Origin of the sequence: Sphingobacterium sp. HJSM2_6 (genome assembly GCF_049316305.1) — a bacterium.
Taxonomy (GTDB): Bacteria; Bacteroidota; Bacteroidia; order Sphingobacteriales; family Sphingobacteriaceae; genus Sphingobacterium.
Genome location: NZ_JBMOXB010000001.1, coordinates 346,028 through 461,370, shown reverse-complemented (window position 1 = coordinate 461,370; position 115,343 = coordinate 346,028). Strand labels below are relative to the sequence as shown.

Annotated in this window: 91 protein-coding genes and 2 tRNA genes (2 of these 93 running past the window's edge); 46 read left to right on the top strand and 47 right to left on the bottom strand. The window is 36.4% G+C overall.

The features are described 5' to 3' along the window. From ACFRAE_RS01925 to ACFRAE_RS01910, 4 genes are all read left to right on the top strand, one after another. Nucleotides 1-646: the final stretch of a glycoside hydrolase family 28 protein gene (locus ACFRAE_RS01925; RefSeq protein WP_422795425.1), read on the top strand. It extends 833 nt beyond the left edge of the window; only the last 646 of its 1,479 coding nucleotides appear in the window; its start codon lies off the left edge, out of view; it ends in the stop codon at nucleotides 644-646. A gap of 11 nt (nucleotides 647-657) precedes the next feature. Next, nucleotides 658-2,490, top strand: a complete 1,833-nt coding sequence (locus tag ACFRAE_RS01920; protein WP_422795424.1) for a CocE/NonD family hydrolase — start codon at nucleotides 658-660, stop codon at nucleotides 2,488-2,490. A gap of 550 nt (nucleotides 2,491-3,040) precedes the next feature. Then, nucleotides 3,041-3,114, top strand: a tRNA-Asn gene (locus ACFRAE_RS01915). Between the two features lie 62 nt (nucleotides 3,115-3,176). Beyond that, the gene (locus ACFRAE_RS01910; protein ID WP_422795423.1) at nucleotides 3,177-4,097 is read left to right on the top strand and encodes a PfkB family carbohydrate kinase; all 921 of its coding nucleotides are present in this window, start codon (nucleotides 3,177-3,179) and stop codon (nucleotides 4,095-4,097) included. 96 nt (nucleotides 4,098-4,193) lie between these two features. Here ACFRAE_RS01910 and ACFRAE_RS01905 read toward each other — a convergent pair whose 3' ends face one another. Beyond that, nucleotides 4,194-4,709 carry an RNA polymerase sigma factor gene (locus ACFRAE_RS01905; protein WP_422795422.1) on the bottom strand — a complete coding sequence of 172 codons (516 nt, stop codon included), beginning with the start codon at nucleotides 4,707-4,709 and terminating at the stop codon, nucleotides 4,194-4,196. Between the two features lie 260 nt (nucleotides 4,710-4,969). Continuing rightward, on the bottom strand, nucleotides 4,970-5,986 hold the full coding sequence (murB, locus tag ACFRAE_RS01900) for a UDP-N-acetylmuramate dehydrogenase (protein WP_422795421.1): 1,017 nt from the start codon (nucleotides 5,984-5,986) through the stop codon (nucleotides 4,970-4,972). Nucleotides 5,987-6,087: 101 nt separating this feature from the next. Here murB and ACFRAE_RS01895 point away from each other — a divergent pair, with 101 nt between their 5' ends. Further along, nucleotides 6,088-6,702: a TetR/AcrR family transcriptional regulator gene (locus tag ACFRAE_RS01895; protein WP_422795420.1), complete on the top strand. Its 615-nt coding sequence runs from the start codon at nucleotides 6,088-6,090 to the stop codon at nucleotides 6,700-6,702. Here ACFRAE_RS01895 and ACFRAE_RS01890 read toward each other — a convergent pair. Together ACFRAE_RS01890 and ACFRAE_RS01885 are read right to left on the bottom strand one after the other, a co-directional pair. Next, nucleotides 6,691-7,668, bottom strand: coding sequence for a YpdA family putative bacillithiol disulfide reductase (locus tag ACFRAE_RS01890; protein ID WP_422795419.1), 978 nt, complete (start codon nucleotides 7,666-7,668; stop codon nucleotides 6,691-6,693). The two genes, ACFRAE_RS01895 and ACFRAE_RS01890, sit on opposite strands and share 12 nt — an antisense overlap. Then, nucleotides 7,661-9,847: an FUSC family membrane protein gene (locus ACFRAE_RS01885; RefSeq protein ID WP_422795418.1), complete on the bottom strand. Its 2,187-nt coding sequence runs from the start codon at nucleotides 9,845-9,847 to the stop codon at nucleotides 7,661-7,663. Before ACFRAE_RS01885 ends, ACFRAE_RS01890 begins: the two co-directional genes overlap by 8 nt. 241 nt (nucleotides 9,848-10,088) lie before the next feature. On the opposite strand from ACFRAE_RS01885, the gene ACFRAE_RS01880 reads away from it, so the two are divergent. The 5 genes from ACFRAE_RS01880 to ACFRAE_RS01860 all read left to right on the top strand — a co-directional run bounded on the left by ACFRAE_RS01880 (nucleotide 10,089) and on the right by ACFRAE_RS01860 (nucleotide 15,495). Then, nucleotides 10,089-12,665: a phosphoenolpyruvate carboxylase gene (locus ACFRAE_RS01880; RefSeq protein ID WP_422795417.1), complete on the top strand. Its 2,577-nt coding sequence runs from the start codon at nucleotides 10,089-10,091 to the stop codon at nucleotides 12,663-12,665. Nucleotides 12,666-12,744: 79 nt separating this feature from the next. Next, nucleotides 12,745-13,365: a hypothetical protein gene (locus tag ACFRAE_RS01875; RefSeq protein ID WP_422795416.1), complete on the top strand. Its 621-nt coding sequence runs from the start codon at nucleotides 12,745-12,747 to the stop codon at nucleotides 13,363-13,365. A 14-nt stretch (nucleotides 13,366-13,379) separates the two neighbouring features. Continuing rightward, nucleotides 13,380-14,402 (top strand): Gfo/Idh/MocA family oxidoreductase, encoded by a 1,023-nt coding sequence (locus ACFRAE_RS01870; RefSeq protein WP_422795415.1) that lies wholly within the window; start codon nucleotides 13,380-13,382, stop codon nucleotides 14,400-14,402. Nucleotides 14,403-14,478: 76 nt separating this feature from the next. Further along, complete coding sequence (locus ACFRAE_RS01865; protein ID WP_422795414.1) at nucleotides 14,479-15,354, top strand: exopolyphosphatase; 876 nt, start codon at nucleotides 14,479-14,481, stop codon at nucleotides 15,352-15,354. A 57-nt stretch (nucleotides 15,355-15,411) separates the two neighbouring features. Further along, nucleotides 15,412-15,495, top strand: a tRNA-Leu gene (locus ACFRAE_RS01860). A 40-nt stretch (nucleotides 15,496-15,535) separates the two neighbouring features. On the opposite strand, the gene ACFRAE_RS01855 is transcribed toward ACFRAE_RS01860, so the two are convergent. Both ACFRAE_RS01855 and ACFRAE_RS01850 read right to left on the bottom strand, forming a co-directional pair. After that, the gene (locus tag ACFRAE_RS01855; RefSeq protein ID WP_422795413.1) at nucleotides 15,536-16,330 is read right to left on the bottom strand and encodes a (Fe-S)-binding protein; all 795 of its coding nucleotides are present in this window, start codon (nucleotides 16,328-16,330) and stop codon (nucleotides 15,536-15,538) included. A gap of 12 nt (nucleotides 16,331-16,342) precedes the next feature. Further along, nucleotides 16,343-17,635: a 4Fe-4S dicluster domain-containing protein gene (locus tag ACFRAE_RS01850; RefSeq protein ID WP_422795412.1), complete on the bottom strand. Its 1,293-nt coding sequence runs from the start codon at nucleotides 17,633-17,635 to the stop codon at nucleotides 16,343-16,345. 290 nt (nucleotides 17,636-17,925) lie between these two features. Between ACFRAE_RS01850 and ACFRAE_RS01845 the strand changes: the two genes are divergently transcribed. Next, the gene (locus ACFRAE_RS01845) at nucleotides 17,926-19,617 is read left to right on the top strand and encodes a GMC oxidoreductase (protein WP_422795411.1); all 1,692 of its coding nucleotides are present in this window, start codon (nucleotides 17,926-17,928) and stop codon (nucleotides 19,615-19,617) included. A gap of 96 nt (nucleotides 19,618-19,713) precedes the next feature. On the opposite strand, the gene ACFRAE_RS01840 is transcribed toward ACFRAE_RS01845, so the two are convergent. From ACFRAE_RS01840 to ACFRAE_RS01815, 6 genes are all read right to left on the bottom strand, one after another. Then, on the bottom strand, nucleotides 19,714-20,283 hold the full coding sequence (locus ACFRAE_RS01840; RefSeq protein ID WP_422795410.1) for an OmpH family outer membrane protein: 570 nt from the start codon (nucleotides 20,281-20,283) through the stop codon (nucleotides 19,714-19,716). 92 nt (nucleotides 20,284-20,375) lie between these two features. Beyond that, nucleotides 20,376-20,915 (bottom strand): OmpH family outer membrane protein, encoded by a 540-nt coding sequence (locus tag ACFRAE_RS01835; RefSeq protein ID WP_422795409.1) that lies wholly within the window; start codon nucleotides 20,913-20,915, stop codon nucleotides 20,376-20,378. 58 nt (nucleotides 20,916-20,973) lie between these two features. After that, nucleotides 20,974-23,547, bottom strand: coding sequence for an outer membrane protein assembly factor BamA (gene bamA / locus ACFRAE_RS01830; protein ID WP_422795408.1), 2,574 nt, complete (start codon nucleotides 23,545-23,547; stop codon nucleotides 20,974-20,976). Nucleotides 23,548-23,666: 119 nt separating this feature from the next. Further along, a complete protein-coding gene (locus ACFRAE_RS01825; RefSeq protein ID WP_422795407.1) occupies nucleotides 23,667-24,404 on the bottom strand; it encodes an isoprenyl transferase in 738 nt (245 codons plus the stop codon). A 319-nt stretch (nucleotides 24,405-24,723) separates the two neighbouring features. After that, nucleotides 24,724-25,617 (bottom strand): NAD kinase, encoded by an 894-nt coding sequence (locus ACFRAE_RS01820; RefSeq protein WP_422795406.1) that lies wholly within the window; start codon nucleotides 25,615-25,617, stop codon nucleotides 24,724-24,726. A gap of 45 nt (nucleotides 25,618-25,662) precedes the next feature. Continuing rightward, a complete protein-coding gene (locus ACFRAE_RS01815; protein WP_422795405.1) occupies nucleotides 25,663-26,325 on the bottom strand; it encodes a CBS domain-containing protein in 663 nt (220 codons plus the stop codon). A gap of 173 nt (nucleotides 26,326-26,498) precedes the next feature. On the opposite strand from ACFRAE_RS01815, the gene ACFRAE_RS01810 reads away from it, so the two are divergent. The 3 genes from ACFRAE_RS01810 (at nucleotide 26,499) to ACFRAE_RS01800 (ending at nucleotide 31,898) form a co-directional block, all read left to right on the top strand. After that, nucleotides 26,499-27,332: a 1-acyl-sn-glycerol-3-phosphate acyltransferase gene (locus tag ACFRAE_RS01810; RefSeq protein WP_422795404.1), complete on the top strand. Its 834-nt coding sequence runs from the start codon at nucleotides 26,499-26,501 to the stop codon at nucleotides 27,330-27,332. A gap of 3 nt (nucleotides 27,333-27,335) precedes the next feature. Beyond that, a complete protein-coding gene (locus ACFRAE_RS01805) occupies nucleotides 27,336-28,301 on the top strand; it encodes a GNAT family N-acetyltransferase (protein WP_422795403.1) in 966 nt (321 codons plus the stop codon). 702 nt (nucleotides 28,302-29,003) lie between these two features. Continuing rightward, nucleotides 29,004-31,898, top strand: a complete 2,895-nt coding sequence (locus ACFRAE_RS01800; RefSeq protein ID WP_422795402.1) for a hypothetical protein — start codon at nucleotides 29,004-29,006, stop codon at nucleotides 31,896-31,898. A 398-nt stretch (nucleotides 31,899-32,296) separates the two neighbouring features. On the opposite strand, the gene ACFRAE_RS01795 is transcribed toward ACFRAE_RS01800, so the two are convergent. From ACFRAE_RS01795 to ubiE, 4 genes are read right to left on the bottom strand one after another with little or no spacing between them, the layout of a single operon-like run. Then, on the bottom strand, nucleotides 32,297-32,749 hold the full coding sequence (locus ACFRAE_RS01795) for a GNAT family N-acetyltransferase (RefSeq protein ID WP_422795401.1): 453 nt from the start codon (nucleotides 32,747-32,749) through the stop codon (nucleotides 32,297-32,299). Nucleotides 32,750-32,763: 14 nt separating this feature from the next. Further along, on the bottom strand, nucleotides 32,764-33,213 hold the full coding sequence (locus ACFRAE_RS01790; RefSeq protein WP_422795400.1) for a GatB/YqeY domain-containing protein: 450 nt from the start codon (nucleotides 33,211-33,213) through the stop codon (nucleotides 32,764-32,766). Between the two features lie 4 nt (nucleotides 33,214-33,217). Then, a complete protein-coding gene (locus ACFRAE_RS01785; protein WP_422795399.1) occupies nucleotides 33,218-33,985 on the bottom strand; it encodes an SDR family NAD(P)-dependent oxidoreductase in 768 nt (255 codons plus the stop codon). Nucleotides 33,986-34,014: 29 nt separating this feature from the next. Next, entirely contained in the window at nucleotides 34,015-34,755 is a 741-nt protein-coding gene (gene ubiE / locus ACFRAE_RS01780; RefSeq protein ID WP_422795398.1) for a bifunctional demethylmenaquinone methyltransferase/2-methoxy-6-polyprenyl-1,4-benzoquinol methylase UbiE, read from the bottom strand. A gap of 406 nt (nucleotides 34,756-35,161) precedes the next feature. On the opposite strand from ubiE, the gene dnaB reads away from it, so the two are divergent. Next, complete coding sequence (gene dnaB, locus ACFRAE_RS01775) at nucleotides 35,162-36,763, top strand: replicative DNA helicase (protein WP_422795397.1); 1,602 nt, start codon at nucleotides 35,162-35,164, stop codon at nucleotides 36,761-36,763. A 164-nt stretch (nucleotides 36,764-36,927) separates the two neighbouring features. Here dnaB and ACFRAE_RS01770 read toward each other — a convergent pair whose 3' ends face one another. Next, nucleotides 36,928-37,560, bottom strand: coding sequence for a M15 family metallopeptidase (locus ACFRAE_RS01770; protein ID WP_422795396.1), 633 nt, complete (start codon nucleotides 37,558-37,560; stop codon nucleotides 36,928-36,930). 200 nt (nucleotides 37,561-37,760) lie between these two features. Here ACFRAE_RS01770 and ACFRAE_RS01765 point away from each other — a divergent pair, with 200 nt between their 5' ends. The 6 genes from ACFRAE_RS01765 to ACFRAE_RS01740 all read left to right on the top strand — a co-directional run bounded on the left by ACFRAE_RS01765 (nucleotide 37,761) and on the right by ACFRAE_RS01740 (nucleotide 43,876). After that, complete coding sequence (locus ACFRAE_RS01765) at nucleotides 37,761-40,040, top strand: ATP-dependent helicase (protein ID WP_422795395.1); 2,280 nt, start codon at nucleotides 37,761-37,763, stop codon at nucleotides 40,038-40,040. A gap of 53 nt (nucleotides 40,041-40,093) precedes the next feature. Next, on the top strand, nucleotides 40,094-40,861 hold the full coding sequence (locus ACFRAE_RS01760; protein ID WP_422795394.1) for a DUF4290 domain-containing protein: 768 nt from the start codon (nucleotides 40,094-40,096) through the stop codon (nucleotides 40,859-40,861). A gap of 146 nt (nucleotides 40,862-41,007) precedes the next feature. Then, on the top strand, nucleotides 41,008-42,333 hold the full coding sequence (gene murA, locus ACFRAE_RS01755; protein WP_422795393.1) for a UDP-N-acetylglucosamine 1-carboxyvinyltransferase: 1,326 nt from the start codon (nucleotides 41,008-41,010) through the stop codon (nucleotides 42,331-42,333). Nucleotides 42,334-42,433: 100 nt separating this feature from the next. Next, the gene (locus ACFRAE_RS01750) at nucleotides 42,434-43,063 is read left to right on the top strand and encodes a YceI family protein (protein WP_422795392.1); all 630 of its coding nucleotides are present in this window, start codon (nucleotides 42,434-42,436) and stop codon (nucleotides 43,061-43,063) included. A gap of 152 nt (nucleotides 43,064-43,215) precedes the next feature. Then, the gene (gene rlmH, locus ACFRAE_RS01745) at nucleotides 43,216-43,689 is read left to right on the top strand and encodes a 23S rRNA (pseudouridine(1915)-N(3))-methyltransferase RlmH (protein WP_422795391.1); all 474 of its coding nucleotides are present in this window, start codon (nucleotides 43,216-43,218) and stop codon (nucleotides 43,687-43,689) included. Nucleotides 43,690-43,744: 55 nt separating this feature from the next. Then, nucleotides 43,745-43,876: a hypothetical protein gene (locus ACFRAE_RS01740; RefSeq protein WP_422795390.1), complete on the top strand. Its 132-nt coding sequence runs from the start codon at nucleotides 43,745-43,747 to the stop codon at nucleotides 43,874-43,876. 325 nt (nucleotides 43,877-44,201) lie between these two features. On the opposite strand, the gene ACFRAE_RS01735 is transcribed toward ACFRAE_RS01740, so the two are convergent. Together ACFRAE_RS01735 and ACFRAE_RS01730 are read right to left on the bottom strand one after the other, a co-directional pair. Continuing rightward, nucleotides 44,202-44,663, bottom strand: a complete 462-nt coding sequence (locus ACFRAE_RS01735) for an NUDIX domain-containing protein (protein ID WP_422795389.1) — start codon at nucleotides 44,661-44,663, stop codon at nucleotides 44,202-44,204. A 108-nt stretch (nucleotides 44,664-44,771) separates the two neighbouring features. Continuing rightward, nucleotides 44,772-45,509: a hypothetical protein gene (locus tag ACFRAE_RS01730; RefSeq protein WP_422795388.1), complete on the bottom strand. Its 738-nt coding sequence runs from the start codon at nucleotides 45,507-45,509 to the stop codon at nucleotides 44,772-44,774. 144 nt (nucleotides 45,510-45,653) lie between these two features. On the opposite strand from ACFRAE_RS01730, the gene ACFRAE_RS01725 reads away from it, so the two are divergent. Then, nucleotides 45,654-48,071, top strand: coding sequence for an alpha-ketoacid dehydrogenase subunit alpha/beta (locus ACFRAE_RS01725; protein WP_422795387.1), 2,418 nt, complete (start codon nucleotides 45,654-45,656; stop codon nucleotides 48,069-48,071). Nucleotides 48,072-48,094: 23 nt separating this feature from the next. Here the strand turns inward: ACFRAE_RS01725 and ACFRAE_RS01720 are convergent, their stop codons facing one another. From ACFRAE_RS01720 to ACFRAE_RS01700, 5 genes are read right to left on the bottom strand one after another with little or no spacing between them, the layout of a single operon-like run. Then, a complete protein-coding gene (locus tag ACFRAE_RS01720; protein ID WP_422795386.1) occupies nucleotides 48,095-48,955 on the bottom strand; it encodes an ROK family protein in 861 nt (286 codons plus the stop codon). Then, nucleotides 48,948-50,042, bottom strand: a complete 1,095-nt coding sequence (gene aroC, locus ACFRAE_RS01715) for a chorismate synthase (RefSeq protein ID WP_422795385.1) — start codon at nucleotides 50,040-50,042, stop codon at nucleotides 48,948-48,950. The genes ACFRAE_RS01720 and aroC overlap by 8 nt, the downstream gene beginning before the upstream one ends. A gap of 54 nt (nucleotides 50,043-50,096) precedes the next feature. Next, nucleotides 50,097-51,347 (bottom strand): 3-phosphoshikimate 1-carboxyvinyltransferase, encoded by a 1,251-nt coding sequence (gene aroA, locus ACFRAE_RS01710; RefSeq protein ID WP_422795384.1) that lies wholly within the window; start codon nucleotides 51,345-51,347, stop codon nucleotides 50,097-50,099. Nucleotides 51,348-51,349: 2 nt separating this feature from the next. Then, nucleotides 51,350-52,456: a chorismate mutase gene (locus ACFRAE_RS01705; RefSeq protein WP_422795383.1), complete on the bottom strand. Its 1,107-nt coding sequence runs from the start codon at nucleotides 52,454-52,456 to the stop codon at nucleotides 51,350-51,352. Nucleotides 52,457-52,491: 35 nt separating this feature from the next. Further along, on the bottom strand, nucleotides 52,492-53,322 hold the full coding sequence (locus ACFRAE_RS01700) for a prephenate dehydratase (RefSeq protein WP_422795382.1): 831 nt from the start codon (nucleotides 53,320-53,322) through the stop codon (nucleotides 52,492-52,494). Between the two features lie 690 nt (nucleotides 53,323-54,012). Here ACFRAE_RS01700 and ACFRAE_RS01695 point away from each other — a divergent pair. Genes ACFRAE_RS01695 through ACFRAE_RS01685 form a run of 3 tightly spaced genes read left to right on the top strand, consistent with a single transcriptional unit; the run spans nucleotide 54,013 to nucleotide 56,428 of the window. Continuing rightward, entirely contained in the window at nucleotides 54,013-54,951 is a 939-nt protein-coding gene (locus ACFRAE_RS01695; RefSeq protein WP_422795381.1) for an EamA family transporter, read from the top strand. Beyond that, on the top strand, nucleotides 54,948-55,565 hold the full coding sequence (locus ACFRAE_RS01690) for an IMPACT family protein (protein WP_422795380.1): 618 nt from the start codon (nucleotides 54,948-54,950) through the stop codon (nucleotides 55,563-55,565). Before ACFRAE_RS01695 ends, ACFRAE_RS01690 begins: the two co-directional genes overlap by 4 nt. Continuing rightward, the gene (locus tag ACFRAE_RS01685) at nucleotides 55,562-56,428 is read left to right on the top strand and encodes a nucleoside phosphorylase (protein ID WP_422795379.1); all 867 of its coding nucleotides are present in this window, start codon (nucleotides 55,562-55,564) and stop codon (nucleotides 56,426-56,428) included. The genes ACFRAE_RS01690 and ACFRAE_RS01685 overlap by 4 nt, the downstream gene beginning before the upstream one ends. On the opposite strand, the gene rodA is transcribed toward ACFRAE_RS01685, so the two are convergent. From rodA to ACFRAE_RS01605, 16 genes are all read right to left on the bottom strand, one after another. Continuing rightward, on the bottom strand, nucleotides 56,418-57,692 hold the full coding sequence (gene rodA / locus ACFRAE_RS01680; protein ID WP_422795378.1) for a rod shape-determining protein RodA: 1,275 nt from the start codon (nucleotides 57,690-57,692) through the stop codon (nucleotides 56,418-56,420). The two genes, ACFRAE_RS01685 and rodA, sit on opposite strands and share 11 nt — an antisense overlap. A gap of 1 nt (nucleotide 57,693) precedes the next feature. Next, complete coding sequence (mrdA, locus tag ACFRAE_RS01675) at nucleotides 57,694-59,667, bottom strand: penicillin-binding protein 2 (RefSeq protein ID WP_422795377.1); 1,974 nt, start codon at nucleotides 59,665-59,667, stop codon at nucleotides 57,694-57,696. Nucleotides 59,668-59,685: 18 nt separating this feature from the next. Beyond that, on the bottom strand, nucleotides 59,686-60,213 hold the full coding sequence (locus ACFRAE_RS01670; protein ID WP_422795376.1) for a rod shape-determining protein MreD: 528 nt from the start codon (nucleotides 60,211-60,213) through the stop codon (nucleotides 59,686-59,688). Beyond that, on the bottom strand, nucleotides 60,206-61,042 hold the full coding sequence (mreC, locus tag ACFRAE_RS01665) for a rod shape-determining protein MreC (RefSeq protein WP_422795375.1): 837 nt from the start codon (nucleotides 61,040-61,042) through the stop codon (nucleotides 60,206-60,208). Before mreC ends, ACFRAE_RS01670 begins: the two co-directional genes overlap by 8 nt. A gap of 79 nt (nucleotides 61,043-61,121) precedes the next feature. Further along, the gene (locus tag ACFRAE_RS01660) at nucleotides 61,122-62,144 is read right to left on the bottom strand and encodes a rod shape-determining protein (RefSeq protein WP_422795374.1); all 1,023 of its coding nucleotides are present in this window, start codon (nucleotides 62,142-62,144) and stop codon (nucleotides 61,122-61,124) included. A gap of 149 nt (nucleotides 62,145-62,293) precedes the next feature. Beyond that, nucleotides 62,294-63,955: a M1 family metallopeptidase gene (locus ACFRAE_RS01655; RefSeq protein ID WP_422795373.1), complete on the bottom strand. Its 1,662-nt coding sequence runs from the start codon at nucleotides 63,953-63,955 to the stop codon at nucleotides 62,294-62,296. 81 nt (nucleotides 63,956-64,036) lie between these two features. After that, nucleotides 64,037-65,704: a helix-hairpin-helix domain-containing protein gene (locus ACFRAE_RS01650; protein WP_422795372.1), complete on the bottom strand. Its 1,668-nt coding sequence runs from the start codon at nucleotides 65,702-65,704 to the stop codon at nucleotides 64,037-64,039. 273 nt (nucleotides 65,705-65,977) lie between these two features. After that, nucleotides 65,978-67,390 (bottom strand): sulfatase-like hydrolase/transferase, encoded by a 1,413-nt coding sequence (locus ACFRAE_RS01645; protein ID WP_422795371.1) that lies wholly within the window; start codon nucleotides 67,388-67,390, stop codon nucleotides 65,978-65,980. Beyond that, a complete protein-coding gene (locus ACFRAE_RS01640; protein ID WP_422795370.1) occupies nucleotides 67,380-68,816 on the bottom strand; it encodes a RagB/SusD family nutrient uptake outer membrane protein in 1,437 nt (478 codons plus the stop codon). The genes ACFRAE_RS01645 and ACFRAE_RS01640 overlap by 11 nt, the downstream gene beginning before the upstream one ends. Nucleotides 68,817-68,825: 9 nt before the next feature. Then, nucleotides 68,826-72,152, bottom strand: a complete 3,327-nt coding sequence (locus ACFRAE_RS01635; protein ID WP_422795369.1) for a SusC/RagA family TonB-linked outer membrane protein — start codon at nucleotides 72,150-72,152, stop codon at nucleotides 68,826-68,828. 264 nt (nucleotides 72,153-72,416) lie between these two features. Beyond that, on the bottom strand, nucleotides 72,417-73,421 hold the full coding sequence (locus tag ACFRAE_RS01630; protein ID WP_422795368.1) for a FecR family protein: 1,005 nt from the start codon (nucleotides 73,419-73,421) through the stop codon (nucleotides 72,417-72,419). Between the two features lie 60 nt (nucleotides 73,422-73,481). Then, on the bottom strand, nucleotides 73,482-74,069 hold the full coding sequence (locus ACFRAE_RS01625) for an RNA polymerase sigma factor (RefSeq protein ID WP_422795367.1): 588 nt from the start codon (nucleotides 74,067-74,069) through the stop codon (nucleotides 73,482-73,484). Nucleotides 74,070-74,421: 352 nt separating this feature from the next. Further along, the gene (locus ACFRAE_RS01620) at nucleotides 74,422-75,735 is read right to left on the bottom strand and encodes an NAD(P)/FAD-dependent oxidoreductase (RefSeq protein WP_422795366.1); all 1,314 of its coding nucleotides are present in this window, start codon (nucleotides 75,733-75,735) and stop codon (nucleotides 74,422-74,424) included. 185 nt (nucleotides 75,736-75,920) lie between these two features. Then, nucleotides 75,921-76,250: a 2Fe-2S iron-sulfur cluster-binding protein gene (locus tag ACFRAE_RS01615; RefSeq protein WP_422795365.1), complete on the bottom strand. Its 330-nt coding sequence runs from the start codon at nucleotides 76,248-76,250 to the stop codon at nucleotides 75,921-75,923. A gap of 1 nt (nucleotide 76,251) precedes the next feature. Beyond that, the gene (locus ACFRAE_RS01610; protein WP_422795364.1) at nucleotides 76,252-77,256 is read right to left on the bottom strand and encodes an NAD(P)/FAD-dependent oxidoreductase; all 1,005 of its coding nucleotides are present in this window, start codon (nucleotides 77,254-77,256) and stop codon (nucleotides 76,252-76,254) included. 1 nt (nucleotide 77,257) lies between these two features. After that, a complete protein-coding gene (locus ACFRAE_RS01605) occupies nucleotides 77,258-77,695 on the bottom strand; it encodes a MarR family winged helix-turn-helix transcriptional regulator (RefSeq protein ID WP_422795363.1) in 438 nt (145 codons plus the stop codon). A 550-nt stretch (nucleotides 77,696-78,245) separates the two neighbouring features. On the opposite strand from ACFRAE_RS01605, the gene ACFRAE_RS01600 reads away from it, so the two are divergent. The 5 genes from ACFRAE_RS01600 to ACFRAE_RS01580 all read left to right on the top strand — a co-directional run bounded on the left by ACFRAE_RS01600 (nucleotide 78,246) and on the right by ACFRAE_RS01580 (nucleotide 87,097). After that, nucleotides 78,246-79,241 (top strand): acyl-ACP desaturase, encoded by a 996-nt coding sequence (locus tag ACFRAE_RS01600; RefSeq protein WP_422795362.1) that lies wholly within the window; start codon nucleotides 78,246-78,248, stop codon nucleotides 79,239-79,241. Nucleotides 79,242-80,245: 1,004 nt separating this feature from the next. Further along, nucleotides 80,246-83,512: a SusC/RagA family TonB-linked outer membrane protein gene (locus ACFRAE_RS01595; RefSeq protein ID WP_422795361.1), complete on the top strand. Its 3,267-nt coding sequence runs from the start codon at nucleotides 80,246-80,248 to the stop codon at nucleotides 83,510-83,512. A gap of 68 nt (nucleotides 83,513-83,580) precedes the next feature. Beyond that, nucleotides 83,581-85,230: a RagB/SusD family nutrient uptake outer membrane protein gene (locus ACFRAE_RS01590; RefSeq protein ID WP_422795360.1), complete on the top strand. Its 1,650-nt coding sequence runs from the start codon at nucleotides 83,581-83,583 to the stop codon at nucleotides 85,228-85,230. Between the two features lie 214 nt (nucleotides 85,231-85,444). Continuing rightward, on the top strand, nucleotides 85,445-86,668 hold the full coding sequence (locus ACFRAE_RS01585) for a SufS family cysteine desulfurase (RefSeq protein WP_422795359.1): 1,224 nt from the start codon (nucleotides 85,445-85,447) through the stop codon (nucleotides 86,666-86,668). 6 nt (nucleotides 86,669-86,674) lie between these two features. After that, nucleotides 86,675-87,097, top strand: coding sequence for a SufE family protein (locus tag ACFRAE_RS01580; RefSeq protein ID WP_422795358.1), 423 nt, complete (start codon nucleotides 86,675-86,677; stop codon nucleotides 87,095-87,097). Between the two features lie 29 nt (nucleotides 87,098-87,126). Here the strand turns inward: ACFRAE_RS01580 and ACFRAE_RS01575 are convergent, their stop codons facing one another. Both ACFRAE_RS01575 and murI read right to left on the bottom strand, forming a co-directional pair. Next, nucleotides 87,127-87,909 carry a carboxypeptidase-like regulatory domain-containing protein gene (locus ACFRAE_RS01575; protein WP_422795357.1) on the bottom strand — a complete coding sequence of 261 codons (783 nt, stop codon included), beginning with the start codon at nucleotides 87,907-87,909 and terminating at the stop codon, nucleotides 87,127-87,129. A gap of 103 nt (nucleotides 87,910-88,012) precedes the next feature. Next, nucleotides 88,013-88,834, bottom strand: a complete 822-nt coding sequence (murI, locus tag ACFRAE_RS01570; protein ID WP_422795356.1) for a glutamate racemase — start codon at nucleotides 88,832-88,834, stop codon at nucleotides 88,013-88,015. A 261-nt stretch (nucleotides 88,835-89,095) separates the two neighbouring features. Between murI and ACFRAE_RS01565 the strand changes: the two genes are divergently transcribed. Further along, nucleotides 89,096-89,941 (top strand): hypothetical protein, encoded by an 846-nt coding sequence (locus ACFRAE_RS01565; protein WP_422795355.1) that lies wholly within the window; start codon nucleotides 89,096-89,098, stop codon nucleotides 89,939-89,941. A 101-nt stretch (nucleotides 89,942-90,042) separates the two neighbouring features. Here ACFRAE_RS01565 and ACFRAE_RS01560 read toward each other — a convergent pair whose 3' ends face one another. After that, entirely contained in the window at nucleotides 90,043-91,461 is a 1,419-nt protein-coding gene (locus ACFRAE_RS01560) for a glycoside hydrolase family 125 protein (protein ID WP_422795354.1), read from the bottom strand. A gap of 204 nt (nucleotides 91,462-91,665) precedes the next feature. Here ACFRAE_RS01560 and ACFRAE_RS01555 point away from each other — a divergent pair, with 204 nt between their 5' ends. Both ACFRAE_RS01555 and aroQ read left to right on the top strand, forming a co-directional pair. After that, the gene (locus ACFRAE_RS01555; RefSeq protein WP_422795353.1) at nucleotides 91,666-93,306 is read left to right on the top strand and encodes a gliding motility protein RemB; all 1,641 of its coding nucleotides are present in this window, start codon (nucleotides 91,666-91,668) and stop codon (nucleotides 93,304-93,306) included. Between the two features lie 33 nt (nucleotides 93,307-93,339). Continuing rightward, complete coding sequence (aroQ, locus tag ACFRAE_RS01550; protein WP_422795352.1) at nucleotides 93,340-93,759, top strand: type II 3-dehydroquinate dehydratase; 420 nt, start codon at nucleotides 93,340-93,342, stop codon at nucleotides 93,757-93,759. Nucleotides 93,760-93,853: 94 nt separating this feature from the next. On the opposite strand, the gene ACFRAE_RS01545 is transcribed toward aroQ, so the two are convergent. Both ACFRAE_RS01545 and lgt read right to left on the bottom strand, forming a co-directional pair. Continuing rightward, the gene (locus ACFRAE_RS01545; protein ID WP_422795351.1) at nucleotides 93,854-95,053 is read right to left on the bottom strand and encodes a multidrug effflux MFS transporter; all 1,200 of its coding nucleotides are present in this window, start codon (nucleotides 95,051-95,053) and stop codon (nucleotides 93,854-93,856) included. Between the two features lie 48 nt (nucleotides 95,054-95,101). Further along, a complete protein-coding gene (gene lgt / locus ACFRAE_RS01540; RefSeq protein WP_422795350.1) occupies nucleotides 95,102-95,929 on the bottom strand; it encodes a prolipoprotein diacylglyceryl transferase in 828 nt (275 codons plus the stop codon). A gap of 92 nt (nucleotides 95,930-96,021) precedes the next feature. Here lgt and ACFRAE_RS01535 point away from each other — a divergent pair, with 92 nt between their 5' ends. From ACFRAE_RS01535 to ACFRAE_RS01525, 3 genes are all read left to right on the top strand, one after another. Then, the gene (locus tag ACFRAE_RS01535; RefSeq protein ID WP_422795349.1) at nucleotides 96,022-97,137 is read left to right on the top strand and encodes a M42 family metallopeptidase; all 1,116 of its coding nucleotides are present in this window, start codon (nucleotides 96,022-96,024) and stop codon (nucleotides 97,135-97,137) included. A gap of 21 nt (nucleotides 97,138-97,158) precedes the next feature. Continuing rightward, nucleotides 97,159-97,479, top strand: a complete 321-nt coding sequence (locus ACFRAE_RS01530) for a DUF3467 domain-containing protein (protein WP_422795348.1) — start codon at nucleotides 97,159-97,161, stop codon at nucleotides 97,477-97,479. Nucleotides 97,480-97,856: 377 nt separating this feature from the next. Next, entirely contained in the window at nucleotides 97,857-99,365 is a 1,509-nt protein-coding gene (locus ACFRAE_RS01525; RefSeq protein WP_422795347.1) for a GNAT family N-acetyltransferase, read from the top strand. A gap of 209 nt (nucleotides 99,366-99,574) precedes the next feature. Here the strand turns inward: ACFRAE_RS01525 and ACFRAE_RS01520 are convergent, their stop codons facing one another. After that, nucleotides 99,575-100,309 carry a 3-keto-disaccharide hydrolase gene (locus ACFRAE_RS01520; protein WP_422795346.1) on the bottom strand — a complete coding sequence of 245 codons (735 nt, stop codon included), beginning with the start codon at nucleotides 100,307-100,309 and terminating at the stop codon, nucleotides 99,575-99,577. A gap of 76 nt (nucleotides 100,310-100,385) precedes the next feature. Here ACFRAE_RS01520 and folB point away from each other — a divergent pair, with 76 nt between their 5' ends. The 9 genes from folB to ACFRAE_RS01475 all read left to right on the top strand — a co-directional run bounded on the left by folB (nucleotide 100,386) and on the right by ACFRAE_RS01475 (nucleotide 110,768). Continuing rightward, nucleotides 100,386-100,754 (top strand): dihydroneopterin aldolase, encoded by a 369-nt coding sequence (gene folB, locus ACFRAE_RS01515; RefSeq protein ID WP_422795345.1) that lies wholly within the window; start codon nucleotides 100,386-100,388, stop codon nucleotides 100,752-100,754. A gap of 204 nt (nucleotides 100,755-100,958) precedes the next feature. Continuing rightward, nucleotides 100,959-101,402 carry an Hsp20/alpha crystallin family protein gene (locus ACFRAE_RS01510; RefSeq protein ID WP_422795344.1) on the top strand — a complete coding sequence of 148 codons (444 nt, stop codon included), beginning with the start codon at nucleotides 100,959-100,961 and terminating at the stop codon, nucleotides 101,400-101,402. 152 nt (nucleotides 101,403-101,554) lie between these two features. Beyond that, a complete protein-coding gene (locus ACFRAE_RS01505) occupies nucleotides 101,555-102,193 on the top strand; it encodes a TetR/AcrR family transcriptional regulator (RefSeq protein ID WP_422795343.1) in 639 nt (212 codons plus the stop codon). 10 nt (nucleotides 102,194-102,203) lie between these two features. Further along, nucleotides 102,204-103,586 carry a TolC family protein gene (locus tag ACFRAE_RS01500; RefSeq protein WP_422795342.1) on the top strand — a complete coding sequence of 461 codons (1,383 nt, stop codon included), beginning with the start codon at nucleotides 102,204-102,206 and terminating at the stop codon, nucleotides 103,584-103,586. 3 nt (nucleotides 103,587-103,589) lie between these two features. After that, the gene (locus ACFRAE_RS01495) at nucleotides 103,590-104,645 is read left to right on the top strand and encodes an efflux RND transporter periplasmic adaptor subunit (RefSeq protein ID WP_422795341.1); all 1,056 of its coding nucleotides are present in this window, start codon (nucleotides 103,590-103,592) and stop codon (nucleotides 104,643-104,645) included. Between the two features lie 10 nt (nucleotides 104,646-104,655). Next, complete coding sequence (locus tag ACFRAE_RS01490) at nucleotides 104,656-107,706, top strand: efflux RND transporter permease subunit (protein ID WP_422795340.1); 3,051 nt, start codon at nucleotides 104,656-104,658, stop codon at nucleotides 107,704-107,706. A gap of 197 nt (nucleotides 107,707-107,903) precedes the next feature. Continuing rightward, on the top strand, nucleotides 107,904-109,559 hold the full coding sequence (locus tag ACFRAE_RS01485) for an FAD-dependent oxidoreductase (RefSeq protein WP_422795339.1): 1,656 nt from the start codon (nucleotides 107,904-107,906) through the stop codon (nucleotides 109,557-109,559). A gap of 29 nt (nucleotides 109,560-109,588) precedes the next feature. Next, complete coding sequence (locus ACFRAE_RS01480; RefSeq protein ID WP_422795338.1) at nucleotides 109,589-110,095, top strand: Crp/Fnr family transcriptional regulator; 507 nt, start codon at nucleotides 109,589-109,591, stop codon at nucleotides 110,093-110,095. Nucleotides 110,096-110,201: 106 nt separating this feature from the next. Beyond that, complete coding sequence (locus ACFRAE_RS01475; RefSeq protein WP_422795337.1) at nucleotides 110,202-110,768, top strand: DinB family protein; 567 nt, start codon at nucleotides 110,202-110,204, stop codon at nucleotides 110,766-110,768. Between the two features lie 78 nt (nucleotides 110,769-110,846). On the opposite strand, the gene ACFRAE_RS01470 is transcribed toward ACFRAE_RS01475, so the two are convergent. Beyond that, nucleotides 110,847-113,462: a valine--tRNA ligase gene (locus ACFRAE_RS01470; protein WP_422795336.1), complete on the bottom strand. Its 2,616-nt coding sequence runs from the start codon at nucleotides 113,460-113,462 to the stop codon at nucleotides 110,847-110,849. 170 nt (nucleotides 113,463-113,632) lie between these two features. On the opposite strand from ACFRAE_RS01470, the gene ACFRAE_RS01465 reads away from it, so the two are divergent. Beyond that, a protein-coding gene (locus tag ACFRAE_RS01465; protein WP_422795335.1) for an LTA synthase family protein crosses the window boundary here: on the top strand, nucleotides 113,633-115,343 show its 5' portion. The gene runs 170 nt beyond the window's last position; 1,711 of the gene's 1,881 nt are visible here — the first part of the coding sequence; its start codon is at nucleotides 113,633-113,635; the stop codon falls past the right edge of the window.

The following is a 115,343-nucleotide window of genomic DNA, read 5'->3' as shown; positions in this document are numbered from 1 at the left end:
AGTGTACGACACCTTCCGTTCAGCATTTACCATTGCGACCCCAGATGGCGCGAGGGTAGAACAAGTGTTGGTAGACAGTTTATATGCTTATAATACGGGAAATGCTATTTACTTACGAATTGGAAGTCGTAGTCAAAAAGATCGCGTAGGAAGTATCGAGGATGTCACGATTCAAAATGTCTATATTGAAGTTCCTGCCCATAAACCTGATGCAGGATATCCGTATGAAGGTCCTGTTGAAGATCATCCACGGAATATCTCTCCAGCAAGTATTGTGGGTTTAAAAAATCAACCCATTAAAAATGTAATCTTAAAAAACATCGAAATTGTGTACCCTGGTGCTTCAAATCCGCATTATGCGTATAGAGGCATAACAGCGAAGGAATTGGATAGCATACCTGAAATGGAATCGGCATATCCAGAGTTTTCACAATTTAAAGAGTTACCTGCATGGGGATTTTACCTGAGGCATGTAGATGGAGTAAAATTTGAACAAGTAAAATTGACAGCAAAAGCGGCAGATTATCGTCCAGCAGTAGTAATGGATCAAGTAAAAAATGCTTCGATGATCAATAATGAATTTGTGGAGCCTGCTAAGAAGCATAAGAAACAAGTCATATTGCATCGTTCTACACTTGCTAAATAAAAGTTAAATTCATGAAATACAGTTTATTACTGCTTTTAATCGCTTGTTTTCAGGTTCTTTTTGCACAGAATCCTGAAGACGCAGCCTATATTAAAGCACATTACGATAAGCGCGAAGTATACATTCCGATGCGGGATGGGGTTCAGTTGTATACGGCCATCTATGAGCCAAAGGATCAGTCTAAAACCTATCCGATCATGATGATACGTACTCCGTATAGCATAGCACCCTATGGGCAAGATAAGTTTAGACCAACACTAGGTCCAAGTATGGATTTTGCAAAGGATGGATTTATTTTTGTTTATCAAGATGTTCGTGGAAAATACATGTCTGAAGGCACCTTTATTGCCAATCGACCATACCAAAAATCAAAACCTAAACGGGTTTCTGATGAATCTTCTGATGCTTATGATAGTGTAGATTGGTTAATAAAAAATGTCAAATCCAATAAAAAAGTAGGAATTTGGGGCGTATCTTCTCCAGGTTTTTACGCCTCCATGGCTCTAATTGACGCGCATCCTAATGTATTGGCAGTTTCTCCGCAAGCACCAGTCACCGATTGGTTTTTGGGAGACGACAGGCATCACAATGGAGCTTTTATGCTTATGGGCACCTTTTCATTTCTATCTTCCTTTGGGAAGATGAGAGATTCTATAGGTACAACACATCCTGGCGGTTTTGGTCAATATAATACAACTGATGGATATCAATTCTATTTGAAATCTGGACCATTAAAGAATTTCAATGAATACTATTTACAAGGTAAAAGTGTCCTTTGGAATGAGATGATGGAAAATCCGGATTACAATACTTATTGGGAAGAAAGAAGCTATACCAAGTATTTGGAGGAGGTTAAGCCAAACGTATTAGTCGTAGGAGGCTGGTACGATCAAGAAGATTTATATGGACCATTGAAAACCTATGAAGCCTTAGCAAAATCAGGGAAAAATAAGGTCTCTTTCGTTATGGGCCCTTGGTATCATGGCTCTTGGACTCGTGCGGATGGTCGAAAGTTAGGAAACTTAGATTTCGGTTCTGAGGTCAATCCATATTATCGCTATTCGATTGAACTAGCATTTTTTAAAAAGCACCTTAAAAATGATGTTCGTCAAAAAGTTGAACCTGTATCTATTTTTGTTACCGGTGCAAATGAATGGAACAATGGGGTAACTTGGCCCATAAAAGAAGTTCAGTACCGATCCCTATATTTTAGGGAAGGAAATGCCCTATCTTTCGAGCCTACCGTGAATAAAGCAGATACCTTTGTGGAATACACTTCAGATCCTAATAAACCGGTTCCTTATACTGCCGAAAAAACACTGATGCGCGGTTTTCAATATATGTTTGAAGATCAGTCTTTTGCTAGTAAACGTCCCGACGTGGTCGTATTCGAGTCGGAAGTTTTGGAAGAGGATGTGAAAATAATGGGTAATATTCAAGCAAATTTATTTGTGAGTAGTACCGGCACGGATGCCGATTTTATCGTGAAATTGATTGATGTTCATCCCTACCAGAAAGATCAGGTCTTATCAGATTGCCAATGTTTAGTACGAGGGGAAGTGATGCGTGCAAAATATAGAAAAAGCTTTTCTAAGCCAGAAGCTTTAATACCGAATGAAGTAAGCCACGTTAAATTTGATATGCAAGATGCGGCTCATGTCTTTAAAAAAGGACATAAGATAATGATTCAAATTCAAAGTTCTTGGTTTCCCTTGGTCGATAGAAACCCTCAGAAATTTGTCAATATCTATAAAGCTAATGCGGAAGATTTTGAAACGCATAACCAGCGAATCTATTTTTCTAAGGAATTCCCATCCAGTGTAATTCTACCCATTAGTAAATAATGATTAATAAAAACCGTTAGGCAACTAGCGGTTTTTTTATGCCCTTAACACAGCCGTCAGCAGGATTAATCCGCTACGATATCTCGCTGTTATTCCCAATTCTATTTAGGGATTGGAATGGAGCTTAATTGGATTTTGTTCGGTCTTTACCGTGCTTGTTGCGTCTAATTTCCGTAGATGATCCGAAGGAGATCCGAGGGAGATCAGAATTGGAGAAAATATTAAATCGGAAAATTGATTTTTTTTTGAAAGTTTTTTTAATAAATATGTTCCAGCATCGATTAAAATGACCAACTATGCATGCGCAGTTAAGAAATAAAATAAGGAGCCTATTTCTAAAGAAGAAGTTGTAAGGTATGAAAAAACGGAATTTCTAATCAATGATCTCCAATCAAATGAAAAAAATAGACCGATAACCTATTCAAACTGATGCGGTTGCAGTTAAATGCACTTTTACTTCTTATTTTTTTAACAAAATGTTTGCACCTTAATAACTAAAAGCGTATTTTTGTACCACTTTCAGAATAACACGTTGTTATTCCTAGCAAATTCCTGAATAGCTCAGTTGGTTAGAGCATCTGACTGTTAATCAGAGGGTCGCTGGTTCGAGCCCAGCTTCAGGAGCAAAAATTAAATAAAGCCGGCTTTTTAGTCGGCATTTTTTTTATACATATATAACTATATCGATGAGTTTAGTAATCGTAGGAACAGTTGCTTTTGATGCCATTGAAACTCCATTTGGTAAATCAGATAAAATAGTGGGCGGTGCTGCCACATACGCAGGTTTAGCAGCTTCGTATCTTTTCCCAGACGTAAAATTAATTAGTGTTATTGGTGAAGATTTTGGTGAAGAAAACTTAAATATCTTAAAATCTAGAAACATCACTACCGAAGGAGTAGAAATTATTCCTGGAGGTAAATCATTTTTCTGGGCTGGAAAATACCACAATGATATGAATAGTCGGGATACCTTGGTTACCGAATTAAATGTATTAGCAGACTTTGACCCTAAAATACCTGCTTCTTACCAAGATTGTGAGTATTTGTTATTAGGAAATTTAACCCCTGCAGTACAGCTAGCAACTTTAGAGCGTTTGGAAAATAAACCGAAGTTAGTGGTGTTAGATACCATGAATTTCTGGATGGATGTTGCCTTGGACGGTTTATTAACGGTATTAAAGAAGGTTGATGTTTTGACGATTAATGATGCTGAAGCTCGCCAATTGTCTGGAGAGTACTCTTTAGTGAAAGCAGCAGAAAAAATCCTTCAAATGGGTCCAAAATACCTCATTATTAAAAAAGGAGAGCATGGTGCATTGTTGTTTGGGGAAGGTCAAGTATTTTCTGCTCCGGCTTTGCCATTAGCTGATGTTTTTGATCCTACAGGTGCTGGCGATTCATTCGCTGGTGGATTTATTGGCTACTTAGCTAAGTTACAATCCGTAAACTTTAACAATATGAAAAATGCCTTGATTTTCGGATCGGCTTTAGCATCTTTCTGTGTTGAGAAATTTGGAACGGAAAAAATACAAAATTTGAGCGAGGCTGAAATTGCAACACGAATTCAACAATTTGTGCAATTAGCTAAATTTGAGATAAGCGAATAATAGCTTATCTCAAATTTAAAGCAGTAAAAAAATATATTGTACTAGATTTTATTTAGACTTCAAATAAAATCACAATTTTAGCGATGAAGTGGGAGTTTATTCCACTTCATATTTATAAGCCGACAAAGTTTTCTTCATTGATTTTCTCGCCACGTGTATGCGTGTTTTGACGGTACCTATAGGGATTTTCAAGTGATCGGAAATCTCATGGTATTTATACCCTTCGAAATACATCGTAAATGGGATGTAATATTCATCAGATAGTTTGGATAAGGCATAATGAATATCTTCGATAACAAATTTATTTTCCCCTTTATTTTTCGTCGCAGACACGACTAAATTTGTTTGGGAAATTTCATCCTCTTTCGTGATAAAAGAATTGGTTTTTACTACCCGACGGTAATTGTTAATAAACGTGTTTTTCATAATGGTGTATAACCATCCGCGAAGATTTGTTCCATCTCTGAAATTTTTAAAATACGTGACTGCCTTGAGCAACGTATCTTGCACCAAGTCATTAGCATCCTCGTGATCGCGTGTAAAGTTTTTAGCATACATTTTCAACGATTCCGATTGCTGAATAACTAGGGCATTAAATTCATGTTTGTTCATACAATTAGCGATTATAGTATAGTTAAATGTTCTAGCAAACATTATTCAATAATTTGTCTTTATTATTGAATATGAGTGTACGCTATAAGGACAATAGTTGTGCTGAAATTTTCGTGAATGGTGGAAAATTTGGAAAATTTTTATTGAATTTCGTTATAAGAAATCAAAAATTTAAAAATCTATTACGTCTAAGTATGAGTAATCTTAGTTATTTTAGTTATAGCTAAAAAATATAGTCGTTACGAAAATGTGGAAAACTTTTACAATATATTTACTTCCCGATCTAATTTTACCCCAAATTGTAGGTACACATCGTCTACAATTCTAGACGATAAATTAAAAATCTCATTTCCAGTGGCTTCGCCCGCATTTGTTAATACTAAAGCTTGATTTTTCCACACGGCTGCTTGTCCTATCTGTTTTCCTTTCCATCCACAAGCTTCAATAAGCCAACCTGCAGCTAATTTATATTCGTTGTTGTTAAGGGGATAATGTACTATTTCTGGAAATTTATGCTGTAGCTCTAAGAATTGCTCTTGAGAAATGATCGGATTTTTAAAGAAACTTCCTGCATTGCCAACGGTTGATGGATCAGGCAATTTTTCAACACGGATAAAAGAAACTACTTCTGCGACGTCTTTTATAGTCGGCTGTACGATATTTCTATGGTTTAATTCGGAGGTTATAGCACCATAACTTATGTTGATGGCTGCATGTATGGGTAGTTTATAGGTTACACTACAGATAATGTAGCGTCCTTTCCATTCTTTTTTGAAGATGCTATCTCGATAAGAAAATTGGCAATCTTGATTGTTGAACGTGACGAAAGCTCCAGTTTGTGTATCAAAAGCACTACAGGAGTAAAAGATGTGCATGAGTTCTTGCCCATAGGCTCCAATGTTTTGAATAGGGGATGCACCTACTGTGCCAGGTATTAAAGCCATATTCTCCAGACCCGCAAAATCATGATGAATACAATACCAAACCAGGTCATTCCATATTTCCCCGGCTGCAGCTGTTACGTAAACGAAATTACCTTCAATGAAATGATGAATACTTTTATTACGCATATGAACAATAAGACCATCGTAATCTTGGGTAAATAAAACATTGCTTCCTCCACCTAAAACAAAGAATTTTGAAGAAAATGCTCCTGTATTATACAATGCTGGTAGCATCGTTTCATTTTCTATGGAGATATATTTTGCGGCGTTTGCCTCAATACCAAATGTATTCAGGGGTTTAAGTGGGAATTGTTGTTGGATTTCGTTTTTCATTTTTTTGACCGAATCTTTTAAAAGTTCGAAAAAATCAGCTACCTTAGTTATATGGCTGTAAATATAGGGAAACACAGTTTTATTATCGAATTTAATTGTTCATGGCTAAGAATACAGATGCTAAACGTTTAAGGATTTTAGAAGCAGCAAAAAAGCGATTTGCACATTATGGTTTAGCGAAAACGACCATGGCAGAAATCGCGCAAGATTTAAGTTTTTCTAAAGCACTTTTATATTATTACTTTCCGGATAAGAATAGCTTATATGCCGCGGTATTGGAAATGGCCAATGAAGAGGTGTTACAAGAGTGTGCTGTCATTATTCGAGAGGCTACCGATGTCATGTCTGCATTAGAGGATTTTTTAGATGTGCGTTTGCGTATTATCAAGGAAAATTACAACATTTTCGAGTTTCCATTTTCATTGCGAAATGATATGCCTGTAGATTTGGAAAATATTTTACCTGTATTATTTGAAAAGCAGATTCTACAAGTTCGAGACCTTCTGGAGAAAGGCATTGTGAATGGAGAACTGAAGCCTATAGAAGATTTGGATTTAACGGCAAAGTTATTGCAGATTTCTTTATTGGGAATGCGGGTAGGGGTGCTAAAAGAATATAAAAATATATTTTTCCCACCTTCCAAGGAAGAATTTGATTACATCCTTACCTTACAAAAGAAATTAGGTAAAATCTTTATAGATGGTTTAAGAAAGTAATTTTTGTTGAACAATATGTTGTACAATCTGTTCTGCATGTATCCTCGAATTTTCTATAAACCATAGATGCGTATTTAATCCACCACAGACCACCCCCGCTAAATAAAGATTGTTGATATTGGTTTCCATAGTTTCCGGATTATGTGTCGGAATACAAGCATCATCTTCTTGCAAGTCAATACCAATCTTTTTCAGAAATTCAAAATTTGGCCGGTAGCCGGTTAAGGCTAAAACAAAATCATTGGGAATGGTTCGTATTTCTGATGCTGTTTGAATTTGTACAGAATCTTTTGCTATTGCTATAATAGAAGATTGAAAGTAAGCTTTAATTTCTCCAGATGCGATTCGATTTTCAATATCTGGCTTTACCCAATATTTTACTCTGGGACTAATTTCTGATCCGCGAATAACCATGGTAACTTGGGCACCTTTACGGAAGGTCTCCAATGCGGCATCTACTGAAGAGTTGCTAGAGCCCACTACAATTACATGTTGCTTAGCGTAATAATGCGGATCATCGTAATAATGCTTTACTTTATTCAAATCTTCACCAGGGACATTTAAATTCATTGGAATATCATAAAAACCTGTGGCAATAATGACATGTCTAGCGATATAATTTGATTTTGTGCTTTGCACATAAAAAAGCCCATCTTTTTTAACAACTTCCATAACTTCCTCAAATAATTTGGTGTTTAACTGAAATTGCTGTTCTATGCGTCGGTAATATTCTAAGGCCTCACTACGTCTGGGTTTGGGATTGGTGGTGACAAAAGGAGTATTCCCAATTTCTAGCCGTTCAGAAGTAGAAAAAAAGGTCATGTTTACGGGATAGTTGAAAAGAGAATTTACCAAACAGCCTTTTTCAAGGATCACATGAGTTAGTTTATTTTTTATCGCTTCTATGCCGCAAGCCAACCCGATGGGTCCGGCTCCAACAATCAATACATCGATGATTTTATCCATTTATAGCTGCCATTTGTTCCTGTTCTACAGATTCTTTTTGAATCACCTCTAGCGTGGATTTGTATAAATCTGCTGTTATTTTATTTAAAAATTGCAGTTGTTCTGTAATTAACTTGGATTCTGCTGGATCCAAGGTTTCCACCGTAAGTTCGGGGAAATTCTTTTCTTCTTGAAAGCTAATGTCATCCTTTTCCATGACGGCTTCAATAGACTTGGCTAAATTAGAAAGTATTTTCTTTAATAACACCACATGCTCTTTGGTATAATTACTGTCTGTAGCCTCGTTAATACTGGTAAGTAGTGTAGCACCGTAGGAGGAAAGGATGTGGTTTAATATGACAATTTTATTTACTTCTTTCGTGCTTTTTTGTCTCCATTTGGGTTCCGAAAGCATGCGCTGAAAAGTAGATCCCATATTGGCAGAGCTGATATAGATTTCTTTTCGAGTGAGTTTGTAATTGGTTACCGATATTTCTTCGCCGGCCAATAAATGAATCGCTTGTGCTAAATATCGATAATTCGCTATCAATAACTTTCGAATATTGCTTTTAATTTGGAAACTTTCCCAGTTGGGAAAAATAATGTAGCTGGAAATAAAAGCGATCATTCCTCCTAGAAAAGTGTCAAAAATTCGTTCTTTGGCAACATCAACAGTGTTCACTCCTGAAAAGCTTAACATGATTAAGACATATGGTGTCATGAATAGGACAGCCATAATGTAATTCACCCGAAATAAGCTATATGCGGTGAGAAAGAAGAAAATCAGTAGAATAAATCGAATGACTTCGGAATGAATCGTCATGAGCACCAATGCGCCAATAACACCCCCGATCACCGTGCCTAATAGCCGTTGAACATTACGCTCTTTGGTTAAGCCAAAACCAGGCTTTAAGATCACCATGATGGTGAGTAAAACCCAAAATGACCCCATATTTCCTGCATTGAAATCGTTTAGATTGAGAATAATGTAGGTGCCTGACATGACAATAGCCATGCGCAAGGCATGCCTAAAAATACTGGAATCTAAGGCTAAATTATTTCTGAATTTTTTCCATTCAATATGTTCGGTCTGAATAAATTTATTTGCTTCTTCAATTTCCTGTTTCTGGATTTGATTGGGACGAATAACCGAATAATTGTAAATGTTGTGAATAAAAATGCTGATGCTACGAATGCTGATTAAAATCTTTTTTAAAGGGATGGTATTTAAGCCTTCGCGATGATCAATTTTTTCAATGGATATTAAAAGGTGATCGATATCTTCATTAAAATCATACATCGGTTTAGGAACCCTATTTGCATTTAATTGATAGGCTAAATGATCTAATTCACTGGCAATTTTTATCAATACTATTTTAAAATCTTTTAAAATACCAGTATGCCCATATACTTTTCGTATTTGTTCATAATCGTAATGTGTAGTCATCGCTTGTTCAAATAAATCGACTACATCGTTAAAGGTAAGGGTTAGAAAACGACCTATTTTGGTGGTGTCTTTGATGGATCTTTTTGATTGAAACAATAAATCACGCACATTTTCTTGGTGTTCATGCACGACGATCTGCTTCTCAATAAGCTTACTGTAGTTCTCATCAATCGCTATGCGGGTATCGTAAAACTTGGCTCTTAATCGTATAAAATCGGCGACATGCCGAATGGATTCGGAAAGTTCTTGTTGAGCGAGCCGGTATGGCCGTACTTGGGTGATGGAAAAACTAATGAGCATGTACCACAAACCTCCTATGGTAAAGTACAGAAGAAATAGCCACTCTTCTTCCAGCGTTTTAGAATCCTCGATATTAATAAGCATAATCAGGATGCCCATGGATCCTACAGTTGCCGCACGTGCATTGAATACGGCAAACATGGAGTATATAAAACAGAGTCCTCCAAGGAGGATCGCCATTAGCCACATATTCGCATTCACGAGCACGGTAAGAAATTGTGTAGCAAGACAAATGATAAAACTCGCTATCATCCCTGTACGTCGATGACTCGGTGCTCCAGGGGTATCGGATAAACCAACTAATAGTGCACCAAGGGAAATATAGGTGCCTAATAGAAATTTTCCTAGCGTTGCGCAGATGAGAATAGGTACAATACAGCCTATGGTGATGCGTAATCCATCAGCAAAATACTGCCCGTAAAAAAAATTGCTTATTTCTTTCGTCTTTTTCATTACTTTACGTTGCAAAGATACATAAGCCTATACGAATTATCGGTCGAAAGACGATTGAATTTTATAATTATTCTGAATAAATTCATCTATAAAAACGCAATAATATTTGTAAAATTAATAATGGAATTATTTGAAAAGTGTAAAAATTACAATTAGTCTGATAAAAATGTATTAATTTGATACCTTTGTACCCAGCAAATCCTTGCTAATGGGATTTATTACATGATACTAAATTATAACTATGAGATTAAGTCAGAAAAAAGCTGCCTTTCAAAATGAAGTATTGACAAGATTTGATTTATTCAAAAGTCTATTCTTAACATTGCCATTTCAGCGTGTTAAGCATACAGGAACCTTATTGCCTTTCTTTACGACCCATTGTGAAAAGGGGGTAGAGGAGCATCAATCTCCTGAAGTTATCATTGAAAGTTTTTTTGGACAATATGAGCAGTACGTGCAAGAAGATGATCGTTTGGATTTATTATTCCGTATTGTACAATATGTGGAAAGACAAGTTGTATTATTTGATGCGGTAGAGGATTCTGCATTTAGGGCTGTAGGAAAAAGCGACGAGACTGGTGGTATTGAATCCATCTTTAGAGTGGCTCAATCCAATCCGCAAGTAAAAAAACAAATCGTAGAACGTTTAAAGGAAATGTCTGTTCGATTAGTTTTAACAGCACATCCTACGCAATTCTATCCTGGTCCTGTTTTATCTATCATAAATGATTTAATAGATGAATTGAAGAAAAATGATATTCCTCAAATTCATTTGTTGCTCCAACAATTAGGAAAAACTCCTTTTATCAATAAAGAAAAACCTACACCAGTAGATGAAGCAATAAGTCTTGCTTGGTATTTAGAAAATGTATTCTACCGTGTCGCTTCGGAGATTCAAGCGAAAATAGATAACGAACTAGAGATCTCGGCAGATGATACCAGCCAACTTATTGAACTTGGTTTTTGGCCAGGCGGAGACCGTGATGGGAATCCGAATGTGACTTGGGAAAGTACGAAAAAGGTAGCCACCTTATTGAGGACGATCTTATTCAGGTGTTATTATCGTGATTTTAGAATCGTAAAACGTAGAATTACTTTTAGAGGGGTTGAAAAATATTTGGACAACCTTCAAAACTTGTTTTATGATAATAGTTTCAATCCGAGTGAAAACCCAATCGATGAGACCGAAACAATTTTATTTAATCTGTCGGAAGTAATCCGTGTGCTCAATGAAGATCATAATGGTTTATTTGTGGAATTGGTAGAAGATTTGAAACGTAAGGTTCAAACTTTTGGTTGCTATTTCACAACCTTAGACATTCGACAAGACAGTAGCGCTTTACGGGATACTTTTGATTGGCTTGCAGCAACTTATCCTGAAGAAACGGGAATTGATATTACGGCAGTTAAAGGAAATGAAGATGCAAAAGAGAAATCTATCCAATTTACCGAAGCGAACCTAGCCTTGCAAGGTACCGTAGATCCTTTGGTAGAGGATACCATTAAAGTGATTCAACTAATTAAAGGTATACAAGCTTCTGGTAGTGAGCGTGCAGTTCAACGATTTATCATCAGTAATTGTCAAAAAGCATCTGATATTTTAGGTTTGATGCAATTATTTTTATGGCAAGGTTGGAGTAAGGAAGAGCTGTCTATGGATTTTGTTCCTCTATTTGAAACGGTAGATGATTTAAAACATGCTGCGGATGTGATGCGTAGCCTATATAGCAATCCGGCTTATGCAAAGCATTTGAAAAAACGGGCAAATAAACAAACCATCATGTTAGGCTTCTCAGATAGTACCAAAGACGGGGGCTATTTGATGGCTAACTGGTCTATTTATAAAGCTAAAATTGAATTAACAGCCATTTCAAGGGAATATGATGTAGACTTGGTGTTTTTTGATGGTCGTGGAGGCCCTCCAGCACGTGGTGGTGGTAAAACACAACGTTTCTACGCATCTATGGGTAAAGAAATTGAAAACAACCATATTCAATTGACGATTCAAGGACAAACCATCAGTAGTCAATATGGCTCCTTAGATTCGGCGAAATATAATATTGAACAACTGCTTCATGCGGGTATTATTTCAGATCTTCATCAAAAGGTGGGAGATACTTTAACTCCAAAACAAAAAGATGTTATTGATCACATGGCTGCAGAAAGCCATGAAAAATTCCTAGCCTTGAGAAAACATCCTTTGTTTTTGAAATACTTGGAAACATTAAGTCCTTTAAAAGCGCTTTCTTCGATTAATATTTCCAGCCGTCCTGTAAAAAGAAATTCGGACAGGGAGTTACGCTTGGAAGATTTAAGAGCGATTTCTTTTGTGACTTCTTGGAGTCAATTGAAGCAAAATATTCCGGGATTTTATGGGGTAGGTACGGCTTTGCAATGGGCTGAGGATAATAACCTATGGTCTTATGTGAAAAACTTGTACGAAACTTCTGGTATGTTTAATACCGTGATTGATAACTGTATGATGTCTATGACAAAGTCTAACTTCAATATCACGACTTATATGAAAGAAGATAAACAGTTTGGTGAATTCTGGACGATGTTAAAAGATGAATACGACAGAACAAAATCCTTCTTGTTGAAGTTAACAGGTATGAATGAGTTGATGGAGAATTATCCAGTAGAAAAAGCCTCTATTATGGAGCGTGAAAAAATTATTCTTCCCTTGTTAATTATTCAACATTATGCGATTCGTTTGTTGGAAAATAAAAAAGTAAGTGAAGAAAATGCTGAAGTTTATCGCAAATTAATTGGCAGAACAATTTATGGTGTCGTAAATGCTGGTAGAAATTTAGCTTAGATTGAATTTGAATTAGGCAGAATTGATCATAAATAGGGATATTTTTATATTTTTGTTTTGATTTTAATAAATTAATGTGATGAAATTAAATACTTTATTTGTTACGGCCATTTTGGCAAGTACTACGCTATCTTCTTGTGTTTTCAAAACTGCAGATGAGAATCAATTGAAATATACGCATACTACTTTGGTTGATGGAGATGCTTATGTTATTTTGAGAGAAGTAGGCTCAATTGCTCCTTATGAATTGGATTATGCGAAACACGTTGCAACGGTAGGTAATGCACAGGCAAAAGATGCTGCTAACAAAGTATCAGCATTTTTTAGTGAAATGATTCCACAAATGGATACGCTAGGGGTAAAACTACATTTTGATTTTCCTATTCTTGGTCAAGAGAAATTTGTTGCACCTTCTGCACATGCTGCAGTAACTGCAGCTGTTGAGGCAGATTCAACGGCAGATTCTACAGCTGTTCATGCACATCATGACCATGCTGGAGCAGCACATGGTACAGGTTATTCTGATGCGGGTTATTTGCAACATGCTCAACATCAAGTTGCTATTGTTAAAAAACAGTTGGGAAGATTGTCTCGTAATACAAATGTAGATTTAAGAAATTTTGCTCAGTCTAAATTAGAATCTGTAGCGGCATTGTATACTGCTTTAGGAGGAAAAGAAGATGCACATGGGCATCATTAACATAAAAGATCTGAATGATTGAAAATAAGATTGTTACAGGTATATTGTCGTATGGAATGTCCGGAAGGGTGTTCCATGCGCCGTTTATAGAGGTTCATCCGCAGTTTCATTTTCATGCTATTGTGGAGCGTACAAAGAAAGTTGCGCAGGAATTATATCCTCAGGTGATGAGTTATGATTCGGTGGAAGAGCTTTTAGCCGATGATGCGATTGAGTGCATCATTGTCAATACACCAAACGACACGCATGTGGCATTTGCCGCTCAGGCATTGAAGGCAGGTAAGCATGTTTTGATTGAAAAACCTTTTGCGCCGACTGTTGAAGAGGCTCATTATTTATTTCAATTGGCTGATGAACAGGGTAAATTGATTATGCCTTTTCACAATAGGCGATATGATTCTGATTTTTTAGCCTTAAAGAAAATCATTGATGAAGAGTTGGTGGGACGTCCAATTGAATTGCACTTAAGATTTGATCGATATAAACCTGAAATTGGGGCAAAGGTATTTAAAGAAACTATTCGTCCTGCTGCGGGTATATTGTATGATCTGGGGTCTCATCTATTGGATCAAGCAATTTCGTTGTTTGGAAGACCAAAGTCAATCAGTAAAGTGAAAAATACCTATCGGGTTAATTCTTTAGTTGATGACTATGGAATGCTCATGTTGAATTATGCTAGTGGGGTCAATGTATACATCACAACGAGTTTATCGGTTGTAAATCCACAAGCTAGTTTTGTATTGCATGGTACGAAGGGAAGTTTTATTAAGAAACGATGTGATGTGCAAGAAGCTCAACTAATCGCAGGAATGTTTCCGAATGATCCTGCTTATGGATTAGAAGATCCGGCAGATGCAGGTGAATTGGCTATTGCAGTGGAACAAAGTCAAGTGGAATATTTTACCATTCCAGCCATTGCAGGTAATTATATGGCTTTGTTTGACGAAGTGTATGAATCAATCCGATTGAATAAGCCATATTTTGTAAAGAGAGATCACATTATCTGGCAGTTACAAGTGTTAGAACCGAGTAAATAAACAAGTATTTAATATTATGTTTACAATAAGTTAATGTAGTATTCTTAACATTGTATACATTTCAATTTAATATAACGTGAGATACGCTGCTATAGATATTGGCTCCAATGCAGTTCGATTATTGATTGCCGATATCATTGAACGAGAGAAAGAAGTTACCTTCAATAAAAATACATTATTACGTGTTCCACTTCGATTAGGGGATGATGCGTTTATTCATCAACACATATCCGAAGGGAAATTTGATAGCATGGTTAAAACGATGTCTGCCTTCCGCAATTTGATGGATGTATACAAAGTGACTGACTATATGGCCTGTGCTACTTCAGCGATGCGCGATGCTAAGAATGGCGCTGATGTGGTGAAAGCATGTCATGATGTTGGTATTGATATTGAAATCATTGATGGTTCCGTAGAGGCTCAAATTATCTATAATGTACACAACCAAACCAGTATGGATAAAAATAAAGTTTATCTCTACATTGATGTTGGTGGTGGAAGTACTGAAATTTCTTTATTTGCCAATGCAGAATTGGTTGCCTCCAAATCCTTTAATTTAGGAACCATTCGTATTCTGGATAATCAAGATAGCCCGGATACTTGGGACGAAATGAAAATATGGGTGAAGTCTATTACTAAAAACTATAAAAATATTTATGGTATAGGTAGTGGAGGCAATATTAATAAGTTATCTCGAATGGCCAATGAAAAAGCTGATAAACCTATATCATATGCTAAACTTCGAGCGCTTTATTTGTTTTTAAATTCGTATTCATTAAAGGATAGGATCAATTTATTAGAATTGAAGCAAGATCGTGCCGATGTTATCATACCAGCTTCTGAAATCTTTTTAACAATTATGAAGGTAGGTCATCTGAAAAATATCACTGCACCTAGAATTGGATTAGCTGATGGTATCATTCAAACTTTAATAAATAAAAACTTTCAATAAGGCTTCCTAAAAAATAATTGCATATTTTAAAATAAAGATTATTTTTGCGCTATAAATACCCAGGTGGCGAAATTGGTAGACGCACCATCTTGAGGGGGTGGCGCCTGAATGGGCGTGGCAGTTCGAATCTGCTTCTGGGTACCTTTATAACACAAAGGTCGAGATTATCTCGACCTTTGTGTTATAAACGGTTTGCCTTTACGGTAATCTCGGCAATATCCAATACTTGGATATCTTGTTCCTTATCTTTCATTTTGACACCATCACGAAGCATCGTCATGCAAAACGGACAGGCAGCAGCAACAACCGTTGCTTTGCTTTCCAAGACATCTTCTATGCGTTCCATATTGATGTCTTTTAGTCCGGGTTCTGGTTCTTTAAACATTTGAGCACCACCAGCACCACAGCACAGTCCATTGGATTTACAGCGCTTTAATTCTACTAAATCAGCATCTAAAATTTCTAATGCTTTTCTAGGAGCTTCGTATACTTCATTGGCTCTACCTAAATAACAAGGATCATGATATGTAATCCGTTTACCTTTGAATTCATGACCATCGGCAGGTTTTAATTTGCCTTCATCGATCAGGGATTGGATTAATTGCGTATGATGAATGACTTCATAGGTGCCGCCTAAACTAGGGTATTCATTTTTAAGCGTATTGAAACAATGAGGACATGCGGTAACTATTTTCTTTATTTCATAAGCATCCAAAACCTGAATATTCATCATGGCTTGCATTTGAAATAAAAATTCATTTCCTGCACGCTTAGCGGGATCTCCTGTGCAGCTTTCCTCTGTTCCAAGAATGGCATATTTTATACCGACATGCTGTAATATTTTACAGATGTCTCGGGTAATGCGTTGCGCACGTTCATCGAAGCTACCTGCACAACCTACCCAGAAAAGTAAATCTGGAACCTCACCTTTGGCTATCAATTCTGCCATCGTGGGAATATGTATTGCATTTTCCATAATCATTTTCTTTTATTGGTTGGTCCAATTTGCACGATCAGCTTGTGCATATTTCCATGGAGCACCATTGTTTTCTAAATTACTAAGCATGTTATTAATACTCGATGGTGCTTGAGATTCTTCCATCACTGCATATTGTCTTAAACCTATGATTATTTCCAAGGGGTTGATGTTGACAGGGCATTGCTCTACACAGGCATTACAGCTTGTACAGGCCCAGATCTCTTCGCGAGTGATGTAGTGGTCTAAAAGTGATTTTTGATCCTCTACAGGTTCTCCCTGAGCATTTGTGTTTTTCCCAACTTCTACCAATCGATCGCGAGTATCCATCATTATTTTTCTTGGAGATAATTTTTTGCCGGTGATATTAGCAGGACAGGCAGCAGTACAACGACCACATTCCGTACAGGTATAGGCATCCAATAAATTCTTCCAAGTTAGGTCTTGAACATCTTTAACTCCAAACCGACTAGGTTCTCCAGTTGGGGGAGGCAGACTAGGATCTAACATCACTTTTACTTCTTCTGTCACGGAAGGCATATTGCTAAATTCCCCTTTAGGTTCTAATTTCGAGAAATACGTATTCGGAAAAGCAAGAATAATATGAAGATGTTTGGAAATCGGCAAATAATTCAAGAAGGCTAATACCCCAATGATATGAAACCACCAAAAGAATCGCTCCACGATGATTAGACTTTCAATCGACGAAGGTAAAATGGCCGTTAAATATTGACTAATAGGGAAGGCGCCTACCGCATGATAATTTATTGCCCCCAGACCTTGAAGTTTAAGATCTGCGGCATTCATCAATAAAAAGGCAGCCATCAACAATATTTCAGCAGTCAATATTAAGTTGGCATCTGTTTTAGGCCAATTGTTTAATTCAGACTGATTTAGTCGAGGAACTTTGATGATATTTCGACGAATCATAAACACGATACATCCCAAAAGAACTAAAGCGGCTAAGATTTCGAACGAATAAATGAGGATATCGTAAAAACCTCCTAAGAAGGATAATACCCGATGAGTGCCGAATAAACCGTCGATCACAATTTCCAGCATCTCTATATTAATAATGCAAAAACCTACGTACACAAAAAGATGTAAGAATGCAGGAATGGGTTTTTTAAACATTTTCTTCTGCCCAAATGCAACCAATAGCATCGTTTTGATACGTTCTGAAGCACGATCTGTTCGGTTAATAGGCTTTCCTAAACAGATGTTTCTGTAAATCTTGCTGGCGTTTTTATAAAAAAGATATAAAGCAACAATGAGTAGGACTCCAAAAATTATTTGAGCAATCATAGTTTACATTTTAGGTAAACAAATATAATCATTCTCTTTTATTATGCTTGCATAATAAAAGATTTTGAAAGATTAAAAATAATTGGCCTGATTTGATCATAATACGAGCATTAGTTCAATACATAGTATGCAATAAAGCTTAAAAATGATTTTAAAAATTTTATTAATCTAAAGAAGGTTTTGTAAATTGCTATAGAAAACTACCTAAAGGATTAAGAATCATTATCGAAATACGAGCATATTCTATTTCTAAATTTTTCAAATCCACCTAAACTGATAATAAATAATATATGGCTGTACAAAGCAATACCTATGATGTCATAGTCATTGGTTCTGGAATATCCGGAGGATGGGCTGCAAAGGAATTTTGTGAAAAAGGGTTTAAAACACTTTTGCTAGAACGCGGTCCAGATGTCAAACACATTAAAGACTATCCAACAGCAAATATGGATATTTGGGAATTTGATCACCACAATACAATCCCTAAACAGTTGAAAGATGAAAACCCCATTGCTTCTAAGTGCTATGCTTTTCGAGAAGATTCAATGCATTTTTTTACGAAGGATAAGGACCAAGAATATATTCAAGAAAAGCCCTTCGATTGGATACGCGGATACCATGTAGGCGGGAAATCCCTCATGTGGGCACGTAATGTACAGCGGTGGAGTGATTTTGATTTTGAAGGTCCTGCAAGAGATGGTTTTGCAGTAGATTGGCCTATTCGATATCAGGATATTGCACCCTGGTACAGTCATGTAGAGAAATTTATTGGTGTATCTGGAAATAGAGATGGTAATCCTTTTATGCCAGATGGGGAATTCTTACCTGCATTTGATTTAAATGCAGTGGAGCAAATGATTCAAAAGAAAATACCTTTGAAATATGCGGATAGGCAAGTGATCGCTGGGCGCTGTGCGCACATTACAGACCCGCAACCCATCCATCTGGAACAGGGTAGGGCAAAGTGTCAAAACCGAACCATGTGCGAACGAGGATGTCCGTTTGGGGGTTATTTCAGTTCCAATTCATCCACCTTACCTTGGGCAGCTAAAACAGGTAATTTAACCTTAGTACCAAACGCGATTGTATCCAGCATCCTATTTGACGATCATTCTCAAAAGGCATCAGGAGTGGAGGTGATTGATGCAGAAACATTAGCGAGTACATCGTATTTTGCCAAGGTAATATTTGTCAATGCCTCTACACTTGGATCAAATATGATCCTCTTAAATTCGACTTCATCAAGATTCCCTAATGGATTAGGCAATGATTCTGGGGTATTAGGGAAGTATATTGCTTTTCATAACTACCTCGGCTCCCTGGGAGGTAATATAGAAGGATTTGAAGATAACTATTATTACGGAAGAAGACCAACTGCACCAATCATTCCAAACTTTAGAAATGTCAAAAAACAAGAAATGGATTTCCAAAGAGGATATGCTTCCTTTTTCACAGCCTATCGAGGACGTGGAAAATACAGCGAAGCACAAGTAGGTGCGGAATTTAAGGACAGCTTAAGTGAAGTAGGAGGTTGGGGTGTAGGCATGATGATGCAAGGAGAAACCATTCCAAAAGAAAGTAATCATGTCCGATTAAGTCCAGATAAAAAAGATAGTTTTGGAATGCCTCAGTTAATAACCTCAGTAGGCTATGATGACAACGATGAGAAGAGTATGCAAGACTTCCTAAATCAAGGATCAGAAATGTTAGAATACGTTGGCGTAAAAAATATTTATACGCATAATAGTAAGCAAAATCCAGGTTTAGATATACATGAAATGGGAGGAATACGTATGGGATTAGACCCTAAAACATCCATCCTCAATAAATGGAATCAAGTGCACAGTTGTTTAAATGTATTCGTTACAGATGGCGCTTGCATGACCTCCACAGGAACACAAAATCCATCCATAACCTTTATGGCCCTTACGGCTAGAGCGGCTAATTATGCAATGGAAGAATTAAAGAAGGGAAACTTGTAATTAAAAGATTAGGTTGCTTTAGACTTAAAGCATCACAAAGAGAAGGGGCATCGTATATACGATGCCCCTTTTATATTTTAAATATAATAAGCTAAATTATTTCTTTGCAGGACCTGCTGGAGTTGCAACACTTGGAGAAACTCCTAATTTAGTTAATACATCTGCATTTAAATCATCACCACCATCAAAGTAAGCAACAGATCCAGTTGCAACATCTAATACATAAGCATAACCTTTTTCTTTGGCTACTGCATTAATTGCATTTCTTAATTTCGTTTGAATAGGAGTAAACAATTCTTGTTGTTTTTTACCTAATTCTTCTTGAGCAGCTTGTTGACTTTGTTGAATACGTTCTTCCATGCTACGTAAATCAGTAGCAATTTTTTGAACCTCAGCATCGATAGCATCTTTATTTGCTTCGCTTCTGTTTCTCATTTTATCATTTGCTTCCGTTTGTTTCTTTTGATACTCTACATATAAGTTATTCAAAAGTGAATCTTTTTGCCCTCTCAATTTCTCTAGAGTAGCCGCAGCACTTTTATAATCCTGAGTTGATTCAATTAAAACTCCAGTGTTTATATGACCTACTTTTTGCTGCGCATTAACAGCATTAGATACCAATAAAATTCCAAATGCTAATGCTACACCTTTCAATAAATTTTTCATGCTTTTTTTGTTAGTCTATTACTTATCCTAAATAAGTTTTTTAATTGTTTAATTTAATTTTTAAAATTCTGTCACAAGTATAATAAAAAAAATTAGTTTGCAAATGCCGGATTTGGCTTAAGCCCTAATTTAATTATGACATCATTGCTTTTGTCCATTTTCGGATTAGAATATAGGAAAGAATTTTCACTTTTCTTATCGAAAATAAAGTCTATTTGTTCTGCAACTGCCAAGTCTTGCAAAGCCTTGTCCACTTTTGCTTGAATAGGTTTCATTAACACTTCGCGTTGTTGAAATAATTCACCTTCGAATCCAAATTTAGTACGTTGAAATTCTTTAGCCGCTTTTTCTTTATTCACAATATCATCCTCACGTCTTCTGCGTAGATCTTGACTTAATTGCGGTTGATCTTGTTGATAAGCTTGATACAAGCGTTCAACATCTTCATATTGTTTATCAACCTCTTTTTGCCACTGCTGCGATAAATCATCTAGTTTTTTCTGGGCAGTTGCGTATTCAGGAATATGTTTCATGATATATTCTGAATCTACATAAGCAAGTTTTTGGGCATAGCTCATACCTCCCATTAGGATAAGTACGGTGACAAGTAGGGTTATTCTTTTCGCTAACATATCAATAATTTTTATGATTTATTATCTATGACAATATTTTAGATAAAAAGTTTAATTATTAAAATCCTCCCATATTTTGTATGATACTGAACGTAAAGTTCTGTTTCCATTGGCTACTTGGTATTCCTGGAATTGGGTCTAAAGCATGGCCATAATCTATTCCTAACATACCGAAGATAGGTAAGAATATACGAGCACCAACACCAACCGCTCTACGTACTTTAAAAGGATTCACTTCACTGAATTTATTCCAAGTATTACCAGCTTCTGCAAATGCCAAGCCAAACACGGTTGCTTGATCATTTAATAAGATTGGGTGACGTAATTCTATTTGGTATTTCGCATAGATTGGACTACCAGAGTTCACGGCATAGGACTGCATATTAGATCCTGTAGATGCAGGAATTACATTACCATTAGAATATCCACGCATCGCGATGATTTCCGATCCTTGTAAGAAGTCAAAACCTTGCATACCATCACCACCTAATTTAAATCGTTCGAATGGAGATACACCCGTTTCGTTGCTGTATGATCCTAAGTAACCAAACTGTGCTTGTGTTTTCAAAACTAATTTTCCAGCAATTTTAGTATACCATTGCGAATCAAATTTCCATTTATGGTATTCGGTCCATTTGAACTTCAAATTCTGTTCAGCAGTGCTGTAATTAATATTATTCATTAATGAATATGGAGGCGTCAAACTCACACTCAATTTCAGGTGAGAACCCGAAGTTGGATAGATTGGCGCATCAATCGAGTTTCTACTAATTTCTTGGGTAAAGTTGATGTTGTATGCTTCTCCATCCGAGAAGATAAAGTATCCACCGTAGTTCTCCAAATAATAACGTTGATAAGAAAGAGAACTATTAATTTGGAAATAGTTATCCGGCCATTGCAAACGTTTACCTAAAGTGGCTGTTACCCCATGCATTTGAATCTTTGGATTATTCTCATATCCTTGGTATCGTTGCGTTTGGTAATTATAATATTGTTGTTGTGAATTTGAAATATAGGCACTTAATCCAAAATAAATAGGTTTTTTACCACCTAACCAAGGTTCAGAGAAAGAGAAACTGTAAGATTGATACCTTTTTCCAGAAGTTTGACCACGAATACTTAGTTTCTGTCCATCACCACGAGGAAGCGGTTTCCAAGCATCTTTCTTGAAAAAGTTACTCGTAGAAAAGTTGTTGAATGTCAATCCTAATGTTCCAATTACTTGGCCTGCACCGTAACCACCAGAAAGTTCCACTTGGTCAGAAGGCTTTTCAGCAACTGAGAATTCGATATCCGTTGTTCCTTCTTCGTAATTTAAATTGATCGGTGCGGGTTGTACTTTTTGCTCGTCAAACATTCCTAATTGAGAAATCTCACGAACACTTCGTACCAATAATTCACGCGAATATTTTTGACCTGGTTTGGTATAAATAGAGCGCAAGACAACACGATCATTTGTTACGTCATTACCTTTTAGGATCACATTGTTTATCGTATATTGTTTACCTTCCGACATTTGTATTTCCAAGTCAATGGTGTCTTGATAGATACGTTTTATTACAGGTTGAATGTTGAAGGTTAAATAACCATCATTTTGATATACAGCAGCGAGGTCATCCGAATTACGAGTAGGTCCTGTCAATTTGCTATTCAATTTTTCTTCACTATACACATCCCCTTTTTTCATACCTAGAATGATGTTTAATACCGAATCTGTGAATTTTGCATTTCCAGACCAAGCGATATTTCCAAGGAAATATTTTGGACCTTCGTATACATCCATATGAATGCCTATTTCATTGTTGTCATGACGGTAAGTAGAGTCTAAAATAATATTGGCATCGCGGTAACCCTTATCTTGCATTTTAGCAATCATTTTCTCCTTAGCCTCTTCGTATTTATCCTCTTTAAATTTTCCAGGTCCGAAGACACGATACCATGCTCTAGGTTTAACCCCTTTCAAAAATTTACGTAATTGTTTATCTGTAAAGACCTCATTACCCTCAAAATCGACACTATTCACTTTGATCTTTTTGTTTCTATCCACTTTTACAGAAACAATTTCATTATTGGCTTGGCTAGAATCCTTACTCGTCGTGATGGTGATATCAGGGTATAAAAATGACTTCTCGCGCAAGAATTTTTCGATGGTTGTTTTCGTCGATAGCAATAAGTTGTCATTCACTATACGACCTGAGCTCGTATTGAGTCGTTTTTTGATTTCTTCGGTTTGGCTTTTACTCAAACCTGTAATATCGATCCGAGTCAATCTTGGCCTCTCTTGCACCCGAATTTCTAAGAAAATTGTTTCATCTTGAATATCGGTAGCGTATAATTGCACATCTTCAAAAAGATTTTGTGACATTAAATCCTTTATTACATTAGCGGTTTGCTCACTAGGAACCTCTATATAATTGCCGACTATTAATTTAGAAATGGTGATTAAAACCTCACTTTCCAAGTACTGAGCACCACTCACTGTTACTCCTCCAATTACATAATTTTTTGGTTCAGCATAGCTAAATTCTTCAGAGTTATTTACATTAACTGGCCTATTTCCAGGTAGTTGGGCATAGGCGAAATGGAATGTTAAAAAGGATATTAAAAAAATAATTTTTACGATATGCTTCATCTACTTTTTATTATGTCTGCTAAAGTACAGCAAAGTCTTGTTAATTTTTGTTAAAAGAAATATTACGAATTAGGGCTTTAATACAGCCTAAATCAAAATGTTGCAAAAGTAATGATTTATTATAATTGTTCACTAGTTTTCCCAAATCTTCTTTCCCTATTCTGGAAATAGTAAATACATTCAAATAAATGTTCTCTTGAAAATTCCGGCCACATGATGGGAAGAAAGAATAACTCAGCGTATGCGATTTGCCATAACATATAATTGCTGATCCGTTCTTCTCCACTTGTACGTATTAATAAATCAGGATCTGGCATATCATGAGTGTACAAATGCTGGCTGATGGTATCCTCATGGATATCCTCTATAGCTAATTGATTATTTTTTACTTTTAAGGCGATAGCTTTGGTTGCTTCCAATATTTCTTGTCTAGAACCATAGCTCAAGGCTAATGTGAGCGTGCAACCCAAATTATCTTTTGTTTGATCTATGGTGTCTTGCAAGGTAGCTTGGCAGTGGACTGGCAAATCACTGGTTCTTCCGATACAATTAACTCGGATGTTGTTTTTTTGAAAGGTAGGCAGTTCTTCGTTTAATGAATTGACTAAAAGTTCCATTAAAGCATTCACTTCAAATTCAGGACGATTCCAATTTTCTGTTGAGAATGCATAAAGAGTCAAGTATTTAAGGCCAATTTCTACAGCTCCTTCCAAGGCTTCTCGAACGGCAGAAACACCATTTTGATGGCCAAAAACACGCATTTCTCCTTTTTCTCTAGCCCAGCGACCATTGCCGTCCATAATGATGGCAATATGCTGAGGCATCTGTGTACTATTTAATTTTTCTTTAAAGCTCATTTGGTCAATTGTAGACACTACTATTTCCTTTTAAGATATCCTGTGTAATTTTTAAAATGTGTATAGCTACTCAGGTCTTTATGGTCAGCATTAATTGCGTTGAAATAACTTGTTTTAATTTCTTCTTTTCTTACTATTATGGATTCAATTGCTACCCGATAAACCGATTATTGGGGTCTATCGTAGCTGAAATTAGCACTTATTTAAGCCCTAGTATGATCAATGATATATTGAAAATGCTAGAATTCCAGTAAAGATACAGGTTTTACCAGAATCCAAAGGAATAAAATAAGCTTTATTGCTGTTAAAATTCAATTTATTAATAATTCCTTACGTCTATTCCCCACAATAATTTTTCCCTTAATATATTGAAATATTGGTCATTGGCCAACCGAATCAAATTGGTTTCAAACGGCGCTTTTGAAATGATTAATGAAGTTTTAGTAGAAAGAATGTAACTTTTAGAGTCGCAACTTAAAATGTATTTTTCTGTCCTACTTTCTATTTCCAGATGGAGCTTCATGTGTTCATTGACTACAATGGGACGTACATTTAGGTTATGTGGTGAGATTGGCGTGATGACAAAATTGCCACTTCCAGGCATAATAATAGGACCTCCACAGCTTAATGAATACGCTGTTGAACCCGTTGGTGTCGCAATAATTAACCCATCTGCCCAATAGGAATTTAAGAGTTCATTATTTAAGACCGCATGTACCGTAATCATGGCCGAAGAGTCCGATCGAAAAACTGTAATATCATTGAGTGCATAAGTAGGACCATCTTCAAATGTATTATCGTTGGTTTCTACTTGAAGCAATGCCCTTTTTTGGATTTGATATTCGTTGGCGAATATTTGATCCAATGCTTCTTGAATATTCGTTTTCGAGATGTTGGCTAAAAAACCCAATCGACCAAAATTAATCCCTGCAATCGGAATTCCAGAATCTTTGATTACTGTTGCAGCAGATAACATGGTGCCGTCTCCGCCTAGACTCAGCATAAAAGCAATGTTTGATGGTAAATCTAAGTGGGTTTTAAACTTTTGAAATTCAAAATCTAGATTGTAATTGTTTTTTAGAAATGCATGAAAGTCATGATAGATGTATACTTCTACCTCTTTATTTCGTAAATACGTAAACAATTCTAAAACATAGCCAATGACAGACTGATTAAATTCTCTTCCATATACAGCAATTGCCGTCTTATTCATGTCTTATAAGGTGTTTTTTTTCAAAGATGAGAATTTCTAAACGAATTAAAGATTCAAATAATTCATTAAAAGGTTATACCTGTCTTGAATATCATTTTGGTCTGAACCATCATTAAAGGTTGCTTTTACGACATAATCGTGTCTCCATAAGGAGGCTAACACGGAAGATATATTGGTTTTATTCAATTTGATAGTCAATTCAATTTTATCAGAATCCTCGACTTGTTTGACTCCAGTACTCCATATTTTAGCATTTTCAGACTCTATAATGTTGGCGATATGCGTCAAGGAATGGTCGCGCTCTTCCATTTCTAAAACAATGATGGCTCCAATTTCTTGATTGGATATCATTTTATTTATTGCGTACAGGAGATCTTGTTGAGTGACTACGCCAAGATATTGATTTTGTTTATTCAATATGGGTAATAAGTCCAATTGATTGATGCTGATGAGTTGGATCGCATCATAAATGTGTTGAAAGTCGTATACGTAAATGAAGGGTAGGTTAAATTGGATGTCTTTAAGCAATAAAGAATCTTGGTCAATATTTAACAGTTCTTCTTCAGATAAAATACCGAGATATTCCTGATTTAAAATTAATGGAAGTTGATGCACATGCAAATCGTTTAAGAGTTCAAGTGCATGCGCCACCGAGTCATTGGGTGTAATCTCCGTATAGAGGGTCGATAAGTGTTCTCCGATATACATGTTACCTTTTAATATATTAAACCCGAATTTATCCTAAACGTTTAATTTTGAGTTCAAATTTCACTCCTTGCTAAGGTAGTGAAATATTAATTTGTAATAAAATAAAAGATGTTTTAATACTTCTTTAAAGTATTTGTGTAATTTTACGCTACTTTAAAAGAGTGGTAACATATATGGACTTACTAGAGAGAGAGAAGTTTATACAATTAAGAGAAGTAATACATAAGAAAAGTCCAACGTTAGCCAAATGGATACCTAAGCCTATAGTAAACTATTTAGAGCGAGTAATTCACGAAGAAGAGATCAATTATATCATGACTAAATATTATGATAAAATGGGTTTGGATTTCGTTGATTCCTTATTGGGCGAGTTGGATGTGCATGTACATCTGGAAGGCGAGGAGAATATTCCAATAGATGACAGTGTTATTTTTGCGTCGAATCATCCTTTAGGAGGGTTAGATGGGGTAGCCTTTATGCAGGCTATTGGAAAATACCGTAAAGATGTCAAATTTTTGGTGAACGATATTCTGTTGAATATTCGAAATTTGGAACCATTGTTCATCCCGGTAAATAAAATAGGAAGTCAAAGTAAGTCAGGTATTGCTGCTATAGAAAATGCCTATGCCTCGGATCATGCTTTATTAGTTTTTCCCGCAGGCTTAGTCTCTAGAAAGATCGATGGAAAAATTGTAGATTTAGAGTGGAAAAAAAGTTTTATTAATAAAGCTAAAAAATATAAGAAAGATATAATTCCTGTTTATATTCAAGGAAGAAATTCAAATTTCTTCTATAATTTAGCGAAAATCAGAAATTTTTTGGGCTTAAAAGCTAATATTGAAATGTTATATTTACCAGATGAAATGTTTTCACAACGCGGTAAAGACATTGTTATTAAAATAGGAAAGCGAATTCCTTATACCCAATTTGACCAAAGTAAAAATGAACGCCAATGGGCTGCCGCAATGAAAGATTTAGTCTATGCAATGGCCGACGGTAAAAAATAATTTATGCAAGAAGTAATACAACCTGTTGATAGGAAATTAATTAAAGAGGAATTAACCAAAGAAGCTTTTATTCGGTATACGAATAATGGTAACAATGAAGTATACTTGGTTAATCACCATACAGCTCCAAACATCATGCGTGAGATTGGTCGGTTGAGGGAGCTTACCTTCCGAAATGCGGGTGGTGGTACCGGATTACCTTTAGATATTGATGAAAATGATACCTGCACTCATAATTATGATCAATTAATTGCTTGGAATGCAGAGGATGAGGAGATTATCGCTGGATATCGTGTGATTCGCTGTGCTGATGCTATTGCAGAAGATGGTTCCATACATTTATCAACAGCCCATTATTTTAACTTTTCAGAAGAATTTAATCAGCATTTTCTACCAGTTACCTTAGAATTAGGGAGATCATGGGTACAACCGAAATATCAACCGGCAATCGATAATCGTAAGGGTATATTTTCTTTAGATAATTTATGGGACGGTTTAGGAGCCTTAGTTTTATTAAATCCGGATGTGAAATACCTCTTTGGAAAAGTAACTATGTATCCTCATTATAATGAGGAGGCTCGGGACTTATTGATTTACTTTATGAATCATTATTTCCCAGATCCAGAACAATTGGTGCGTCCTGTTGAAGAATTATATTTGGGCTATAAAACAGATATATCTAAGTTCTTAGGCATCTTTGATGGTTTAGAATATAAGGATGGATACAAGGTGTTAAATACCCACGTTAGGGAACTAGGAGAAAATATTCCTCCTTTAATTAATACCTACATGAATCTTTCTCCGACGATGCGTGTATTTGGTACTTCCAGAAATAATGAATTTGGTGAAGTAGAAGAAACGGGAATCATGATTACTATAGATGATATATATCCAGCAAAAAAAGAAAGACATATGTCTACTTTTGAACGCGACCGTGTTTATGGTGAACGGTACGTAAAAGGACAATAATTAAATTTATTTTTTAAAAAAAATATTTCCAAATCGGAAGGTTCTAATCAGGATCTTCCGATTTTTTTTGCTTTTACTTTTAGTACATTCGTATATTTCGATTTAAGATCGAGTAGAACCCAAAGCCTGTACTCCATTTACCTTTAGATCCCTAGCAGCTCAAATTATTTACACTCTCCTTATTTCAGTTTGAAACATTATTAGTTTTAGAGGCATACGATTATTCTAGCCTTACATTAATGAGGATCAATCCTTTTATAGGAAATAAGGAAACCTAACCATATCATTTGCCTAAAGTATACTATTAATCCATTATTGTTCGCTTCTCCTTCGCATCTGCTTTGCTTTTACTCAAGGCAATTGCAAACCAGGTCCGATGAATATCCGACCAAGATCCAAAGGAGTGGAAAATTTTCCTGTACGATCGAAGCTTGTTTTAGTTGAAATTATTCAGCCATTACAGGACAGCGCAGGATGTGTTTTTGAGAAACAATTTTAATATTGTGTCATTATAAACTTAAGCTGATACCCATATTCCAAGATAAACTGGAATTGAATTCTTTTCATGTAATAGCAGAAGCTTTCGAGCAATAGGTCATTTTTCTACGATTTCTTTTTCTAGAATTTAGTCATATCTAAATTCATTGTTTATTAAGAAACCGGAGGATAGTGAACGAACCCACTTAAACTTAAATTACGACGATGATGAAACAAATCAATTATTTATGTCCATCCAAAATTTGGAAATCCCTCAAAGGATTGCTAATCCTTGCTTTGATTACACTCAGTGTTTTCGAAGCTAAATCAGAAACTATCATCTTAACCAGTGACCAGCAACTGAATGATTTGATGGATCCGGATAAGAAAATTGACATGTCTACGGGGTATACGCGTACGATTCGAAGTTTGCGGGAAGTTTGTGAATCGGGTAAAAGACAAGGTCATAAAACATTAACCATCGCTTTTGATGAGTTTTTTAGACAATATCGTCCGCAAGCTGGTACCGAGCGGAAGTTGACTCCAGACATGGATGAATATGTAGAAAAAATCAAATTTATAAGTGATTTTGCTAAATCCTATGGTATGGGTATTAGTTTGAGTTTGCTCAGCCCATTGGAATTAGGACCCGCTTATAAAAGTCAAACCAATGAAGCGGGCAGGTGGTTAGCGTATAAAGTAGGTATTCGAAATGCTTCCGACGGAAAATTCAGTTTAACGCTAAATCAGCAATTATTTTGGACAAATAATAAAGGAAAATTCAGAATTCAACTTAAGGGAGTCAAAGCGTATGCCTTTAAAGAAGAGCCTGTTAAATCATCTTCTTTTGTTGCGGTAAATCCAAATGATATCATGGAGTTGAAAAACATTAAGTACGAAGCCGGAGATACTGTTGATGTAGGAGGAGAGTATGGTATAAAAAATTCATCCAATGACATGATTTTTCCGGTAAGGCAATTACGAGTTTATGCTGATGGTGAAGCGGAATTGAAAGGTTACGACCGTGTGATGGTTCTTTTAGAATATGAAACTCCCGAAATGGATTATTTTGATGAAAAAGCACCTGGTTTTTTAAGTAAGCTAATTGATAAATATAAGCAGCGAGACGTAAATCTAGTTTCATTTTATTCAGATGAAATGCATATTCAGCAAGATTGGGTTTATTTTTCGCATCACGAAGCGGGTCAATTTAACACCCGTTTTTTGACTAAGGGTTTTAGCGATCAATATTTTAATACCTATGGACAGCAATTAGAGGATAAACACATGCTTTATTTTGCCTACTCAAATCCTCAGTATAAAGCAACCGCTTTAGCCGTTAAAAATGTCAATTATGTGATGGGATCAACTGTGGAAGATATTCATAAAACCTTTCTACTTCGAGACCGATATTATAAATTATTAAATAATGGCGTAGTCGATCTTTTTAAAAATGCCAAGGATTATGCGGAGAAAATATATGGTCACGAAATGCCAACCAGTGCACATGCATCCTGGGCAGAAAGTCCGACCATCGATCTATGGGATACGGAAAAATTGCATACCAATGCATATAGATATGAGTATACTTCAAATTTTATTTGGGGAAATACGGTGCATCAAGCTTCGGCTGCATGTTATGATTATTTTAAATGGGGAGAATATTTGCAACCTACAGGCAATGATTTTGCGGAATGTGGATGGGGAGATCGAAATTACTATGGCGCGGCGATGGGCACATCCATCGGCGTAATCAACAAATATCCCAATGCCTATGCAGCAGCTTGGGGATTTCCGAAACAAGCCCAACATTGGAAAAACACCATTAACGATGCGTTTGGAGCTCAGGCTTCCAAACCAATTCGCGTGATGACGGATAATGTACATCGGGATGTAGAAGTATTGATCATTTATCCGATGAACTTAGTGGCAGTAGAGGAAAAATTTGGTTCTTGGATGGCGCAATATGGTTATGCCAATTATTTGACAGCAGATAAATTGATGCAATTGGGGAAGGTATTGCCCGACGGACAAATTCAAGTGGCTGCAAAAAAATATAAAACTGTAGTTGCGGTCTTTGAGCCATTGCCCGAGGCAGGCTTACTGGATATGATGGAACAAATGGCCGCAAATGGGGGAAATGTCATATGGAGTGGCCCGCCTCCCGTATTGGATAGCAAAGGCGTGAATGTAACTGCAAAATGGCAATCCTTATTTGGGGTAAACTATGTGCATGATGAGTATATGGGAGAAATTGCCGCAGGAAAAATTGTCAAATTTGAAAAAAGCTTTGCCAAGGTTCCTGACCAAGTTATCTTGACCGATTTCTTAGTGGATCGTGTTTACCCAATCACTACGACGGCTGCAAGCGAAGTGATAGCTCAAGTCGATAAATTAATCGTAGGAACTAAAGTTAAAAAAGGAAAGGGAACAGCCTATTATTTTGGATTCCGCATGCGGGATGATCAAGCCGCTAGTTTAGGGTACGAAACAAGAACATTATTTGAAGTATTGAACGCGGCAAACGCCTATCCATCTTCAGGTAAATTTGTAGAAAATGATAACCCTACCTATGTTTCTAGGACGACTGAGTTTTTCGCTACTCAATTTCCGAATGGTACAACGGCCATTGTAAAACACTATCGGACACATCGTGAAAATTGGGATGCCGGATTTTCACGTAATGATGAAGAAGATGCAAAAGCTTTAGCAGTGAACCCTATGCCCTCGGATGTATTAGATATCAAGAACTTAAAAGTCAATGGTCATGTGTTAAGCTATAAAGGTACAATGAATGTTGCCTTTCGTGCGGATTCCAAAGGCCGATTGATCGCTTTCAATGGGGTTCAATGCACACAATTGACGCTAAATAATGTGGCATACAAATTGAGTGATAAACCTGTAAATATTGCCTACATTCCATTGAATGCAGCGCTTACAGATTACGAACTGCAAGTTGCTGGTTCTGGAAGAATTTCCATACCCATCCCAACAGGTAAAAAGCAAGCTAGTATTTCCCTAGGAAATGATCCAGTTGCCTCGTCTATTGTACAAGGCAATCTTGTCGTCCAAGTAGATCAAGCTTTGTCCGGGAAATGGTTGAAAGTGAAATATCAATAAGGTATTTTATTGGATGGGTAATTAAAATTTCCTACAATCACAAGTTAATAAGGATTAGGTGCATAAATTTATTTATGCGCCTTTTCTAGTTTTTAAGCCAGGTGATTGCAACCATTTAGCCTTCTATACACAGCAGGATTGTTCCGTTCGGATATTTGTATAAGGAAAATGCTGCAGCAAAGGCTTGGCTTGATTTAGGCCTTACTTCGGAGAACTATTTTTTGACTAATCTTTAACTAATTTTTTTCAACGACTACTTGTGGGCAAAATGGATAAGCCAAGGAAACTGATGTGTTTAATTGTTATTTTCCTATGGATAAGGATCAATGGCATTATCATTCGGTATTTCAAATATGACGCATAAAAAAGGAGCTTAATTATTTTTAAGCTCCTTTTTTTTACACGGGATAATAAGCCATTTCAATATGAGGAATATCGTCTTCCAAGTACGTTTCACTTTCTTGGATAAACCCTAGATCCTTGTAAAATTTCAACAAGTATTCTTGCGCAGAAATCCGAATAACCTGGTTGGGGTATTTTTCCAATAAGAATTGAATGGATTTGTTCATCAGATCTTTACCTAGTTTCAAATGACGAAAATCCTTATGTACCACCACTCTGCCAATAGAGGTGCAATGAGGGTAGGAAACATCTGCAGGTAATAATCGAGTATAGGCAATGACGATGTCGTTTTCTAAGGCAAACAAATGGTCTGCTTGAAAATCTTTATCGTCGCAGTCAGGGTAAAAGCATTCTTGCTCAAGAATAAATACATTTATTCTTAATTTAAGAATTTGATAGAGTTCGTAGGAACTCAATGCAGAAAAACTTTTAATAAACCATTGAGGCATACAACAATTTGTTATTAACTTAAGAGCGCTTTAACCACTTCGGAGATAGTTCTTCCATCCGCTTTTCCTGCTAATTGTTGATTGGCTAGTCCCATCACTTTACCCATATCCTTAATAGATGATGCTCCAGATGCTACGATCAATCCATTGATTATGGTTTCAATTTCAGAACGGTCTAATTGTTTTGGCAAATAGTTTTCGATAACCTCTTGTTCTTCAAATTCGATTTGAAATAAGTCTTCTCTATTTTGTTGTTTGTAAATCTCGGCAGATTCTTTCCGTTGTTTTACCAGTTTTTGAAGCACTTTAATTTCGGTGTCCTCGCTTAATTCTTCGCTATGGCCTTTCTCTGTTTTTGCCAAAAGAATTGCGGCTTTAATGGCGCGTAATCCTCTTAACTTTACATTGTCCTTAGCGATCATAGCCGCTTTGATATCTTGATTAATGGTCGTTTCTAATGACATAATATTACTTGTTTTTTCTATTTACAATACTTCCTGTAGCTTGTTGGGTAGGCATGATCAATAAATCGTTGATATTAACATGCGCTGGACGACTCAAGACAAAAGCAATGACTTCGGCAATATCTTTACCGGTTAATGGGTCAAGACCCTGATATACATTTTTAGCTTTTTCTATATCGCCATGAAAACGGACTTCGGAGAATTCTGTTTCCACCATCCCTGGATTTATGACCGTAACTTTGATCCCGAGCTGTAACAGGTCGATGCGCATCGCTTTATTTAACGCATCCACGGCATGTTTTGTTGCGCAGTACACATTTCCTTTCGGATAAACTTCTTTTCCAGCGATGGATCCAAGATTGATGATGTGCGCATGCTGACTTTGCGCCATGAGCGGAATCGCAAATTTACTTACATACAATAAGCCTTTGATATTCGTGTCGATCATTCGATCCCAATCGCCAATAGCACCGTCTTGAAAAGCGTCTAACCCTTGGCTGAGTCCTGCATTATTAATTAAAACATCTAGTTGTTTCCACGCTGCTGGAAGATTGTTTAAAGTCGTTTCAACTTCCTCAGCATTTCTAACATCTAATTTAAATGTATATACTTCTACCGTAGGATAGGTAGCAAGAATTCGGTTTTTTAAATCTTCTAGTTTTTCAATTCGTCTAGCACATAATAATAGCCGAAAATTTCCACTGCTTGCCAATTCCCAAGCACATGCTTCTCCAATTCCTGAACTTGCACCGCTTATTAAAACTGTTCTCATATCAATAATTTTCTATTCGAAACCTATAATTAAGATTTATAACATTCGTAAATAGTACAAAAACCAAAAGTTTGTGGCCTTACTTTACAATGACTAAAGCCTGCTTTTTTAGTAATTTCTGCAAAACGGTTGCCATCTGGGAATTTAGCGACCGATTCGGGTAAATATTCGTAAGCGCGATGGTCTTTTGATATTAATTTACCCATTGCTGGCGTAAACTTGTGAAAATACAAATGAAAAAGTTGTTTGATAGGAAATGCTGTAGGATTGGATAATTCCAATACGACGGCCCGACCTCCGGGTTTGAGAACCCGCATGATATCTGATAAGCCTTTTTCAAGATTTTCAAAATTTCTTACTCCAAAAGCTACCGTGACTGCATCAAACATTTCGTCTGGGAAAGGGAGGTTTTCAGAATCCCCTAACTGGACTTCGAATGTGTTTTGAAGGTTGTTTTTTTTGATCTTTTCTTTGGCAACATCCAACATTCCTTGGGAAATATCAACACCGATAATTTTTTTTGGTTTTAATATTCGCAAAGCCTCTAACGCGAAATCTCCCGTACCAGTGGCTACATCAAGCATCAGCTGTGGCGATAGATCCTTTAGGGATTTGATGGCTTTCTTTCGCCAAATGATATCTATTCCCAAAGTCATAAATCGATTCAATAGATCATAAGTTTTAGATATGTTATTAAACATATCTGCAACTTGTTCCTTTTTAGTGCCTTCTTGACTATAAGGCTTAACGGTGGATGATTCGTTGGACATAGCACAAATATACGATAAACTACTAAAAAAATTAAGCAGGTATCGGTAGAGTTTTAAAGGGATGGAGGATGTGAAATTACCTAACTGCCTGACTATGAATTTGAAGTGTTTTTTAGCATTAATTTTAGTGTATTTTGGACAACAAGGTATAGGTTATTCACATTGCATGATGTTATGCACATTTGTGTATCTACTTGATTATAAGCGCTGTTTTTTGGTTATTCACAGGTTATCCACATTGGATGTGGATTTCTAAGCCTTGATTTGCAAGTACTATAGCATGATTGTTGAAGCATCTATTTTAACTGTTTAAAACTTAAAAATAGGAGGCGCTTAAATTTTCTTACATTTGTTACCCTATCGTTGAAAACTCGAATAGTCAAGCCGTAGAAATTTTAAAAATATTATGTCTTTAGAAAACGAATTTACAAATAACCCGTCAGGACAGGCAAGTCGTGCCAATTTCAATAAAAAGAGGGCTAGTATAAACAATCTGGTAAGCGGATTGGGCAAACTTCCTCCGCAAGCATTGGATTTGGAAGAGGCTGTGTTAGGTGCGCTTATGTTGGAGAAGAATGCCTTGAGTGAAGTTATTGATATTCTAAAGCCAGATTCATTTTATAAAGATTCTCATCAGAAAATATTTCAGGCGATATTTAATTTATTTCAAAAAACATCGCCCATTGATTTATTGACGGTCATCGCCGAATTGCGCCAAATGGGTGCATTGGAAATGGTTGGTGGTGCTTACTATATTACGCAGTTGACGGATCGTGTGGTATCTGCTGCAAACATCGAGTACCATGCCCGGATTATTTCTCAAAAATATATTCAACGTGAATTAATTAAAGTATCTACGGAAATCATTAATTCATCTTACGATGAAACTTCGGATATTTTTGATTTGTTAGATCATGCTGAAAAGTCCTTGTTTGATATCGCTCAGAATAACTTAAGAAGAGATTCTAGAAAGATGGACGATATCATGCGGGAAGCGATCAACTCATTGGAACTTTTGCGTGACCGAACTGATGGTTTAACGGGTATTCCATCTGGTCTTACCGCGTTAGATCGAATGACATCAGGTTGGCAACCTTCCGATTTAGTGATTATTGCTGCGCGTCCAGCGATGGGTAAAACAGCGTTTGTATTGTCGGTTGCTCGTAATGCTGCGGTAGATCACCAAAGACCTGTTGCGGTATTCTCCTTAGAGATGTCTTCTGTACAATTGGTAAATCGTCTGATTGCAGGGGAAACGGAAATCGAACAAGAGAAATTAAAGAAAGGAAATTTGGCCGACCATGAGTGGCAACAATTGCATTCTCGTATTGGTCGACTGACAGAGGCTCCATTAATAATTGATGATACTCCTGCATTGAATGTGTTTGAATTTCGGGCGAAATGTAGGCGTTTGAAAGCACAGTATGATATTCAGATGGTGATTGTCGATTACCTTCAGCTGATGCATGGTAAAGGAGATGGTTCTAAAGGTGGTGGTGGTAACCGCGAGCAAGAGATTGGTAGTATATCTCGTGCTTTGAAATCTGTAGCTAAAGAATTGAATATTCCGGTGCTTGCGCTTTCTCAATTGAGTCGTGCGGTAGAATCTAGACCAGGAAATAGTAAACGTCCGATGTTGTCGGATTTGCGGGAGTCGGGTTCTATTGAGCAGGATGCGGATATGGTGCTGTTCCTTTACCGTCCAGAATATTATGGCTTATTGGAAGATGAAGAAGGTCGTTCTACTGTGGGTGTCGGAGAGGTTATTATTGCCAAACACCGTAATGGAGAAACAGGTATTGTTCCTTTGCGTTTTATAGGTAAATATGTTAAGTTCGTCGATTTAGAAGACGATTTCTCAGGAATGGGTAATGATGCTGGAAGCTTTAAAGATTTTAACGCAAACATGGGATCTGCTATACAACCATCGAATAGCTTTGAGAATTTTGGAGGCGGTATAACAATGCCATCCAGAATGAACGATATGCCTGATGATGCCCCTTTTTAGGGAAGGGAGCTTGAGACATTTGCTGTGAGCCATGGGGCAGGAGCTTAGTTTTTAGTGTTTATTGCCATCGCTAAGTTTTTAGGGCAATATTTTTGAATCTTATTGTGAAATTCAAAATTCCTCTCCATTGGAAATCTGATGCCTCCCAGTTTATACCACACATTTCAATTTATTGGGAAATCAAAATATTGATCTTTAAAAGGCTCGTTAGCGAGCGTGTAATGCCACCATTCTTCGGCATATGATTTAAAACCGTGTTTTTCCATGATTGTTTTAAGTTTGGCGCGGTTTTCCTTTTGTTCGCTAGAAAGTTGTTGATATAGATGATGGGAAGGTTCTCCAAAGAAATCAAATCCAGTTCCCATATCCAGTTCCTTTAATGTTTTAAGATCTACGAGAGTGAGATCAATGGTGCTTCCACGACTATGTCCAGATTTTTCAGCAATATAACCTAGTTTAAATAGGTCTTTTTTGTTAACTGTTGGGTAGAATTCTTTTTTGGCTAAGGTATCATCCAATGCTAATGCCCAGGCCTTAAAATGATTTACGGCTTGTTGAGGACGATAGGCATCAAAAATTTTAAGACCTAATCCCTGAGCCTTGAGTTCTTGTTGCACGTGCTTTAATGCCGTAGAAGCTTCTTTGGTAGCGATGGCTTTAGGTTGAAAATAACCATCGACGGGTTTTCCTAAAAAATTGTGCGAGCCATAATATCGAATGTCTAGAATCAAAGTCGGGATTTCATTTTTTAAATCTACGAAGGTATTTGGAAGATGTCGAGCAGTATGGCAAGCCATGAAAAGGCTGCTGAGGCATATGATTTTAAAAAACAATAAAAATTTCATCATCAGGATTTTTATGCTAAAATAAGTATTTCTAGAGGAGTTCCATAGATTGTTCATTCTGTGGATAAAAGATATGGGAAGGTAAGCGGATTTTTATTAAATTTGAATCCCCTTAGTAGAGGCATTACAAAAGATAAAATTAGGAGAAAATTTTGGATTATTTAGCAGGTTTAAACCCCACCCAACGTGCTGCTGTAGAACAGACCGAAGGTCCAGTAATGATTGTTGCAGGTGCAGGTTCTGGAAAAACACGTGTCATTACTTATCGAGTTGCACACCTGATTAGAAAGGCTGTAGATCCGTTTAATATATTAGTATTAACGTTTACGAATAAAGCGGCGAAGGAGATGCGCGAGCGTATCACGAAGGTGGTAGGTTCGGAAGCCAAAAATATTTGGATGGGAACATTTCACTCGGTCTTTGCAAGAATTTTGCGGGTAGAGGCTGAATTAATAGGTTATCCTAAAAATTTCACGATTTACGATACGGACGATACCAAAAGCCTATTGCGTGCTATTTTGAAGGAAATGAGCTTAGATGATAAATTATACAATGTAAATCATGTCTATAGTCGTATTTCTTCCGCTAAGAATAATTTGTTGTCCCCACAGGAATACAATAAAAACGAGGCTATTTTAGCAGAAGATATTGCAAATGGAAGAGGGCAATTAGGTCAAATCTATATGACTTATGCGCAACGTTGTTATCGAGCAGGAGCTATGGATTTTGATGATTTATTATTCAAAACAAATGTTTTGTTGAATAAATATCCGGAAATTTTGCATAAATATCAGCATCAGTTTAAGTACTTGATGGTGGATGAGTATCAGGATACGAACTTTTCGCAATACCTGATTGTCAAACGTCTTGCTGCAGTGAATGAAAACATTTGTGTAGTGGGAGATGATGCCCAAAGTATTTATGCTTTTCGTGGAGCAAATATTCAAAATATATTAAATTTTCAAAAAGATTATCCGGACGTTCGAGTTTTTAAATTAGAACAGAACTACCGTTCGACCAAAATGATTGTTAATGCTGCAAATAGCATTATTGCTAACAACAAAAATCAATTGGAGAAAAATGTTTTTTCGGATAATGAAGATGGTGAGAAAATTAAAGTGGCAAGGGCATTTTCAGATAATGAAGAAGGTAAAATAGTTGCCGAAGCGATTACTGAAGAAAAAACATTAAAGAGCTTAAATTATAAAGACTTTGCGATATTGTATCGTACCAATGCGCAATCACGTTCTTTGGAGGAGGCATTGAGGAAGCTGAATGTCCCTTATAAATTATATGGAGGAACTTCATTCTACCAGCGGAAAGAAATTAAGGATTTAATTGCCTATTTTAGACTTACTTTTAACCCAAATGATGAAGAAGCTTTAAAGCGAGTGATCAACTATCCGAGGAGAGGTATCGGTGATACTTCCGTAGATCGGATAATGGTGGCTGCTGATCAGCAACAAATTCGTTTATGGGATGTGGTGGTCAATGCTTCCCATTTTTTAGATGGACGAAGTGCAGGGTCTGTTACGAACTTTGGTATCATGATTCAAGGTTTTCAGGCCATGGCAAAAACCAATACTGCTTTTGAAACGGCCATGTATATTGCGCAACACTCCGGTATTCTGAAAGATTTATATGAAGATAAATCTGTAGAAGGATTAAGTCGGTACGAAAATATCCAAGAACTCTTGAATGGAATTAAAGAGTTTTCTGAGCGGGAAGATTTAGAAGAAAAAGGTCTGGACATTTTTATGCAAGACATTGCGTTATTAACGAACGATGATAATGATAAAAATCCGAATGCCGATACGGTTTCTCTAATGACTATTCATGCATCCAAGGGATTAGAATTTCCGGTGGTATTTATTGTAGGTTTGGAAGAGAATTTGTTTCCAAGTCAATTATCATTGAATTCGAGATCTGAATTGGAAGAAGAAAGGCGATTGTTTTATGTTGCGGTGACTCGAGCAGAGAAGAAGTTACACTTATCTTATGCTACATCTCGTTACCGTTGGGGTAGTTTGAATAACTGTGAGCCTAGTAGGTTTTTGGATGAATTGAACCCAAGTTGTTTGGATTTGGATTTTAGACCGAAACAACAAGGTGCTTTGCAAGATGATTTCAGTGCTGAACGAGTAACTTGGCAGCGTAAAGAAAGTTCTGGAGATGTGTTTTCAAAACCAAAACCAAAACCAATGAAGACGACCTCGATTTTGCCAAAGGCTCATAAACCGACGGAAGGGTTTGCGCCATCGGATACTTCAGGGCTACAAGTAGGCATGGAAGTGGAGCATGAACGATTTGGATTTGGTAAAGTAATCAACCTGGAAGGGGTGAAACAAGATGTAAAAGCAACTATTTTCTTCAAAGAGTTGGGACAGAAGCAATTGTTGCTTAAATTTGCAAAACTTAGAATAATTGATTAATCAATTATAAATATTTAATTTTATTGCCCCATATAGGGTAAAGTATAACATATATGATATTTGACTATAACAGTACAAGGCCAAAGCTAATCTTAGCTGAATATGGCAGAAATGTGCAAAACATGGTGGATTACATCTGCACTTTAGATAATAAAGAGGAACGTAACCGCTTAGCACAGGTGGTTATTGATATGATGGGGGTGTTGAACCCACATTTACGTGATGTATCAGATTTTAAGCATAAATTGTGGGATCATTTATATATTATTTCTGATTTTAAGATTGAAGTGGATTCACCCTATCCAATTCCCAATAAAGAGGAAATATATCATAAACCACAACCTTTAAATTATCCGAACCATAATATTCGTTTTAAGCATTATGGATATACGGTAGAAGAAATGATTCAAAAGGCGAAGGCGACTACGAATGAAGAGGCTAAACTTAAAATGACCTTGTCGATAGCTAATTTTATGAAAATGGCTTACCTGACTTGGAATAAAGATACGGTTTCTGATGATCAGATATTGATGGATTTACGCAGTTTGTCTCAAGGCGAATTAGTGTTGCCTGCAGATACTGTATTAACCAAACTTGATTTTAGAACACCGCCTCCAGGCAATCGTTCAAAAAGTTCGGGACCTTCTTCTGGGGGTAGTAGCCATGGTCAACAACATAGTGGTGGATATCAGAAAAAGAATAATAACAACAACAACAACAATAATAACAACAATAATAAAATGAGAAAACCTATGAATAATAATCATGGGGGCGGTCATAGCAATAGTTATAGCAATAACAATAATAAAAAACGGAAATAATGAAACTGATTTTGATCGGAGATGACTTATTCGCATAGGTTGTTTAGGATTAAAAATACATACAACAAATTTAACCCTCTTGCCATTTCTTACCAATAATTACAGAATGCTAGAGGGTTTTTGTTTTTAATAGGAATTGATTGAATATGAATGCATTTGAAATAAAAGGAGGAAAGCCCTTAAAAGGAGAAATTGTGCCGCAAGGAGCTAAAAATGAAGCTCTTCAGATAATATCTGCGGTATTATTGACTCCAGAAAAGATGACAATAAGTAATGTCCCAGATATTAAAGACGTCAATAAATTAATCGATTTGCTAGCTGCTATGGGAGTTCTAGTAAACCGAATAAATGAGGATACGTACGAATTTGAGGCGAAGGATATTGATATCGAATATTTTCAATCGGAAGAATTTAAGAAAAAAGGCGGGAGTTTACGAGGTTCTATTATGATCGTTGGACCTTTGTTGGCTAGATTTGGTAAAGCGGCAATTCCTAAACCCGGAGGGGATAAGATTGGTCGTCGAAGATTAGATACGCACTTTTTAGGTTTTGAAAAATTGGGCGCTAAATTTGTTTATGATGCAGAAAATCATTTCTTTAATGTCGATGCTACGCAGTTAAAAGGAACTTATATCCTTTTGGATGAGGCATCGGTAACAGGGACTGCCAATATCGTAATGGCAGCCGTATTAGCCAAAGGGGTAACTACGATTTACAACGCCGCATGTGAACCATACTTGCAACAATTATGTAAAATGTTGAATCGTATGGGCGCTAAAATTTCAGGTATTGGATCGAATTTATTAAGCATTGAAGGTGTAGATTCCTTAGCAGGTACTAGTCATAGGATGTTGCCTGATATGATTGAAATTGGTTCGTTCATCGGATTGGCAGCGATGACGGGTTCTGAAATCACGATAAAAAACGTTTGTTTTCAAGAGTTAGGAATTATTCCTTCGGTATTTTCTCGATTGGGAATACAATTTGAGCTTCGTGGAGATGATATTTTTATCCCTGCACAAGAAAGTTATGAAATAGACACGTTTATTGATGGGTCAATATTGACCATTTCGGATGCACCATGGCCAGGATTTACGCCAGATTTATTGAGTATCGTATTGGTTACGGCGATTCAAGCGAAAGGAAATGTTTTAATTCATCAGAAGATGTTTGAAAGCCGCTTGTTTTTCGTCGATAAATTGATCGATATGGGAGCTCAAATCATTTTGTGTGATCCACATCGTGCTACCGTGATTGGGTTAAATAAACAGAATAAGTTACGTGGAATTGAAATGACTTCTCCAGATATTCGTGCGGGTGTTTCACTATTGATTGCTGCATTGTCGGCTCAAGGTAAATCTACCATTTACAATATCGAACAGATCGAACGAGGGTATCAACATATTGAAGAACGATTAAAAGCTTTAGGAGCGGACATCAAAAGGATCGAGAGTTCTCCAGTGGGTCATTAAAGCTGGAATTGTCGTTTAAATGTTAAAATATTTCGTTTAACTTGATAATTCACATTACAATAGTAATTTTGTTTGCAATTAATTGTTCAAAAAAATAAAAATGAAGAAAATCACATTATTATCAGCTATTGCTGCTTTAGTTTTAGCATCATGTGCAGGAAACCCAGAAGGTAAAAAAGCAGAGACTAAGGATTCAGTAGCTACTACGAATGAAGTAGTTGGTACAGGATTAACTATAGATGCAGCAAGTTCTAAAGTTGTATGGACAGGTACTAAAGTTACTGGTAAACATACTGGAACTGTAGCAGTTAAATCTGGTTCATTAAATGTTGATCAAGGTGTATTGACCGGTGGTAACATCGTGTTGGATATGACTACTATTGGTTCTACGGATTTAGAAGGTGATACTAAAGGAAAATTAGATGGTCATTTGAAATCTGAAGATTTTTTCGCTGTTGAAGCATTTCCTGAAGCAAGTTTTACTATCACTGAAGTAAAAGCTGGAGCGACTCCTGCTGATTTAGTAGTGGCTGGTAACCTAGTTATTAAAGGCATTAGTAAAAACATCACTTTTGACGCTAAAGTTGCAGAATCTACTGCTACAGACTTCAAAGCTACTGCAAACTTTAACATCACTAGAGCTGATTGGGGTGTAAATTACACAGGTAAAGCTGACGATTTAATTTCTAAAGAAATTAACTTTGATGTTAACCTTGTTGCTAAAAAATAAGAATCTCTTTATAATAGGAAAGCCTTCGCATTCGCGAAGGCTTTTTTTTTTTAATAGGTTGCTGAAAATAGGTTTGCAGGGGTGTTACAGAGGATAAATTGCACAAATTTGATTATTAACCTTATTTTTGTGGCTTAGAAGGTGAAAAGCTAATGAAAATAACACTCATTTGTATTGGTAAAACGGATGATAAATACATTGTGGAAGGGATTGATGTTTATCTTAAACGCTTGAAGCATTACGTTAATTTTACTAAGATTGAAATACCGGATCTGAAGAATAGTAAGAATTTATCTGAACTTCAGCAGAAGGAGCGCGAAGGACAATTAATACTAAAGCAACTCAGTAATCAAGATTATATTATTTTGCTGGATGAACGAGGGAAAGAATTTAGTTCTATAGGTTTTTCCGGCTTTTTAGAGAAACAAATGGTTTCCAGTGTAACGAGTTTAGTGTTTATCATTGGAGGGCCGTATGGCTTTTCTAACGAGTTGTATGAGCGTGCTAACCTGAAGATCTCTTTATCAAAAATGACATTTTCACATCAGATGATTCGTCTGTTTTTTATCGAGCAATTGTATAGAGCCTATAGTATAATGAGAGGTGAACCATATCATCATGAATAAAATTTTATGTAAATTGTATAATATTTACATCTTATAATAAATAAAAGGAGGAGCTATGAACTTAGATAAATTTAAAAGAGAGTATAAGTATAAAAGCCAAGAAGGTGCTCATGGTCAAGATGTCAATAAATGGATTATCATTATAGGTGGAGCATTGGTGGTATTGATTGCCTATTTAATGAAATAAGCAACGAGAAAGTTAAGTTTGATTGTCTTTTGTAAGAAAATTGAATTGCTATTGGGTTGATTTTCAAGTTTTTGTTTTGATAATTATTTTAAAAATAATTAAAAAAATTAGTTAATAGAAGTTTTTAATTGACTGAAAGTGTAAAAAAAATAAGGCGATACGGGGAGTATCGCCTTAAAATCACACTAACTATTAATAAAACCCTATAGAACTAGGTGTTTTCAAAACATAGATCTTGAAACGCTATTTTCATATCATTTCCAAGACCCACTGTAAAAGTAAAAACCTTTTATTATAAAATCAAATAAAAGTTGCAACATTTATATTATAATTGAATTTTGTCTCTTATTTTTAAAAATTCAACCCACGCAACTTTATCGGTTTTAAATGTAAGTTCATTTTCGTTCAAATCTAATCTTGGGATTAATCGAAAAGCCTGTAATTTCCCCTCAATTGATTTTTCGGTAAAATCGAATGAATTTTCCCTAATATTTAAATTTACGGTATTTAATGCTTTGACTAAATAATATATGGAAATGATTTGACTTTCATTAAAACTCGATTTTTCAAAGAAATCTGTCGTATAGATATGTTTTATTACTTCTATCTGCATCCCAGTTTCTTCTAAGTATTCTCTTTTTAGGGCATCGATTATTCCTTCCCCATATTCAAGTCCTCCTCCAGGAAATTTAGTGAATGAGACATTTTCCGTACGTTCATCGCTAATCAGTACTTCATCTCGATCATTCATTAAAATGCCATAAACCCTAATATTAAATAAAAACATAGATTTAATTATTTTACCTTCTTAGTTCAGTTTTTTTGCTAAAAAGTTTATTTTATTATTTTTTTTTGATTGTAACAGATTATATTTAAAGGTTGCTAAACAAAATTATTAAATAGGTTCGAACCCATTTTCAATTTGTTCTGAAGCTATTCCAACTAAAGAGTAATGCTTTGGTAAGAACCAAGCCAAGGTATTCATGGCATGTTGATACTCTTTAGCATTCGAAAAATTGCTTGGAGTTAAGTTAAAAGCTAAATCTTGGGAGACTTTGGTTTCATCTTTATAATTTCGAGCGATTAACATGAGCATCGGGTTTTTTACACCCATATACTGTAAGTATTCTCGAATATGTTTACGGGCATAACTAGGTAAAATATCTTCTGAAGGTTGGCCAACTAGTAGTTCTTCATCGGCCCCTATCGCAAAATCTTTGCTGTTTAGGGAGAATAAGTGTTCTTCGGTATAAAACTCCTCATTTAATGCCAAGTTGAGGATATCGCCATAGGTAAACATCCAATCGGGTTGGTCTTTATGTGCATTAATGGCGATTCCAAAGCCATTTTGCAAGATCGTTCCTAATTTTTGGTTGATGACGAAAGCTTGGAAGTTTTCACCTGGCTCTACCGTCCTTACATTAAAATAGGGAAAACCTTCCGAACTAATCATGACATCGGGATTCGATAAAACTAAATTGCTGTCGGAGATGTTTGCTATGAATTCCTCAACCCAACGGTTGTCTCTTTCTTCCAATGGAATTGTTATAAGGCTGTTGATCGTGATTGTTTTTTCCAAATCACCTAAATTACCAGCACCAGCATGGGCATCAAAATAATGTATCGTACTCATAAAGATTCTAAAAAATACGGTTAAAAGTACTGAATATTGTGCTAATGTTAAGTGTTTAATTAAAATTTAGCGGTGATAAACCTAAAGTTTGACTAAGATAAACAGGTTAATTTTACTATTTTTGAAAAAAAAGGAAACACGTTCATGTCAGATTTAAATACGACAAGAGTAGTGCAAAATAACTCGGCAAAAATCAGCTACGAGGAATTTCGTCATTTACTTATTACGGACTATAAATCAGCTGTAGAAAGTCGATTTGTTAGCTTGTTAGGAAGGAAGGAAGTTTTAACTGGAAAGGCGAAATTTGGGATTTTTGGTGATGGGAAGGAGTTAGCACAATTAGCATTGGCTAAGGTTTTTCAACCTGGCGATTGGCGCTCAGGATATTATAGGGATCAAACACTCGCTTTTGCTTTAGGCATCAGTACGATTTATAATTTTTTCTCACAATTGTATGCGCATCCAAGTTTGGATGCGGATGTTTCTTCGGCAGGAAGACAAATGGTTGCGCATTTTTCTACCGCGCTATTGGATGAAGAGGGGGATTGGCTAGATCAGACAGCGCAAGTCAATGGTTTTTCTGATATCTCCACCACCGGTGGCCAAATGGCTCGTGTATTGGGCCTTGGTCTTGCATCTAAACTTTATCGGGAGAACCCCAATTTATCGCATAAATCAAAATTTTCTAAAGAGGGTAAAGAAGTGGTGTTTTGTACTATCGGAAATGCCTCTACTTCGGAAGGTGTGTTTTGGGAAACGGTAAATGCGGCAGGAGTTAAGCAAATTCCAGTTGTTATTTCGATATGGGACGATGGTTATGGTATTTCGGTACCTAATGATGTGCAAACGACTAAAGCAGATATTTCTTTATTGCTTCAAGGATTTCAAGAGAATGAATCGGGTGCTGGGTTTCAAATTTTCAAAGTGAAGGGTTGGGACTATGCTGGATTGTGTGAGGTCTATGAAAAAGCAAGTGACTATGCTAGGGAGTATTCTAAGCCTTGCTTGGTTCATGTAACTGAAATGACGCAACCTCTAGGGCATTCTACTTCTGGATCTCATGAACGTTATAAAACCAATGATCGTTTGTCTTGGGAACTAGAATATGATTGTAATGTTCGCATGCGCCAATGGCTTTTGGAGTCTGGAATGGCGTCTGAAGAGGAGTTAGTGGTCCTGGAAGCTGAAGCTAAGAATTTTGTAAGACAGGAGCAAAAACGAGCTTGGACTGATTATGTTAAAACATTGCAAAAGGATTGGGAAGAAGCGATTCAATTATTAAAAACAATTAACCATCATTCGGTGGAATTGCCGCTGAAAACTTTGCTTTCTTTAACTGAACCTTCTTTAAAAGAAGTGTATGTGAATGTTAGGAGAGTGGTTAGGGAATTGAGGGGAGTGGATGCTGCAGGAAAATCGGAATTGTTAGCATGGTATGAATCTAAAAAGGAATTAAATCATTTCCGATTTAATGATAAATTATTTTCAAGCACGAAATTTAGCCCACTATTGGTAGAGGAAATATCCCCAATTTATGCGTCGGATGCAGCTATCGTGGATGGTAGGGAAGTGTTAAATGCTTGTTTCAGAGCAAATTTTGAAAAGGATGCTCGTTTGGTTGCTTTTGGAGAAGATGTAGGTAAGATCGGTGATGTTAATCAGGGTTTTGCAGGTCTTCAAGAAGAGTTTGGTGATCAACGTATTTTTGATACAGGAATTCGGGAATCTGCAATTATCGGTAAAGGGTTGGGATTGGCCGTTCGAGGCTTTCGTCCTATTGCTGAAATTCAATATCTTGATTATTTGATATATGCCATGCCGGTATTGAGCGATGATTTAGCTAGCTTAAGTTACCGTACGAAAGGTCGTCAAAAGGCACCTTTAATTATCCGTACTAGAGGACACCGTTTGGAAGGGATTTGGCATTCAGGCTCTCCTATGTCGGTATTATTGGGTGGTTTGAGAGGTTTGCATATCTGTGTGCCTCGAAATATGACGCAAGCTGCTGGTATGTACAATACATTGCTAAGATCGGATGAACCTGCTTTAATGATCGAATGCCTAAATGGTTATCGATTGAAGGAAAAAATGCCTGATAATGTTGGAGAATTTACCGTTCCTATAGGAAAGGCTGAACTTATCCGAGAGGGATCGGACTTAACGGTGGTTTCATATGGATCTACGTTAAGAATTGTTCAAGAAGCTGCAATGGAATTGGATAAAATGGGTATCTATATAGAAATTATCGATGCACAATGCTTGCAACCATTTGATAGAGAGCATATATGTGCTCGGTCATTGGAAAAAACAAATAAACTATTAGTGGTGGATGAAGATTTTCCAGGTGGCGCTTCTGCATTTTTAAGTCAACAAATTTTAGAAGCTCAGGGAGGCTATTATTTTCTTGATGCACAACCTAGAACGCTTAGTGCTCAGGCTCATCGTGCTCCTTATGGTTCTGATGGAGATTACTTCACGAAACCTGCGGTAGATGATGTTGTTGAAGCCGCTTATAAAATGATATCAGATAATAATCCTAAAATATTTCCTCCTATTTATTAAGGAGGAAATATATTATATTATGATTAATCGTTTGAAAATAAAGAGGCAGCACCAATTATAGCTGCATGCTCTTGAAACTTTCCAATTTGAACATTGAAATCTTTTAATATGGATTTGTCAGGAAAGATAGTATCCCAAGCCTTGATGATATTTCCGCCAATAATAAACGTATTACATGCATACTTTTCACTGAAAAACGTAAGAAAATCAATTAAATTTTCTCGATATTCACTCATCATCACTGATAAAGCTGGATGATTAGGATGATTTTCGATTATTTCTCTTAGGCCATCCTCCTTAATTTCAGCTAAGTCTTCAAAACGGTTTACAAACCATCTAGTAACTAAATACTCTTCAAATATGCTTTCTTTATAAGGGGTATCCCATAAGTTAGCATCAAATGCTTTATCCCCATTATTCCATACAGCACTACCCAAGCCGGTGCCTAGAGTTATTCCGAGTATTCTCTCTTGATTTTCAAGTCCAGCCCCAAATACCTCGCCTTGCAAAAAAGCTGCAGCATCATTTATATATTTAATATCTATTTTTGAGTTTCCAAGACCTTCCAGTATAGGTTGACTGACTTGTATATTATAAATACTATCGTATTTTGATTGGCCCTTCATTAAGGCGATTCCTTTATCATAATCAAAAGGTCCTGGAGCGGCAATTCCAATGTGACTGATAATAATCCCAAGTTTAGCCATACAATCTTTCATGTTTGAAGTCCAATCAAGAAAAATCGATTTAGCATTTTCAAGTGAATTTACTTGAGAACGTGTTATTGTATTATCAACAATTGTCCAATTGGATTTATCTACAATGGCAGATGTTATATGTGATCCACCGATATCACAAGATAGGATATAATCGTTATTATGCATTATTTAGATACGCATTATATTTTAAAAGGTGATCAGCAATCACTAATGCAGTCATAGCTTCTACTATTATTACTGCTCGAGGCACAACACAAGGGTCATGTCGACCTTTTCCTGATATACTGGTTGTGTTTCCTTGATCATTAATAGTTGCCTGATCTTTCATAATTGTTGCAACAGGTTTAAATGCTGTTTTAAAGGTGATATCCATGCCATTGGAAATCCCCCCCTGTATCCCACCAGAAAAATTGGTTAAAGTTTTAATTTTGTTATTTTCGTTTACAAATATATCATTATGTTCAGAGCCTTTCAAATAAGAACCGTCAAATCCTGAGCCATATTCAAATCCATGAACAGCGTTGATGCTCATCATGGCTTTAGCGAGGTCGGCATGTAATTTATCAAATACGGGTTCTCCAAGCCCCACAGGTACGTTTCTTACAATAGTAGATATTCTTCCACCTACAGTATCGCCATTTTTCCTTATGGTATCGATGAATTCTGCCATTTCATGTGCAGTTGCAGGATCTGCTGCACGAACGATATTATTTTCCCTAATTTCTAGTAATTGTTGAAGATTTGAACTATCAATATTTGGTGCTTCTAAGTGACCTACACCAGATACATGTGCAAATATTTCTATTCCAAATTTCCTTAAGTAAATTTTAGCAATTGCTCCAGCTGCGACGCGTGCTGCAGTTTCACGAGCCGAAGATCTTCCACCTCCACGGTAATCGCGGATGCCATATTTTTTCTGATAAGTAAAATCTGCGTGGGAAGGTCTAAATTTATCTTGGATATGGGAATAATCTTTAGAACGTTGGTCTTCATTAGGAATTAAGATTGCTATAGAAGTACCTGTAGATTTTCCTTCAAATACACCAGATAAAATTTGAGCTGTATCTGATTCCTTTCGTTGAGTTGTAATTTTAGATTGGCCTGGTTTTCGTTTATCTAATTCCGATTGGATAAATTCTTCATCAATCTCCAACATGGAAGGACAACCATCAATTATAACTCCGATAGCTTTTCCATGGGATTCGCCAAATGTCGTTATTCTAAAAATATCACCAAAAGAATTTCCTGCCATATTGTTGTAATGCTCGTAAAGATATAAAAATAGATGTTAATTATTCTAGCAAAATTATGTTAATAAATCAAAATTTTGATTGCTTAAATGTTTCCAAAAATCAGGATAAGATTTCTCTACAACCTGTGGATCTTCAATGCAAATTTGGTCAAAAACTAATGCTAGAGGTGCAAAGGCCATAGCCATACGATGGTCTTCATAGGTTGCAAATTTCAGATTTCCGGGATCGTGAACTTTTTCAGTTTTTAAATGGTAAACGTTTCCATCGGCAATCAATGCTGCGCCAAACTTAGCAATTTCCGTTTGCAATGCTGCAATGCGATCGGTTTCTTTTATTTTCAAGGTCTCCAATCCTGTAAAAGAGACTTCTTTTTTTAGTGCTGCTGCGATAACCACAATAGTTTGTGCCAAATCTGGACATTCCTTAAAATCAAATAAAGTTTTATCACTTTGTAAATCTGATTTTTCTAAATGTAAACCATCAGATTTAAATGTAGAATTAACTCCGAAGTGACTCATGATTTCAATAATCGCAAAATCACCTTGCAAGCTATTTTCTTTAAGTCCAGGCAGAACGATATGTGCATTTTGTGCCAAGGCTACTATAGCATACCAATAGGAAGCGGCGCTCCAATCGGGTTCAACATAAATCGTAGTCGATTGGTATGCTTGAGGATTAATCTGTATGCTATTTGTGCTAAATTCAGATTCAATTCCACATTCCTTTAGCATCGCTAATGTCATGCTCACATATGGTTTTGAAGTCAATTCGCCTTCAATTTCTAGCTTTAAACCTTTTTCAAGATTTGCAGCAACAAGCAATAAAGATGAAATATATTGACTGCTTATGTCACCTTTGATAGTTACCTGATCCTTGCTTTGGTACATCCCACCTTCAATTAGAAGAGGGGGGAAGCCCACCTTATTTTGATAATGAATTTCTGCGCCTAGGTCTTTCAATGCATCCACTAATATCCCAATTGGGCGTTGTTGCATTCTTTCGGTACCTGTAAGGGTAAATTTACCAGGGATTAAGTTTAAATAGGAAGTCAAAAATCTCATAGCTGTTCCTGCAGGACCAATATCTATCAGGGTATTTTCCTGGCCAGCATTTTCAGCTAGTTTCAAAGCAGCCTCTAAAGTAACCGTATCTGCGGCTTCAGATAAATTCTGAATTTCCACTAATCCATTACTTAGCGATCGAATAATCAGGGCACGGTTACTTTCAGATTTTGAGCCTGTTAATTGAACCGTACCTTGAATATTTTTTGTATGATGTTTTATTACGATGCTTTCAGCAGACATTTTTAAGCCTCCGTTACAGGGTTAGCATTCATGATTTCATTTTGCTTACGAATAGATTCGTTATGCAATAGTTCCAGATACTTCACTGTAAATTCTTCACTTAAGTTTAACGCTTTCGCTAATTGAACACGTTTCTGAACAATTTCGTCCCAACGGCTCACTTGTAAAATCGTAACGTTATTATCTCTTTTGAATTCACCAATTTTCTCCGCAATTTTCATACGGTCACCGATTTGTTTAATGATTTGATCATCTAATTTATCGATTTGACCTCTTAATTCCGCTAATTTATCTTCAAATGCAGGATTGTTAGACTCTGGTTTACGAATCGATAAATGATCCAATAAATCCGCTAAAGCAGCAGGAGTAACCTGTTGTTTTGCATCTGTCCAAGCTACTGAAGGATCGATGTGCGATTCGATAATCAAACCTTGCATGTCCATATCCATCGCTTTTTGAGTAACATAAGGAATTAATTCACGATTACCACAGATATGGCTAGGGTCGTTAATTATAGGAAGTTCAGGAACAATAGTTTTTAATTGAATTGCTAAATCCCACATAGGTTCATTACGGAAAGCCGTTTTTTCGTAAGAAGAGAAGCCACGGTGAATTGCACCAAGCTTTTTAATACCAGCTCTATTTACACGTTCTAAAGCACCTAACCATAATGATAAATCAGGGTTTACAGGGTTTTTAATTAAAACTGGAACATCAACTCCTTGCAATGCATCCGCAATTTCTTGAACAGTAAAAGGGTTAGCGGTCGAGCGAGCACCAATCCATAAAACATCAATACCTGCAGCTAATGCTTCTTCCACATGTTTCGCGGTAGCAACTTCAGTCGCAGTTAATAAGCCAGTTTCTGCTTTAGCGCGTTTCATCCATTCCAAACCGATACTTCCGATACCTTCAAATTCTCCTGGTCTTGTTCTTGGTTTCCAAATACCGGCGCGTAACACATTAACTTTACCTGTATTTGCCAGTAAATGCGCGGTAGATACCAATTGCTCTTCTGTTTCTGCACTACAAGGTCCAGCTATAATTAAAGGTTTATCACCTGTATCGATCCATGATTTTAATGGTAGAATGTCTAATGAATGTTTCATTTTATAATCGTTTAATATTTTTAGTATAATTTGCGTTAAATTTTTTCATTTTTAAGGTATTCTCCCATGATGCTGAAGTTTACCGTGTGTTTCAACACTTTGCGTATAGCTGCGTCATAATCAGCTTGTTTTTTCCATTCTACGTCTACATAGAAGTCATATTCATTTCTACGGCCAACCACAGGCATAGATTGGATTTTACTAAGATTTACATTTTGCTCAGCAAAACATTGCAATACAGTCGCTAATGCGCCGATGCTATGGGGAGTTTGGAAAGATAAAGAAGCTTTATTGGCATTTTTTTGTTCTTCCAATTCATTCGATAAAATCAAGAAGCGCGTAGAATTCTTCTTATTAGTTTCGATTCTTTTTTCTAAAATTTCCAATCCATATAATTTAGCCGCAGCTTCTGAAGCAATGGCAGCTGTGTTTTTTAATTGTTCATCAAAAATTTTCTTTGCACAAGCAGCCGTGTCCATTCCTTCTTTAATAATCCATTCTGGATGGTCACTTAAGAATTCATCGCATTGGCGAATGGCGATTGGATGTGATTCTACAAATTGAATATCTGACATTTTAACACCTGGATATGCTAAAAAATGTTGTTGAATGTTTAAATGAACTTCTCCGATAATGTGAAAGCGATAGTCTCTTAATAAATTATAATTCGGTAAAATGCTGCCAGCAATGGAGTTTTCTATTGCCATCACGACATAATCTGCCTTACCTAATTTCAACATTTCGCATGTTTTCTTGAAAGAAGAACATTCTATGGTTTCGATTTCATTACCAAAATATTTATAGGCAGCTTCCTCATGAAAGGAGGCTTTTACACCTTGAATGGCAATCTTCGTTTTATCACTCATTATTTTTACGCTTATCTACTGTGTATTTTGTTTCAAAAAAAAAGCCCCTTACTTTTTTGGCAGGGACTCGATATCTTAATTTACATATACTATACTAGTCCCTGCTCTTATTTTTAAAATAAAAGAACCAAAAATTTGTATAGTTATATTGTACTTGCATTCCTGTTAAATTGTTTTCAAATATAGTAGAATAAATAATAAGTACAAAATGTTTTCAAAATAAATATTAAATAAAGCATTTTTTAATCAATTTTTGCATTAAAAATAAGGTTAAAAAAACATCAAAAATATCATTAAAAATACCTGTTTTTTACTGTTTATTTTTACCATATTTTGTTAATTTTTAAAGCTTATTGCTAGTTAATATGTTTGTAATGAGCTTGTTGGTTGATATTTACTTGTAATTATTGTTTTTATTTTCAATTATTTTAAGCGTGTTTTTTTACTAAAAAATGAGCCATTTTATTTATTATTTTTAAGTAAATATTAAATATTAAATTAGTGAAATTGGATGAGTTTACTTAGTAAATAGCTGAAATTTTGAACTGTATTTTTGAATAATTTAATCCAATATTTTTGTTTTTTGTCAAAAAAAGCTGTGTAAAAATTTTACTTTCAATTCACAGGATTTAATAATTCATATCTAAAACACCTATGAAATAGCGGCTTTTCAAGATTAAGTCCGGCATTATGGATATATTTGTAAAACTCAATTGGAGCCATCAAAACAGTTTTGTAAAAGGGTTCATTTTATATCCAAATGGTGTAAGGGCTATGTTATATGTACTATTTAGTGTTTTATGTTCTGTTACAGTTGCTGTAATTATCAAGTTTGCTAAGCAGCAGCGCATTAATTATTTACAGTTAATTGTCTGGAATTATCCTATTGCATTATTATTGACATATACTGTACTTAAACCAACACTGCTACCTTGGGATAGTAGCTTAGCATGGCATTTGTATATTCCATTAGGCCTATTACTTCCAAGCATATTTTTCTGTATAGCTTTAGCCATTCGATATTCAGGTATTGTCAAAACAGAGGTCGCTCAGCGATTATCCTTGTTTATTCCATTGTTGGCTGCCTATTTTTTCCTAGGAGAACAGATCGGTGCAAATAAATTGATTGGTATCGTGGTGGGTTTGTTAGCCATTATATGTTCGATTGGTTGGACGAGGACATCCCAAATTGAATCCTCCTACAAAATGATTTATCCCTTGGCTGTATTTTTTGGTATGGGGATCATCGATGTCTTATTTAAACAAGTTGCTACCCTATCATCGATTTCGTATATGTCCTCTTTATGGATCGTATTTACCTTAGCTTTTATCTTTGCATTAGGTCTTTTAATGTATTTATTATTGGTAAAAAAGCAGAAATTAGATACTAGAGCCATACTCTATGGTGCTTTATTGGGCGTTTTTAACTTTTGGAATATTGCATTTTATATGCAAGCCCATCAAGCATTACCAGATAGTCCTTCTTTGGTATTTACCGGGATGAACATAGGGGTGATTACTGTAGGGGCTTTGGTGGGAGTCTTAATATTTAAAGAGAAATTAAACATATTAAATAAAATAGGGATAATTTTGGCCGTTGTTGCGGTTTTGTTAATTGCGTTGCTGTGAGTTTATTTGAAGATACCTATCGTACTATTTTAGCTCCCGTAGAGGGAGTTTTTCGTGATAAAGGAAGCAAATTTATTGCTTACGCTTATCCATTTCAGAAAGAAGAAGCCATAAAAGATATTATTGCACAGTTAAAAAGCATGCATCCTAAAGCAAGGCATCATTGCTGGGCATATCGATTAACAGTCGATCGATCTGTTTTTCGTATCAATGATGATGGAGAGCCTTCAGGAACGGCAGGTAGACCGATTTTAAATGTGTTATTATCCAACGATTTGACGAATGTGTTAGTGGTTGTCGTCCGATATTTTGGTGGAACATTACTAGGGGTTCCAGGTCTGATCAATGCCTATAAATCGGCAACAAAAGAAGCTATTGACCTCGCAGAGGTGCTGACTTGTACGGTCAATGATGTATACGAGTTGCAGTTTGATTATTTACAGATGAATGATGTCATGCGCATCGTTAAGGATTCCGATTTGAAAATCTATAGTCAAGAATTTGATACGAGTTGTAAGTTGCAATTTGAAATTCGTAAATTACAAGTAAATGAAATTCTGGGCAGGTTTGAGAAAATAGAAGGTGTTAATTTACGATTTATACGGACCATATGATTAATGATGCTGAACTAATTTTGAATGCCGATGGTAGTATTTACCATCTCAATTTAAAACCCCATGAAATTGCGGATACCATTATTTTTGTTGGAGATCCAGATCGCGTAACGGAAGTTTCCAAATATTTTGATAGCATAGAAATAAAAAAAGCCAAGCGCGAATTTATTACCCATTCGGGAAGTTTAAATGGAAAAAAACTTTCGGTCATCTCCACAGGCATTGGAACCGATAATATTGATATCGTACTTACCGAATTGGATGCTCTTGTCAATTTTGATTTTAATACCAGGGCATTAAAAAGGGAGATGAGTTCCTTAGATATTGTCCGAATTGGAACTTCAGGTTCTATTCAAGGAAATATAGCGATGGGCACTATCTTAGCAAGCGAATATGCTATCGGTTTTGATACCCTGATGCAATATTATAAAAAGACAGACATGCCTGAAGAGTTAATCCTTCAAAAGGAAGTTATCGAATTTTTTGATGAACTTACTTTCAAACCTTATGTCGCGCATGCTTCCCCCAAGTTGCTAAATTTACTGGCTTACGATTTACCGAAGGGAATAACAATGACTGCTCCCGGATTTTATGGGCCCCAAGGTAGAAATTTACGGTCTACCAATATGTATCCTAATTTAATTCGAAAAGCTAATATGTTTAAATTTGATAACAGGCAAATTACGAACCTGGAAATGGAAACTGCCGGTATATATGCATTAAGTAATATGTATGGGCATCACGCTATTTCTATAAATGCCATATTAGCCAGTCGTGTCCAAGATACTTTCTGTCATAATCCTGCAGAAATAGTGGATCAGGCCATTCAATTGGTGTTGCAAAGGCTTACCGCTAAAAGCTAACTAGCCCTTTCCTTGCCGAATCAAATCGTAGCATAATAAACAACAGGATCGTAAAGGACCATAATGAGGATCCTCCATAACTGATGAACGGTAATGGAATCCCAATTACTGGAACAATGCCTATAGTCATCCCTATATTTATAAAAAAGTGAAAGAATAGGATAGAGGCAACTCCATAAGAATATATCCGTGCGAAGGCTGTTCGCTGTCGTTCAGCAATATTAACTATTCGTAATAGTAAGGTGATGTAAATAGCTATTAACGCCACAGAGCCTACGAACCCCCATTCTTCACCTACGGTACAAAATATAAAATCGGTACTCTGCTCTGGAACAAAATTGTATTTAGTTTGGGTACCATTTAAATAACCTTTTCCAAACAATTGTCCTGATCCTATCGCAATTTTTGATTGATTTAAATTATACCCATGTCCTTTGGGGTCATCTATTTTTCCTAAAATAATATCAATGCGACTACGTTGGTGTGGCTGTAAAATTTGTTCGTAAACAAAATCAACGCAGAGCACATACATAGAAGAGACCACAAAGAGTATGGCCATATTGATCACATTCTTACGTTTTTTCCGCATGATAAATGCAAAAAAACCACAGATTAAAAGGATGATCCCAATGATGATCCATTGATTCAATAGCAAGGCCATTACGAATAAGAAAATGGCTAAACCACCTATTATTAAGACTGCCGAACTAATATATCCTTCTCTATAAAAAACGAAAATTAATGAAAAGAAAGCTAATGCTGAACCTGTATCAGGTTGTAACATGACCAATGCCACAGGGAATAATACGATTAAAGCTCCGATCAATAAGGTCCTTACATTAGGGTTTTTATTGGTTTGATTACTTAAATAATAGGCTAAAAGTAAACAGGTCGCCAACTTTCCAAATTCCGAGGGTTGTAACCTAAAGCTGCCTAAAGGGATCCAAGCTTGATTTCCACCAACATTTCTTCCAACTACCAAAACAGCGATCAATAGAAGGATAACGATAAAATAAATTATCGGTGCCGAGGATATAAAAAACCGAGAATCAATAATTAAGATGCAAATCCCAATGATAAATGCGGTAAATATATAAATGGATTGTTTTCCATAGTTTGTGGCCAAGTTAAATAATCCTGGATTGTCTGGATCATAAACGGCAGCATGGATATTAAACCACCCTATCAAACACAATCCTAGCCATAAGCCTATCGTTAACCAATCGATTCTGCCAAAAAAACTTTTTTGTTGAATGGAATTCATGTTATCTTCTTACTTGGCTATGATGTACTAATAAACTGCTGGACGGCTCTTTTCGCTTAGGATCTAGGGCTGTAGATTGTAAAACCTTTTTTTCAACGGCTGAACTGCTGTCTTTTTTTATCGTTTCTTCTTTTTTAATAACCTTTTTAGGTTTTGGTAATAAACTACCATTATAAATACGATCCTGTATATGCTTAGGTAAAGTAATGGTGTCTTTTAAATATTTTTCTACCAACATACTCGCAATTGGTGCTGCCCAAGTACCTCCATACCCCGCATTTTCAACAAATACAGCGATGGCAATTTTTGGATTTTCACGAGGGGCAAAAGCAAAGAATACGGCGTGATTATCGCCATGAGGGTTTTGTACAGTTCCTGTTTTACCACACATTTCTATCCCATTAATCCGGGATGCTGCACCTGTTCCTCCTTGATTCACCGCTTGGCTCATACCTTCAATAACCGGTTCGTAAAATTTAGCGTCAACTCCTGCAAATACTTTTTCCGTAAACTCCTCCTTAACGATTTTCTGATCGCCAATTGCCTTAATTAAATGTGGCCGAAAATAAAATCCTCTGTTGGCAACAATTGCCATAATATTTGCCATTTGCAATGGGGTTATACCCATGGCATCTTGCCCAATAGATAAGGAAATATTGTATCCAGAGCGCCATTTATTGCTCTTATACCGGCGTGTGTAAAAATCTGAAGTAGGAACAAGCCCTGGTTTTTCACCAGGTAGGTCAATACCTAATTTGGTGCCCAATCCAAATTTTAATAAACCTTCACGCCAAAGATCATAAGCTTCATGGCTTGCCATTCCTCGGCCATCGATCATTTTAGCAAATACATGTCCATAATACGTGTTGCAAGACATTTTGATGGATTTTATTAATCCAGTGGAACCATCCACATGTGTACAGCGCATGATGGCTCTACCGCCTCCATAACGATATCCGCCGGGACAAAAGAACACCGTCTGTTCATTAATTACATTGGCTTGTTGCGCGGTTAAGGCTGCTACTACTTTAAAGACGGAACCTGGAGGGTAGGAGGCCTGTATGGGACGAACAAACATAGGTTTGGTTTCGTCATTCAACATTTTCATGTAATTATTGCCTTTCTCCCGCCCAACCATTAAGTTTGGATTGTAAGATGGACTACTAACAAAGGTGAGAATTTCTCCCGTGGAAGGTTCTATTGCTACAATTGAGCCCAATTTATTCTTCATTAATTGTTCTCCTAGCATTTGCAATTCTTTGTCTAAGGAGGATACTAATCCATCCCCAGTTACGGCTAATGTATCGTACTTACCTTCCATAAATCGACCTTGCGGTCTATTTAGCGCATCGACCATCATGTTTTTTACGCCTCGTTTTCCGCGTAGGAGTTCTTCATAAGATCGTTCAACTCCAGAAGCACCTATGTAATCCCCAGGTCTGTAGAAACCATTGGATCGCGTAATATCTCGATCGTTTACCTCTTGAATATAACCTAAAAACTGGGAAGCTATACTGTCTGGGTAATTTCTTACCGTTCTGTTTTGGACATAGAACCCACGAAACTTAAACAAATGCTCCTGTAAACGCGCATAGGTTGTAGCGGATAATTGCTTCATAAAGTCAGAAGCTCGATACGGGGAATGTGCTCTAGCTTTTTGAATTCTTTTAATGAAATCTGCTTTATCGATGCCTATTAGATCACAAAAAAACAAGGTGTCAATATCTTTTACTTCGCGTGGCGTTACCATCAAATCATAAACCGGCTCGTTTTGTACCAAGACTTTTCCATTTCGATCTAAGATGACCCCTCTTGCTGGATACACAATAACTTTCCGCATCACATTGTTATTCGCAGATAGCAGGTACTTGTCATCGATAACTTGCATATAGAATAGGCGAGCCACAATAACTAAGGCTATTGCAATGAAAATACCTTGAATAACAAACTTGCGATTAAAAAAACTATTGTTCATGAATATATGAATTCCAGATTAATTACCCAGTAACCTTGATTTTCTCTTATATATTAATAGGCTGATTAACATAATTAACAATATAGTAAAAATACTACTTAATAATATACTTAACAAGGTGTTTAAATAATTTGCGAAACTAAAATATTCCACATGGATCAAGATCAGATGATGAATCAAGGTGCCGATGGAAATGTATGGCAGAAACCACTTAAGGCCCATATTACCCAAGGAGGGAGTTTCAGAGGTTCCTCGGATATCAACATCCAGCGTAATGGTATGAAAAAATATTCTAAACCAAATCAATCCTACACAAGCCGCGGCATGTACCCCTAAGGAATCGTAAAATGCATCTACACAAATTCCAGTAAGGAATGCAAAAACATACAATAGAAAATTGGGCGTATTAATGGGTAGTAAAAATAAAATTAAGATGTAAGGGAATGGACTAGCTAGATTATAGTATCCAATATTTTTAAACAAGACCACTTGGAGGGCTATAAAAATAACAAAGCGAAGAAGGTTGTATATGATTATTCTACCCATTGTTGTCGTTTGTTATTTCTTCCAATTTGTTTTTTTCTAACTCCAATAAATCTTTGACCACATAAACATGGTTTAAATTGCTAAAATTGGTGTTCAATTTAATTTTAATATCTAGAAAACTCTCTCCTGAAGTGATGCCCGTTTCCTCAACCTTGCCGATTTCGATTCCTTTTGGAAATAAAGAAAAACCAGAGGTATATATTTTTTGACCTTTTTCTACTTTTAAATGATTTGGAATATCGCGAACTAGGGCAAATCGGGGATCTACATTATTTCCCCAGACTAAGGAGCCAAATACATTAGTCGTGTCCAAGGTTACCGATATCCGGGTATCTGGATGCAATAAGGATTGGATTGTACTGAAATGTTCAGAAACATGCAGCACCATCCCAACCACGCCAGTCGAAGTGATTACGCCTAAACCAGATTCTACACCGTCTTTTGAGCCCTTATTGATGGTTATAAAATTGCTTTTTTGGTGAACACTATTGTTAACCACTTCAGCAACCGTAAATTGATAGCGATTTAGCGCTATGGAATCGATGAGTTCGACGTGGTTATTACTATCTTTCAATAAGAAAGCTTGTAGCTGTTGCCTAAGTTGTGCATTTTCCTGAGCTAAATTTTTATTAGTCTCGTCTAAGGAAAGGTAGCTTTTCCAAGAATTCAATTTACTGTAAAAGGATCCTACGACAACATGAGAAGAATTTAAGTAAGTTGATCGTTGAAAACGATTATGCTGAACAACTAACAAGAGCGAAATAATAAAAAATAGAATAAACCAAAAAAAGGCATTATATCTTACCAAGAATAGCCAAAGGTTTTTCATCGTTGTTCGCTGTTAATAAGTACGCGATATAACATAAGGTATTACATTATATCGCGTATAGAATACATTTATATGTTGATTATTGCATTAAAAACTTGAATCTTCCAATATTTTTTAAGGCAATTCCAGTTCCACGTACTACAGCACGTAATGGATCTTCGGCGACATGAACTGGTAACTTTGTTTTTGCTTGAATACGTTTGTCTAAACCTCTCAATAATGCTCCTCCTCCAGTTAAATAAATACCTGTTTGGTAGATGTCTGCAGATAACTCTGGTGGGGTAATTTCTAAAGCTTTTAAGATAGCTTCTTCAATTTTTGAAATTGACTTATCCAAACAATGTGCTATCTCGGTATACGAAACCGTGATTTGTTTAGGAATACCTGTCATTAGATCACGTCCTTGAACAGCGAAATCTTGAGGTGGATCGCTTAATTCTGGTAATGCGGCACCAACTTCAATTTTGATTTTCTCAGCCGTACGATCACCAATCATGATGTTATGCTGTCTACGAATATATTGGACAATGTCAGAGTCAAAATTATCCCCTGCTACACGAATGGATTGATCGCATACGATACCTGATAAGGCAATTACTGCAATTTCAGTCGTACCTCCACCAATATCAATAATCATGTTTCCTACAGGTTCTTCTACATCGATCCCTATACCAACTGCAGCAGCCATAGGTTCGTGGATTAAATACACCTCCTTCGCACCTGCAATTTCTGCTGAATCCCGTACAGCTCTTTTTTCAACCTCCGTAATTCCTGAAGGAATACAAACCACCATACGTAAAGAAGGAAAAAACCATGATTTACCTTTGTTTATCAATTTCACCATGCCTCGGATGAGGTGCTCTGCAGCTGTAAAATCTGCAATTACTCCATCACGCAATGGGCGAACTGTTTTGATATTATCATGTGTTTTACCCTCCATTTGCATAGCCTGACGACCGATAGCAATTACCTTATTTGTCGTCCTATCGAATGCTACAATGGATGGTTCATCAACTACTACTTTATCATTGTGAATGATTAGGGTGTTAGCTGTTCCCAAGTCTATAGCAACTTCTTGCGTAAACCAATTAAAAAGCCCCATTTGGATGTGAAAATATAAATTAAATTTTAAATGCAAACCTAATGAAAAAAAATGGTTTTATAAGGAATACTCCTAGATAAAAATCTTTTTTTAACAAGTAAAAATTTTATTTTTTTAGATATGGTATTGCTAACGATTTTAAGCGGATTTTATTGTATAGAAACCCCTATATAATAATTGAAAGTGTCTACTTTAAAGCTTGCTTTAGTCAGGCCTTCTATTTTGTAAGATTGAAAATTTGACTTTGGTTCGATGCGTATTTTTTTACCGTCTTTATCAAAAATATGTACGGGCATTGTGAATCCTTTCACTTCAGAAATCCATCGGATCATAAAGGTTGATGGCCTGACCTCGATCACCTCTAAAGTAGGAATACTTTTATGCTGAATATATTGTTCAAATGCCTTATCTAATTTGATCCCAGTTTCCTGATTCATGTACGTTAAAATATCTTGATAATCTACTGTTTGATGGTAAAATTGTTTGTTTAGCCCGCGTAATATGGAGCGCCATTTGTCATCATCATCCAACATCGTTCGGATCATATTATGGAAGACTCCACCTTTGTTATACATATCTCCAGAACCTTCTTTATTTACCCCGTAAGGGCCTTGCAGCGGGAGATCATTGGCAATTCCTTTACGGTTTCCATTCACATAGGCTTGACTGGCTTCCTTGCCATAAAAATAATCGATAAATAAGGCTTCTGAATAATTCGTAAAACTCTCATGGATCCACATGTCTGCTAAATCTTTTGCGGTTATATTGTTACCAAACCATTCATGTCCAGATTCATGGACAACGATAAAGTCCCACTTCATTCCCCATCCAGTGCCAGAACCATCCCGCCCTAAATACCCATTCATGTATTTATTGCCATAGGCTATCGCACTTTGATGCTCCATACCTAGGTGAGCTGTTTCCACCAGTTTATAGCCATCTTCATAAAATGGGTATGGTCCAAACCAATGTTCCAATGCTTTCAGGGTTTCTTTTGCATTTTTCTTTAGATGTTCAATTTTGGAAGCATTTTCTTTTAACACATAGTAGTCCAAGGCCAAATTGCCTTTTTCTCCAAGATAGGTTTCTTTGAAATGCGCATAATCGCCAATATTTAACGCAACATTATAATTGTTTATGGGGTTATCAACCTTCCAATGGTATTTGCTGTAGTTGTTTTTTAGCTTTTCTGTTTTTATTAAACGACCATTGGAAACATTCATTACCCCATTTGGTACTGCAACAGAAATGAGCATGCTGTCTACCTCATCCGATAAATGATCCTTGTTGGGCCACCACACACTCGCTCCTAAACCCTGACATGCCGTAGCTACCCATGGTTTCCCTTGGCTATCTTTTTTCCAATCAAAACCACCATCCCATGGAGCACGCGTGGCTTGCACTGGATTACCTGAATATTCTACTTTGAAGCTATCTATTTTTCCCTTTTCTAAGTATTGAGGAAAGGTGATAAATACCGCATTATATTCCCGACTAAATGGAATCTCCTTACCCTGATATGTTACGCGATCTACGGATAGGTTATCAAATAAATCAAATTGCAATTTATTAAACCGTTCTACGACTTGGAATTTAAATAAATTACTACCCGCTATGAATTTTTGATCGATGTCTACTTTCACATCTAGATGATAGTATTTTATATCATAACAAGTCCGTAACGGAGTCAACTGTCCACGAAGTGAATCGGCTCGATTATAAAGCTCTTTTGCTTTCATCAATTGTGCGGAAGCGGTATGACTAAAAAATAGAAATATTGCAGAAAGCAATGTAAAGCAAAATTTACTCATGGATTTAACAGTTATATAACCAAAATAATGAAACATGGAATAGTCCTCTAAAATATCTAAATTTTAGTTTAAGGTAATATATTATTGTTTTTTTCTGGAATTGAAATATTGTGTTATTTCATCAAGGCTGAAAGCATTTAAGCATTTTTCCTTATTCAAACCGCCTTTTCGAGCTACATAAACGCCGTATTCCATATCCAAAAATCCTTCTTTACGGTGAGCATCAGGATTTATGGATAGTAATACTCCTTGTTCCAAAGCATATTGATGCCATCTCCAATCCAAATCCAATCGTAAAGGATTGGCATTGATTTCGATGACAACTTGATTTGCTGCACAAGCGTCGATGACCTTCTTGAAGTCAATGGGATAGCCCGATCTGGACAGCAATAGTCGGCCTGTAGGATGTCCCAAAATACTGGTATACGGGTTTTCAATAGCTTTTATTAGGCGTTCCGTTGCCTTGTCTTCTTGCATTTTTAAGTTAGCATGTATGGAGGCAACCACGAAATCAAATTTTTCTAGTATTTCATCTGCATAATCGAGTGATCCATCGCTTAAAATATCAGATTCTATCCCTTTAAAAATCTTAAATGGTGCTAAACTTTGATTCAGTTGGTCGATTTCCAACCATTGTTGTTCCAATCGTTCAACGCTTAGTCCATTTGCATAAACAGCTGTTTTGGAGTGATCACAAATCCCTAAATAGGTTAATTTTAATTCCTCTTTGCAGTATATGGCCATATCTTTTAAACTGTGTACGCCATCGCTATAAGTCGAGTGGTTATGAAGACTTCCTTGAAGATCCTCATAGTTGATTAAAGTAGGGAGGGTATTTAATGATGCTTTTTCAATCTCTCCAAATCCTTCTCGTAGTTCAGGCTCAATATAAGCTAAACCAAACGATTGGTAAATCGCTTCTTCGGAGCTTAAATTTTCGATAGTGCCCAATGCTTGAATTTGTTGAATATGAGTCTCTGAACCGGTGCTTAACAACAGGTTCTTGTAAAATGATTCAACACTTGTAAAGTTGATTTGAAAGGGAATACCGAATTGATCTTTAAAGCGTATAAAGTCTTGGGATAGTTCTACTTCGATTTCAAAATCTAACGCATGTAAATTCGATTCGAATTCATCCTTATTTCCAGAAATAAGGATATGAACCTGTTGCAATACTTCTGATTTCCGACGGTAATCGCCTGTGAAACTTTTTTTAGCTAAGGGGAAAGCTTTTTCTAAGCTATCCATGACCGCTTCTGCTGCAGGTTTTGTCTTTGCATATAAAATCCAACCTTGATTTGCAATGGAAAATTCAATCGCTTTTTTAATATCCTCTTGTGTCTTTAATCCAAATCCTTTCGCTTCAATCAAGCGGTTTTCATTACAGGCATAATACAATTCACCAACAGATTCAATGTGTAAGTCCTGCCAGATTATTTGTACTTTTTTAGGGCCTAACCCTTTAATTTTTAATAGGTCAATGATCCCTTCGGGCGTTTTGTCTTTTAATCTTTCCAATTCTGGAAAAGTTCCAGTTTGAATAACTTGCATGATCTTTTCTGCAGTGCTTTTTCCCACAGCGGGTTGTTCACTCAATGCTTCCAAATTGGAATCTGCTGCCTTAAAGGGGAGTTTGTCTATTCGGAATGCCGCACCTGCTATTGCTTTGGTACGAAATGCGTTTTCTTGATGTAGCTCCATCAATTGGCCACACAATTTAAATATACTCGCTATCTCTTTATTTGTCATGTTCAATTATCCTTGTGAATCCTCAAAATTACAAATCTTGAGGAAGTATTCCCTTGTATTTAAAAATTACTAAACGCTTTTCTTTCTTTTTCAAAAGGGATCCTTTTACAGCAGAAGCTCCTTCTTGAAGGCGAGATTACTACTGTTTATTATTTTGATGCTGCTTTTTACGAAGCCATGGCTACTTGGAAGCCTAAAAGATTTATAGTTGAAAAAATAAATGGGGCATAAACCTAGAATGTTTATGCCCCATTTCAATGAAAAAAATCTTGATTATCTTGCGCTTTGTCTTTCTGCTAGATAAGTTTTTCTCAAATCTTGAAGTACATTAGCGTATTGAGGATTATCGATTTCGTTCTTTATTTCATCGGGATCATTTTTCAAATCATATAGTATTTCATAATTGTGCTCTATGAATTTGATGTACTTATAATCTTTGGTTATTAAAGCCTCTGATTGAGGTAATCCTGGTGATCCAATAACCTGATGTTCATAAAAGAATCGATCCCTATTTGCTATTTTACCTGAAATCATGTCCATTAAATTGACACCTTGCATTCCTGTCGGAATCTTAGCTTTCAACATTCCTAAAATAGTAGGAGCGATATCAATGTTTAAAGCAAAACTGTTTTCATTTACTAGTCCTTTTAAACTGGACTCTTGTGGATGATATATAATTAGAGGTACATGGGTACTTTCTTTAAAAGCATTCCATTTTCCCATAATTCCATGTTCACCTAATGAAAATCCATGATCGCTGGTATAAATAATGATGGTATTTTGATCTAAATTCTTTTCTTTTAGTTTAGCAATCAATTTCCCTACAGCCTCATCTACACCAGTTAATGAACGATAATAATCTTTGCTGTTTTTCTGAAACAATTCTTCATTAGAAAAAAAACCAAGCCACCTTTTCCTAGCGATGTTGTCCTCATTTTGAAAAAATGGCGGAAAACTTTTCCAAACCGCAGGATCGGAAGATGCTGCGGTAGGGATGGTAATATCGCTATACAAGTTTTTAAAACGCTCTTGTATTAAATAATGGGCAGGTTTAGTGGCTGTAGGATCTATTTCATGAGCCGAATTAAAATTAAGTTGCATAAAGAAAGGATCTTTTGCTTGGTAATTTTGAATCCATTGGGTCGCTTTTGCGGTGATATTATCGGTATTATGGAGCCCGTTTTCATTCCAAGGAATTTTCGGTGCCCATAAGTCAAAAGCCTCCGTATTTGGAGCTGTACCCACGCCATAAGATCCAATCCATGCCAATCTATACCCATTTTCCTTTAATTGTAAAGGAAGGGTTTGTTTAAAAGAATTTGCTGTAAAGCCTGTGACAAAATCGTTAATACCATGTCTAGCACGATGCTGCCCACTTAATATACTGGCTCTACTTACCGAGCATATCGCTGTAGTCACATGTGCGTTTTTGAAATAAACACCTTGCTTGGCTAATAAATCAATATGCGGTGTTTGAATAAATGTATTGCCGGCAACGCCTAAGGCATCAGCACGATGGCTCTCACCAATGATCAGGAGTACATTCATCGTTGCTTTGTTAGTTATGGGTTCTTGTTTGCTAGTTGTTGCTTTCGCACAAGACATACCCATAACTATCCAAATGACTATAGGTATAATTGGACCGATTTTAATCAATTTGCTATAGAGCAATTGATTATAAGCCATATCCTTCATTTTGGTCAATTTTATTTATTAATACTTGATCGCCTGGAATTGGGGATAACATATGGTAATTTTCTATTGTTTTACCTAAAGCCCGCATCACAGGAACCGCACGATTGGTACGTATTAAATCATACCAGCGTTGATTTTCAAAACAAAATTCTAACCTTCTTTCTTTTTCAATCAAGCTGGTTAATTCCGTTTTTCCTAATCCACTGATGTCATCGATTAAACCCGCTCTTTTTCTAACCAATTCTACGTATGGAATAGCTTCTGAGGTTTTGTTTAATTCATTTAAACTTTCAGCGTACATCAGTAATATATCGGAATATCTTAAGATGGGAAAATTATCTCCACTCCATCCTAAAATTGCGTTTTGAGGTCCTTTATATTTGTTGCAATAAAAGAAATCTGTGACTACGTTTTTCGCGTCTGGTCCAGTCCATTTTCCGATAGATACAGCATATCTTGCATCGTTTGGACTAAAGGCATTAAGTAAATCATTGCTGGGTTTGATCGCAATGTTTACAGATAGATTCACAGCAGGTCTTCCTGTAACGTCTCCTTTGGACGTGGAAGGGGCATTGAAGAATATAAAGGTATTGGCTAATTCGGCCAATGTTTCAGAAAATTGTACTGAAAATAACGTCTCTACGTAATCTTTCTTACCAGGGTTAAATACATCTGCATAATTGGTTAACAACGCATGTTTACCTGAATTAATTACAGTTTTCAAATGCTTTTCAGCATTGGTATAATCCTTTTTTGTTAAGTAAACTTTACCTAATAGTCCGTTTGCTGCAGTTAAACTGGCACGTCCATTTTCGTGTGTGTCACCAGCATTAGCAAAATTATCGGTAGATAAGGTTAAGTCTGAAATAATTTGGGTATACACTTCCTCTATACTGGAGCGTTTTACGCCTACGGCCTCTTGACTGTTAATGGCGGTAACAACTAAAGGAACGCCACCAAACTGCCTTACCAAATCAAAATAATACAATGCCCTCAAAAAATGTAATTCTCCTAAGGAACGAGCTTTTAAATTTTCATTAGTCCAAACATAGCCTGTACTGGCCATAGCTCCTAATGTTTTGTTTACATAGTAAATTCCTTTATAAGAGTTATCCCACAAGCTTTTATGTACGATACTTGCTGAACTCATAAGGAAATTGTCATTTCTACTCTGTTCAATATTCGTATTACTTGGTTGCAAATCCATGTTGTCGGATTTTATTTCAGATACATCCCATTGTACCGTTTTTGCTAAATTCCGCATTGGAATGTAACTCCCGTTTACTAATGAAACAAATTCAGCATCTGTTTTATAGTAATTGGATTCATTTAAGCTTGTTTCTGGATATAAGTTCAAAAAATCATTGGAACAAGAACTTAATAACAAGGCTATGATTGGATAAAATATTTTTTTCATGTCGGATTATTAAAATTTAACGTTCAAACCAATAGTAAATGTGCGTGGAATAGGGTAGGAGTTTGCATCATATCCTGGTGACAAGGTACTATCCACATTTTTTGCTTGTCCTTCTGGATTCGCACCTTTGTATTTCGTAACTGTCAGCAAATTCTGTATACTTCCATAAAATCTAAGTCGTTTAAAGACTTCAGATCCACGGAAAATAGTTTGCGGAAGAACATATCCAGCTGTTAAATTGTTAATTCGGAAATAAGAAGCATTCTCTAACCACAATGAATTGACACGATGCACAATTTGAGGACCTGCAGCATGTATTCCATCACCTGGGTTATCATCACCTCTCCATCGATTTGCCCATTCTTTTCCTACATTAAATAAACCTTGCATGTTGTCAATCGTTTGGCGTATTCCATTCACGATATATCCACCTTGTCTACCAGAAGCACTGATGGAAAAGTCAAAGTTTTTATATTTTAAAGTACTGTTGAATCCATAAATAAAGTCTGGATGTGGACTTCCTAATGCGGTATAATCTTGGATCTCTTGAACGATACCATCACCATTTAGATCACGGTATTTTGGATATCCTGCAACTGTTCCTGGATATTTAGCCACATCTGGATTGGTTAGATCTGCCGTTGAATAAACGCCATCTAAAATAAACCCATAAAACATACCAATAGGTTTTCCAACTTCTGATATATTCGTTGCTCTACCATCTACATTTCCAGAAAGGATATAATCTGCATTTTCATTTACAGAAAGAATTTTATTTCTATTGAAGGAAATATTTGCTCCGACAGTCCATGTTAAATCGCCAGCTACTGGGGTTGCATCTACGGCAAATTCTATCCCTTTATTTTCTACATTACCCTTGTTTACCAGTTGATTGGAAAATCCAGAAATGGTCGGAATGTAATCGTTTAATAACATTTTAACGCTACGTTTCCGGTATAAATCTGCTGTAAAGGTGACCCTGTTTCTCCATAAACTTAAATCCAGTCCCATATCGATTTGTTCAGATTCTTCCCATCCTAAAAATGGATTGGATAAGCTAATGGTAGCTGCAGAAGATGTTTTATTATTAAAAACATATTGTGTAGGGTTTACGGAAGCAAGGTGGGTATAATTACCAATGTTGTTATTTCCGTTTTTACCATAACTGGCACGAATTTTTAATTGATCAATGCTTTGTATGTCTTTTAAGAAATCTTCATCCGAAATTTTCCAAGCTACTGCAGCGGAAGGGAATAGGGCAAATCTGTTCTCAGTACCAAATCTTGAAGAACCATCGCTTCTTAACGTTGCAGTAAATAAGTATTTCTTGTTGAACGTATAGTTTGCACGGCTTAAATACGAGATCATGCTCCATTCGCTGACTCCTTCATTCCAAGATGTTACGCCAGGTGCTGCATTAATCGTTTCAATTAAATCGTTAGGATATGGACCTGCATTTAGGTTTAGTGACCTAGCAGTGCTTTTTTGCAAGGTATAACCCGCCATGGCAGAAATTTCGTGATTTCCAAACACCTTATTGTAGTTTAGCGTGTTTTCTACCAACCAGTTAAAACCATTGTTTCTTGTTCTTCCAGCCATACCTGAGGCATCGCGAGGTGCAGCATTGGCCGAACCAACAGTACTTGGAATATAAGAATTAAAATTGCCGGTATTATATACGGTACTTAAGGCCGTTTTGAATCGTAAATCGTCAGTTATTTTCCATTGAAAGGAAATGTTTCCAAGATTTCTTAATTCAGTATATTTCCTGCTCGTATTTTCCAACATATATAAAGGATTTGGAAATCCCCATGGTGAAGATGCATAGGACGAAGTCGGCATACTGAAATATGGAATTAAGTTCCCTTGCTCATCGTATGGATCTACAATGGGTGCTGCCCATAAGGCAATACTTAATGGATCTGCACGGTCCACTCCACTTTCTACACGGTCCTGCATGATGTAAGAAGGTCTTAAAGATGCCGCAATTTGAATTTTGTCCTTGAAATCAAAAACATAATTGAAGTTGGCAGAAACACGTTCTAATCCTGAATTGTAAATGGCTCCTTCTTGATTAAAATAACCTAAGCCCAAAAAGAACTTCGAATTATCTACAGACTTCTGAATGTCTGCAGTATAGTTTTGTACAATAGCATCACGCAAAATCAAATCATACCAATTTGTTCCTTCGCCAATGCTTTCTACATTACGATAAGCCTCTGGAAAATCAGTTTCTTCAGGATTTCTATTAAATCGGTTTCTAAAAGTCGTCGTGATACGATCCCGTTGGAAAATGGTGAATTCTTGTGCATTCATCATTTCTGGTCTTCCTGCTTGAGGAATTTGATTTAAACCAACATAACTAGAAACATTCAATTCATTTTTCTCTTTTCCCGCATTTTTTGTGGTAATGATAATAACCCCATTGGCACCTCTAGAACCATAGATGGCAGTAGAAGAGGCATCTTTCAACACGGAAATATTCGCAATATCCGAAGGATTTATAAAGTTTAAGGGGTTGTTGTCTTGGCTTGATTCTGAAGCATAAGGCATCCCATCAATAACATATAATGGATCATTTCCTGCTCCCAAAGAGCCGTTACCACGAATTTTAATGGATGTTCCTGCTCCTGGCGCGCCCGATGTTTGGCTGACTTGCATACCTGCAACTCGTCCTACCAATTGTTGATCAATGGATGCCGTTGGTTGATCTTTCAATTTCTCGGCATCTATATCCGTAACAGATCCTGTCAGGTCACTTCTTTTGATGGTACCATAACCGATTACGACAATCTCACTTAACGCATCGGATGATTCTACCATGTTGATACGTAAAGGGCTATTTTTACCTGCAAAAATTTCTATTCCGGTTTTTTGCTGCGTTTCATAAGCTAAATAAGTCACTTTTACCGTGTACTTTCCAGGAGATAACGAAATAGCAACTTCTCCTTTGGAATCTGTTGTATAGCTTTTTCCCGTTTCCGTGACTTCTATCGTAGCTCCGACTAATGGATTGCCCAATTGGTCCACAATTTTACTTTGTAAAATTCCTGGAGTCTGTAAGGATTGGTAAGTAACAACGATGTTATTTCCAACCACTTTAAATTTTGAGGGTGTTGTTTTTTCTAAATGATCCAGCATTTCGGATAGATTACTGGTTTTAGAAATTGTTAAGCGTTGATCTAACGTTAGTTTTTGATCGCTGTACACAAAGCGAAAACGTACTTGGTTCTCGATTTCTTTGAGAACTTGTTTTAATGTTTGTTGCTTCATGTCTACGGAAACCTGATCCTCTAATACCTGCGCATTACTAGGATTCCCGTATAAAATCGACATACTCAAACTGATTATTATTGCAATCAGTGTACTATATCTAAAAGTCATAATAAGATACTTGAGAAAGATTTGTATAGTTCTTTTCATTATTTTTGTAAATCAATTAATCGGTTTTTATAACTTGTTAATTTGATGATTGATGTTTTTCGTTTACCAGACTCTTGACATCAATAATCCTAACTGGTTTTCAGCACTTTGCTGAAAACCTTTTTTCGTAATTATATACGAAGGTTATTTTTTCACTATTTTATCATATCGGTATGCTTAATCAATTATTATTTTTTTCTGTTCTATTCGATACTTGAAGGAATTTGAAAGTGCCAATATTTCCAACAGCTTTTTTAATGGTAGATTATTGAACTCTCCAGAATATCGTTTGTCTTTGCTTTCATCCGTTTTAAAAGAAAATTCAACGTTGTACCATCGTTCTAAAACAAGCGCTATTTCCGCAAGTTTTTGATTTTCAAAGCTGATGATTTGTTCTTTCCAGTTCATCAATACGATTGCATTTTCCAAACTATCTATTTGAATATTATGATTGGAAAATTCATAAATCATTCGTTTTTTTTGGGTTAAAACACCTAAAATCTCTTCTTTTTGCAAGTTCATGTCCATTTTTCCAACCTCTACTTTTCCCGTATTAACCGTCACTGCCAGGTTCAAGTCGTTAGGATATGATTTAACATTAAAGGAAGTCCCTAATACCTCGATGTAGCTGTCTTTAATATGGATACGAAAAGGTTTAGAAGTATCTTTTTTGACTTCAAAAAAGGCCTCACCCTTCAAGTTTACTTCCCGTAGTTTTTGATTAAAATCGCTTGAATAGCTGATCGTTGTACCACTATTTAAAAAAACAATGGTGCTATCGGGCAATGCGATCTTCTTCTTTTCGCCATAGGGAATCGAAATGGTTTGGGTAATTAAGGATTGCTCCTCTGTAGTCTTTGCATTATTTAGATGAGGGATACCCCATTTGATGAAACTAAAAATTAATAATAGGCTGGAAGCAATATATAGCATAGGTTGCAGGTGTCGAACTCTTCTTTTGGGTTCGATTCGTTCGAGTACCTGTTGTATTCTAAGGTTGTCTGATTCTACATCTGATAGGTTATTTGCCTGATTTTCCTCCCATACCTCTTGAAATATGGACTCAAATTCAGTATCATGTGCTCCACTTGCTAATCCTTCTTCAAGTTCCTCTGATTCAGATTTAGTCAGCTTTTGATGCACATGTTGCTGTAGCAGGTATTTTATCCTATTTATTTTCATCTATAGGTATGACAAAGCTAAATGCCTGTCCTTCCTACTCCACAGTAAAAAAAATATTTTTTATAAAATAAAGGTCAGAAAAAACAGGTGGAATAAATGGTAGCTTATGAATTTACGAATGAAAAGATAGGATTTGCTGAGTTGATTCTTTACCGTATGGGAAGAAATTTGTAATACTTGTGCAATTTCCTCATTGCTCAATCCATCATTTAACTTTAATAGGAAGATTTCTTTTCGTTTGGGAGGCAGGGTATCATATAAGGAATTTAAGACAGTCTGATAATCCTTAAGAACAATTACATCTTCTCCTTGCACACAGCTTGGTGATAAATCAGCATAGCTAGTCTCTCGTTGTTTTCTTGCGAGCTGTTGTTTTAAGTAATTTAACGAATTGTTCTTTGATAAAGTGTATAACCAAGCTGAAATTGATTTGATGGTGGATGCTTGTTGTCTAATTTCCCAAAGTTTAATAAATATATCTTGACTTAGCTCTGCACTGATGTCTTTAGATTTAGTAAATTTTAGAATAGATTGATACACTTGATTTTCGTAACGACGCATAATCTCCTTTAGTGCTTCGGGTTGTTCTTGTTCCAAAAGCAATAATAATTCTGTATCTGTGAAAGTATAGATATTAAAATTATTCATGTAGATAGATGATGTAGTCTCAAAATTAACAAAGCAATATTAACTCAATATTAACTAAATAAAACCAATACTGATTATATCGTTTTCTTCCTTAAAACTTGTTTTTAATTAGAGTGATTCTTATCACCCATTAGGTTTATCTGTTTTTAATTCAAATTGATTTTTGAAATTAATATTTATTTCTTTAATAAAAACATAATTTATACGACTTTTTTTATGTTAATATAATGGTATTCGTAATTTTTAGGGCTTATGTTTTTGGTAAACAGTTCATTATATTTAATCTGTTGGCCGAATTAAATGCAAAAAAAAAGTCCTGTATGTACAGGACTTTTTTTTATATATCGTATATCTATGGATTTACGTGTTCCGTTTCCGAAGTTTTTGCTTGAGGTCTTTGGTATTTATGAATGATTAATCGAATACCTGAGTTTTTTGTTAAGAATTTAATTGACCAATTGACAAAGGTGACTAGACGATTTCGGAAGCCAAATATGGAAACCAAGTGTACAAACATCCAAGTAGTCCAAGCGATAAAACCTTTCAAATGTAATTTGCCCATATCTACTACAGCTCTGTTTCTACCTACTGTAGCCATGGAGCCTTTATCAAAATAAGTAAAATCCTTACTTTCCACATTATTTAAAACATTCATAATGTGTTGAGCAACGAATTTTCCTTGTTGTTGTGCTACTGGAGCGACTCCCGGAAGTCCTCGTGGATTATCTTCAGAAATCATTGCCGACACGTCTCCTATGGCATAAACATCTTGAATTCCTTCTACACGACATTGCTGATCAATACGAATTCTATTTCCGCGTTCTATCGTTGCAGGATCAATTCCTTCTGGCATTTGCCCCATTACCCCAGCTCCCCATATTACGGTTTTCGTAGGTATTTGTTCGCCTGAGGAAAGGGTTACGGTATTTCCATCATAGCCCGTAACTACAGTGTTTAATATAATTTTAACGCCTAATTCTTGCAAATAGCGTTCTGCATCGCGGGATGATTTATCGGATAAGGCACCTAATATTTTACCAGTTCCTTCGACCAAAAAAACTTTCATCTCATGACTAGAAAGCTCTGGGTAATCTTTTTTCAACATGTGCTTTTGAATTTCTGCAATCGCACCGGATAATTCTACGCCAGTCGGACCTCCTCCAACAACCACGAAATTTAAATAACGTTCTCGGTCTGAGATATTTTTGCGAAGTACCGCTTCTTCTAAATTTTGTAATAAGTAACTCCGAATATTTAATGCTTCAATGATGTTTTTCATCGGTAAAGCATATTTTTCAACTTCTTTGTTTCCAAAGAAGTTGCTTGTCGCTCCTGTAGCGATAACTAAATAGTCATAATCATAATCGGCAACCGAAGTATGTACAATTTTTTGATCTGTATCTATTTTTAATACTTCTGCAAGACGAAAGCGGAAATTTTGTTGATTTTTAAACATCTTACGAAGAGGAAAGGAGATCGAATCTGATGCTAATGTTCCAGTAGCAACTTGATACATCAAAGGTTGAAATGTATGATAGTTGTTTCTGTCGATCAATAATACTTCCAACTCTTTATTTTTCAATTGGCGAGCAACTTCCACTCCACCAAACCCAGCTCCAATTACGATGACTCTTGGAAAGTTTCTTTCAGAACGATTTAGTAACATAATACTTTCTCTTTATAAGAATTTTAATATAAGGTACAAATATCTGACATTTTGAGATATTTTTAATCAATTAATTGCATTAATTTTAGCAAATCTGATTTTATAATCTACTGTGCATGCCTATCTGTTTTGTTTTCAATGGATTAACGCTTGCTAACTAAGTGTTATAAGTACACTATATTTGCTTAAGTTAAATTCCCAAGGATTCGAATGTGTAATCCCTCTTGGTTTTGATTTAATCGCAACTGACAGGCAAGCCGACTATGTTCAGTAGCATCTGGTAAGGTGTCGAGCATATCTAATTCTTGATCGGATGCCGCTGCTAATGTTTCTAAGCCTTCGATAACTGCTACATGACAAGTGGCGCATAGGGCCATACCGCCACAGGTGGCTAAAATATCGTATTCCGATGCTTTTAGAATTTCCATGAGGCTTAGATTAATGTCGGTAGGTACTTCTACTTCTTGAATTTGTCCGTCCCGGTCTTCTACCAGGATTTTAATGTTTTCATCCATATTAAAAGGCGTTTACTCCGTTTACAGTGGTGTATTTAAAGCTTAATTTCTGTTCAGGATACACATATTTGAAGGCACTTTGAACCATTAATGCAGCCTCATGATAACCACATAAAATTAATTTTAATTTGCCAGGATACGTGTTGATGTCTCCAATGGCATAAATTCGCTCGATCGTAGTCGAATAGTCTTGGGTATTGACTTCAATGGCATTTTTATCAATGCTCAGATTCCAATCTGCAATCGGGCCTAGTTTCGGACTTAATCCGTATAAAGGAATAAAATGATCACTTTTGACCAACAGCTCTTTTTTCTCCTTGTCCTGCAAGATGATCTCTTGCAAGCTGCCATTCCCTTGTAAACTTTTTAATTGATGCCCAAGTAATAAGTTAATTTTTCCTTGTTGTGCTAAATGATAAATTTTCTCAGCAGTGTCTGGTGCTCCTCGAAAACTTTCGTTCCGATGTACTAAAGTGACTTTACTTGCAATTTCACTCAGATAGAGTGTCCAATCTAAGGCGGAATCTCCACCGCCTGCGATTACGATCTGTTGATCTCGAAATTGTTCTGGATTCTTAACCATATAATGCACGTTTTTGCCCTCAAATTGAAGTAAATTTTCTATTTCTGGTTTTCTAGGCTCAAAGCATCCTAAACCTCCTGCTATAACGACTACTTGACAATGTATTTGGGTACCTTCGGCGCTGATGACTATATAGGAACCATCTTCTTGCTTGTGCAATTGATCCACACGCTCTCCTAATGTAAAACTTGGATGGAAGGGTTCAATTTGTTTAAGTTGATTGTCTATAAGTTCTTGTGCGGTGATTGTAGGGTATCCTGGAATATCGTAAATGGGTTTATGGGGATATATTTCTGATAATTGTCCACCTATTTGCGGGAGTGCATCAATTAAATGACATCTCATTTTTAATAATCCAGCTTCAAAAACTGCAAATAAACCTACAGGTCCCGCACCTATAATACATATATCGGTTTCTATCATCTTATTTTGCGTTTAAATTGTCATATATTCTATTTAATATCCGTTGAAATTCATGGAAATCCTTCTCCGTCAAATTTTCCCAGGCTTTCATTCGAAACGTGGATACAATGGGGGCAAGGCTACAAACTTGTTCTTTTCCTAAATCTGTCAATTGTATATGTAAACTTCTTCTATCGGTTGGGTGTATTACACGAACGACATAGGATTTCTTAATTAATAAGTCAACAATACGGGTAAGTGTAGGTTGGTCTTTTTCAACTAATTCGGCAAGTTCTTTAGGCGTAACTGCGCCTTGTTCATTGATCGTTTTCAGAATTGACCATTGATCAACGGTGAGATCAATCCCGTGTGCAGCAAAGGAGGTCTGTGCAAATGCTTTTACCCTTCTCGCAGTGCGATCCAAGATTTGTGAATAGTGATTGTATTTTTCTATTAGCATAACAATTATTCGTATGACAAGTAAATTTATAAAAAGTTTAGTCATCTTTCCAAATTATTAAATTAAGATTGTTCACAGGTTGAACAAGTGCACATGGGATAAGCCTGCTTGTTTTCATTTTATTCGTAATGCTTGGCCAATCACCGTCTTGAAATAAGCAATTTACTGTTTCCGTTTTTATAAGAATAGCTCATTTCTTGTTTGGATCTTCTTCGGATCTTGCTCGGATATGCAATGGTTTTCACTTGTATTAATGCGTATAAGATCCAAAGGGGTATCGAATGAATAGCTAGTGAATGGGAATTTGACGCGAACTAGACTAGCTGAATGTATATTGGCTAAGCAAAAAAATGGACATGCCCTAAGAAATTCTGCTTATTATGGATACCTGTGCTGTGTGGTAGGGACATTGATTTTTGCTATTTTGTCTCCTTCCTTTGGTAAATGAATGTTGGAGAAAAAAATCATAGGTTATTAACTGGATTGATTTTCATGCTGCAATTTCCTAAAGTATCAATATTCACTTTAAGTTTACTACCTTTGTTGTACTATGCAAGAATTACCATTAAATATACCAGAAGGCTCTAGGAAAGAGGTGATGACATATTTAGAACCTTTCATGCTGAATGAGATGTCTGAATATTTAAAACCTGTGGATGAAATGTGGCAACCTGCTGATTTTCTTCCAGATTCTTCTAGAGATACTTTCTTTGAAGAGGTAAGAGATCTTCAGGAAAGTGCAAAGGAACTTCCTTATGATTTAGTTGCCGTATTAATTGGTGATACCGTTACGGAGGAAGCATTGCCAACTTATGAGTCTTGGTTGACGATGGTTGATGATGTGGATAAAAATGAACAAGGGGGCTGGATGAGATGGGTTCGTGCATGGACGGCAGAAGAGAATCGTCATGGTGATCTTTTGAACAAATACTTATACCTTTCAGGTCGCATCGACATGCGTCAATTTGAAATTTCCGTACAGTACTTGATTAAAGATGGATTCGATATCGGTACAGGGGCAGATCCTTATCGAAATTTTATCTATACCTCCTTTCAAGAGTTAGCTACCAATGTTTCTCATCGTCGCGTTGCTGGATTGTCTAAAAATAGCGGGGATAAACTCCTGGCGAAAATGTGTGGCGTGATTGCTTCGGATGAAGCTAGGCATGCAAAAGCGTACATGTCGTTTATATCTCAAGCGATGAAAGTAGATGCTAGTGAAGTGATGATTGCTTTTGAAGACATGATGAAAAAGAAAATTGTGATGCCTGCGCATTTCCTTCGGGAATCTGGAGAACCGCAAAGTGGGGCCTTTTCGCATTTTTCGGATGCGGCACAGCGTCTTGGTGTTTACACGGCAGTGGATTATGTCGACATCTTGAAAGAACTGTTGGCCGATTGGAAAATAGATAAAGTGACTGATTTAAATGAAAAGGGTGAAAAAGCAAGAGATTACCTCATGAGACTTCCAGATCGTCTGTTAAGATTGGCGGACCGGATGAGCATCCCTGAAAAACAATACAATTTTAAGTGGATCTATGGTTAAGGGTTTAACCAAAAAATATAATTAAAGGAGCGTAATAGCTCCTTTTTTTTGCTACCAACGCGATGTATTACGGGATTAGCTTGATAAGCTTAGCAGATAATTGGCTCCCGTTTCTTTAAGCTTAGTATATTCGATTATCGCATCGTCGTTTCTCCCTCTGCAGCACTGCGTGTTTAATCAGCGTTTGTTTAGCTCAATTTGTAGTTGTAAACCATGCTAAATGGCCTATTCCATGGATGAATATAAAAGATAAAAACACAAGGTATGCCAGCTAGTCTAACGGCTATGATAAACCCGTGTTTATATGTTGTTGATTATGAGTTTTAAACTTCATTTAGTTCGTAATTCTTATCCTTATTTTGTGACAAATCTTTAATGGGATCATTTCTTGTTAATGCCTCTAAGTCCACAACTTGGAAAAAGTGCAGTCTATAGTAAGCCAAAAGTCTGTAATGCTTCAAGGGTTTGTGTTTATTAATTAAATTGTTTTAGCAATTAATTAAAATTGTAATTTGATTCATGTAAAATATTTTTAACATTAGAAATTTATACTGAAAATGCTGAATAAAATCCTATAATATGTTGTAGTTTGATATAGTTTTAATTATTTTGAAAATATTTACGTTATATGTTTTTATTTTTAAAAAAATAATTAATATATTGGTTGTTATAAACCTTTAAAATTCATTCTTATTTTACGAATTGTGTTTGATTAAAAGCCATGAGGTAAGATCAAAATGTTTTTTTTAAAAATCTAAGGTGTAGAAAATACACTTGATTATAAACTACTATTTTAAATATTATTAAATTGAATTAAACATGAACCAGTTAAAGTTTAAGTGTCGAAAAAAACCTACCTAACAAGTTTTTTATTAGATCATAATTACACTAAGCATAGCATTCTTCTAAGCCAATATTAGTGTGTTTGTAATATTTTGTTAAGATTAATAAAATTAACTGATGCTATTTGTCGGTTAGGCCTTGTATTGTTTAAAATCAAAAAAATGATGAAAAAAACACGATTTGAAAGCAGTTTTAAGCTGCATGAATTCACTAAATATCTATGGATAGGTATCGTTCTACTGATGACTGCTTTAGGAAATAAAGGAGTAGCTACAGAAGTATCGGTGGAGGTTAATACCACATATTTTGGGCAAAGTCAACAGGTAATTAAAGGGAAGGTGCTGGAGAAAGGTAGCCAGAAAGGAATTGATGGCGCTACGGTAAAGGTGCAGGGCAAAAATTCCAGTACATTGACAAATAAAGATGGAGGCTTCGAGATAGCTGCAATGGAAGGTGATTTGTTAGAAATCACATTTATTGGGTTTGTAAAGCAACAATACCAAGTTAAAGGAGTACATCAGCCCATTGTCATTTATTTAGAAGATGAAAGTAAAGATTTAGAAACGGTGGTAGTAACGGGCTATAATGTACAGCGGAAAAAAGATTTAACCGGTGCGGTAGCAGTGGTGAATGTGAAAGAGTTAAAATCTCAACCCGCTGCTAGTGCAGTGGAAGCACTGCAAGGTAAAGCTTCAGGGGTGCAGATCGTGAATGATGGTGCACCTGGTTCTACGCCGCAGATTCGAATCAGGGGATATAGCACCATTAATAACAATGAACCCCTTTATGTCATTGATGGTGTTCCATTTGAAGGAAAACTGAGTTGGTTAAATCAACAAGATATTGAATCAATGCAGGTTTTAAAAGATGCTTCAGCGGCATCTATTTACGGTGCTAGAGCAAATAATGGGGTGGTTATTATCACGACAAAATCTGGTAAGATTGGCAAAACAAGTATCGATGTCGATGTTTATGCAGGTACCGGATCTCCAGTAAAAAGTACATTTCCAAAAATGATGAGTCCTCAAGAAGCTTTGGATATGGAAAACCTGCTTTACAATAAGAATAATGTTTTGACAGAATATTTGCTCGCTGGAAAAAATAAAGGCTCAGCCGTGACAGCGGCAGATGCTGATATGAGTAAATACAATTATAACCTCAGCAATCCGGAGGAGTTTTACCAAATTACGAAAGCAAATGTTGCTGGAACAAACTGGTTTGAAGCATTGACTCAAAACGCTCCTGTACAATCTTATCAATTAAGTGCATCCGGTGGGACTGAATCTGCAAGATATACCTTTTCTGGAGGCTATTTGGATCAAAAAGGAGGGGTCATCCATACGGGTTTTAAGCGCTATAATGCACGGTCAAATACCCAGTTTTCTGCATTTGATAATCGATTAAGGTTTGGTGAGAACCTACAATATAGTTTTACCAAGGGTTTTGGTATGGGAGTTAATCCAAATATTGCTGGGGATTACTTAGGGGAAGGGTCGGTTTTGGGATTTGCTTATCGAATTCAAAATGTAGTTCCGGTATATGATGAAGGCGGTAATTTTGCAGGGACTAATGGGAATGAACTCGGAAATGGACAAAATCCAGTTGCACTATCTTTTCGTGCAAAAGATAATGTGAATAAGTCCAACAATTTCTTTGGCAATGTTTTCGGTGAATTTGATGTCATCGAAGGTTTAACGCTGCGCTCTAGTTTCGGATTGAGGTATGAAAACTATAATGGAATAAGTCTAACCTATCCAAATCCGGAGTTTTCTGAAGGAAACTTTAATAATGGGATGAGTGAATATTTCGGTTATAACGAGGATTGGACTTGGACCAATACGCTGACTTATATTCCGAAAATAAGTGAAGACCACAAACTTACCGTATTACTGGGAACGGAAGCTATAAGTAATAAAAATAGGGATTTGACCGGTAGTAGGAATGGTTATTTTGTTTTAAATAGCTTAGATTATTTTTACTTGGATGCAGGTAGTTCCAATATTGGTAATCGAGGATATGGTACGAATGGAACGATGTTCTCCTTAATGGCTAAGGTAGATTATGTTTTTAAAGACCGTTATATAGTTGGAGGTACAATTCGTAGGGATGGTTCCTCTAATTTTGGAGCGAATAACTTGTATGGGGTATTTCCTGGAATTAGTGCTGCATGGCGGATTTCTGAAGAAAACTTCTTGAAGGATAATAATCTAATCGAAGATTTGAAGTTGAGAGTTGGTTATGGAGTGACGGGTAATCAACGTATCAGTCCTTACGAGTATTTGTCGAGGTATTCGGTTTCGCTGACCGAGTCATCGTATCCGATAGATGGCGATATAAAAACGGGTATTTGGAAAAGTAACTATCCAAATAATAACATAAAATGGGAACAAGTGGAGTCGCTTAATGCTGGAGTAGATTTTACTTTGCTTCAAGGCTTATTGGATGGCTCATTGGAATGGTTTAATAAATCTACTACGGATATGCTATTTCGTGTACCCCTACCAGCTACTTCAGTAGGACGTGCAACAGCGCCTTATCAAAATATTGGAGAAATGCGAAATCGTGGGGTGGAATTTTCCTTGGGATATCATTATGGTCGTCAAGGAGATAAACCTTTTAAATTTGATTTAACAGGCGCTATATCAACGTATAGGAATAAAATAATTGCTTTATCACCAGGGATAAAGCAAATTAATTATGGAAATTTTCGATCTATGGAAACTTCCTTATTAAAAGCGGGTGAAGAATTTGGTGCCTTCTATGGATATCAAGTGGAAGGGGTGATAAAAAATGAGGCAGACCTGCAAAATTTCCCTAATTATGAGGGTGCTCGTCTTGGAGGACTAAGGTATGCAGATTTAAATAATGATCTTAAAATTGATCCTTCTGACCGGACGATTATTGGAAGTCCGCACCCTGATTTTGTGTATTCTCTAAACTTCAATGCCAATTATAAAAATTTTGATCTTTCCCTTTTCTTTTATGGATCTCAGGGGAATGACATATTTGAAGCTACGCGATATTATACTGATTTTGGCGTGTTTAAAGGTTCTAAAAGCGCTCGATTATTTGATGCTTGGTCTCCGAATAATGTCAATAGCGATATTCCTACGATAGTGCCAGATGGGAAATTAAATGAATTAGAAGTTGCCTCTTCTTCTTTTTACATACAAGATGGTAGTTTTTTGAAATTAAAAAACCTGCAGCTTGGATACCATGTAAATACCCAAAAGCTTTTTAAAAATAAAGGAAACTTTAATAAAATGCGAATATATGCTGGGGTGACTAACTTATTAACTTTTACCAAATATCAAGGATTGGATCCCGAGATTTCAGCGACTCCTTCGGATTATTCTGCTTTGGGGGTTGACTTTGGGATTTATCCGCAATCCCGTCAATTTTTATTGGGAATTAGTTTAGGTTTTTAATGAATATTTATAGTTAATATATCAAGGTTATGAAACATTATAGTATATATATAAAGTTGTTAATTTCTATGTTTTTCATCGTAGGATGTAGCAAAGAGTTTTTGCAAAAATTGCCGCAAGGGCAGCTAAGTGATAATCAATTAGAAAATAAAGAAGGTATTGAAGGGGCATTATTAGGTGCATACAGTATTATGAATGGTAATGTAAGTGGCACATGGGGAAATTACGCGTCGGCACCGAGTCAATGGCTATTTGGAGAGGTCGCCTCTGATAATGCACATAAGGGGTCTGAGGGGCCAGATCAACCTGCAATGATGAATATAGAGACCTATTTGACGACCAGCGTAAACGATAATTTATCCAGCATGTGGCAAGTGTATTTTGAGGGTGTGTTAAGATGTAATAATACCATACGAATGGTTAATAATGATCAATCGGGAAAGAAAACATTATCGCAAGCTAGAGCGAAGCAAATCTTAGGCGAGGTGCGATTGTTAAGAGCGCATTATTATTTCTTTTTATGGAGGATATTTAGAAAGTTGCCTATTTTAAATGAAAATACGACGGAAGAAGAGGCGAAAACCATTAGTAATGATCAAGATATACTTCCGCAAATTGAAGCTGATATGAAATTTGCTATGGAGAATCTGACAAAAGAAAAATACAATAATGAAGCTGGTCGATTTCATGTGGATGCGGCTAAAGCGTATTTAGGTAAATTTTATTTATACCAAAAGAAATATGCTCAAGCTCTTTTGTTATTTCAGGAGGTTATGGCTGGGAAAAATATTGTGGATATGCCATATTGGAATAATTTTGATGTCACAAAAGAGAATGGTGCTGAGGTGTTAGTGGTAGCTAAACATGGAATCAATAAGGATGGGAGTGGTGATAATGGCAATGTAGGGGATATGTTAGCTGGGATACATAATACTTCGGCTGTTGGTTGTTACGGGTTCTATCAGCCCACCTTTGATTTAGTCAATGCGTACAAAGTTGATGGGGCTGGATTGCCCTATTTGGATGGATCTTATCGAAATGACCCTTATAAATCGGATTTTAATGCTCCTTCTTATGTATTGGATGTTTCTATTTCTTTTGATCCTAGATTGGATTATAATGTGGGTAGGAAAGGTGTTGAATACTTAGATTATGGGATTATGCCAGGGAATTCATGGATTAGACAAGCAAGTTTTGGAGGTCCATTTGTTGGAATAAAAACAATGATTCCACGCTCATTATTTGCTTCTGAATCTGTTCCTGGGGCTGCGCAGATTACTGGTCTGGATGTAAATATTATTCGGTTAGCAGATGTGTATTTAATGGCTGCAGAATGTGAGGTGGAGTTAGGAAATTTGGATAATGCATTGAAACTGGTGAATGATGTTCGATTGAGGGCTTCCAAGTTGCCTGCGAAAAAAACTGCCAATGGAAGCCCTGCTGCTAATTATTTAGTTAGTCCTTATCCTCATTTTTCTAATGCGGATTATGCACGTCAGGCAGTAAGATTCGAAAGAAGACTGGAACTGGCTATGGAAGGTCATCGTTTTTTTGACTTAGTGCGTTGGGGTATTGCTAAACAGGTTATTGAGAGCTATTCGGCATTTGAAGGGGGGATTATTGATTCTTATAAAAACTTGAAATTCAATGGGAATAATGAATATTGGCCTATTCCACAAGTGGAATTAGACCGAAATCCTAATCTGAAACCCAATTAATAAGATTTGATATTACAGACCTTTCTTGCTGTGTTATGTCATTTCAAGAAAGGTCTTTTTACATTTTAATAATTCTAACTGCTTTATGTATGTAAGTAGGTTCTTGCAAGTAATATCGCTATTCTTGGAATATTACTTTTAAATAACGCGAAGGATAGCGATATGTTTTTATTATATATTAACTTTGTAGAACTTTTACAAATTAAGATTAGCATTGGATAACATCGACATACAAGCAATACGTGCTGCATTTCCAATATTGAAACGTGAGGTGAATGGAAAACCTTTAGTTTATCTGGATAATGGAGCCACCACACAAAAACCTCAAGCTGTCATAGACGCTATCATACATTATTACAGTGATATGAATAGTAATGTTCATCGCGGTGTGCATTACTTAAGTCAAATATCTACAGACGCTTTTGAGGTAACTCGTAGAAAGGTTCAAGAATTTATTCATGCGCAGCATGATCATGAAGTAATTATTACCAAAGGGACAACTGAAAGCATCAATATCGTTGCTCAGTGCTATGGTAAGGCGTTTATTCATGCGGGGGATGAAATCATCATATCCGCTATGGAACACCATTCAAATATTGTTCCTTGGCAAATGCTTTGTGAAGATAAGGGTGCTTTTTTGAAAGTTATCCCTATGAATGAAGCTGGCGAATTGGATATGGAGGTGTATCGCACTTTGCTGAATGATAAAACGAAATTGGTGGCTGTCAATTATGTGTCTAATGCATTGGGAACTATCAATCCCATTAAGGAAATTATTGACTTAGCTCATGCCTCGCATGCAGTAGTGTTAATCGATGCGGCACAGGCCATACAACATATTCCAATGGATGTTCAAGCATTGGATGTTGATTTCTTAGTTTTCTCTGGACACAAAATGTATGGTCCTACAGGGGTAGGTGTATTGTATGGAAAAGAAGCATTATTAAATCAAATGCCCCCGTATCAAGGTGGAGGAGATATGATTAAGGAAGTGACTTTTGAAAAAACGACCTACAATGAATTGCCATTTAAGTTTGAAGCTGGTACCCCAAATATTGAAGCTGGTATTACATTAGATGCTGCTATTGACTTTATCCAAGGGATTGGCTTAGAACATATCAAGAAGTATGAAGATGAGCTATTGGCTTATGCTACGGAACAATTATTAACTATTGATGGGCTTAGAATTATTGGAACTGCCAAGGAAAAATCATCTGTAGTATCATTCGTGATCGATGGAACTCATCCGTATGATGTTGGCGTGATTCTGGATAAATTGGGTATTGCTGTTCGTACAGGTCATCACTGTGCACAACCTGTTATGGATCAATTTGGTATTCCTGGTACCATTCGCGCAAGTTTTGCCTTATACAATACCAAAGAAGAAATTGATGCCTTAGTGGCAGGTGTAAAAAGGGCAGTTAATATGCTCATATAATAGACTATGAATACGATAAACGAAATACAAGACGAATTAATTGAGGATTTTGCATTTTTTACCGATTGGATGGAAAAGTATGAATACATCATACAATTGGGTAAAGAGCTGCCTTTAATTGATGAAGCGAATAAACAAGATCAATACATTATTAAAGGCTGTCAATCTAAAGTTTGGTTATTTCCAGAATTGAAGGATGGTAAGTTGTTTTTTACGGCGGATAGTGATGCGGTGATTACGAAAGGATTGGTGAGTTTGATGGTCAAAGTCTTATCTGGTCATAGCCCTAAAGAAATCGTAGATAATGATTTGTATTTTATTGAAGAAATAGGGTTAAAAGAACATTTGTCGCCTACCAGGGCGAATGGCCTATTGGCTATGGTCAAACAAATGAAATTGTATGCTATAGCTTTACAAACCAAGGTATAGAGCATAACGCTGCCCATTATCAGGCAGCGTTATTTTTTTAATTCCAATCGATTCGATCCTGACGGATTCTCTTTTAAATACTGTTTATATTGTTTTGAAATATAGGATCGAATGTCATAATCAGACATTTTCTGAATTTCTTCTGCACTAGGCGCATACATATTTTGAAAGAGTTGTGCTTGTTCTGCTTTTAATCCTGTAATCTCTTCTATTAATGTTACATTATAGAAGATGCTAACCCATTCCATGTCTTGTTGTCTTTTGTTAATTTCCTGTTCTTTACTGGGTGCTTTTTCTTTTTTAAATCCCAAGAGTTTTGGTAGTGCCAATACGTTTATGGTGAATAAGGTAGCTGTACTTCCATTCGCAAGAAATTTGGATCGATTCGCATCTGAAAAACTAGCTCGTTCTTTTATTAATCCGTTTAGGTTCATTTTTCTATCTTTCGGAATATGCACGGTTAACCGTTGAAGTGAATCTGCTTTTTTAGTGTTTTTCTCAATAACGATGGCTTCTATGGCAATGGCTTTTTCTTCTAAATCGACCATGAGCATTAACTTGTGATTTGCTGAATCTACGGGTATTACCTTCGTATGGTAACCTGCTAAGGAGATGCGTATCGTGTCTATTGGGCTTTGAATCGGAATGTTAAATACTCCTTGGCTGTTGCTGTAAGTCATATGATTTAGACTTTCCACCTTGGCATTTACGATTAATTTACCCGTCCTTATATCTCTAATCTTTCCAAGTATGCTTTGTGCATTGGTCGCAAGTGAATAAAAAATAAATATTAACAATAGGTAAAGCCTCATGAATAGTTTCTAAAAGAACCTAAACATATTAAATAATTTAAATCGTTTTATACTAATTAACGTTAATTAACAGGATTTATATCAAGGTTTTGTGCTGAATGTCTTATACTTTAAGGAATGCGGAGTCTATCTTTTTTCCAAAAAATATTTCAGCTTTAAGGTTGAAATCCAATGGATCATCGGTAGTGTAGAATTTCAGTTGTTTGTTTTTGCTGCATAGTTCTTCTACTTCTGGATGTCTTTGTAAGTAATCAAGCAGGCTATCAGCAACTAATTTACCTTGAGAAATGATATTGATATGTTTGGGGGTATGCTTTTCAATTAGCGGTATTAAAAGGGGATAATGGGTACAAGCCAATAAAATGGTGTCAATGTTTGGTGATAAACTTAATATTTCTTGAATATCTTGTTGAACAAAGAAATCGGCTCCTTCGCTATTCAATTCATTATTCTCCACCAGGGGTACCCAAAAAGGACAGGCATGTTGGTATACTTCTATTTGCGGATGAAACTTGTTGATTTCCAATACGTATGATTGCGAATTCACAGTTCCTGGGGTAGCCAAGATACCTACTTTGTTGGATTTGGTGAATTGATTCACTACTTCAGAGGTCGGTCGTATCACGCCCAAAACCTTCTTTCCTTCCGGTAAATCTTGTTGTTGTATGGTTCTCAAGGCTTTAGCAGATGCGGTATTGCAGGCCAAAATAACTAAGTTGCAACCTAAATCAAATAATTTAAAGACACATTGTTTAGTGAACTCATATACGGTTTCAAAAGATCTAGTTCCATAGGGTACCCGCGCATTATCACCCAAATAGATGTAATCATATGCTGGTAATTGATTAATTATTTCTTTAAATACAGTCAATCCTCCGTATCCTGAATCAAATATTCCTATGGGTCCTATTTCTTGATTACGCATGTTATTCAACAGTTAAAATCGCTTGAATGTACAAAGATGAGTTTTATTCTTTTGAATTGCTAATCGTTTTTAATTTGTTGTGCTGACCTAAATAACGTGGCACTTGAGATTTATTTAAGAAATTTATTAATAAATATGTAAATTATATTGAAGTATTAGTAAAATACATTTAACTTTGATTTATCCTAAAGAAGGAGTTTATTTCATCCTAACAAATTCTTTGATTTATATGTACAACCATTATTTAACGAGCCAAGTACCATGAAATTTATTTGCTATATCGGAATTCTATTATGCTTAACAGGCTTGTTATCTTCCTGTGTGGAGGATAATGCATTCGATGAGGATGAAATCCAAAACAATGTTCCCAAAATAAAAGCTATTACTGATAAATATGAAGTAGGATTATTTGATATGAGTTTATTGGAATTGTCTTCTGAAAAGTTTCCAAAGAATTCAGCTATGAATAGTTTTATGTATTCCGAGTTATTGGATTCAGTAGTTTGGGTTATTCCAGGTGAATTTGTTCAAAAAAGCACTCAATCCAATTTCTTAGCTAAAAAGGGTCAAGTCTTTATTCAACCGGCTACCTATTCTTTTTATATCGCTGGTTTTAAAAATGGTAAAAAAGTTGATCAAGATTCTTTAGAAATTCAAGTTGTAAACAAACATGACTTTTTAGGAGTTAATTGGACTGCTGTTAAAGATAGCTCTTATATCACTTACGATAATAATATTTTAGATTTTAGTTTAAATCTTAAAACCTATCAAACGGAAAACGGTCCTTTAGCGACTTTGGTTTATCAGTTTTCCTCAGAACCTATTCAAGAAAATCGAGGTAATCGTGCGGAACGTTCAAAGCTATTTTTAAAGGAATATATCAGTAGTTTGTATGGGCTTGCAAAAGCAGAGGCTAAAAACACTAATGCTATTGATGAAGCATTGATTAAAAGATTTAAAGCTAACTTTAATTATAAGTTGTCTACAGGGGTGCAACCTCTTGCTGTATGGGAGACACAAAAATCAACTATTGCACTCTTAGAACACCGAAATCCGGATAATAGCGATGATCATTATTATTGGATTGTCGCCGAACCTAGAAAATAAAAAAAGACTCTTTTAATTTTATACGTTTGTAAAAAAAAGCCTAGCGCATAAGTAAATCAACTTATTGCAACTAGGCTTTTTCTATGGCTTTTATTGATCGTTTATTTCAATAAGTGTGGTTTCTCTTTATACAGTTTCCACATTAACTCACCAAATAAAGTATTTGTCCATGCAAACCATTTACGTGTGAACTTTTTAGGATCATCTTTATGGAATGACTCATGCATAAATCCAGTGTCACCATGGGTTCTCTTTAAGGTTTGAACGCATTCACGAATCTCGGCATCGTTTTTAGACGTAAATGCACGCATGATAATAGACATTGGCCAAATCATATCGCGACCTATATGCGGACCACCAATTCCTTCTGCAAATTTTCCTTTAAAGAAGAACGGGTTCTTATCCGAAAGTATGTATGCTCTAGTCCGTTGGTATATTTCATCATCAGCCTTGATCGCTCCCAAATAAGGCAATGCTAATAGACTTGGTACATTGGCATCATCCATCATCAAATAACTTCCAAAACCATCCACTTCAAAAGCATAAACACGACCATGAGTAGGATGGTCAATAATACCGTATTTATTGATAGCAGCTTCCACTTCCGTTGCTAAAGCTTCCATTTTAGACGCCAGTGCTGTATTGTTTTTTACTGTTTTTAAAATTTCTGCTGATTGTCTTAAACTAGTTACGGCAAATAAATTTGAAGGTATTAAAAAAGGAAAAATACTACAGTCATCAGAAGGTCTGAAACTAGACACTATTAGACCCACTGGATTCACGGGATAACCATAGCCATCCACCTGTAAGGTATCGGAGCCTCTAGCAGTCGTTCTTTCAAAACGGTAAGGTCCTAAAGAGTCTTTACGTTGTTGTTCAATAAATGTTTGCAATGTGCGTTCTTGCGCTTTCACCCATACATCATCAAATGGCGTAGTATCTTTCGTTTCTTTCCAGTAATGATACGCTAAGCGAATAGGGTAGCATAACGAGTCGATTTCCCATTTTCTTTCATGAATACCTGGAGTCATGGTTGTATGATCGGTAAACCATTCTCCTTTTTTAGTTGGGTCATTGTAAAACGCATTCGCGTATGGGTCAATATTTATACATTCGGATTGTTTATTGATTAATCCCAAGATTAAGTTTTTCAATTTAATATCCCTATTCATAAATTGCAAGTAAGGCCAAACTTGGGCACTACTATCTCTTAACCACATAGCGTCGATGTCTCCTGTGATGACGTAGGTTAATTTGCGATCTCCTTTGCTTTCATCAAATACTGTTGTATCTAATGTATTAGGCAAACAATTATTAAATAGCCAACCTAGTTCTTTGTCAGAAACATTTTTTTGAAATTCTTTAATCATATCCTCTACCAATTTACTGGTAAAGTGTCTGTCTTTTTCTACAGTTCGGACAACAGGGAAATCTGCTGTGCTGTTAGCAAGAGAAAACTTACTTGCTAACATTCCTGCACCTAATAGGGCAGAGTTTTGTATAAAAGTTCTTCTTTTCATTTTGCGTTTATAAAGGTTTTGTGTTTATTTTAAAAGCAAGATACAAAATGATATTGATTTTTAGTACAGAGAATTAACGTTTTAGCTACTTTTTAACTTGTTATTAGGTGCCTATGCCGAACATGTACTGTATTTAAATATCTTAATCGTATTTTTAGGAATAAAATTTGTTAGTATAGCGAAAACATCTCGAATCCGTATTTTATGAATCAATTGATAGCTTATTCTCTTTCCTGTGTCCTTTTCTTATTAGTAATAGGGAAACTTGAGGCACAAGTGAAAAACCAACCATACTCTTACCAACATTATCAAAAATATGATGAGGAACTGTATTCACCAGTAACCCGCTACCATACCTCTTCCAAACCGGTATTATTTAAAGGTCGATTGTTAGAGAAAATGGATTCTATTCAATCTTTAAACCCTACGACTTCTGACAATTGGATTATGCGTAAGCTTTTCAATGAGCATTTGATAGAGGTAGAAAAGGATGATCATACCTTCTATTTAGACGTATTGCCAGATTTTGTGATAGGTAAAGAAATGATGCATGAAGACAAAAGAAGCATTTGGACCAATACAAGGGGAGTACAAGCAGGAGTGACTATTCAAGATAAGTTTACGTTTTACGGAAATTTCTTTGAAAATCAAGCCGTATTTCCACACTATGTAGATGAGTATATCCAACAAAGCATGGTTGTACCAGGGCAGGCTTCCTCTAAAAAACATATGGCTAAAACTAAAGATTGGATGTATGCAACTGCCAATTTAACCTATGATTTTAGCGACTACTTTCAAATGACCTTAGGGTATGACAAAAACTTTATAGGTGATGGATACCGTTCTGTATTGTTATCAGATTTTTCATCGAACTATGCACATTTAAAATTAACAGGTAAAATAGGAAATGTACAGTACACCTCCATTTGGGCTTATATGAATGATCCTAGAAACCCAAGAGTTGACTCGTTAAATACCCTTAATCGTTACGGTGATGGAATAAAATGGGGCGCATTTCAATACTTAGATTATAATGTGACCAATCGTTTTTCCATAGGATTCTTTCAATCGGTGATATGGGCGAATAAAACAGAGGCTGGCCATCGGGGATTTGATTTCAATTATTTAAATCCAGTATTGTTTTTGCGACCCGTTGAAAACTCCAATCGCTCCTCTCCAGACAAAATGTTCTTAGGTTTGAATGCCAAATATAAGGTGTTGAATAATGCCACCATTTATGGTCAGTTTTTGTTAGGAGAATTTACAGCAAAAGAATTCTTTGCAAACAATGGATACCAGCATAACAAATGGGGTGCACAACTTGGTGTGAAAGCATTTAATCTATTTGCCGTGCAAAATTTAAATGGTTTATTCGAATACAATCTCGTACGTCCATACACTTATCAGCACTTTACATCCATTTCCAATTACAGTAATCGTGGAGAACCTTTAGCACATCCACGTGGCGCCAATTTTAGAGAAATAATAGGAATGTTAAACTATTCTTACAATCGATTTGATTTCTCTTTGCAAGGGATGTACAGCTTGTATGGTACAGATCCAACCAATAGTTTAGGAGGAAGAATAAATATGGGAGGTGATATTTTCCACAGTTATAATACCGCACCAAATCGCTATGGCAATAAAATAGGTCAGGGAATTGAAAACAACCTGTATTACGCTGATTTGAAGGCGGCTTATGTCTTAAATCCAAAATACAACCTACGTTTTGAAGTAGGCTATACCCAACGCTATCAACAGATTGAAGGTGCTGCCACTCAAAAGTCAGGAGTTTTTAATATAGGTTTGCGCTCGAGTTTCCGTAATTTCTATGGAGATATGTAGGATAATAGTATCTTTAAGATCTATTTTAATGTTATGAAACAAATATTAATCCTAAATGGACCTAACTTAAATTTGTTAGGTGTACGTGAACAAGGTATTTATGGCAATCAATCCTTTGAAAGTTATTTCCAAGAATTAAAATCAAGGTATGATAGCCTTGATTTAACCTATTTTCAAAGTAATTCTGAGGGCCAAATTATCGATAAAATACATGAAGTAGGATTTAGTTACGATGGAATAATTTTAAATGCAGGAGCCTATACCCACACGTCTATCGCCATAGCCGATGCCATCGCTGGGATCAATACAGCTGTGATCGAGGTGCATATTTCAAATGTGCATAATCGGGAGTCTTTTAGACAACATTCCTACTTATCCAAAAACTGTAAAGGAATCATTGTAGGCTTTGGATTGGATGGATATCGTTTAGCCATAGAAAGCTTTTTGAAATAGAAAATGAACCCTATAAATAAAAAAGAACAGGTAAACTTCCGTTTACCTGTTCTTTTTTTAATCCCCACTTGAATAATTCCTTTCGTATCACCTATTAATCCCTTGATAGGACTACTTTCCGCATAAAAAAGTGAATAATAAATGAACCTATGGCTGCGGTACTCATAACGGATATCATAGGCCAGGCAGATTGATTGTGTAAGACACTAACCATCGCCGAAGCGAAGGCTCCAATACCCATCTGAATACAACCCAAAAGTGCAGAGGCACTGCCAGCTAAGGGGCGCATTGGCGCCATCGCAATAGCAGAAGTGTTTGGGAAAATAAACCCATAGCCAAATAAGAAACAAAAAATTAAAAGAATCATGTTCCAAATTTGAAGATTGCCAGTAGCAAGTACCATGATCATGATTATACCGATGAAAGCCTGCCAAAGATTCGCAAGAAAACTAATCTGCGGACTTGTCCATCGTTTTAAAAGCCATCGATTTAATTGCGTAGCAATAATCATGGCCGAAGCAACAAAAGCAAAAGCAAGCCCATATTCTCCTTTCGTTAATCCGAAATACTGTTGCATCAGGTAGGGCGAACCTGCCAAATAAGCATAGGTAGCAGAAGAGGCGATAGATCCAATGATTGTGTAGGATATAAACGTTTTATTGATTAGTACAGACCAAAAGCTTTTCATTATTGCTTTAGGTGCTAGTGAAAACGATTTATTGCCTGGATTACTTTCAGGAAGAAAGAACTGCGTTCCTAGGAAAATGATGATTGCTAGGATCGTTAAGAATAGAAAGATGTAATGCCAATCCACATGGCTTAACATAAATGCACCAATACTTGGAGCAAGTATGGGCGAAATACCTATCACTAACATTAACAAACTGAATACCCTCGCTGCTTCTCGACTGTTGTAATAATCTGTAACCATAGCTCGAGCGCCCACCATACCACCACAGGAACCAATAGCCTGTAAAAACCGAAGCGCAATCAAATGATTAATATCTCTAGTGAAAATACATAGTGCAGATGCAACGATGTAAATGCCTAAGCCTACCAGTAGCGGTTTTTTTCTGCCAAATCGGTCTAGAAGTGGGCCATACACAAGTTGTCCCAATGCGATACCGATAAAGTAACTGGTTAATGTAAATTGCACCTTTTCAATAGAGGTGTTAAAATCTACGGCTATTACTTCAAAAGCCGGTAGATATAAATCGATAGAAAATGGCCCAATGGCAGATAATAAACCTAATAGGAGTAAGGTCACTTTCCTGTTTTCTTTTAGTTTCTTCATCGATTATTGGTATTAAAAAAGCCCTACCATACGGTAGGGCTGCATATTTTATTTTTTAACTTGTTCATTTGTTTTTCTAAACAGCAGAAAGATTCCTGCCAGAATAAACGGAATACTTAATAATTGTCCCATATTGAGAAACATGCCATTTTCAAAATCTACCTGATCAAGTTTGATGAATTCAATAAAGAATCGCGCACTGAATAATAATATAAAAAACAGACCGAACAACTTGCCAGGTTTCGGATTTTTGTTTTTTTGATACATAATCCAAAGGATGACGAATATAACAATATAGGCAAGAGCTTCATACAATTGTGCAGGATGTCTAGGGAGATTATCTTCTTGTTGAAAAATGATGGCCCAAGGTAGATTTGAAGGGCTTCCTATCATCTCCGAATTGAAGAAATTACCAATACGAATAAATGCACCTGCTACTGGTACAGTAAGTACTAAGCGATCTGCAATCCAAATAAAATTTGTTTTAGTATTCTTTGCAAAATACCATAATGCAATTAATATACCGATGGCTCCACCATGACTGGCAAGGCCTGTAAACCCTGTTAATTTCCAATCGTTATTAATTTTTTGGAAGGGAACAAAAATTTCCACAAAATGTTCACGATAATACGCCCAATCGTAAAAGAAACAATGCCCTAACCGAGCACCTATTAATGTGCCTATAAAAATATAAATCGTTAATTTATCTAATAATTCCTGCGATTTCCCTTCCCGTTTAAATACATTAAGCATAATAATATAGGAAAACATAAAAGCGAGTAACCAACAGATGGAATAATATCGAATTCCAAAAGAACCAATTTCAAAAATTTCAGGTTTTGGATTCCAAGTAATAAAGTTTAAAATTTCGAACATAGAGTGTAAATATGTGCAGTAAATATAAGGTTTCGGTTTTTATTTTTGCCATAATTCAAGAAATACTTATTTTGCAAACTTAATTTGTAATTATGGCTAAAAAGACCAAAACAGAAGAACCAAAAGCGGGGATAGTCACAGCAGATTCTTTGGCTTTTTTTGAGAAATATATAAATAACCCTTCCCCAACAGGATATGAATGGGCGGGTCAGCGCTTGTGGTTGGATTATTTAAAACCATATGTGGACGATACTTACATTGATCATTATGGTACTGCAGTGGGTATCATAAACCCAGAGGCTAAATACCGCGTCGTTATTGAGGCACATGCCGATGAAATATCGTGGTACGTCAATTATATTAGTAAAGATGGGTTGATATATGTGATCCGAAATGGCGGTTCTGACCATCAAATTGCTCCCTCAAAGCGTGTGAATATCCATACCGATAAAGGGATTGTAAAGGCAGTATTTGGTTGGCCAGCTATTCATACGCGTTCTGGTGAAAAAGAAGAGTCACCAACTTTAAAAAACATCTTTCTAGATTGCGGCTGTACTTCGAAAGAAGAAGTGGAAGAGTTAGGTATACATGTAGGTTGTGTGATTACCTATGAGGATGAATTTATGTTGTTGAACGATCGGTATTATGTAGGTCGAGCAATGGATAATCGAGCTGGGGGTTTTATGATCGCTGAGGTCGCTCGTTTATTAAAAGAGAATAAAAAGAAATTACCTTTTGGTTTGTACATCGTGAATTCTGTACAAGAAGAAATCGGCTTGCGTGGTGCAGAGATGATTTCCCAATTTATCAAACCCAATGTTGCAATCGTAACCGATGTAACACACGATACGAATACACCAATGATCAATAAAATTACCCAAGGTGATTTAGCCTGTGGAAAAGGACCGGTGGTGTCTTATGCACCGGCCGTTCAAATCAATCTTAATCGTCAACTTATCGAAGTAGCGCAAAAAAATAATATCCCTATCCAACGTCAGGCCTCATCCAGATTTACTGGAACAGATACAGATGCTTTTGCTTATTCCAATGGTGGGGTGCCATCTGCGTTAATATCTTTACCTTTGCGATACATGCACACCACAGTCGAGATGATTCATAAGGAAGATGTCGATAATGTCATCAAACTCATTTATGAAATGGTTTTATCCATTCAAGATGGGCAAGATTTTAGAACATTTAGTAAATAAAGAATTAGAAATTAAAAAACAATGGATAACAATAATTTAAATAATCCTGACGGTCAAGAAATCAGTATAGAATTAACGGAGGAAATTGCAGAAGGGATATATTCCAACCTAGCTATTATTACGCATTCACATACCGAGTTTGTGGTTGATTTTATACGGTTGATGCCTGGAATAAACAAAGCCAAAGTGAAATCACGTATTATATTGACTCCTGAACATGCGAAACAATTAATGAAAGCATTACAGGACAATATCAATCGATTTGAAAGTATTAATGGCACTATCAGTACGAAAGACTTTCCTTTTCCAATGAATTTTGGAGGAGCAAAAGGCGAGGCATAAGCCGCTTACTTTTATAAAAATAGATAAAGCAGGACTAATTTAGTCCTGCTTTTTTGTTTAGTCCTCATGGTATAAGCCTCTTCAGTTCCCCTGTTGAACTCCAGCTTTTAGGACTGTCAGTATTCAAAAGGCTTGTCATTGATATAGATCTCCTACGGATCTCCTTTGGATCTTCTTCGGATCTTTTACAGATTTCAAGCGTATGCATTCGAATGAAATCCCTATAAAATCCCTGTAAAATCCCTATCAAAAGCGGTAAAATTAATTCTTAACTCGAAAAAAGGTGAGGATTTATCAGAAGTTCAATCTTGGAATGGGATTTGATTTAGTTATGCTATTAGCCTGTTGAAATAAGGATTTTATCAAAATTGAAAATTATGGATATTAAAGTAAGAAATCTTAGTAAGAAAGATTATAAGGATTTAAAAACCTCTATGGCTGAGGCGTATCATGGTTTAGGAGATGTTTGGACGAAAGAAAATATCGTGGATTTAGTTGATATATTTCCGGATGGTCAGATTGCTGTAGAAGTGGATGGTAAAGTGGTGGCATGTGCGCTTTCTTTAATATTGAATTCTCAAAAAACCAATATTTACGATAAATACTACGCCATTATCGACGATGGCAAATTTAATAAACACGATGATGATGGCGATACCTTGTATGGCATAGAAGTTTTTGTGCATCCGGATTTTCGGTCTTTGCGTTTGGGCCGTCGGCTTTATGATGCTCGAAAAGAACTATGCGAGCAAATGAATTTGCAAAGAATCATTGCTGGAGGAAGAATTCCTAATTATCATAATTATTCGGAGCAAATGACTCCGCGTACTTATATTGAAAAAGTGAAAAGAAAGGAAATATACGATCCAACATTAACTTTTCAATTGTCCAATGATTTTCACGTCAAAAAAATCATTAAAAATTATTTGCCTGAAGACAATGAATCCATGGAGGTTGCGACTTTGTTAGAATGGTTAAATATTTATTATGAACCCTCCGCAAAATCGTATTCTGCATCCAAACAAACGATTCGATTGGGTTTAGTGCAGTGGCAGATGCGGTCTTTCAAAGATTTGCAGGAATTTTATGATCAGGTGGAATTTTTTGTGGATTCCGTGAGTGATTACGGTGCTGATTTTATCATGTTTCCTGAATTCTTTAATACCCCATTAATGAGTCCATATAATGAGTTGCCTGAGCGCTTGGCTATGGAGAAACTCGCTGAGCATAGCAAAGATATTATCGAGCGCATTCAACAATTTGCGGTATCGTATAATGTGAATATTATTGCGGGTTCTATGCCTTTGATGGAGCGAGGGAAGCTGTACAATGTGAGTTATTTATGCCACAGAAATGGCAGTTTAGATTTTTTTAAGAAAATTCACATTACACCCAATGAATATAAATATTACGGATTAGTTGGGGGGAGTGAGGTAAAAGTTTTCGATACAGATTGCGGTAAAGTAGGCCTGTTAATATGTTACGATGTGGAGTTTCCAGAATTAGGTAGAATATTAGCCGACCAGGGCATGCAGATATTATTTGTGCCCTACATGACGGATACTCAAAATGGGTATATCCGTGTACGCAGTTGTGCCCAAGCCCGAGCGATAGAAAATGAATGTTATGTGGCTATTGCAGGTTCTGTAGGTAATTTGCCCCGTGTGAATAATATGGATATCCAATATTCGCAATCGGCCGTATTTACACCATCGGATTTTGCCTTTCCAAATAATGCCATCAAAGCCGAAGCCACGCCCAATACGGAGATGGTACTGATTGCCGACGTAGACTTGTATGCCTTGCGCGACCTGCATGAGTATGGAACTGTAAAAATTCTACAGGATCGTAGAAAAGATTTGTATGAAGTGAAATTGCTTAAATAATCTGTTAGCGCTTAGCGCTGAATTGGGAGGCTGATGATCCTTAAAATACTTCAGGACCTATATAACCACTGAGTAAATGATTTTAATGGTGAATTGGGTATTGATTGTTCACCATTAGCAGGTAAATCAAAATTGATTATTACACTTCAGTTACTCAGTAGTTTTATGCACTACCTAAACGAATCTAGGTCTTCTTTTTATGCTTTATGTTAAAGTGGTCTTATCCATATATTTCGGAAAGAGACTAAATCTCCATGGTCTTGTAAGCCGATAGGGCCTGCACCGTGTGCTTTCATTTTAGGTAATCCAATGAATTCGGTCGTACCCTCCAGTTCTGTATTGTTTTGAACTAATACCCCATTGTGAAGCACCGTTACGGTTCCTTTTTTGATTAAGTGTCCATCCTTATTAAAGCGAGGAGCTGTGTACACGATGTCATAAGTATGCCATTCGCCAGCAGCTTTTCTAGCTTCTACCAAAGGAGGTCTTTGTTTGTAAATACTTCCAGCCTGTCCATTGGTGTAAGTTTTATTATTGTTATTATCTAAGATTTGCAATTCGTAAATTCCTTGTAAGAATAATCCGGAATTTCCTCTTCCTTGGCCTTCGCCTTTAATCAGCTCTGGGCTTTTCCACTCTATATGCAATTGGAAGTCTTCAAATGTTTGTTTAGTTTGAATTCCACCAGTGCCAGGTTTAACCGTAAAGGTATTGTTTGCAATGGTCCATTGAGGACTTGTGCTGCCATCTTTATCACTCACCCAAGCATTTAAGTTTGTTCCATCAAATAACACGATCGCATCACTTGGTGCTGCGTTTGCTTTCGTGCTGACTACACGAGGTACAGGTTCGTAAAATTCAGTGTCTTGAGGTTGAAATTTGGTTTGAGCACTTGCCATTCCTGCAACACCCAATAGTGCAATCAAAATAAATTGTCTTTTCATTGGTTTAAGATTAATTGTGTTAATATAAGAATATTCCTTATTTTTAATATCATAAAATCTGAATACTTTAATTCCAATGGCAGAAATAACTCAAAAAATAGCACTAGATCAAGTTCGATTTTACTCACCTATTGGGTTTTATGATGAAGAACAAATCTTAGGAAATGAATTTTTTGTTTCTATAGCTGTTAGTTTTCCGTTTAAAAATCCAGACACGGAAGACTTAAACAACACCATTAATTACGAGGAATTGTATAGAATTCTTTTGGAGGTCATGAGTCCTAAACGCAAATTACTGGAATCAGCTGCAGAAGATATATTAAATCGAGTATTAGAAGAATATGCTTTTGTCGATCTCATTGATGTAACTATACGCAAAGTAAATCCTCCTTTTGGGGGAGATTTAGCGAATTCTGTTGTTTCCCTTCATTTTCAAAGAAATTAACAAGTCTTTTTTTTCTTTTTTGTTTTATATAACTGTCAATAAATCAGTTTGTTTGCTGTATTACAAGACATTTTGTCTGTATTGTAATTGTTTTTAATGACAATATGTCTTACAATCTTTTGTATTCTTGTTTGGTACATGGATTGAATAGAGATTACTAACAATAGAAAAAATTAGTTTTAAAAATTATTAAAGAAGGAAAATATGGCACTATTAAAATTACCTGGAAAATCGTATAATACAGATGCGGTAAATCCATTTGTTAACAATGTATTTGACAACTTATTTAACGAAACGTTCATTAGTGATCGTTTAGTAACTCGAGTTCCTGCAGTGAATATTACGGAAAGTGTCGAAGGTTTTAGTATAGAATTAGCAGCACCAGGATTAAAAAAATCTGATTTCAAAATTAATGTAGACAAAAACATCATGTCTATTTCTGTAGAAAAGAAAGAAGAGCAAACAGAAGATACTAAAGTGTATAGCAAAAAAGAATTTAGCTATACCTCTTTTTCAAGATCTTTTACTTTGCCAGAGGTAGTAGATTATGCAAGTATTGATGCGAGTTACGAAGATGGTGTGCTTGCCATAAAAATTGGTAAAAAAGAAGAAGCTATTATAGCGAAAAGATTAATAGAGGTTAAATAGGATTAATTGTGGTTAGTTGATGTGGGCAGTGTTTAGGCACTGCCCATTTTTTTTTGAACAAAAATTATATTCACATCAGAATTGTCATATTATTGTCTGAAAGTAATTTATTGTTTTTATTACTTAACAGTGTTAAGTAATTTTATTTTGCCATGAATACTAAAAGTAAAAAAGAACAGCATAAGGTTGACCTGCGTCAAGTGATCATCGAAGCAGCAAAAAAGTTGTTTTCAGAAGATGGCTATCAGGCGACGAGCATTCGCCGAATAGCAAAAGCAATAGGTTATAGCCCAACGACGATATACCTATATTTTAAAGATAAGAACGATATTTTTTATGCTTTGCATCAGGCTGGTTTTATCATGCTAAGGAATCGATTTTTACCCTTAGCCGTTGTGGAAGATCCTTTCGAACGATTAAAAGCCTTAGGTAAAAATTACATTGATTTTGCTGTTCAAAATCCAGAATATTACGCAGTTATGTTTTTGATGTCAGAGCCATTTCAATACCTGGAGAATCATTGTGTAGATCAAGATTGGCCAGAAGGAGAGCGTGTTTTTGAATTTTTAGAAGGTACCATTCAGGAATGTCAAGGTAAGGGATATTTCAAAGACCAAGCTTACGAGATGGTTGCGCTGCAAGCTTGGAGTTCCGTACACGGATTAGCGACATTAGCCATCACTAAACATTTATTAAAAATTGTGGATATAAAAGAGATGCCAGTAGTTCCTGAACAATTACTTGATGCTATTTTTGACGTATACGTTTCCTTTTTAGAAGGGAAGAAATAATTTTTTTGCTATGAACTTAACAGTGTTAATAAATTTTAAAGCTGCCTCTTACCTGTTTTTGCTTGTTGTTATCAGCATGGTTCCTACCCTTAGTAAAGCGCAAGATGATCTGCTCAGGGCTTATATTCAACATGGCTTAGATAGTAATTTAGTCGTGTTAGAGAAAAATATAAGTATGGAGAAGGCACTCAATGGATTAGCAGTAGCTAGATCCTATTACTTACCGCAAATAACTGCTGATGTAATGTATACCCATGCCGAAGGAGGTCGATCTATAAATTTACCGATAGGTGATCTCATAAATCCGATTTACACGACTTTAAATCAGCTCACCAATAGTCAATCCTTTCCTCAAATAACTAATGAACAAATCAATTTCTTGCCAAAACATTATTATGATGCAAAAGTTAGAACCAGCATACCACTGCTAAATACCGACATCAAACATCAGAAGCGTATACAAGAAGGAATGCTAATACTTTCACAACAAGAAGTGATGCGTTATAAGCGTGAATTGGTTAAGGATATAAAGATTGCCTATTATAATTACTTAAGTGCTATTGAATTGCATGAAATTTACGGCAATGCACTTGAATTAGCGAAGGAAGGCAGGCGGGTGAATGAAAAACTGCTGGAGGCAGGCAAGGGTTTACCGGCCTATGTAATTCGAGCAAATGCTGAAATAGCACAGCATGAATCTAAACTGGTGGAAGCCGAGCAACAAATAAAAAATGCAAGGAGCTATTTTAACATGCTGTTGAATCGAAGGGCAGATACGGAAATAAAAGTGGCCCCAAATCCGGTAGAGCGCGCAGAACAATTGGCTGACGTATCTTTTTCAAAAATTGCTGAACGCGAGGAGATACAATCCTTAACTAAAACCATCGAAATACAAGAAACCCTAGTACAAATGAGTAAGCAGGTTTATGTCCCAAAGTTAAATGCCTTTTTAGATGTAGGTGCTCAATCGGAGGGTATGCGCCTGCACAGTCGATCTCCCTATGTCATGGTCGGTGCACAATTGAAATTCCCAATATTTGAGGGCAATCGTAATAAATTGAAAATTCAAGAGCAGCTCTTAACGGTTGCCGAATCAACAAATAAGCTCTCGCAAGTACAGCAACAATTGGAATTTTCAGAACAAATGGCTAAGAATGAACTCGAAGCCATGCATAAGAATTTTAAGAGTACCCAAATTCAAGTGGATGCAGCTTCTACTTACCAACGGTTAATTGTTCGTGGGTTTAATGAAGGAGTCAATACCTATTTGGAAACTATCGATGCAAGAACCCAATTGACGCAAGCAAAAATGAGCTTAAACATTGCTGCCTATAAATTATTGGCAGCACAAGCCAAATTAGAAAGAGAACAAGCAACTTTTCCAATACAGTAAATTATGAGACATTTACATCGCTTTATGAGCCTATTCGCTTCAGCTGTTTTATTGATGGCCTGTCAACCTAAACAGCGACAAAATCCTTTGGATATTCTAGACACCATCCTTGTCAAAACAGTGAGCTTAGCACAGGCGGGCTCTACCTCTTTTATTGATGCTACAGGAGTATTTAGTACCGACGATGAAACCTTGTTAGGATTTAAAAATGGAGGGGTCATTGCCCGTATTAAAGTCAAGGAGGGAGATGCTGTCCGCAAAGGGCAATTATTGGCTTCGGTGCACAGTTCGGAAGTTGATGCACGTGCTGGGCAAGTCGATTTGGCGGTAGAAAAAGCTAAACGAGATTATGATCGTGCAAAAAAATTATACCAAGATAGTGTTGCCACATTGGAACAAGTACAAAATGCGAAAACGGCTTTTGAAGTCGCCCAACAAGATATAAAAACAGTGAGTTTCAATCAGCAATACAGCCATATCTATGCACCAGAATCGGGTTTTGTATTAGCGAAATTAGCCAACGAGGGTCAAGTCGTAGGTCCGGGAACTCCAGTATTGCAGGTTAATGGCGCTGCCAAAGGGATTTGGTATTTGAAGGTCGGAGTAAGTGATGAGCAATGGTCTCGAATCCGAAAAGGCGATCCAGCCCATATAAATACAGACGCCTATCCGCAGGATACGATACCTGCGAGGGTGGCCAAGAAATCGGAGGGGATAGATCCGCAATCGGGCACTTTTACCATTTATTTGGAAATCCTTCCGCAGTCCAGGTATAAATTGGCTTCCGGGATATTTGGTCGTGCTAAAATTCAGACGTCAACCATATCTTCGGGACAATCCTGGTCCATACCCTATGCTGCATTGATGAATGCAGATGGAAATCAAGGTTATGTTTTTATAAGCGAGGATGGGAAAGTAGCGAAAAGGCTTGCTGTTCAAATCGATCGTATATTGGAAGATCAGGTGCTGATAAGCAAAGGTTTAGAAGGAGTACAAGAGCTCATTACCTCGGGGAGTCCATATTTAAAAGACGGTTCTTCCATACGTATCATTAAATAGATAGGATCTTATGAGTATGATAAAATACCCCATAAAAAATTACCAATTCACCCTGATCATGGTGCTATTGATCGTGGTAGTTTCTATTTCCTCTTTATTAACTATGCCACGAGCGGAAGATCCCGATATGAATGCGGTCATCTTTCCTGTCGTTGTAATCCATCCGGGTACCAACCCGAAAGATATGGAACAACTCATTGTAAAACCATTAGAAACTCGATTTTATGGTTTAGATCATATTAAAACACTAAAAACCACTATTCATAATAGTGTGGCGATTTTTGCTATCGAGTTTGATTATGGGATCAATTACAATGAGAAATACCAAGAAATAGTGCGGGAGTTGAATGCGGCTAGTCCGGAGCTACCTGATAATTTATATAAAGCCGAAGTACTAAAAATAGATCCTACTATGGTTAGTGTGCTACAGGTGGCTCTCGTTTCAGAAACAGCGTCGAAAGCAGTGATGAAGCAATTATCCGATCAGTTAAAGCAAGAATTAGAAAAGATATCAAGCTTAAAAAACATCCAAGTATCGGGTTTGCCTGACCAACAAATACGAATAGACCTCAATCAATCGAAGTTGGCCGAGCTTAAGATACCGATGAACCGAGTAATTCAAGCTATTCAAAGTGAAAATCAAAATATTCCTGCCGGTAGTGTCACTGCAGGAACGCAGACGTATAGTGTGACGAGTTCTGGAAACTACAAATCCATTCAAGAAATAGAGCATACCATTATATCGAGTGCGTCTGGTAAAAATATTCTATTAAAAGATGTCGCATCCATTTATACCAGTTTTGCGAATAGTACACACACTACTCGGTTGAATGGGTATCAAAGTGTGTTGATCAATGCGGCTCAAAAACAGGGGATGAATATTTCTGAAACTCAAAAAGCCTATCAACAAGTTTTAGAAAAATTTGAAAAAACATTGCCTGAGCAGGTGTCAATGAAATTAAGCTTTGATCAAGCGGAGAATGTAAATAAGCGACTTAGTGGGTTAAGTTTAGATTTTGGAATAGCTATATTTTTAGTGTTAATTACTTTATTGCCATTAGGTTTGCGTGCTTCCTTAGTGGTTATGTTTGCGATTCCATTATCCTTGGGTATCGGAGTTATTGCTATGAATTTCTTTGGTTACTCGCTCAATCAATTAAGCATAGTTGGTTTTGTCGTTGCATTGGGACTCGTGGTTGATGATAGTATTGTGGTGGTTGAAAATATAGAACGATGGCTCCGGGAAGGGTATTCTAAAATGGAAGCAGCTATAAAAGGAACGGAACAAATAGGTATGGCGGTTTTGGGTTGTACCGTAACCCTAGTTATTGCATTTATGCCTTTGGTTTTTATGCCGGAGATGGCTGGAGATTTTATTCGTAGCCTTCCTATAGCGGTTATTTCCTCGGTTATCGGATCGATGTTTATAGCTTTATTCGTAGTGCCATTTATAGCAAGCAAGGTTTTAAAACCTCATCAACATGAAGGTGGCAATATTATCTTGCGGACCATGCAATCCATTATCCATAAAAGTTATGGCGCCTTGTTGGACAAAGCTTTGAAACATCCTGCGCGAACTACTATTATTGCTTTAGGCATATTTTTGGCGTCTTTGGCTTTAATTCCGTGGGTTGGATTTAGTTTATTTCCTCCCTCCGAAAAACCTCAATTTATGATCCATATTCAAAGTGCGTTGCAATCTAATTTGCAAACGACCGATGAAATAAGCCGGGCTATAGAGGAGGAATTGAAAGAGATAGCAGAGATTAAATACTTTACCACCAATGTAGGGAAAGGTAATCCTCGAATTTATTACAATATGCAACAGGCAAATGAGAATCCGGCAATTGCAGAAATATTTGTTCAGCTCCATGAGGATGTAAATTACAAGGAAAAGGTAAAAATTATAGAAAGCTTGAAAAAACGGTGGGCATCCTATCTGGGTGCAAAGGTGGAGGTTCGAGATTTTGAACAAGGTGTTCCAGTGCTATCTCCAGTAGAGGTAAGGATTATTGGAGATAATTTGGATACTCTACAAAAACTGTCTCTTCAAGTGGAGGAATTATTGATAAAAACAGCTGGAACGGCCTATGTAAATAATCCGATAAAGAGCAATAAAACCGATATAAAGGTGGATATACAGCAGGATAAGGCGATGGCTTTAGGTATTCCTTCGGCGGCTATTGATCAAACACTACGTGTTGCATTGTCTGGGTATACCGTAGGAACGTATTCGGATCCTAATATGGATAATAATGATTATGCTATTGTGGTGACTGTGCCTAGAGGCAAGGAAGCCAATATAAAAACGTTAGATGGTATTATGGTGGATAATGTGGCGGGAACTGCCATCCCAATTCAACAAATAGCGAAGTTAACGTTCGAAGAATCACCTGCCAATATTTATCATAAAAATAAGGTGCGCGTCGTATCTGTAAATTCCTTTGTGCAAAAAGGCTTTGGCAATGATGAGGTGATTCAAGATGTCATTAAACAAATGGATCATTTTGATTTCCCAGACGGATATTCCTACGAAATGGGAGGGGAAGTGGAAAGTCGGGAAGCTGCTTTCGGGGGCTTTGGGACAATTATATTGATTACGGTATTTATGTTTATAGCGGTATTGGTGTTGGAATTTAAAACTTTTAAAAGCACTTTAATTGTTTTGTCAGTGATTCCACTAGGGATTGTGGGTGCAGTAATTGCTTTATTATTGACCGGAAATACCTTATCCTTTGTTGCAACGATTGGAATTGTGGCATTGGCAGGTATAGAGGTTAAGAATACCATTTTATTGGTTGATTTTACCAATCAATTACGAAGAGAGGGTTTGGAATTAAATACAGCTATTGAGAAGGCTGGTGAGCTTCGGTTTTTACCCATTATTCTGACTTCTTTAACCGCAATTGGTGGATTATTACCGATAGCGATGTCTTCTAATCCCTTGATTTCTCCTTTAGCCATCGTGATGATAGGAGGATTAATTAGTTCAACGCTATTATCTAGGATTGTAACTCCAGTAGTTTATAAATTAATACCGCCAAAAATAGCATTAGATTAATCAGGTTTTGCTCATTGAATGGACGAACTGACCCATCGGATTTCCAGTCATTAAATGGAAATTCAATGGGTCAGTTTAGGGTTTAATTGGAGCTGATCAATTAAATTACATGGGAATTTTATATCTTGTCTTTTATTCTCAAAACGCCATGTAGTATCGCTGAATTGAGCCTTAAGTATAACCTCTAAATAAACCTTATGAAATCTAAGCTTATATCCTTGATCTTTTTGTTCCAATATTTCTTGCTGTCTATGATCTATGCAAAAGATAGTTACCAAGCAGATGTAATAATCTATGGAGGTACATCGGCCGCGATAACTGCAGCTATTCAAATCAAGAAATCGAATAAATCGGTTATTATTGTGTCACCGGATCAGCATTTAGGGGGCTTATCTTCTGGCGGTTTGGGCTATAGTGATACGGGAGATAAGTCCGTTATTGGTGGGCTCGCAAAGGATTTTTACCATCGGATCTACTTGCATTATCAAAATCAACAGGCTTGGGTTTGGCAGGAAAAATCTGCTTATGGAAATAAGGGGCAAGGTACTCCAGCCATGGATGGTGCGGCTAGAACTATGTGGATTTTTGAACCTCATGTAGCCGAACAAGTTTTTGAAGATTACGTAAAGGATTATGAGCTGAAAATTTATAGAAATGAATGGCTCGATAGGGAAGATGGGCTTGTGAAAAAGAATAAACAAATCGTTTCCATCCGTACATTGAGTGGTAAGGTATTTAAGGGTAAGCAATTTATTGATGCAACGTATGAGGGGGATCTGATGGCTGCGGCAGGGGTGCAATACCATGTTGGCCGGGAGGCGAATAGCCAATATGGCGAACAATGGAACGGCGTACAGGTAGGTGTTCTACACCATGATCATTATTTTAAAAAAGATATTAGCCCGTATGTAATCCCTAATGATCCTTCAAGTGGCTTGTTGTTTGGAGTATCAAAAGATGATCCAGGTCAATATGGTGCAGCAGACCATAGACTTCAAGCTTATTGTTTTCGTTTGTGTTTAAGCAATCATCCGGAGAATCGTTTGCCTTTTCCTAAACCAGCAAACTACCAAGCGTCAAACTATGAATTGCTAGCTCGAGTATTTGCCTCTGGATGGCGAGAAACGTTTTACAAATTTGATCCGATACCCAATAGGAAAACGGATACCAATAATAATGGGCCTTTCAGTACCGACTTTATCGGAATGAATTACGATTATCCTGAAGCGAGCTATGAACGCCGAAAGGAAATTATTAAAGAGCATGAAGATTACCAAAAAGGATGGTTGTATTTTTTGGCCAATGATCCTAAAGTGCCAGCGGAAGTGCAAAAAGAAATTAATACTTGGGGATTGGCAAAAGATGAGTTTAAAGATAATGGCCATTGGCCGCATCAATTATACATTCGGGAAGCGCGAAGAATGGTGGGTACTTATGTGATGACGGAGCATGATACGTTTGGAGAACGTAAAATTGCAGATCCTGTTGGTATGGGCTCTTATGCTTTAGATTCGCATAATACGCAACGCTATATCAAAGCTGATGGATTTGTTCAAAATGAAGGGGATATAGGGGTGAAGCCTAAAAATGGACCTTATCAAATCAGCTATCGCTCCTTAATCCCTAAAAAAGAAGATTGTACCAACTTACTGGTGCCCGTGTGCTTGTCAAGTTCGCATATTGCTTTTGGAAGTATTCGGATGGAGCCTGTCTTTATGATATTAGGCCAAAGTGCTGCGGCAGCTGCAATTATTGCTATCGATAAGAAACTGCCTGTACAGGAGGTTTCTTATGGTGACTTGGAAAAAGTGTTAGTAGCAGAACAGCAAGTCTTGGCAAAAAAGAATCCTTAAGCTTTTTAAATGTTGTTAATCCAACTGCCATGAAGGAGATTACGGCTTTAGCTACGAGATCTGTTGTCTATAAGAGAAATGAATTCTTGAAATTGGAAGGATCTATAGATACCCATATTTACCACATTATTTCAGGTAGTTTGCGGGTGTATATTCGTCATGAAGATCAAGAGCAAATTCTTCGTTTGGGTTATGCTGGTAATTTGATTGTTTCTCTTGATTCTTTTTTTAAGGAGGAGCCATCTTCTCTAATTATTCAGGCGATCAAAAAAACGGAAGTGCAAATTATTCCAAAGTCCAGAGTAAGCGCATTCATCCGTGAAGAAGAAAATAAATTGTTCTGGATCCAATTAATGGAAGGCCTAATTATTCAACAGTACGAACGAGAAATTGATCTGTTAACTTCTTCACCAAAACAAAGATACGCTAAAGTGTTGAGAAGAAGTCCTCAGTTATTTCAAGAAGTTCCACATAAGCATATTGCAAATTACTTAAGAATGAGTCCTGAAACTTTATCTAGATTAAAAAAGTCTTGATTTAAATCAAGTTTTTCTTCAATAAAACAAGGCAATTTTGGGTTTTAATTCGATATAAAGCATATCGTTAGAATACTGTTTAAAATTGATCTTGTAATACGTACCAATGGAAACTTCACTATTCAGCACTAGATTAATCCAAGAAGTTCAGGCCTTAATTCATCAGGCAAATCAGTTCCAAGAATTGGATATTGATACCTTGCAATGGCGAGCAACAATACAGAGTTGGTCGGTGTTGGAATGCTTTGCGCATTTGAATTTATATGGCGATTACTACCTTCCGGTTATTAGGAAGAGAATGGAAGCCTCGCGCAGCCAACCTGAGCCCTTGTATACGAGTGGATTTTTGGGGGCTTATTTTGCAAAGAGTATGCTTCCGAAAGAAAAGTTAAATAAAATGAAAACCTTTAAGGATAAGAATCCTATTCATACGGTTGTTGATGAACAAGTAATCCAGCAATTTATCGTGCAACAAGAGGAATTAATAGCGCTTATTCAAGGTTCTCAGGAGCTCAGTCTTTCTAAAATAAAAATTCCAACGTCCATCAGCAATTTGATTCAGCTCAGGTTAGGTGATACCTTTCAATTTTTAATTAATCATATGATTAGGCATTTTAAACAGATGGAAACTGTGTTAAACCAACATGCAGCCTCTATCGTTTCGGCAGAATAACCATTGTTTATCAAGTACAAAGCCTTTAATTTGTTGAAAATTAAAGGCTTTGTACTTGATGAGCTTGAATAAGGAATGCTATTTTAAACTTGCTAAACTTTCTTCAAGAATGTTAATTTTTGTTTCTGCATCAGCTTTTTTGTTCAATTCGTTTTGAACAACTTCAGGTTTTGCATTTTGTACAAAACGTTCATTCGAAAGTTTCTTATCTACTGCAAGTAAAAATCCTTTCAAGTAGGCTATCTCTTTGCTGATGCGTTCTATTTCTGCATCTACATCAATATTATTTTCTAAAGCAACATAACACTCATCTTTTCCTGCCAAGAAGCTTAACGCTCCAGATACTTTATCCTCCACAAAGGATAATTGTTCAATATTGGCTAATTTAATGATGCTATCTTGGTATTTGCGGTAGTTCATGTCGCGCGCATTGATCGCTAATGGAAGGGCAACTTTTGGAGAAATACCTTTTGCATTACGTATACTACGAACTTCTGAAATGATTTGCTGTACATTAGCAAATTCTTTAATCAGTTGCTCATTGTAACCTTCCACTTGTGGGAATGCGGCTATGATAATACAATCTTGTTCTTCACGTGCTCCAAACAATTCATCATGCCATAATTCTTCGGTTAGGAAAGGCATAAATGGATGTGCTAGGGTCAGCACTTTTTGGAAAAGACGCGTTACCGTTTCCAATGTTTCGGATTCTATAGGAGATTGGTAGGTTGGTTTTACTAATTCCAAGTACCAAGCACAGAAGTCGTCCCATATCAGTTTGTAGGTAGCCATTAAGGCATCCGACAGACGGTAATTGGAAAAATGTTCTTCTATTTCCGTAAGCGCTTGATTAAAGCGGCTTTCAAACCATTCTGCGGCAGTTTTTTGTGCGTCGGTAGCTTCTGCTTCTACGGACTCCCAGCCTTTTACTAGACGGAAGGCATTCCATATTTTATTGGCGAAATTACGTCCTTGCTCACAATACGAAACATCAAACATGAGGTCATTCCCTGCAGGTGATGATAAGAGCATTCCAACACGCACACCATCTGTACCGTATTGTTCCATAAGTTCAATAGGGTCGGGTGAATTGCCTAAGGATTTAGACATCTTTCTACCTAATTTATCACGTACAATACCTGTTAAATAAACATTGCGGAAAGGTGGTTTTTGAGTGTAATCATGGCCCATAATGATCATGCGAGCCACCCAAAAGAATAGAATCTCAGGGGCTGTTACTAAATCATTGGTAGGGTAGTAGTAGTTGAATTCTTCATTGTCAGGATTTCTTACTCCATCAAAAACCGATAATGGCCATAAGCCTGAAGAAAACCAGGTATCTAGGACATCATCTTCTTGACGAATACCTAGTTTAGATTTGCCTTGTTCTTCAAATAAAAGGATGGCTTCTTCTTCTGTTTTAGCGACAACCCATTCGTTTTTGTCATTATACCATGCCGGGATACGTTGTCCCCACCATAATTGACGAGAAATACACCAATCCTTTACATTTTCCATCCAATGTTTATAGGAAGCGAAAAACTTCTCTGGAATAAGCTTGATGGTGCCATCTTCCACATATTGTAGAGCGGGTTTGGATAGGTCTTCCATCTTTACAAACCATTGCATGGAAAGCTTAGGTTCGATTGCAGCATCTGTACGTTCAGAAAATCCTACTTGTGATTTATAATCTTCAATCTTTTCTATTTGTCCTGCTTCCTCCAATAGTATAGCAATCTTTTTGCGTGCCGCAAAGCGATCTTCACCAATTAAAATACTAGCTTTTTCATTTAGAGTACCATCATCATTGAGGATGTCAATGACTTCTAAATTGTGTTTTTGACCTAATTCATAATCGTTCAAATCGTGTGCAGGTGTTACTTTTAAACATCCTGTACCGAATTCCATTTCCACATATTCATCCAGTATGATCGGGATTTCTCTATTAATTAATGGAATGGAAACGGTTTTACCTTGCAAGTGTTTATAACGCTCATCCAATGGATTGATACAGATTGCGCTATCTGCCATGATGGTTTCAGGGCGGGTAGTTGCAATTACCAAGTATTCATTGCTATCCTTAATTTGGTAGCGTATATAGTAAAGCTTTTGATTTACTTCTCGACGTATTACTTCTTCATCCGAAAGTGCAGTTTTTCCTTGAGGATCCCAGTTAACCATACGGATTCCACGATAGATATACCCTTCTTTATAAAACTTTATAAACGTATCAATTACAGCTTCTGAAAGGTCAGGATCCATAGTGAATTTGGTTCTTTCCCAATCGCAGGAAGCGCCTAATTTCTCTAATTGTTTTAAGATAATACCACCGTATTTTTCTTTCCATTCCCAAGCGTAGGATAAAAACTCATCCCGATTGATGGATTTCTTATCAATCCCTTTTTCTTTCAGCATAGCGACCACCTTTGCCTCAGTAGCTATAGACGCATGGTCAGTTCCCGGAACCCAGCAAGCATTCTTACCTTGCATTCTTGCCCTGCGAATCAATACATCTTGAATAGTGTTATTCAGCATATGGCCCATATGTAGCACTCCAGTCACATTCGGAGGAGGCATGACAATCGTATAAGGTTCTCGATTATCTGGAGTTGAACGGAAAAATCCGTTTTCTTTCCAATAGGAATACCATTTATCTTCTGCTTCTTTAGGACTGTACGTTTTTGCTATACTCATTGTAATTTCAATATCTAAAAGGAGTACAAAAATACGGATTTAACCGCTTAATTCCCATTGATGTTCGATCAATTTGTTGGGTATTATTAATTGAAAGAAAATTTATCATTAATTAACTGTTACCTGAAATGAAATAAATGTAAATTTGGCGCTTTAACATAGAGCTCATAATGCGTGCACATTTTTCAGATTTGAAAACCTTCCTCCGATATTTTGGATTTTGGCTATTGATGTCATTTGTAGACCGTTTCATTTTTATCTTGAGCTTTTATGATAAAATTAATTGGTCGACTCCCACTGATTTATTGCGGATTTATTTTCATGGTTTATCTCTAGACTTATCGTTAGCGGCATATAGCTGTGCACTTCCATTTCTAGGTTATTGTATTGCGGCGGTATTTCCAAAGATTAAATTCATGCGGAAAGCATTGGATATATACACACTGTTGCTTATTGTTATTTTTTCCTTAACCACCTTTGTAAATATTAATATTTATAGGGAATGGGGCGATAAAATTTCTAAAAGAGCCATTGATGCGGTGTTTGAAGATGCTGGAGGAGCAGTTGCCTCTGCAGAGTCTACGCCAGTACTTATTCCCATATTGGGGATAGTATGCCTGATCATTGGAGGTTATTGGTTGTATAGAAAACTAATGCCTATAGAAAAATATTATCCCAAGAAAAGCGCATGGACTATAGCCATTCAGTTTTGCTTGATCGGCTTATTGATATTTACATTTATCCGTGGCGGTTATGGGAAAGCTCCTTTAAATCCGAGTAGAAGCTATTTCTCATCCACCGCCTTCTACAATCATGCCGCAGTGAATACCCAATATGCGCTGATGAGGGAATACTTTACGAGAAACCAACGTCAACGTTCGCCTTATAAATATTGGAACGACGCTGCAAAGGCGAATGAATTGTTGAAACCAGCTTTTGCGGTAAATCCCGACTCCAGTAGACATATTTTAAAAGTTGCAAAACCCAATGTGGTGTTGGTGCTGTTGGAAAGTTTTGTGGCAGATTTGGTCGAATCTTTAGGCGGAGAACCAGGAATAACCCCCCACTTAGAAGAAATTATCAAAGGTGGAGTATCCTTCAACCAGATCTATGCTGCTTCAGATCGATCGGACAAAGGACTAGTTGCCGTGTTTGGAGGATTCCCTGCCCAAGGTCCAGAGAGTATCATTAAATATATTGACAAGCATGAGAATATGCCTGCAATAGGTCAAGAATTTCAAGCTGCCGGTTATAAAACTTCATTTTTTCATGGAGGGCAAAGTGAATTTTACAATATGAAATCTTACATGTTGAGCCATGGTATTGAACAGATCGTGGACAATATAAATTTTTCTCCATTAGATCCCCGAACATCTTGGGGAGTGTATGATCATGTTGTTTTTCAAAAAATGTTGGAAACCTTAAATGAGGAACAAGAGCCTTTTTTCAGTAGTATATTTACCTTGGTTAATCATGAACCTTTTACCTTAAACGCTGCGTATAAATTTGGAAATAACAGCAATGTAAATAAGTTTAAAAGTACAGCCTATTACACCGATGAAAGTATCTTTAATTTTCTAGAAGAAGCTAAAAAGGAGCCTTGGTATAAGAACACCTTATTCGTTTTTATTGCAGACCATGGGCATCGCTTACCGGCAGAAAAATACGATATTAATCATCCCAAACGCTTCCATATTCCAATGGTATTTTATGGCGATGTAATTAAAGAAGAATACAGAGGCCTCAAGGTAAATGTAATTGGCAATCAAACGGATTTACCTAACACTTTATTAACGCAATTGAATCTACCGACCAATCGCTATACTTGGTCTAGAGATTTATTAAATACAACCTTGCCTTCCATTGCATTCTATAATTCCA

What these genes read in the sequence shown, in the direction of transcription:
- ACFRAE_RS01920 (WP_422795424.1), top strand. Translation starts at nt 658, where the DNA reads ATGAAATACAGTTTATTACTGCTTTTAATCGCTTGTTTTCAGGTTCTT.
- ACFRAE_RS01910 (WP_422795423.1), top strand. Translation starts at nt 3,177, where the DNA reads ATGAGTTTAGTAATCGTAGGAACAGTTGCTTTTGATGCCATTGAAACT.
- ACFRAE_RS01905 (WP_422795422.1), bottom strand. Translation starts at nt 4,709, where the DNA reads ATGAACAAACATGAATTTAATGCCCTAGTTATTCAGCAATCGGAATCG.
- murB (WP_422795421.1), bottom strand. Translation starts at nt 5,986, where the DNA reads ATGAAAAACGAAATCCAACAACAATTCCCACTTAAACCCCTGAATACA.
- ACFRAE_RS01895 (WP_422795420.1), top strand. Translation starts at nt 6,088, where the DNA reads ATGGCTAAGAATACAGATGCTAAACGTTTAAGGATTTTAGAAGCAGCA.
- ACFRAE_RS01890 (WP_422795419.1), bottom strand. Translation starts at nt 7,668, where the DNA reads ATGGATAAAATCATCGATGTATTGATTGTTGGAGCCGGACCCATCGGG.
- ACFRAE_RS01885 (WP_422795418.1), bottom strand. Translation starts at nt 9,847, where the DNA reads ATGAAAAAGACGAAAGAAATAAGCAATTTTTTTTACGGGCAGTATTTT.
- ACFRAE_RS01880 (WP_422795417.1), top strand. Translation starts at nt 10,089, where the DNA reads ATGAGATTAAGTCAGAAAAAAGCTGCCTTTCAAAATGAAGTATTGACA.
- ACFRAE_RS01875 (WP_422795416.1), top strand. Translation starts at nt 12,745, where the DNA reads ATGAAATTAAATACTTTATTTGTTACGGCCATTTTGGCAAGTACTACG.
- ACFRAE_RS01870 (WP_422795415.1), top strand. Translation starts at nt 13,380, where the DNA reads ATGATTGAAAATAAGATTGTTACAGGTATATTGTCGTATGGAATGTCC.
- ACFRAE_RS01855 (WP_422795413.1), bottom strand. Translation starts at nt 16,330, where the DNA reads ATGGAAAATGCAATACATATTCCCACGATGGCAGAATTGATAGCCAAA.
- ACFRAE_RS01850 (WP_422795412.1), bottom strand. Translation starts at nt 17,635, where the DNA reads ATGATTGCTCAAATAATTTTTGGAGTCCTACTCATTGTTGCTTTATAT.
- ACFRAE_RS01845 (WP_422795411.1), top strand. Translation starts at nt 17,926, where the DNA reads ATGGCTGTACAAAGCAATACCTATGATGTCATAGTCATTGGTTCTGGA.
- ACFRAE_RS01840 (WP_422795410.1), bottom strand. Translation starts at nt 20,283, where the DNA reads ATGAAAAATTTATTGAAAGGTGTAGCATTAGCATTTGGAATTTTATTG.
- ACFRAE_RS01835 (WP_422795409.1), bottom strand. Translation starts at nt 20,915, where the DNA reads ATGTTAGCGAAAAGAATAACCCTACTTGTCACCGTACTTATCCTAATG.
- bamA (WP_422795408.1), bottom strand. Translation starts at nt 23,547, where the DNA reads ATGAAGCATATCGTAAAAATTATTTTTTTAATATCCTTTTTAACATTC.
- ACFRAE_RS01825 (WP_422795407.1), bottom strand. Translation starts at nt 24,404, where the DNA reads ATGAGCTTTAAAGAAAAATTAAATAGTACACAGATGCCTCAGCATATT.
- ACFRAE_RS01820 (WP_422795406.1), bottom strand. Translation starts at nt 25,617, where the DNA reads ATGAATAAGACGGCAATTGCTGTATATGGAAGAGAATTTAATCAGTCT.
- ACFRAE_RS01815 (WP_422795405.1), bottom strand. Translation starts at nt 26,325, where the DNA reads ATGTATATCGGAGAACACTTATCGACCCTCTATACGGAGATTACACCC.
- ACFRAE_RS01810 (WP_422795404.1), top strand. Translation starts at nt 26,499, where the DNA reads ATGGACTTACTAGAGAGAGAGAAGTTTATACAATTAAGAGAAGTAATA.
- ACFRAE_RS01805 (WP_422795403.1), top strand. Translation starts at nt 27,336, where the DNA reads ATGCAAGAAGTAATACAACCTGTTGATAGGAAATTAATTAAAGAGGAA.
- ACFRAE_RS01800 (WP_422795402.1), top strand. Translation starts at nt 29,004, where the DNA reads ATGATGAAACAAATCAATTATTTATGTCCATCCAAAATTTGGAAATCC.
- ACFRAE_RS01795 (WP_422795401.1), bottom strand. Translation starts at nt 32,749, where the DNA reads ATGCCTCAATGGTTTATTAAAAGTTTTTCTGCATTGAGTTCCTACGAA.
- ACFRAE_RS01790 (WP_422795400.1), bottom strand. Translation starts at nt 33,213, where the DNA reads ATGTCATTAGAAACGACCATTAATCAAGATATCAAAGCGGCTATGATC.
- ACFRAE_RS01785 (WP_422795399.1), bottom strand. Translation starts at nt 33,985, where the DNA reads ATGAGAACAGTTTTAATAAGCGGTGCAAGTTCAGGAATTGGAGAAGCA.
- ubiE (WP_422795398.1), bottom strand. Translation starts at nt 34,755, where the DNA reads ATGTCCAACGAATCATCCACCGTTAAGCCTTATAGTCAAGAAGGCACT.
- dnaB (WP_422795397.1), top strand. Translation starts at nt 35,162, where the DNA reads ATGTCTTTAGAAAACGAATTTACAAATAACCCGTCAGGACAGGCAAGT.
- ACFRAE_RS01770 (WP_422795396.1), bottom strand. Translation starts at nt 37,560, where the DNA reads ATGGCTTGCCATACTGCTCGACATCTTCCAAATACCTTCGTAGATTTA.
- ACFRAE_RS01760 (WP_422795394.1), top strand. Translation starts at nt 40,094, where the DNA reads ATGATATTTGACTATAACAGTACAAGGCCAAAGCTAATCTTAGCTGAA.
- murA (WP_422795393.1), top strand. Translation starts at nt 41,008, where the DNA reads ATGAATGCATTTGAAATAAAAGGAGGAAAGCCCTTAAAAGGAGAAATT.
- ACFRAE_RS01750 (WP_422795392.1), top strand. Translation starts at nt 42,434, where the DNA reads ATGAAGAAAATCACATTATTATCAGCTATTGCTGCTTTAGTTTTAGCA.
- rlmH (WP_422795391.1), top strand. Translation starts at nt 43,216, where the DNA reads ATGAAAATAACACTCATTTGTATTGGTAAAACGGATGATAAATACATT.
- ACFRAE_RS01740 (WP_422795390.1), top strand. Translation starts at nt 43,745, where the DNA reads ATGAACTTAGATAAATTTAAAAGAGAGTATAAGTATAAAAGCCAAGAA.
- ACFRAE_RS01735 (WP_422795389.1), bottom strand. Translation starts at nt 44,663, where the DNA reads ATGTTTTTATTTAATATTAGGGTTTATGGCATTTTAATGAATGATCGA.
- ACFRAE_RS01730 (WP_422795388.1), bottom strand. Translation starts at nt 45,509, where the DNA reads ATGAGTACGATACATTATTTTGATGCCCATGCTGGTGCTGGTAATTTA.
- ACFRAE_RS01725 (WP_422795387.1), top strand. Translation starts at nt 45,654, where the DNA reads ATGTCAGATTTAAATACGACAAGAGTAGTGCAAAATAACTCGGCAAAA.
- ACFRAE_RS01720 (WP_422795386.1), bottom strand. Translation starts at nt 48,955, where the DNA reads ATGCATAATAACGATTATATCCTATCTTGTGATATCGGTGGATCACAT.
- aroC (WP_422795385.1), bottom strand. Translation starts at nt 50,042, where the DNA reads ATGGCAGGAAATTCTTTTGGTGATATTTTTAGAATAACGACATTTGGC.
- aroA (WP_422795384.1), bottom strand. Translation starts at nt 51,347, where the DNA reads ATGTCTGCTGAAAGCATCGTAATAAAACATCATACAAAAAATATTCAA.
- ACFRAE_RS01705 (WP_422795383.1), bottom strand. Translation starts at nt 52,456, where the DNA reads ATGAAACATTCATTAGACATTCTACCATTAAAATCATGGATCGATACA.
- ACFRAE_RS01700 (WP_422795382.1), bottom strand. Translation starts at nt 53,322, where the DNA reads ATGAGTGATAAAACGAAGATTGCCATTCAAGGTGTAAAAGCCTCCTTT.
- ACFRAE_RS01695 (WP_422795381.1), top strand. Translation starts at nt 54,013, where the DNA reads ATGGATATATTTGTAAAACTCAATTGGAGCCATCAAAACAGTTTTGTA.
- ACFRAE_RS01685 (WP_422795379.1), top strand. Translation starts at nt 55,562, where the DNA reads ATGATTAATGATGCTGAACTAATTTTGAATGCCGATGGTAGTATTTAC.
- rodA (WP_422795378.1), bottom strand. Translation starts at nt 57,692, where the DNA reads ATGAATTCCATTCAACAAAAAAGTTTTTTTGGCAGAATCGATTGGTTA.
- mrdA (WP_422795377.1), bottom strand. Translation starts at nt 59,667, where the DNA reads ATGAACAATAGTTTTTTTAATCGCAAGTTTGTTATTCAAGGTATTTTC.
- ACFRAE_RS01670 (WP_422795376.1), bottom strand. Translation starts at nt 60,213, where the DNA reads ATGGGTAGAATAATCATATACAACCTTCTTCGCTTTGTTATTTTTATA.
- mreC (WP_422795375.1), bottom strand. Translation starts at nt 61,042, where the DNA reads ATGAAAAACCTTTGGCTATTCTTGGTAAGATATAATGCCTTTTTTTGG.
- ACFRAE_RS01660 (WP_422795374.1), bottom strand. Translation starts at nt 62,144, where the DNA reads ATGGGGCTTTTTAATTGGTTTACGCAAGAAGTTGCTATAGACTTGGGA.
- ACFRAE_RS01655 (WP_422795373.1), bottom strand. Translation starts at nt 63,955, where the DNA reads ATGAGTAAATTTTGCTTTACATTGCTTTCTGCAATATTTCTATTTTTT.
- ACFRAE_RS01650 (WP_422795372.1), bottom strand. Translation starts at nt 65,704, where the DNA reads ATGACAAATAAAGAGATAGCGAGTATATTTAAATTGTGTGGCCAATTG.
- ACFRAE_RS01645 (WP_422795371.1), bottom strand. Translation starts at nt 67,390, where the DNA reads ATGGCTTATAATCAATTGCTCTATAGCAAATTGATTAAAATCGGTCCA.
- ACFRAE_RS01640 (WP_422795370.1), bottom strand. Translation starts at nt 68,816, where the DNA reads ATGAAAAAAATATTTTATCCAATCATAGCCTTGTTATTAAGTTCTTGT.
- ACFRAE_RS01635 (WP_422795369.1), bottom strand. Translation starts at nt 72,152, where the DNA reads ATGTCGATTTTATACGGGAATCCTAGTAATGCGCAGGTATTAGAGGAT.
- ACFRAE_RS01630 (WP_422795368.1), bottom strand. Translation starts at nt 73,421, where the DNA reads ATGAAAATAAATAGGATAAAATACCTGCTACAGCAACATGTGCATCAA.
- ACFRAE_RS01625 (WP_422795367.1), bottom strand. Translation starts at nt 74,069, where the DNA reads ATGAATAATTTTAATATCTATACTTTCACAGATACAGAATTATTATTG.
- ACFRAE_RS01620 (WP_422795366.1), bottom strand. Translation starts at nt 75,735, where the DNA reads ATGTTACTAAATCGTTCTGAAAGAAACTTTCCAAGAGTCATCGTAATT.
- ACFRAE_RS01615 (WP_422795365.1), bottom strand. Translation starts at nt 76,250, where the DNA reads ATGGATGAAAACATTAAAATCCTGGTAGAAGACCGGGACGGACAAATT.
- ACFRAE_RS01610 (WP_422795364.1), bottom strand. Translation starts at nt 77,256, where the DNA reads ATGATAGAAACCGATATATGTATTATAGGTGCGGGACCTGTAGGTTTA.
- ACFRAE_RS01605 (WP_422795363.1), bottom strand. Translation starts at nt 77,695, where the DNA reads ATGCTAATAGAAAAATACAATCACTATTCACAAATCTTGGATCGCACT.
- ACFRAE_RS01600 (WP_422795362.1), top strand. Translation starts at nt 78,246, where the DNA reads ATGCAAGAATTACCATTAAATATACCAGAAGGCTCTAGGAAAGAGGTG.
- ACFRAE_RS01595 (WP_422795361.1), top strand. Translation starts at nt 80,246, where the DNA reads ATGATGAAAAAAACACGATTTGAAAGCAGTTTTAAGCTGCATGAATTC.
- ACFRAE_RS01590 (WP_422795360.1), top strand. Translation starts at nt 83,581, where the DNA reads ATGTTTTTCATCGTAGGATGTAGCAAAGAGTTTTTGCAAAAATTGCCG.
- ACFRAE_RS01580 (WP_422795358.1), top strand. Translation starts at nt 86,675, where the DNA reads ATGAATACGATAAACGAAATACAAGACGAATTAATTGAGGATTTTGCA.
- ACFRAE_RS01575 (WP_422795357.1), bottom strand. Translation starts at nt 87,909, where the DNA reads ATGAGGCTTTACCTATTGTTAATATTTATTTTTTATTCACTTGCGACC.
- murI (WP_422795356.1), bottom strand. Translation starts at nt 88,834, where the DNA reads ATGCGTAATCAAGAAATAGGACCCATAGGAATATTTGATTCAGGATAC.
- ACFRAE_RS01565 (WP_422795355.1), top strand. Translation starts at nt 89,096, where the DNA reads ATGAAATTTATTTGCTATATCGGAATTCTATTATGCTTAACAGGCTTG.
- ACFRAE_RS01560 (WP_422795354.1), bottom strand. Translation starts at nt 91,461, where the DNA reads ATGAAAAGAAGAACTTTTATACAAAACTCTGCCCTATTAGGTGCAGGA.
- ACFRAE_RS01555 (WP_422795353.1), top strand. Translation starts at nt 91,666, where the DNA reads ATGAATCAATTGATAGCTTATTCTCTTTCCTGTGTCCTTTTCTTATTA.
- aroQ (WP_422795352.1), top strand. Translation starts at nt 93,340, where the DNA reads ATGAAACAAATATTAATCCTAAATGGACCTAACTTAAATTTGTTAGGT.
- ACFRAE_RS01545 (WP_422795351.1), bottom strand. Translation starts at nt 95,053, where the DNA reads ATGAAGAAACTAAAAGAAAACAGGAAAGTGACCTTACTCCTATTAGGT.
- lgt (WP_422795350.1), bottom strand. Translation starts at nt 95,929, where the DNA reads ATGTTCGAAATTTTAAACTTTATTACTTGGAATCCAAAACCTGAAATT.
- ACFRAE_RS01535 (WP_422795349.1), top strand. Translation starts at nt 96,022, where the DNA reads ATGGCTAAAAAGACCAAAACAGAAGAACCAAAAGCGGGGATAGTCACA.
- ACFRAE_RS01530 (WP_422795348.1), top strand. Translation starts at nt 97,159, where the DNA reads ATGGATAACAATAATTTAAATAATCCTGACGGTCAAGAAATCAGTATA.
- ACFRAE_RS01525 (WP_422795347.1), top strand. Translation starts at nt 97,857, where the DNA reads ATGGATATTAAAGTAAGAAATCTTAGTAAGAAAGATTATAAGGATTTA.
- ACFRAE_RS01520 (WP_422795346.1), bottom strand. Translation starts at nt 100,309, where the DNA reads ATGAAAAGACAATTTATTTTGATTGCACTATTGGGTGTTGCAGGAATG.
- folB (WP_422795345.1), top strand. Translation starts at nt 100,386, where the DNA reads ATGGCAGAAATAACTCAAAAAATAGCACTAGATCAAGTTCGATTTTAC.
- ACFRAE_RS01510 (WP_422795344.1), top strand. Translation starts at nt 100,959, where the DNA reads ATGGCACTATTAAAATTACCTGGAAAATCGTATAATACAGATGCGGTA.
- ACFRAE_RS01505 (WP_422795343.1), top strand. Translation starts at nt 101,555, where the DNA reads ATGAATACTAAAAGTAAAAAAGAACAGCATAAGGTTGACCTGCGTCAA.
- ACFRAE_RS01500 (WP_422795342.1), top strand. Translation starts at nt 102,204, where the DNA reads ATGAACTTAACAGTGTTAATAAATTTTAAAGCTGCCTCTTACCTGTTT.
- ACFRAE_RS01495 (WP_422795341.1), top strand. Translation starts at nt 103,590, where the DNA reads ATGAGACATTTACATCGCTTTATGAGCCTATTCGCTTCAGCTGTTTTA.
- ACFRAE_RS01490 (WP_422795340.1), top strand. Translation starts at nt 104,656, where the DNA reads ATGAGTATGATAAAATACCCCATAAAAAATTACCAATTCACCCTGATC.
- ACFRAE_RS01485 (WP_422795339.1), top strand. Translation starts at nt 107,904, where the DNA reads ATGAAATCTAAGCTTATATCCTTGATCTTTTTGTTCCAATATTTCTTG.
- ACFRAE_RS01480 (WP_422795338.1), top strand. Translation starts at nt 109,589, where the DNA reads ATGAAGGAGATTACGGCTTTAGCTACGAGATCTGTTGTCTATAAGAGA.
- ACFRAE_RS01475 (WP_422795337.1), top strand. Translation starts at nt 110,202, where the DNA reads ATGGAAACTTCACTATTCAGCACTAGATTAATCCAAGAAGTTCAGGCC.
- ACFRAE_RS01470 (WP_422795336.1), bottom strand. Translation starts at nt 113,462, where the DNA reads ATGAGTATAGCAAAAACGTACAGTCCTAAAGAAGCAGAAGATAAATGG.